Origin of the sequence: Nocardioides gilvus (assembly GCF_003194605.1) — a bacterium.
Taxonomy (GTDB): Bacteria; Actinomycetota; Actinomycetes; order Propionibacteriales; family Nocardioidaceae; genus Nocardioides; species Nocardioides gilvus.
Window position 1 is genome coordinate 1 of sequence record NZ_QHKY01000004.1, and the last position, 115,343, is coordinate 115,343.

The window sequence follows — 115,343 nt, forward strand, 5'->3', positions numbered from 1 at the left end:
CAGTAATGCCCAGCCGACCGGTACTAATAGGCCGAGGGCTTGTCCCAACACCGTACAAAACACCTCAAAACATTGAGCATGAAGTACACAACAGCGCACGCGTCCACTAACCAGTTCCCAGACAACACACCCGTGTTGGATCTGGACAGATGAACTGAATACACATGGCTTGGACATTCCAAGGACCGTGACCCCACGAGAGATTCGTGGTGATGTCACAGGCCCGGGAGTGTTCGCAAGAGTTACGGCGGCCATAGCGAAAGGGAAACACCCGGTCCCATCCCGAACCCGGAAGTTAAGCCTTTCAGCGCCGATGGTACTGCGATGGAGACGTCGTGGGAGAGTAGGACGCCGCCGGACCTACTTTGAAGAAGAGGCACCACAAACAGTGTGGTGCCTCTTCTGCATTTCAGCCTGCACCGATTGACGCCGGTAGGAGACGGAACTACTCGCCAGTGTCGTCAGAGGACGACGTCGGGAGCCAAAGGAGTCATCAGCTCTGAGTCGACCGAGCGCATGAGGACCCCGAGACTGGGCTTCGGCTGGAAGGACGTGGCCTTCTCGGGCAGCAGTCGGATGGCCCCCATGATGCGGTCCGGGAGACCGTGGTCCGGGGCGGGCAGCAGAATCGACACCGAGTTCAGCCCGGCAGCCTTGATGGCGTCCTCGACCGAGTGGTGGTGCTGCACGGCGGGCTCCCGCTCGAGCAGCGGGACCAAGGTGTGGTGCAGGTCCTCGACGGGGCTGCTGTGCCCCGGGAGCTCGCTGGTGTCGACACTCATCCACCGGTCGCCGTCCGTGGCGATCCAGGTGGTGCCACCCAGGGCCTGGAGGGCAGCCTCAGCACGCGGGAACTGCGCGGTGGCGCCGGCAGCCTGGGCTGCGGCCGCCAGGGCGTCGAGGCTGGTGCCCACGAACGTACGGTGGATGGCCCCCAGGAAGAACGGGGTGTCGTCCTGGTCGACCACCATGGTCAAGCCACGGTCCCAGGCAGTGCCGGGATGGCTCTCCTGGAGACGCAGGTAGGCCGCGTATCTGTGATGGCCGTCGGCGATCATGAAGGTGCTCGTCGCCAGTCCGGCCTCGATCGTGTCGAGATGCGCCGGAGTCGTGATCCGCCACAGCCGGTGGTGCTGGTCCGCGCGGTCCGTGAACTCGTGGTCGGGCACCTGGCGCATGATCTCGGCCTGGAGAGCCCGTACGTCGGCCGGGCCGCGGTGGACCAGCAGGATGGGGGCGGGATTGAGCCCCATCTCGTGCATCCGATCGGCCAACTCATCAGCTTGCTCGGGGTGCACCGCCTCGTGCGGGAAGACGACTCTCTCCTCCGTCGTCGCAGCGCGTGAGGAGAGATCCATTCCGCCCACGAGTCCGCGGATCGTCATCCCGTGGACGGAGTATTCGTGCAGGTACAACGCGGGCTCGCTGTCGAGCTGCACGTATCCCTCTGCCTGCCATTCGGCGAGCCGCCGGGCGACGTGGTGGTACGGCCGGGCAAAGGCTCGAGCGGTGGCCGGGTTGGCCACCTTCTGCGGGGACAACCGGACGCCACGGAACCGGCGCAGCCTGAAAGGGCGCGCTGGTGATGCCGGAACCTCGACTGCCGGAGGTCCTTCGCCGTTGACGTGCATCGAAGCATCGTAGGGTGCTGGCGAAGCAACCCTGCAAGGAGGACCACCGTGTTGCTGGAATCTCGTCGCCCCCTCGTCGAGGAGTTCGACCTCTTCATGGTCGACCTGGACGGAGTCGTCTACATCGGCGGGCGTGCGGTGGCCGGCGCCCCCGAGGCGCTGTCCCGGGTGCGTGCGGCCGGATCGAAGGTGGCGTTCGTGACCAACAACGCGTCGCGTACAGCGCAGACGGTGGCGACCCACCTGAACGAGCTCGGGGTCGAGGCCGCGGCCACCGACGTGGTCACCTCGTCGCAGGCTGCCGCAGGCCTGCTCGTACGCGAGTGGGGCGTGGGGGCCCGTGTGCTGATGCTGGGCGCCGAAGGGCTTCGGGAGGCGTTGGTGGCGGTTGGTCTGGACCCGGTGCTGGACGTGACCCGTGACGACGTGGTGGCCGTGGTGACGGGGTTCGGTCCCGATGTGCTGTGGCGAGACGTGATGCGGGTGGCGGTGCGTATCCGCCAGGGTCTGCCGTGGGTGGCCACCAACACCGACATGTCCTTTCCCACGGACTACGGCCAGGCCCCCGGACACGGGGTCCAGGTGGAGATGTTGAGTCAGTTCTCCGGAGTCACTCCGCAGGTGGGGGGCAAACCCTCACGGCCGCTGCTCGACGAGACGATGGCTCGCGCCGGGACCACGTCGGCAGTGATGGTGGGCGACCGCCTGGACACCGACATGGAGGGTGCCCACAACGTCGGAGTGCCCTCCCTGCTCGTGCTCACCGGTGTCACCGGTCTGGCGGAACTCGTCGCGGCGACACCGCAGGAACGTCCCTCGTACATCGCAAGCACCCTCCAGGGGATCTTCGAACCCCATCCGGTAGCCACGACGCGCGTCACCCCCGGCCTCGTCACTGCTGCGTTGGACGGGTGGGAGGTCACGGTGACGGCCGATGGGCACCTGTCGGTCCGTGGCGGCGGAGACGGCGATGACTGGTGGCGCGCCGTGGCGAGCGCCGCCTGGCGTCACCAGGACGAGGGCAGGGGAGTGGTACTCACAGGCAGCGTCGTGCCGCCGAGCGAACCAGTCGCCCGAGACGGGTAATCTCGACGCATGAGCGAATCGTCCCGGTCGGCAGATGAGCGCCCAGTGTCCATCGAGGTCGACGACGAGGCCTCGGCGGCCGTCGATCGTGGCGCTGCGTCCGAGCGGACTGGACTGCCCGAGGTCGACCGTGTGCTGGCGGAGATCGAGTCGGTGGGGGAGTTGCCGGTCGCCGATCGGGTCGAGGTGTTCGAGCGGGCGCACGAACGCCTGCGGCGCGCGCTCGACGCCGATCCCACGGCCGGGATCGCCGAGGCGGTGAAGGAGTAGTGCCGCCACGCCGCCTCAGACTCGACCAGGAACTCGTACGTCGTGGTCTGGCCCGCTCCCGGGAGCACGCCAGCACTCTGATCGCCGAAGGTCGGGTCAAGGTGGCGGGCGCGGTGGCCACCAAGCCCGCCACGGGTGTGACCACGGACGTTGCCCTCGTCGTCTCCGAGGACCCTGACCGACCGGACTTCGCCTCCCGGGGTGGCCACAAGCTGGTGGGCGCCCTGACGGCCTTCGAGGAGCACGGCCTCACTGTCGAGGGGAAGCGTTGTCTGGACGCCGGGGCTTCGACAGGCGGATTCACCGACGTGCTGCTGCAGCGAGGTGCCAGGCAGGTGCTGGCCGTCGACGTCGGGTACGGACAGCTCGTGTGGCGGCTGCAGCAGGACGAGCGCGTGGTGGTGCACGACCGTACGAACATCCGCGACCTCGACCTGGACCTGGTCGCAGGTCCGGTCGACCTGGTGGTCGGGGACCTCTCGTTCATCTCCCTGCGGCTGGTCCTGGACGCACTCCTCGCGGTGACGGCTCCCGACGGAGAGCTCGCTCTGATGGTCAAGCCACAGTTCGAGGTCGGCAAGGACCGGGTGGGCAAGGGCGGGGTCGTCCGCGACCTCGGGCTGCGTACCGAAGCAGTGGCCGCCGTGGCGACGGCGGCAGCGCAACGGGGCTGGGGAGCGGTGGCGGTGGCAACGAGTCCCCTGCCCGGCCCTTCGGGCAACGTCGAGTTCTTCCTGCTGCTGCGCCGAGGTGAGGCAGCGATCGGCGAGGAGGACATCCGCGCCGAGGTGGAACGTTCCGCATCTCTCGGGGTTCCCAGTGAGAGGGTTGCTCCGTGACCTCCGAACCGCTTGCCGTCCGTCGTGTCCTCCTGCTGGTGCACACCGGACGTGAGGCAGCCATCGCCGTCGGCCGCTCCTTCGTGGCGGCGCTGACCGGGCACGGCATGGTGGTTCGTCTGGTCGACAAGCAGGCTGAGGAGCTGGGGCTCGACCTCGCCGAGCTCGGGCCCGCCATCGAGGTGGTCCCCGAGGGGGAGGACGTGGGCGACGACTGCGAGGTGGCCCTGGTCCTGGGCGGCGACGGCACCATCCTCCGGGCCGCCGAGTACACCCACCGCAGCGGGACTCCGCTGCTCGGGATGAACATGGGTCATGTCGGCTTCCTCGCCGAGGCCGAGGTCGAGGACGTCGAGACGACCATCGATGCGCTCGTGCACCGCCGCTACACGACCGAGGACCGGCTCACTCTCGATGTCGCGGTCTACCAGGGCGAGGAACTCGTCGCCCGGACCTTCGCCCTCAACGAGGCCAGCGTCGAGAAGGGGTCGCGTGAGCGGATGCTCGAGGTGGTCGTCGGAATCGACGGGCGGCCCTTGTCCCGCTGGGGCTGCGACGGAGTCGTCTGCGCCACTCCCACGGGCTCCACGGCCTACAACTTCAGTGCCGGCGGTCCGGTGGTCTGGCCCGGCGTCGAGGCGTTGCTCATGGTCCCGATCAGCGCGCACGCCCTCTTCGCCCGTCCCCTGGTGGTGGCACCTACCTCGGTGATGGCGATCGAGGTGCTCGCCGGCAACCAGGGGGCCGGGGTGTTGTGGTGCGACGGACGACGCACGGTCGACCTGCCTCCCGGCGCGCGCATCGTGGTGAGTCGTGGACACCGGCCGGTCAGGTTGGTGCGCCTGCACGAGGCGCCGTTCACGGACCGCCTGGTGGCCAAGTTCGGCCTGTCGGTGGTGGGCTGGCGTGGTTCGGCCGAACGACGGCTGCGCTCGGACAATGAGCTGGTCTCGCTCGATCATTCGCCCCCGAGCAGTGCGGTCGCGACGACGACGGAGGACTCCGGTGTTTGAGGAGATCAGGATCAGTTCGCTGGGCGTGATCGACTCCTCCACCCTGGAGTTGGGCCCCGGACTCACCGTCATCACCGGTGAGACCGGCGCCGGCAAGACGATGGTGGTCACCGCACTCGGGCTCCTCCTGGGCGGGCGGGCGGACAGTGGCGCGGTGCGTCGCGGGGCGTCCTCGGCCCGGGTCGAGGGCGTCGTGGTCACCGAGGGCCTCGAGCGCTTCGTCGACGAGGTCAACGAGCACGGCGGCGAGGTCGAGGAGGGGCGAGTTGTCCTCGCCCGCAACATCTCCGCCGAAGGACGCTCCCGGGCCTGGGTCGGCGGCGCCGGCGTGCCCGCGACCAAACTGGCTCAGATCGCCGAGCCACTCGTGGCGGTGCACGGTCAGTCCGACCAGCACCGTCTGCTGAAGGCCTCGGCGCAGCGGGGAGCCCTGGACCGCTACGCGGGGACGGAGGTCGAAACCGCACTGGCGGCCTACCGCGTTGCCTGGCGGCGTCTGACGGCGGTGGAGTCCGAGCTGCACGAGGTGGTCACGAGCGCGCGGGAGCGGGCACGCGAAGCTGATCAACTGCGGTTCGCCCTGGAGGAGATCGAGAAGGTCTCCCCGGAGCCGGGTGAGGACCTGGCGCTCGCTGCCGAGGAGACACGGCTCGGCTTCGCCGACACCCTGCGCGTGGCGGCGGAGACCGCCCGGGAGGCGCTCTCCTCGGACCAGGGCACGCCCGACGCGCTGGGAGCCGGTGCTGCGGCCCGAGCCGCCCTGGACGGCGTACGCGACCACGACCCGGAGGCGGCGGGGCTGGCTGACCGTCTGGCCGAACTGACCTACCTGCTCTCCGACCTCGCGGCCGACGTCGCGTCGTACGCCTCCTCGCTGGAGACCGACCCGGCCCGGCTCGCGTCGGTGAGCGAGCGGCGGTCCGACCTCATCGGCCTCACCCGGAAGTACGGCGAGACCATCGACGAGGTTCTCTCCTGGAGCCAGGAGGCGGCTCGTCGTCTCTTCGAGCTCGACGACACCGACGACCGGGTCAACGCGTTGCGTGAGGAGCGCGCGTCCTTGCGTGCGGAGTTGGCAGAGATCGGTGCTCAGCTCTCACGACTTCGCACCGATGCTGCGGTGCGCCTCGGTGCCGAGGTCAGCGATGAGCTGACGCTCCTGGCGATGCCGCACGCGCGGCTCGAGGCCGTCGTGTCCCAGACCGAGGCGAGTCCCGGCGAGGGGGGGACGGACACCAAGACCCTCGAGGTCGACGGCAGGCACCTTCGGTGCACGGCCACGGGGCTCGACGAGGTCGAGTTCCTTCTGGCCGCCAATGCCGGAATGAACCCGCGACCTCTGGACAAGGGTGCCTCGGGCGGTGAGCTCTCCCGAGTCATGCTGGCTGTCGAGGTCGTGCTGGCCGCCACCACGACCGTGCCGACCTTCGTCTTCGACGAGGTCGACGCGGGGGTCGGGGGCAAGGCGGCGATCGAGATCGGCCGGCGCCTCGCCAAGTTGGCCCGCACCTCGCAGGTCCTCGTGGTCACCCACCTGCCACAGGTCGCAGCGTTCGCCGACCGACACATCGTCGTGGCCAAGGCGAGTGACGGCACCGTGACCACTTCCGGGTTGCACACCTTGGCGGAGGACGAGCGGGAGCGCGAGCTCTCCCGGATGCTCGCAGGGCTGGACGACTCGGACACGGCGTTGGCCCATGCCCGCGAATTGATCGAGACCGCGCGGACCGCGACTCGCTGAGGCGGAGAGCCTGCGCCGTTGGGCCGTTGCGGTTTGTCACCATGGACGAGCCATGAAGTTTGCCTCCAGAACCCGTCCCTCGTCCGATCTGCCCGGAGTCCTCGGGACCGCCCGGGTCGATCGGCGCATCCGTGCCCTGCTCCCTCGCCTGCGCGAGGGGGACGTGGCGGTCATCGACCACCTCGACCTCGACCGCGCCACCGCGCAGGCATTGGTGGACGCGGGGGTGAGAGCGGTGCTCAACGCCTCCCCGATGAGTTCAGGGCGTTTCCCCAACCTCGGTCCCCAGGTGCTGGCGGACGCCGGCGTGGTGATGGTCGACCGTCTCGGCCCTGATCTCTTCGACGCGGTGCGCGAGGGTGAGTCCCTGCGCGTGGACGGAGGCACGATCCACGCTCCGCGGGAGCGAGTCCTGACCGGGGAGGTGCTCGACGCGGTCGGCGCCCGGCAACAGTCCGCGGACGCCCGAGTCGGTCTGGCGCACCAGCTCGACAGCTTCACCCACAACAGTTCTGAGTTCCTGCGACGTGAGCAGGATCTCCTGCTCCACGGGCAGGGAGTGCCGACCCCCGCCACCAAGATCGCTGATCGTCCAGTGGTCGTGGTGGCTCCCGGGCGTGACCACGCGGAGGAGCTGAAGGCCATCCGCCGCTTCATCGTGGAGCAGGGCCCGGTCCTGATCGGAGTGGACCGGGGCGCGGACGCGCTCCGGGCGGCCGGCCACCGGCCTGACGTCATCGTCACCTCGGCCCGGGTCACCGATGAGGAGACACCGGACCCCAAGACCCTCAAGTCAGCCCGTGACGTGGTCCTGCGGGTGGATCGGGGTGCCTCACGCACCGTCGGCGAGCGGTTCACCACGTGGGGTGTGCAGCCCCTGCTCTTCGAGTCCAGCGCCACCACCGAGGACGCCGCCCTGCTCCTCGCGGACGCGGGGCAGGCCAGCGTCATCGTCGGAGTGGGCATGCACGCCACGCTGGACGAGTTCCTCGACCGGCAACGCTCCGGTCTCGCCAGCACGTACCTGACCCGCCTCAAGGTCGGCCCGCGACTCGTCGACGCCACTGCCGTACGCACCGTCTACTCCGGTCGCGTACGTCCCCGGCACCTCCTCGCCGTCCTGCTGGCCGCGGGTGTCGCGCTCGCGGCGGCGATCGGCACCACCCCGGTGGGACAGGAGTGGGCCGACGCGTTGGCCACCCAGTCCTCCGACCTCATCGACTACCTGCAGGGGATCTTCTCGTGATTTCGTTCCGTACCCATGTCGTCACCCTCGTGGCGGTCTTCCTGGCCCTGGCCATCGGCGTCGTCCTCGGCGGAGGGCCCCTGAGCGAGATCGGTCGCGGCGCCGAGAACACCGAGGCCCTGCAGGCGGACGTGGAGAAGGCCCAGGCCGAAGCCGCGTTCGGCGAACGGTTCGCCACCGATGCCTCCGCGGTCCTGTACACGCAGAAGTTGGAGGGCCGTGAGATCACGGTCGTGACGATGCCCGGAGCGGATCCTTCCCTGGTGGAGACGCTCACCGACGAGATCGACGGCGCCGGTGGCGAGGTGGTCGTCACCCAGGAGCTCGGATCGAGCTTCGTCAACCCCACGGAGAAGTCCCTGGTGGACACCCTGGGCAGCCAGTTGATGACCCAGCTGCCGAACGGCACCGTGAGCGCGGACGCAAGCACCTACGAGCGCGCGGGTGAGTTGCTCGGTTTCACCGTGGCCACCCGGGGCGAGCAGACGGTGGAGCGGTCTGCCGAGAGCGAGGCCGTTGCTGACGGGCTGACGGGCGCCAACCTGTTGCCCGAGGTGGCATCGGGCTCGGGCCGTGCCCCGTTGGTCCTGGTCGTCCTGGGCGACGAGGTCACCGGCGACGGGGCCGACGCGATCCTCGGTGGGATCGTCCGTGGTCTGGCCGCCAAGTCACGCGGAGTGGTGCTGGCCGGTCGCACCACCTCGGACGACAGCCAGCTCGCCAGGTTGCGGGAGGCCGACGAGCTCGGGGCCGCGAGCTCCGTCGACGGTGTGGAGACCGCCGCTGGACGGGTGGCGACCGTGCTGGCCCTGGCGCGGGCGTACGACACGCAGGGTGGAGCCTTCGGTGCCACAGGTTCGGACGGATCGCTCCCGCTCGGGTAGCATCGAAGCCCGTGAAGAGTCGCAGAGCCACCAAGCACGTTTTCGTTACTGGAGGAGTCGTCTCCTCACTCGGCAAGGGCCTGACGGCTTCGAGTCTGGGCAGTCTGCTGAAGGCGCGCGGCCTGCGCGTGACGATGCAGAAGCTCGACCCGTACCTCAACGTCGATCCGGGCACCATGAACCCCTTCGAGCACGGTGAGGTCTTCGTCACCAACGACGGAGCCGAGACCGACCTCGACGTGGGTCACTACGAGCGGTTCCTCGACACCGATCTGAACCAGATCGCCAACGTGACGACGGGGCAGGTGTACTCCACCGTCATCGCCAAGGAGCGCCGCGGCGACTACCTCGGTGACACCGTCCAGGTCATCCCGCACATCACCAACGAGATCAAGGACCGCATCCTCGCCATGGGCGGGGACGACGTCGACCTGGTCATCACCGAGATCGGTGGCACCGTCGGTGACATCGAGTCCCTGCCGTTCCTCGAGGCCGCGCGCCAGGTGCGCCACCAGATCGGCCGGGACAACTGCTTCTTCATCCACGTCTCCCTGGTGCCCTACATCGGCCCCTCGGGTGAGCTCAAGACGAAGCCGACCCAGCACTCGGTCGCTGCCCTGCGCAACATCGGTATCCAGCCCGACGCCATCGTCTGCCGCGCCGACCGTGATCTCCCCGAGGGCATCAAGCGCAAGATCGCGCTGATGTGTGACGTCGAGGACGAGGCCGTGGTGACCTGCGCGGACGCTCCGTCGATCTACGACATCCCCAAGGTGCTGCACTCCGAGGGCCTCGACGCCTACGTCGTACGCCGTCTCGACCTGCCCTTCCGTGACGTCGACTGGACCACCTGGGACGACCTCCTGCGTCGGGTGCACCACCCGAAGGAGGACGTCACGATCGCGATCGTCGGCAAGTACATCGACCTCCCAGACGCCTACCTCTCCGTGGCTGAGGCCCTGCGCGCCGGCGGCTTCGCCAACGAGGCCAAGGTGCACCTGCGCTGGGTGGCCAGCGACACGTGTGCCACGCCGGAAGGCGCGCTCAAGCAGCTCGGCGACGTCGACGGCATCCTCGTTCCGGGCGGCTTCGGTGTCCGCGGACTCGGGGGCAAGCTCGGAGCGTTGACCTTCGCCCGGACCCACCAGGTGCCCGTGCTGGGCATCTGCCTGGGCCTGCAGTGCATGGTCATCGAGTACGCGCGCAACGTCCTTGGCCTCGACCAGGCCGACTCCACCGAGTTCGACCCGGAGACGCTCGTCCCGGTGATCTCCACGATGGCTGAGCAGAAGGAGTTCGTGGAGGGCGGGGGAGACCTGGGCGGCACGATGCGCCTCGGTGCCTACCCCGCGCGGCTGGGGGCAGGCACCTTGGCGCGCGACCTGTACGGCAGCGACCTGGTGGAGGAACGTCACCGTCACCGCTACGAGGTCAACAACGAGTACCGCGACCAGCTCAGTGAGGCCGGGATCGTCTTCTCCGGTGTCAACCCCGACCTGGACCTGGTCGAGTTCGTGGAGTTGCCGCGCGACGTGCACCCCTTCTACATCGGCACCCAGGCACACCCCGAGCTCAAGTCGCGTCCGACCCGGCCGCACCCGCTCTTCGCGGGCCTGGTCGAGGCCGCGATCAAGCGCCAGAAGGAAATGCTCATCCCTGTCGAGCAGGACGCCTGAGTCACATGCCTGAGGAGTTGGCGGACCGGCCGGAGTCCTGGCCGGTCCACAGCTCCCGGGACATCTATCGCGATGCCTGGGTGGTGGGCGTCCGCGAAGACGTGATCAGTGCGCCGGGCAAGCCTGAGCACACCTTCGCCCGGATCTCCGTGGAGCATCCCGGGGCAGTCATGGTGCTGGCGATCGACGACGACGAGAACGTCTTCCTCCTGCGCCAGTACCGGCACACCTCGGCGCACGTCTTCGTCGAGATCCCCGCTGGCATCCGCGACGCGGAGGGCGAGCCCGCCGTCGAGACCGCCAAGCGTGAGCTGCGCGAGGAGGCCGAGCTCTCCGCGAGCTCATGGACACCCCTCCTGAGCACCTTTCCCTCGGCGGGCATCACCGACGAGGTCCACGAGATCTTCCTGGCGAGGGGCCTGAGCTCGGCCCCCCGAGGGGATTTCGAGCTGGAGCACGAGGAAGCCGAGATGGAATCGCTCTGGGTGCCGTACGAAGAGCTCCTGGAGGCCGTCCTCGACGGACGCGTCAGGCAGGGCCCGCTGGTGCAGGCCGTGCTCGTCTACGACGTGCTGAAGCGGCGAGGGCGTCTGTGAGTGCCAGCGGCCTGGTCCGCGCGGTGCGCACCTACCTCGACCACCTCGGCGTCGAGCGCGGACTGGCCGTGAACACGTTGTCGTCGTACCGCCGCGACCTGCGGCGCTACGTCGACTTCCTCGCCAGCCGTGAGGTGCACGAGCTCGACCAGATCGACGAGGCGACGGTGGCCTCCTTCCTGGTGCACCTGCGCGAGGGTTCTGAGGAACACCCCGCGCTCAGCGCGACCTCGGCGGCGCGCACCGTGGTCGCCGTACGCGGCTTCCACAAGTTCGCGGTGCGTGACGGCCTCACCCAGGTCGACCCCGCCTCCGCCGTGCGTCCTCCGACTCCGGACAAGCGGCTGCCCAAGGCCCTTCCGCTCTCCGACGTGGAGGCCATCCTCGAGGCCGCCGGGGCTCCCGACACCGTGCTGGCGCTGCGGGACCGCGCGCTGCTGGAGGTGCTCTACGGGACCGGAGCCCGGATCTCCGAGGCGGTGGGTCTCGACATCGACGACATCGACCTCGTGGACCGCACCGTGCTGCTGCGTGGCAAGGGCGACAAGGAGCGTCTGGTCCCCGTGGGGTCGTACGCCGTGGAGGCGGTGGAGGCCTATCTCAGGCGTGCCAGGCCCGAGCTGGTGTCGCGGGGCAAGGGGACGCCCGGGGTCTTCCTGAACGCCCGCGGCGGGCGTCTGTCGCGACAGAGCGCGTGGTCGGTGTTGGTGAAGACAGCAGACCGGGCCGGGGTGACACGCGACGTCTCCCCGCACACCCTGCGACACTCCTTCGCCACGCACCTGCTCGACGGCGGCGCGGACGTGCGCGTCGTGCAGGAATTGCTGGGGCACGCGTCGGTGACCACCACCCAGGTGTACACACTGGTGACCGTGGACAACTTGCGCGAGGTCTTTGCCACCGCCCATCCGCGGGCGCGCGGCTGATGACGACGAAGGCCTGGTGGGACGGAGTCAAGGACGAGGACGCGTTGTACGACGCGTTCAACGAGTGGGCCACCGGTGAGGGGATCGAGCTCTACCCCCACCAGGAGGAGGCGATCCTCGAACTCCTCTCCGGCAGCAACGTCGTGCTCGCCACCCCCACCGGTTCGGGCAAGTCACTGGTCGCCTTCGCAGCGCACGTCTCCGCCCTGGCCACCGACCGGGTCTCCTTCTACACCGCGCCGATCAAGGCTCTGGTGAGCGAGAAGTTCTTTGCGTTGTGCGAGACCCTGGGCGCCGACAACGTCGGCATGCTCACCGGCGACGCCTCGGTCAACGCCGACGCCCCGGTGATCTGTTGCACCGCTGAGGTGCTGGCCAACATCGCTCTGCGGGAGGGCAAGGGCGCCGACGTCGGGCTCGTCGTGATGGACGAGTTCCACTACTACGGCGACCCGGAGCGCGGATGGGCGTGGCAGGTCCCGCTGCTCGAGTTGCCGCAGGCACAGTTCCTCCTGATGTCAGCGACCCTGGGCGATGTCTCCGCGCTGAGCGAGGACCTGACCCGGCGCAACGGCCGCGAGACCGCGCTGGTCGACGAGGCCGAGCGGCCCGTCCCGCTGCACTTCTCCTGGTCCCTGACCCATCTCGACGAGACGCTCCAGGAGCTGGTCGAGACCCATCAGTCCCCGGTGTACGTCGTGCACTTCACCCAGGCAGCGGCCGTCGAGCACGCTGCCTCGCTGATCAAGCCGCTCGGCAAGGCAGCGCGGGCCGAGGAGATCCGCGACAAGATCGGTGACTTCCGGTTCGGTGCCGGTTTCGGCAAGACCCTCTCCAAGTTGCTGCGGCTGGGCATCGGCGTCCACCACGCGGGGATGTTGCCCAAGTACCGGCGACTGGTCGAACAGTTGGCGCAGGCCGGGCTGCTCCGGGTCATCTGCGGGACGGACACGCTCGGAGTGGGCATCAACGTCCCGATCCGCACGGTCCTCTTCACCGGCCTGTCGAAGTTCGACGGCACCAAGCAGCGGATCCTTCGCAGTCGCGAGTTCCTGCAGATCGCCGGTCGTGCAGGTCGTGCCGGGTTCGACACCATCGGCTACGTCGTGGTCCAGGCCCCGGAGCACGTCATCGACAACGAGCGCGCCAAGGCGAAGTCGGAGGCGAAGAACGCCGCCAACCCGAAGAAGAAGTCGAAGCCGCAGCTGAAGAAGCCCCCCGAGGGCAGTGTCGTGTGGACCGAGCAGACCTTCACCAAGCTCGTGGAGTCGAAGCCCGAGCCGCTGATGTCGCGGATGAAGGTCGACAACTCGATGCTCCTCAACGTGATCGCTCGTGAGGAGAACACCTTCGACGTGCTCCGCAAGTTGCTGCAGGACAATCACGAGGAACGGCGCAACCAGCTCAAGCTCTCGCGGCGTGCGCTGCGCCTGGCCCGCAGCCTGCTGCACTCCGGGGTCCTGACCCGGCTCGAGGAGCCCGACGAGTTCGGTCGCCGCTACGTCCTCACCCTCGACCTGCCGGACGACTTTGCCCTGAACCAACCGTTGTCCCACTTCGCGCTGGCGGCCCTCGACGTCCTCGACCCCGAGGCCGACTCGTACACACTGGACGTCGTCTCGGTGATCGAGGCGGTGCTGGAGGGGCCGCGTCAGATCCTCTTCGCCCAGCAGCACGCTGCCCGGGGCGAGGCGATCGGTGAGATGAAGGCCGACGGCATCGAGTACGACGAGCGCATGGCGTTGCTGGAGAAGATCACCTGGCCGATGCCGCTGGCGGAGCTGCTGGGGGTGACGTACGAGATGTATCGCCGCACCCACCCGTGGCTCCCCGAGGACGCGTTGTCCCCGAAGTCGATCGTGCGTGAGATGTATGAGCAGGGGATGGGCTTCACCGACTTCGTCGGCCGCTACCAGCTGGCCCGTTCGGAGGGGTTGGTGCTGCGCTACCTGACCGATGCCTACCGGGCCCTGCGCCACTCGGTCCCGGAGAGCAACCGCAACGACGAGCTCGAGGACCTGCTCGAGTGGCTGGGCGAGGTCGTGCGGCAGACCGACTCCTCGCTGCTCGACGAGTGGGAGGCGCTCTCCGACCCTGACCACGTCCCCAGCGTGGTGGCCCACCATGAACCGCCGACCAACCCGCGCCCGTTGACGAAGCGCGAACGGGCCCTGGGCGTGATGCTGCGCAACGCGATGTTCGCCCGGGTGAACGCCGTGGCTCGCGACGACCTCGATGCCCTCATGTGCCTCGAGCGTGAGGCGGCCGATCGGGTCGAGCCGCCGCGCGGAGTGCAGATGACTCGTTCCTCGTGGGACGAGGCCATCGAGGAGTACTACCAGGAGCACGAGACCCTCGGCACCGACAGCGGGGCCCGCGGTCCTTCCTACCTGCAGATCGGTCCTGAGGAGTTGGGGGAGCCGGTCGGTGCGGACGAGGAGGACGAGCCGGTGCGGATCCGTCGCGTCCTGCAGACCCTTGCCGACCCGGAGGGCCACCGTGACTGGGTGATCGAGGCGGTCCTCGACTGCGACGCCACCGACGCTGCGGGTGAACTGGTCCTGGCCACCGCGTCGATGCGTCGTACGGGCTGAGCCCTCGCCGCGGACCCTCCACAGGGTTCTGCACAGTTGACTTCGGCCTGTGCACCCAGCGGGGGCGCTCGTGCACAGATTTCCGCACGCAGGGACGGGTTTCGGGAGTCGCCTTGTGGGGGTCCGACGCCGCACCCTAGAGTCGCGACAGAAGGCGAGATGTCGCCGTGTCGACAATAGAGCGGGGCCAGATGAGCGTGCAGGGATCGATCCCGGGTTTTCCGGAGTCAAGTGCCAGTCCAGCGCGGTCGCACGTTCCGAGCGCAGACGGTCCCAGCGTTGGCAGTCCCACAGCAGCCACCCCCCACGAAGTCGGAGACGAGCCCCGCGTGAGCGATCCCATCGCGTTCCCCATTCCCGTGACCCGGGACATGGAGGTCGGCCCCACCGGTCGACCGATGCCCGACTTCGGAGTCCCGGCCCCCCTGACCACGCACGGCCCGGCGCGCGTCATCGCGATGTGCAACCAGAAGGGTGGTGTGGGCAAGACGACCACGACCATCAACCTGGGGGCGGCGTTGGCTGAGTACGGCCGCAAGGTCCTCCTGGTCGACTTCGACCCGCAGGGTTCGTTGTCGGTGGGCCTGGGCCTCAACCCGCACGAGATGGAACTGACCGTCTACAACCTGCTGCTGCAGCGCGACGTCGAGGTCGACGAGGTCGTGGTGCCCACCGCCGTGCCCGGCATGGACCTGTTGCCCTCCAACATCGACCTCTCGGCCGCCGAGGTGCAGTTGGTCCACGAGGTCGCCCGCGAGCAGACGCTGCAGCGCGTCCTGGCGCCGGCGATCGAGAAGTACGACGTCATTCTCATCGACTGCCAGCCCTCGCTCGGCCTGCTGACCGTCAATGCGCTGACCGCTGCCGACGGTGTGCTGATCCCGCTCGAGTGCGAGTACTTCGCGCTGCGCGGTGTCGCTCTGCTGAAGACGACGATCGACAAGGTCCGTGAACGGCTCAACCCCAAGCTGGCCATCGACGGCGTCCTCGGGACGATGTTCGACGGGCGTACGCTGCACAGTCGCGAGGTCATGGAACGCCTGGTGCAGGCGTGGGGTGACAAGGTCTTCCACACCGTCATCCGTAGGACCGTCAAGTTCTCCGACTCCACGGTCGCCGGCGAGCCGATCACCTCGTACGCTTCCGCCTCGGCCGGAGCCGACTCCTACCGCCAGCTGGCCAGGGAGGTGTCTGCCCGGTGGCTCGACGAGTGAGCCTGCCTGCAGCGGACGACCTCTTCCGGCCCACGCGCGACGCGTCCGGCGAGAAGGCCGTGCGGGCCGTCCCTGATGCCGACGACACGAAGACCGGGACCGGCTCGGCCACTTCCCGTGAGCGGGTCGCGCGCGCTGCGGCCCCCAAGAAGGACGTGGCCCCCCGGTCGAGTGGCCGGGTGCGGCACGACGAGAAGATGACGGTCTACATCACCTCCGACGAGCTTCTCGAACTCGAGCACGCCCGGCTGTCGTTGCGGAGCGCCCACGGACTGGCCATCGATCGCGGACGCATCGTTCGTGAGGCCGTCGCCATGGTGCTCGCTGACTTCGCGGAGCACGGTGAGGACAGTGCGCTGGTCCGCCGACTGAGCGAGGAATGATCGGTCGATGACGGAGCTCGTCGACGCCGACTCCGCCTCGGCGGCCTTCGCCGTCACGCTCGACAACTTCGAGGGCCCCTTCGACCTCCTGCTCTCGTTGATCGCCAAGCACAAGATGGACGTCACCGAGGTGGCGCTCTCCCAGGTGACCGACGAGTTCATTGCCCACGTCAAGGCGGGCGGACCGATCTGGGACCTGGAGCAGACGAGTTCGTTCCTCCTGGTGGCCGCCACCCTGCTCGACCTCAAGGCTGCGCGGCTGCTTCCACGGGGCGACGTCGAGGACGAGGAGGACCTGGCGCTGCTGGAGGCCAGGGACCTGCTGTTCGCCCGGCTGCTGCAGTACAAGGCGTTCAAGCTGGTGGCGGGGGTGTTCGAGAAGCGCCTCGTCGCCGAGGAGCGTCGCCATCCGCGCTCGGTCGGCCTCGATGACCGGTTCGCCATGCTGTTGCCCGAAGTGCTCATCGGGATCGGTCTCGACGAGTTCGCCCGTCTGGCGGCCAGGGCGATGGAGCCCAAGCCGGTCGTCGAGGTGTCGCTGCAGCACATCCACGCGGCCAGGGTGAGTGTGCGCGAACAGGCCGGGATCGTGGTTGACCGCTTGCGACGCACCACCACGTTGACCTTCCGTGCACTGTGCGGTGACTCGCCTGACAAACTGACCACCGTGGCGCGGTTCCTGGCGCTGCTCGAGCTGTTCCGCGAGTCGCTCGTCTCCTTCGACCAGGTCACCCCACTGGGAGAGCTGACGGTGCGGTGGACCGGCGACGACGTGAGTGAGATCGAGATCAACGACGAGTTCGACGGTGCGCCGGTCGAGCCCGACACCGCAGGCCATAGCGGCACGGCCGCCATGGACGTCATGGACGCCATGGACGGACAGGAGGAGGACCGATGACCGAGGAGAGCCTCGAGAGCCCCGCGGTCGAGCTCCGCCCTGCCATCGAAGCGGTGCTGATGGTGGCCGACGAGCCACTCGATGCGGTGGTGCTCGCCTCGGCGGTGCGGCATCCCGTCGAGGACGTGGAGGCTGCGTTGGCGCAGTTGGCGGCCGAGTACGCCGAGCAGGGGCGCGGGTTCGAGCTGCGCAACGTCGCCGGCGGATGGCGGTACTACAGTCGCGACGAGTACGCCGACGTCGTGGAGGGATTCGTCCTGGACGGTCGCCAGTCGCGCCTCACCCAGGCAGCTCTCGAGACCTTGGCCGTGGTGGCCTACAAGCAGCCGGTCTCGCGCGCCCGGGTCTCGGCGATCCGCGGTGTCAACGTCGACGGTGTGATGCGTACGCTTCTCGCGCGTGGGTTGGTGGAGACGGCCGGGTCGGACGAGTCATCCGGCGCGCACCTCTACCGCACCACCGGCTACTTCCTGGAGCGCATCGGCATCACCGGCATCGATGACCTCCCTGAGCTGGCGCCCTATCTGCCGGACATGGAGGATCTCGAGGACGAGCTCACCGCCATGGCCGGCTCCGCCACTCCTTCTCCCGACGAGGATCCCTCCGCCGGGCCAGCACCTGAAACCACCGACAGCGGGACCCCACCTGATGAACACCCCTGAAGAACGCCGCCAGATCGTCACGGAGGCCGACGGCCAGATCCGGCTGCAGAAGCTGCTCGCGCAGTCCGGTGTCGCCTCGCGCCGCAAGTGCGAGGAGCTCATGCTGGGCGGGCTCGTGGAGGTCGACGGGGAGATCGTCACCCGTCTGGGCACGAAGGTGGACCCCACGACCGCGGTGATCCGCGTCGACGGCGAACGGTTGCCCCCGATTTCGGCCCACGTCTACCTGGTCCTCAACAAGCCGCGGGGAGTGGTTTCGACCATGTCGGACCCCGAGGGACGGCGCAGCCTGGGTGACCTGGTCGCGGGACGGGCTGAGCGCCTCTTCCACGTCGGACGCCTGGACACCGACACCACCGGGTTGATCCTGCTCACCAACGACGGAGACTTCGCCCACAAGATGGCGCACCCGTCGTTCGAGGTCGAGAAGACCTACGTGGCCGAGGTGGAGGGCGAGGTCTTCCCCGCCACGCTCAAGAAGTTGCGCGCCGGGGTCGAGCTGGACGACGGCCCCGTGAAAGTCTCCAGCATCAAGGTCGTGGAGTCGGGCCGCGGCAACGCCGCGGGCCGCACCATCGTGCGACTGGTCATCCATGAGGGACGCAACCGGATCGTGCGCCGCATGCTGGCCCATGTCGGTCACCCGGTGCTGCGCCTGACGAGGACCAGATTCGGGCCCGTCGACCTCGGGCGGTTGCCGGCAGGGGAGATGCGTGAGCTCACCACCAAGGAGCTCGGTGTGCTCCTGGACAGCGTGAAGTTGTGACCGACGAGAAGACAGCCGCCCTGGTCGGGCCGATCGGCATCATCGGGACGGGCCTCCTGGGCACCTCGATCGCCCTGGCGTGTCGCCGGGCCGGACTCGACGTGTTCCTCAGTGACACCTCGCCGGAGAACGTACGCACAGCCTCGGGTCTCGGAGCCGGGCGCGCCCAGCAGCCGGGGGAGGTCGCCCAGTTGGTCGTGGTGGCGGTGCCGCCCGATCATCTCGGTCCGGTCATCGCGGCCGTCCTCGATGCAACCGCGGGGACCGAGACGGTCGTGACCGACGTCGGCTCGGTGAAGTCGGGCCCGCTGGCGGTCGTCGCCCAGCACCCCGACGTACGCCGCTACGTGGGCAGCCACCCGATGGCGGGGAGTGAGCGGTCGGGTCCGCTGGCGAGCCATGAGGCGCTGTTCGAGGGGCGCCCGTGGGCGATCACCCCGCACCCGGAGTCGGACGTGGATGCGGTCGAGCTGGTCGAGGAGCTGGTGCGCCTCACCGGCGCCGTGCCCGTGTGGTTGACCCCTTCGGAGCACGACAAGGCGGTGGCGCGCACCTCGCACGTCCCGCACCTGATGGCGGCGTTGACCGCCGGCCGCCTGGCTGATGCCCCGCCGAACCATTTGGCGCTGTCGGGCCAGGGCGTACGCGACGTGACCCGCGTGGCTGGAGGCGAACCGGCCCTGTACGGCCAGATCGTCGCCGCCAACGCGGAGGCTGTCCTGGACCTGCTGGGGGAGATCCGCGAGCAGTTGGACCGCGCCATCTCCGCGATCGGGTCGGGTGACCGGGACTCCCTCGAGGGGCTCCTGGCGAGGGGGACGGCCGGAGCGGCAGCGATCCCGGGCAAGCACGGTGGGCCCACGCGTCCGATGCGCTCGGTCTGGGTCTCCGTGCCTGACCACGTCGGTGAGCTGGCCCGACTCTTCGCGGACTCGGTCGCGAGTGAGGTCAGCATCGAGGACATCCGGATCGACCACGACCCGAATCGCCCCGTGGGGCTGGTCGAGCTGGTGGTCGAGGAACCGCGCGCCGACCACCTGCTCGACGCTCTTGAGTCCCGCGGTTGGACCACGCACCGGTAGGCTCATCGCCCGTGAGCACCTCAGAGAAGTCCGCAGCGAACACCTCGGCGAAGGCGGCCCACCGCCAGATCGTCATCGCCCTCGACGGCCCGTCCGGGTCGGGCAAGTCCAGCACCTCGCGAGGAGTCGCGACGAGGCTCGGCCTGCGATACCTGGACACCGGCGCGATGTTCCGTGCGATGACCTGGGCGATGCTGGAATCCGGCGTCGACGTGCTGGACGGCGCAGCGGTGGCGGCGCACGCCGGGGTGCCCCAGATCGAGTCGGGCACAGATCCGCAGGCGCCAACCATCCACGTGGACGGCACGGACGTCGGTGAGGCGATCCGGGGGGAGGCGGTGACCGGCGCCGTGAGCCCGGTCAGCGCGGTGCCCGAGGTGCGTACGCGCCTGCTGGAGCTGCAGCGAGCCATCATCGGCGAGGGCGGCATCGTCGTGGAAGGCCGCGACATCGGCTCCGTGGTTGCCCCTGACGCCCAGGTGAAGCTCTACCTGACCGCCGATGCCGGCGCTCGCGCTGCGCGTCGGTCCTTGGAGGAGGGTGGCTCGGACGTCGCAGCGACCGAGGCATCCCTGTTGGCCCGCGACGCCATCGACTCCAGCCGCACGACCGCACCGCTGACGATGCCTGACGGTGCCACCCACATCGACACCACGCCGTACACCTTGGAGCAGGTCATCGACCAGGTGCTCTCGCTCGTCGAAGCAGCCTCTGCACAGGACTGAGTGCCCTGCTCCGCGGCCCACCTGGGGACACGGAGTTGGCAGGTGGTGGCGAGGAGCGGACGCCTCGTTGCCGTGGTTTGCGCCGAACGCTGGCAGACTGGGCCCACATGTGGCTTCGGCGACGGGAACAGTGAGTCCTGCAACGACGTTGCTCAAGGAGCGGTTGCGCGGTTGAAAGCCTCGCGCACGCCCCTGGGAGCGACCTGTCGGGATCCGTCCCGGCGGCCGAGTCCGACGATGAGACCCAGAGCGGGTTCGTGAAGTGAGGAACACCCATGACCGAGTTCACCGACGTGGACGCCCCCGTCGGCCCCACGCCCATCCTGGCGGTGGTCGGACGTCCCAACGTGGGCAAGTCGACCCTGGTCAACCGCATCATCGGTCGGCGTGAAGCTGTGGTCGAGGACCGTCCGGGCGTGACCCGTGACCGTGTCTCCTACGACGCCAACTGGAACGGTCGCGCGTTCACCGTGGTCGACACCGGTGGATGGAACCCGGACGCCACCGGGCTCGCCGAGCAGATCGCCGGTCAGGCCGAGATCGCCGTCAGCCTCGCGGACGCCGTGCTCTTCGTCGTCGACGCCATGGTCGGCATCACGGACGCCGACGCTGCGGTCGTGAAGATCCTGCGCAAGTCGGGCAAGCCAGTCGTGCTGGCCGCCAACAAGGTCGACGACCTGCGGACCGAGACCGAGGCGTACGCGCTGTGGAACCTCGGCCTGGGTGAGCCCTTCCCGATCTCGGCGCTGCACGGCCGGGGGAGCGGTGACCTGCTGGACGCCTGTCTCGAGGCCCTGCCCGAGACCCCTGAGCACGACTTCGAGGCGACCGGCGGGCCGCGACGCATCGCCATCGTCGGCAAGCCGAACGTCGGCAAGTCCTCCCTGCTCAACCAGTTGGCCGGGGAGAACAGGGTGGTCGTCGACAACGTCGCCGGCACCACGGTCGACCCGGTCGACGAGTTGATCGAGCTGGGGGGCCAGACCTGGCGCTTCATCGACACCGCTGGCATCCGTAAGCGCATCAAGGAAGCCTCCGGCCACGAGTACTACGCCTCGCTGCGTACGACGACGGCCATCGACCGCGCCGAGGTGGCCGTCCTGGTCATCGACGGTGGTCAGTCGATCTCCGAGCAGGACCTGCGCATCATCCAGACCGTCCGTGACGCTGGTCGCGCCATGGTCATCGCCTTCAACAAGTGGGACCTGGTCGACGACGAGCGTCGCTACTACCTGGAGCGCGAGATCGAGCGCGACCTGGTGCAGGTGCAGTGGGCTCCGAGGATCAACGTGACAGCCAGGACCGGTTGGCACATTGACCGCCTGGTGCCCGCCCTCGAGAAGGCTCTGGAGGGATGGGAGACGCGCGTCGGCACGGGCGCCCTCAACAACTTCCTCGGTCGTCTGGTCGCCGAGCACCCGCACCCGGTGCGCGGCGGCAAGCAGGCGAAGATCCTCTTCGGCACCCAGCCGTCGACGTCGCCGCCCACGTTCGTGCTCTTCACCAGCGGCAAGCTGGAGGCCTCCTACGAGCGGTTCATCGAGCGTCGCCTGCGTGAGACGTTCGGCTTCGTCGGGACTCCGATCGTGCTGCAGCAGCGGGTGCGCGAGAAGCGCAAGCGCTGAGGCGGACGCCCCGAGTGCGCGACTCAGCGCGGGCTGCGCTAAGGTTTCCTCGCTTGCACATGACATGTTCAGCGCAAGTGTTCGGGCTGTAGCGCAGCTTGGTAGCGCACCTGACTGGGGGTCAGGGGGTCGCAGGTTCAAATCCTGTCAGCCCGACCGAAGAACTGCCTCTGACCAGCGGAAACGCTGGGCAGAGGCAGTTCTCATTTGACTCAGGGCCGCGTGGGCCGGTCAGGTGGGCTGGTTGATGATGAACGCGGGGCTCAGCCCGATGTTGATCCGCCCGCCGGTGTCGGTTGCACCCGAGGTGCCCACACTGAACCGGGTTTCGTGGCGGATGGTCGGGTAGACGTCGGGGGTGCCTCTCCACGTCTCATCGGCCTGAGGGGTTGGGAGCAGAGTGGCGGTGAAGGTCACGGGGAAACTCTCTCCCGCGCGCAACTCCTGGGTGAGGGTGAAGTTGTGCAGCTCCAGGTCGGCGTCCGTGGAGGTAGTCCGCAGGAGCGGCTCGAAGGTCGTGGCCTCTTCAGTGTGGCTGACCCCGATGCTGGTCACGGTGAACGCATCCCAGAAGGCACCGAGGGCGAGACCGATCGTGAAGACCCCGCCTGCGGGTAGAGCATCTGGACCGTCGTTCCCGAAGACGGTGTCGAAGGTGTGCACCGGGCTGGGGATTCCTGCGTAGATGGGGTCGCCGTCGAACGTCATGCCGTTGTCCGGCTCTCGAGGCAACGAGATGCTCGACCACAGATCGACCTCCGCCGCGCCTGAGCCGGCGTAGGCCGGCGCCGCGCTCGCCACGGTGACGGCAGGGATCGTCCAGGCGGCGGCGCGCAGGACGCTGCGACGGTGGGGAGAAGGGTGGATCGCGGGCATGAAGGAGGACCTCTCGACAGTGGCTGGTGCCACGTCCCGAGGTGGCTTGCGACGACCCGGGGGCATGGAAGGCCGACCTGATTTGAGTCGGCGTTGGTCAGGCTAGGCCGTGAGGAAGATGAAATCTCAGGTACTCATGGGTAGGGGAGTCCGACTGCACGGCCGTTCATGCGATCACGCGTGCAGCACAACGCCGTGCCGCTACCGCGTGCCGCGGTCGGAGTACGCTGTCTCCCATGCCGGCCACGCCCCCTCGCAACGGTGCCGGTGAGTTCGCCTTGGTCATGGGCATCGTGGCGGCCGTCTTCTCGTTCTTCCCGATCATCGGGGAATTCGTGGCCGCACCTGCGTCTGCCCTGGCCATCATTTTTGGTTCTGTTGGAATCAGCCGGGTCGAGCGCGGTCTGGCCACCAATCCGGGCCCGGCTTGGCTGGGGATCGGTCTCGGTGTGGCTGCGGGCCTCATGACTCTGCTGGTCTTCGCGGCGACCTCCGCCGGTGCGTCATAGAGCGTCCATCAATCTTGATCACCTCCGCGCCACACCGACACCAGAGGTAGGGGTTCCCCCGACGCGGAGGCTCCAGTAGTTTCTTGGGGGTGAACATGCTCAGACGTGCCCGCATCTTCTCGTTCGCCATGGCGATCGGCGCCAGCACGGGCCTCGTGGCCCTGGGGCCAGCCGCCGCGCCCGTAGAGGGAGCCGCCGCGGCCAAGGCCCGGGTGGAACGCACGATCAAGGACAAGGCGATCACCGAATCGAGCGGTCTGGCGCGGTCGACGTACTCGCGTCCGCTGCTCTTCACGCACAACGATTCAGGCGACTCAGCACGCGTCTTCGCAGTCGACAGTGCTGGCAGGACCCGGGCGGTGCTGAGGCTGAAGGGTGCCTCCGCGATCGATTGGGAGGACATCGCTGCTGGCCCCAAGCACTCGCTGTGGGTCGGAGACATCGGCGACAACCGGCGCGCTCGCAAGCAGATCGCCGTCTACCGTTTCACCGAGCCCAAGCAACTCCCGCGCGGTGGACGCACCGTCAAGGTGGCGACGAAGAAGTACACCTTCAGATACCCGGACAGGGCTCGGGACGCGGAGGCGTTGCTCGTCCATCCGAACACCGGGCGACTCTTCATCGTGACCAAGTCGGCCCGTGGGAGCGCCGGGATCTACCGCGCGCCGAAGAAGCTCTCGACCAAGTCCACGAACAAGCTGACCAGGATCGCCGCCGCGCCGGACAAGATCACTGCCGGGACGTTCTCCCCCGACGGCAGGACCCGCGTCCTGGGGAGTTACACCACGGCGTACACGTACCGGGGGCTCACCGGCCGGCCAGCCGTGATGGCCCTTCCGAAGCGCCGCCAGGGGGAGTCCCTGGAGGTCGCCCGCGACGGCACCAAGATCCTGCTGGGCAGCGAGGGCGAGAAGAGCCCCGTCCTCCAGATCGCCATGACCAAGCCCAAGAAGTAGCGGCCACAGACCGCCCGCTTGACCACTCAGGCGGTCCGACGGGGTCTCAGACGGTGGGCACCACGACCGTGGTGACGACCTCCGTCAGCGCGGGGCGCCGCGGAGCTGAGCTGAAGCCGAACCGACAGGGTGGGTCGACCGGCGCCAGGGCACCCAGAGCCACGCCGTCGAACTGCCCGGAGACCGAGGTGATGCGGTGCGTGTCGGTGGCCCCGTAGACCTCGAGACGGCCACCACCGGCACTGCCACGGGTGCGGACGCCGCGGACCGTCAGACGAGAGACCGGATCGGTGACCCTGGACCACGCCGGGGCAACGGCGATCCGCCTGGGCACCATCCTCAACAGCGCACCCAGAGGAGTTCGATGCCCGATGCCGATGGTCAACGTGAGGGATGGTGTCTCGACGAACCAGCGTCCCCCTGAGCCTTCGGGCCACACGTCTGCCACGTGCACCGGCTCGATCCTGACCTCGTCGAACGTGTACGTGCTTGCCACGAACTCCGCGACCTCCGACGTGGGGGCGAGCAGAACACGGTGGCCCGAGGCCGTCTCGAGCATCACGTCGGAGAACGCGCCGAAGGGCGACGAGTCCCAACGCCCGACGACAGCCCGCAGCCCGCCGGAGCTGCCGACGCCAGCGATGTGTCCGTCGAAGCGCAGGCGCGACCCGTTCATCATCCTGACAACCTAGTCGGCGGGCCTGTGCGCGCCCGACCACTGCTGGGGTGAAACCCCTCAGCCCAGTGGGGTGTCGACCACACCGATGAACCGGTTGCCGACGCCCGGATACTCCGCACGCACCTCGTCGAGAGCCGGAGCCGGCAACTCGGAGGGCTCGTGGTGGTCGCAACAGACGTAGGTGAAGGTCGGCCACCACTTCTTCGGCCTGGCCTTTTCGGTGGTCCCGCAGACGTTGCACACCAGCTCGACCCACACCGGCTTCTTGCCGGTCCGGTTGGCGCGGGACTGGAGCAGCCACGGGGGCGGGTTCTCCTCGATCTCAGCCAACTGGGCTTCGGTGAGGGTAGTGGGCAGTCCGTGCCGGGTGGCCATCTCCAAGGGGATGTCCAGACGTTGGGCGGCTTCGCGGCGGGTGATCATCACGCTCAACGGTATCCAACGTCTCCGCCCCTCCACAGCGGCGGCTCACCCTCCTGAGTGCTCCTCCAGGGTGGGGCACCAGGAGCAAGGACTGACTTCGCCCTTGAGCCGCTTCTCGAACGGTTGGCCGTTGGCCAGGATGCCCTTCACGACCAGGTACCCATACACGGGGCTGCCGTCGCTGGCGTACGTGCCGGGCACGAGGTCCATGCTGGTGAGGCGTGCCGTGTTGGGAGTCACACGGAGTCCGTGCAGATCGTCGGGTTGTCCCTCGTGGGCGGTGAGGGTGTATGACCTGGCGGCCGGCCCGAGGCCGCCGATCATGAGAACAGTCGTCGCGGACGGCCTGCCACGGTTGTCAACGTACGCGAGGCCTCCGACGGCGAACAGCATGTCGCCGCCCCTGAAGGTGCCCGGCGAGACGACGCCCGAGAATCCGAATGACGACAGGACGAATCCGCCGCCGTCGGCGATCAGGACGCTGTCGATGAAGAGGTCTGAGTTGACGAGCTCGACATCACGCGCGGGCCCCGGCTTCTTGGCGACGTCAGCGACGGTGAACGTGAGCCTCTCGCCGTCTCGGGTGGCGGTGAGGAGCTCGACGACGATGGTGTCGGTCAGGTTGTCGGCCGTCAGAGCGGCATTCGGGGCGTTGTCGGGCTTGCCGCCATCCAGGCTGTCGCCGTCCCGCTCCCACCCGAACGTGTCGAGCACGTCTGCAGTCGTGCTGGTGCCAGCATCATGAGCTGGTCGGTCGGAGAACCACGTCATCGTCTCGACGTCCTCCATGACGAGGGTGCCTTTGCCTGCCTTGTCGAGCGTCAAGGTCGCGTTCTTGGCCCGGGCAATGAAGAGGAGGTCGACGCCGGCCTCGGGCTTGGTGAGGATCTGCTCCACCGTGGTCGGAGCTGAGTCTTCCTGCGGCGGTGACGCTTCGGGGGTCGGAGAACACCCCGCGAGCATCAGGAGGGTCATGCACACGGCCGCAGCCGCCGCAGTTCTGGTTCGCATGGCGTCACTGTGCCCCACCAGCTCCACTGCGGTAGGCAAGTTGCGCAGATGGGTCAGCGCACGGCGACCAGGACGCCGATCTTGTCGATGCGGTGCTCCGGGTTGTCGAACTCGTCGGACCAGTAGTTGCCGACGGCGCGATCCTCAGGCGTGGCGCAGGTGGACAGGGTGATCATGGCGCGGGTGGCTTCCTGGTTGGGACGCCCGGGGACGGCGGCGCGCTGGGCGCGCAGCGAGGCTGGTGACCGGAAGGACGTCTTGCGGGTGTCGGTGATGCGGTAGACGTAGGTGGCGTCCTCGGTGCGTACGAAGACCCGGTCGCCTCGTTCCAGCTCGGGTAGCTCGAGGAAGGCACGCGTGGAGGACAGCCGGTGGGCGGTCACCTGGTAGTTGCCGATCCCGCCCGGGCCGGTGCCTCCGCGCGGACCGTGGGGGCTGGCTGCGCGGCCGTCGTTCTGGATCTCGGTGCCGGGAGCGTCGTCGGTCCATCCGCGGTAGGGGACGACTTCGAGGTCGGTGACCCCGATCGCGGGGATGGAGAGCTCACCGAGCATGGGTTCGCCGTCGGAGGAGAGCGGCGCGGCTTCGGTGGCGCTCGGTGCAGGGGTGCTCGGTGACGGGGTGCTCGGTGCTGTCGGAGTCGCCGGTGCCTTGGTGGACGCGGGGGACTCGGTGGCTCGCTCCCCGGTGTCGTCGGCCGGGGCGGCGCAGGAGCTGAGCGCGAGGGCCCCGAGTGCGGCATAGGTGGCGGCGAGGGTTCGTACGGGTGTCGGGTTCATGGTTCCGTCTCGGGCGAGTCGAGGCCGGTGGGGCCGGCGCGGTGCTCGAAGGTCGCGACATGCAGACCACTTCCCGGGCCCGCCACACCGACGCTACAACCCAGCCCCGCATCGCCGAGCGGCTCCAGGACCGGGAGGGAAGCGGGTCGAACGGGGCAGGCCGCGGACGCCGCAGACAGCTGCGCCTGGTTGCGGGTCGGTCCTCTCCCCAGTGCCCATCACCTAGGCTCAAGGAGTGAGGGTCGGGTATCCGCAGCCGAGCGCCGCGCAATTGAGGCTGGGCCTGCATGGGCTGGTGGCGGCACTCGCTGTCGTGGTGTGGCTGCGAGCCTTCACCGGCGAGGGTGGGGCAGCGTCGACCTCGCTGCTGGTGGTCCTCTTCCTGGTCGTGTACGCCGTCCGCTCGCGCGTGACGTCGGCCGTCCTGCGGCTCACCCTCCTGCTCGGCCTGGTTGCCGTGTGGGCGGGACTCGTGTTCGTCGGGGCAGACGCGGCGTACGTGTCACTCGGCTTGTTCTTGGTCTTCCTGACTGAGTTGGCGTTGGTCCCGGCGTTGCTCGCCATCGTCACGATGACCGCGTGTGACGTGGCCGTACGGCTGGTGGATGGCGGGGGCGCGGAAGAGTTCCTCGCGCCGGCTCTGGGGGCAGGGGTCTCGGTGATGTTCGGGCTGGGCTATCGCGTGCTCTTCGACGCCACGAACTCCCAGAGGACCCTCATCGAGGAGTTGCAGCGCACCCGGGCCGAGCTCGTGGAGTCGGAGCGCGCTGCTGGGCAGGCCGGCGAGAGACAGCGGCTTGCCCGCGAGATCCACGACACCGTCGCCCAAGGACTGAGCAGCATCCAACTCCTGTTGCACGCAGCCGAGGCCGAGGCGCAGGCGCAACCGGAGCAGGCCAGGAGGCGCGTGGTACTGGCCCGCGAGACGGCCGCGACGAGTCTGCGCGAGGCACGACGGATGGTCGCCGAGCTCTCCCCTGCAGACCTGGCGGACTCGTCCTTGGGCGCGGCGCTGGGACGGGTCTGTGATCGCGCGGTGCCCGACGTCCGGTACCTGTGCCACGGCGATCCTGCCCAGGTGCCGATGCCCGTGGAGGCGGCCTTGGTGCGGATCGCGCAGTCCGCCTTGGCCAATGTCGAGCAACACGCCGGGCCCGGAGCCCGCGCGGTCGTCACGTTGAGCTGGAGTGATGACCGCGTGAGCCTGGACGTCGTCGACGACGGGCAGGGTTTCGACACCAGCGTGTTGGAGTCGTCCACACCGACCTTCGGGCTCGACACGATCCAGAGCCGGGTGGCTGACCTGGGCGGTGACTTCACTGTGGAGTCCGAGCCCGGGCGTACCGCCCTGGCGGTCTCCTTCAGACTTCCGCTCGAGGTGACGAAGTGATTCGCCTCCTCATCGCTGACGACCACGCCATCGTGCGCGCTGGTCTGCGTGCGCTGTTGGAGCAGCATCGTGGCGACGTGGAGGTCGTGGGCGAGGCAGCCACGGTGGACGAGGCCGTCCAGTTGAGCCGCGCTCTGCATCCTGACGTCGTGCTCATGGACCTTCGCTTTGCCCGTGACGCTCGCACCGGGGTCGATGCCACGCGCGAGATCCGCAGTCTCCACCCGCCGTCCTATGTCCTGGTGGTGACCAACTACGACACCGACAGCGAGATCCTGCGTGCGGTGGAGGCCGGAGCCAGTGGCTACCTGCTCAAGGACGCCCCACCCGCGGAGCTCTGGTCGGCCGTGCAGTCCGCGGCGAGTGGCGCCATCGCGCTGTCGCCGAAGATTGCATCGAGACTCCTCACCAAGGTCGCACCGGCAGTTCCAGCACTGACGCCTCGGGAGGTCGAAGTGATCTCGGCGGTGGCGACCGGCCAGTCCAACCGTGACGTTGCCAGGTCGCTGTTCCTCAGCGAGGCGACCGTGAAGTCGCACCTGGTGCAGATCTTCACCAAACTGGATGTGAAGTCCCGGACCGCGGCTGTGGCGCGCGCCCGGGAACGAGGGCTGCTGTCTGGTGGTGGCTGAGCCGCTCGCGCGCTGGCCGTACACCCGGGACGGTCGCTCTCTCCATCGAAAGTTGGAGATGGGTGTAGCGAATTGATCGATGTGGTCACGCCACCCAGCAGGTTGACTCAAAGGTGTGAAATCAAGCCTGCAGGGTCCGTCCCGCATCAGCCGTCGTACGGCATGGCTCGTACTGATCGCCTGGGTGTTCGCGATCGGCGCACTGACGTCGATGGCCCCCACCTTGGACTCGGTGAAGACCAATGACAACGACGATCCACCTGCCGACTCCATGTCCATGCGGGCAGCGGCGCTGGTCAAGAAGGAGTTCGGCGCGGACTCGGCACCGCCCGCGATCATCGTGGTTCGATCGGACTCTGCCGCCACCACGAGGGACGCCACTGCCCAGATCGTGAGCGAGATCAAGGGCGCACGCCTCCCGGCGGTCATCCGGGTCGCGGACTCCTCGACCGCGCCCAGTGACGCGGGTCTGGTGAACGAGGACCGCACCGCCGAATCGGTGATCGTGGCGCTGACGGGCAGCCCAGGTGAGGACGACTACCGCGACACCGTCGCGGCTCTGCGTGACATCACCGCCGACGCTGCCGAGGGCACCGTCGAGGCAGCGGTGACAGGCCCGGCCGGCATCGTCGTCGACGCCGTCAAGGTCTTCGGCGGCAGCGACAAGGTCCTGTTGTTCGGCACGATCGGGCTCGTCGTGCTGCTGCTCTTCGCGATCTACCGATCACCCGTGCTGGTCGTGGTCGCGCTGGTCGGAGTGGGCTTCGCCATGCGGTTGGCCGAAGGCGCCGGCGCGCTTCTCGCCGACGCGGGACTGATGCAGATCAGTGGCCAGACCTCGTCGATCATGACGGTCCTGCTCTTCGGGGTCGGGACCGACTATGCGCTGATCGTCTTCGCCAGGTTCCGCGAAGCGATGGCCGACCATGCCGATCCGACGGTGGCTGTGGCCAGCGCCATGCGTGCAGTGGCCGGCGCCCTGGCGGCCAGCGTCTCGACCATCGTCGCCGCGGTGTTGGCGCTTCTCGCAGCGGTGACACCCACCCTGCACGACTTCGGGCCCTACCTCGCCCTGGGCGTTGCCTCCATGGCTGCAGTCGCCTTCACCCTCACTCCGGCCCTGCTGGTCCTCAGCGGCCGCTTCGCCTTTTGGCCGCGCCAGGCCCCCAGCACCCAGGAAGCCCTCTCGAGTTCGCGGATCTGGAACCGGGTGGCCGACCTGGTGACCGGTGCCCCGCGCAGGGTGCTGGCCGGTGCCCTTGCTGCGCTGGTGGTGATGTCCGCGGGCCTCGTCGGGGTCCAACAGTCCTTCGACCTGGTCAGTGGCTTCCGCATCGACACCGAGTCCGCCGCCGGGCAGGAGATGCTCGGCCAGTCCTTCGGGCCGGGGACCATCGCACCCAGCCAAGTGCTCGTCCGTGCGGAGTCACCGCTCGATGAAGAACAGGTCGGGAGCATTGCCGGAGCCCTCGAGTCGGCCCCCGACGTCGATCGGCTCGGGTCAGTTCGGTCCTCGGCAGACGGCCGGACCGTGGCGTTCGACGTCGTTCTCGACACCAATCCGTACAGCCCTCAGGCCATGGACTCGCTCCCCGGCCTGACTGACGCCGCGAGTCAGGGGGCCCGCCGAGGAGAGGTCGACCGGCCCCAGGTGCTGGTGGGCGGAGAGACCTCTGCCGCTGCCGACACCCGCGCAGCCCTGGACCGGGACCTCGTGGTCGTCGGACTCCTGATGCTGCTTGCCGTCTCAGTGATCCTGGGCCTCGTACTGCGGTCACTGCTCGCTCCTGTGTACCTCGCGGTTACCTTGGTGCTGTCGTACGCCGCCACCATGGGCCTGACGACCTTCCTCACCATCACGGTGGGAGGAGACCTCGGCATCGGCAACCGCGTCGCGGTCTACGTCCTGGTCTTCCTGGTCGCACTGGGCGTGGACTACACGATCTTCATGATGACCCGGTACCGCCAGGAGCTGGCCCGCAGCGTGCCGGTGGACGCCCTGCGCACCTCCATCGTCCGAACCGGAGGCGTGATCTCGTCGGCCGGCGTGATCCTGGCCGGCACCTTCGCTGTCCTGATGACCCAGCCGATCCGAGAGCTGTACCAGTTCGGACTGGCCATGGCCATCGGCATCCTGCTCGACACCTTCCTCGTGCGACCACTCCTGGTGCCGGTCTGCATCCGTCTCCTGGGGCGACACGCCCTGTGGCCCACGCGACCAAACCCACTCCCTGACCAATCAGTCCTGACCTCCTAGGAGAAACCCGTGCTCACCCTGCTCTACCGCTCCGCCGCCATCTGGACCGCTCTCGGCCTGGCCAGCGGTCTCTACTACCGCGAGTTCACCAAGGCCAACGGCGTCAGCGGCGGCACCCAACTCGCCGTGACCCACACCCACGCCCTGGCGTTGGGGACCTTGACGCTCCTGGTGCTCCTGGCCCTGACCGCCGCCCTGGACATCGCTGACCGACGCTTCCGCTGGGGCGTCATCGTCTGGCAGATCGGCCTGGGCCTCACCTTCGGTGCCATGCTCGTCAAGGGAAGCCTTCAGGTCCTCGAGCGCAACGCCGCCGACTCGCCTGCTCTGGCTGGCATCGCAGGGCTCGGCCACATCACCCTCACCGGGGCATTCATCCTGCTGTTCCTTGGGTTGGGTGCGGCAGTGTCCGAGCGGAACCGTGCCGTTGAAGACCGCCCGGTCGCTGTCCCGAGCGCATCGGCGTGAGCCAGACCAGGCTCGGTGCGACTCCGAGCAGCCTCACAGCGCGGCACGGAAGTGAATCCGGAGGTCGTCCCCGTCGCGCTGGACGTGGGCGTCCACGCCGTACACCCGGCCGATGAGCTCCCGGGTGAGCACCTCCGCTGGCCACCCGCCTGCCACCACCCGTCCCGCGTCGAGCACGAAGACCCGATCACAGTGCGCGGCGGCGAGGTTGAGGTCGTGCAGCGCCACCACGGAGGTCACCGGCATCCGGGTGATGAGCGCCATCAGCGACAACTGGTGTCGTACGTCGAGGTGGTTGGTGGGCTCGTCCAGCAGCAGGATCTCGGGCTCCTGCGCCAACGCCCTGGCGATCTGGGCACGCTGACGCTCACCGCCGGAGAGGGTCAGGTACGACTGGTCGAGCCGGTCCGCGATCTCGGTGAGCTCCGCGGACCTCTGCACCACGTCGCGATCGTGGGCCGACGTCGGCGCCCAGGGTTGGCGCCGGGGGATACGGCCCAGCTCGATGACATCGCGTACGAGCAGGTCGAGGTCGCTGCTGACCTCCTGCTCCACCACGGCGAGCCGTCGCGCTCGCTCCCGCTTCGGCATCGAGGCCAGCGGGATCGCTCCCAGCGTCACGTGTCCTTCGTCGGGCGTACGCACTCCGGCCAGCACGCGCAGGAGGGTCGACTTGCCGGAGCCGTTGGGCCCCAGCAGCCCGACGGTCTCGCCGGGCTGCACGGTCAACGACACGCGGTCGATGATCAGGCGTCTGCGCGCGGACCACACGACGCGGTCGACGGTGAGCGCCGGGGTCAGGGAGGTGACGGGAGGGCTGGTCTGCATGACGGTCATCGGTGACGGTTCCTCAACAGGATGAGAGCGAAGGCGGGGACCCCGATGAGTGCGGTGGCCACACCCACCGGGAGCTCCTGGGGGTCGAGCAGGGTGCGGGCCGCGGTGTCAACCCAGACCAGGAAGACGGCGCCGATCAGCGCCGACGTGGGCAGGAGGAGACGGTGTCCCACCCCCACCAAAGCCCGTGCCAGATGAGGCAGCACGAGCCCGACGAAGCCGATCGCCCCCGAGACGCTGACGATCACGGCGGTCATCAGCGCGGTCAGCACGAGCAGCAGCGCGCGAGTGAGCGCGACGTTGATTCCCAGGGTGGCCGCGGCGTCGCTGCCGAACGCGAACGCGTCTAACCAGGACGCGGTCGAGAAGCAGACCACCAGACCGGCCAGCACCACGCTCCCGCAGACGGCCACGTCGCCCCACGACGCGGCCGACAGGGAGCCCAACAACCAGAAGAGCACTCCGCGGGTCTGCTCTGCGTCCGCGGCGGTAAAGACGATGAACGAGGTCAGCGCCGAGAAGAGTTGGGTGGCCGCGATCCCGGCCAGCACCAACCGGTCCGTCGTACCTCCCGAGAGCGACGCCAACACCATCACCAGGGCGAAGGAGGCCAGTGCCCCGAGGAAGGCGCCGGTGGAGAGACCCAGCGTGCCCCCGCCGACCCCGAGCACCACGATCGAGACGGCTCCGGTGGAGGCGCCCGACGAGATCCCCAGCACGAACGGGTCTGCCAACGGGTTGCGCAACATGGACTGCAGGATCACCCCACAGATGGCCAACCCGGCGCCACAGATGCCGGCCAGCAGGGTCCGCGGCAGACGCAGGTCCCACACGATGCCCTGCTGGATCAGGGTCAGGTCGCTTGGCCCCAGACCGAGACGGTCACCCACCACACCGAAGACGTCCGCGGTGGAGAGGTCGGAAGGGCCGACCGTGATCGCCCCCGCCACCGACAGCAGCACCACGACGGGTGCTGCTGTCAGGAGGAGACCGGCCCGGGTCAGTGCGAGCCGGCGGCTCGTCACTGCGTGAGACCAAGCTCGGTGAGCTGCTCGGCGACGTTCTCCATGGCGTACACGGTGCGGAGTGAGGGGTTGAGCTCGGCGCCGGAGAGCAGCACGAAGCGCTCGTTCTTCACCGCATCCATCTGGGAGGTCACCGGGTTCTGCTGCAGGAACTCGATCTTCGCAGCACCCGTCTCCGCGGTCTGACTCTTCCGGGTCAGGTCACCGAGCACGAGGACGTCGGGGTTGCGGTCGGCGACCGTCTCCCAGTTGATCTGCGGCCATTCCTCGGTGGTGTCGTCGAAGACGTTCTTGATGCCGAGCGAGCGGCTGATGATCCCGGGGCCGCCGCAGCAGCCGGCCAGGTAGGGGGACTCTGCGTTGGCGAACCAGAAGAGCGCTGAGACGCCGGCATCGTCGGCGCTCTCCTCCGCGCGGGCCATCCGCCGCTTCAGGTCAGCCACGAGCTCGTCCCCGCGCTCGGGGACCCCGAAGATCTGGGAGAGCTCCGTGATCTCCTGGTAGATGGTCTCGATCTCGAGGGCCTCTCCACGCTCACCGTCCCCGTCACCCTCGTTGTCCTTGAGGCACTCGGCGGGGGAGAGGTACGACCCGACACCGAGGCTCGCCATGGCCTCCGGGGTGGTCACTCCACCTTCGTCGAACATGTTGGAGAACGACGCCGACACGAAGTCGGGGTTCGTGCCGAGGAGCACCTCGGTGGAGGGCGACTGGTCGGCCAGGCGGGGGACGCCCTCGTTGGCCTCGGCCAGCGGCTCCAGCACCGGGTCCGTCCAAGCGGCCGTACCGACCATGCGGTCCTCGAGGCCGAGGGAGAGCAGGATCTCGGTCGAGCCCTGGTTGAGGGAGACGGCCCGCTGTGGGGGTGCCTCCACGGTCAGCTCGCGACCGCAGTTGGTGAGGGTGAGCGGAAAGCCCTCAGCGGCCTTCGTGCTCGCGGCGGGGGCGTCGTCCGAGCCCTTGGCGGAGCACGCGGCCAGGGTGAGGACGAGGGCGAGCCCGACGCCTGCCGAGAGCATTCGGGGACGACGAGGAGGGGTGGCGAAATTCGACACGGTGGTCCTTCGGTGGGTCCCGGGCTTCTACGCGTGGCCCGTCGTGACCTGCAGCGAACACTGCGAGGGCCAGCAGGTCTTCGGACTCGGGATCAACCGGAGCGAGGCGCCTTCCCAGACCCGAAGGTCCAGTGGCGTGTGCCTCGTCCGTCACCCATACCGCTGCGCGTCAGTCCCGGATTCTCACCGGGTTCCCGTGCCGGGAGCAGGCTCCCAACGGCTGGCGCGCAACAAACTAGCCCACTTGGGGAGCCGGCGCGAGTGGGGGTGACGCCCTGCGGGCCCCCACGCGAAGTTGCCCGAGGGCGCGGTACGCTCCCCGCAGCCAGTCGTACTCCGCCATCACGGAGTCAGGGAATCCGGTGCAATCCCGGAACTGACGCGCAGCGGTAAGGGGACGGGAAGAACACGCCGGCAACGGCAGCCACTGGGCCCACGGGCCTGGGAAGGCGTTCTCTCCCGGTTGATCCGAGTCCGAAGACCTGCTGGCCCTGACGACACCCGTCGTCGGGTCACGAGGGTCCCGCGTACGGGCCCGGACTCCGAACAAGGTGATGATTCCGGTGAACCGGATCCGACCAGACCGCTGCCCCGGCGCGCTGCGCCCCTGGCCAGCTGACGACGGCCTCCTCGTACGTCTGCGCCTGCCCGGCGGCAGACTGCGCGGCGAGCAACTCTCGGCCCTGCTGCACGTGGCCGAGCAGTACGGCGACGGCCGCGTGCACGTGACCAGCCGCACCAACCTGCAGGTCCGTGGGATGCCTGCCGACCCGGGCACCGAGCAACTCACCGACGAGGTCCTCCTGGCCATCGAAGGCACTGGGCTGCTGCCCAGTCGCGCCCACGACCTGGCCCGCAACATCATGGCCTCGCCTCAGACCGGACTGGCCGGTGGTCGCGCCGACCTGAGGCCGGTGATCCGGGCGCTGGACGTTGGCCTGTGCAGCGACGCTGACCTCGCACACCTGCCGGGGCGCTTCCTCCTCGTGCTCGACGACGGACGAGGTGACCTGGTCGAGCGCAGCTGCGACCTGGGACTGGTGGCCCTCTGCGCGGAGTCGGTCCAGTTGCGGATCGGGAAGGGATGGGGCCCGGTGGTGCTACTCGAGGGGGTGCATCACCACCTGTTGGAGCTCGCTCGTCGTTTCCTCACCCTGCGACCGGCAGGCCCGGAGGCCCCGTGGCACGTGAGTGAGCTGACGACGACGCTCCTTCCGCCGCATCAAGCCGCCGCGGGGCTACCCGCCCCGGTGCCCGCGCTGCCGTACGGGCGCGTGCCGGGCGGGCACCACGTGCCGGTGCCTCCGGAAGGGCTCGACCGTCCCGCGGTGGAGCGTCTGCGCACCGCTGCCCCCGAACTTGTCGTCACGCCGTGGCGTGGCGTGCTCATCCCCGAGGAGACCCGATGAAGACCACGTCCGTCCAGCCGCGGCGCCCGCAGCGTCACTACGCGTACGTGGACCGAGGCCCGGCGATCTACCTCGACTCCTTCGCCATGATCCGGCGCGAGGCGGACCTGTCCCGGGTGCCCGCCACCGCCGAGAAGTTGGCGGTCCGGATGATCCACGGCAGCGGCCAGGTCGACCTGGCCCGCGATCTCGTCATCGATCCGCGCCTCGTGCCGGCCGCACGCGCGGCGCTCGATGCCGGCGCCCCGATCCTCTGCGACGCCACCATGGTGGTGAAGGGCGTGACCCGCAGCAGGTTGCCCCGGGACAACGAGGTGCTGTGCACCCTCAACGACCCCCGGGTCCCCGGCCTGGCCCAGGAGTGGGGGACCACACGTACGGCAGCGGCTGTCTCGTTGTGGGAGCCGCACCTCGAAGGTGCGGTGGTCGCGATCGGCAACGCGCCGACCGCACTTTTCCACCTCCTCGAGATGCTCGTCGACGGCGCTCCCCGCCCCGCCGCCATCGTCGGGTGTCCCGTCGGCTTCATCGGCGCCGCCGAGTCCAAGCTGGCGCTGGAGGAGTTCGCCGCCTCCTACGGGATCGACGTCCCGTTCGTCACCGTCCGCGGTCGCCGGGGTGGGTCCGCGATGACCTCCTCGGCTCTCAACGCACTGGCCCAGGAGCAGGAATGAGCACCGTCACGACGACCACCACCGGCCACTTCGCGGGAGTGGGAGTCGGGCCCGGCGACCCGGAGCTCATCACCCTCAAGGCAGCACGCCTCATCGAGCAGGCCCACGTGGTCGCCTATCACTGCGCACGAGGCAAGGAGTCCAACGCGCGCCGCATCGCCGCCGGGCTCTTCCCCGCAGGGGTCGTCGAGGAACGCCTCATCTACCCCGTGACCACGGGCAGCACCGACCACCCCGGGGGTTACACCGGCGTGCTCGCCGAGTTCTACGCGGAGTCGGCGGCGCGCCTCGCCGTCCACCTCGATGCCGGGCGCAACGTCGTGCTGCTCTCCGAGGGTGACCCGCTCTTCTACGGCTCGTACATGTACATGCACGACCGATTGGCCGAGCGCTATCCCACCCAGATCGTCCCGGGGGTCCCGGCGTTCCTGGCGGCCACCGCGGCCACCGCCACCCCGCTGGTGCGCCAGACCGACGTGCTCACCGTCCTGCCCGGCACCCTGCCGGAGCCGGAGCTCGCGCGGCGCCTTGCCGACACCGACGGCGCCATCATCATGAAGCTGGGGCGTACGTTCCCCGCGGTGCGCCGTGCGCTCGCAGCCGCGGGGCGCCTCGACCACGCTTTGTACGTGGAGCGGGCCTCCATGCCGGAGGAGCGCTGGTTGCCGGTCGCCGACGTCGACGAGACGTCGGTGCCGTACTTCTCCCTCATCGTCGTCACCGGGGACAGCCTCAACGGTCGGCGCTCCCGCGACACCGAGGAAGCCGTCGGAGCACCTGTTGCCGCCGTGGCGTCGGCGGAGCTCCTGGTGGTGGGTCTCGGGCCGGGACCGGATGCCTGGCTCACCCCCGAGGTCAGCGCGGCGCTCGCAGACGTCGACCACGTCGTCGGGTACGCCCCGTACGTCAACCGGGTCCCGCAGCGTCGGGGGCTGACCAGGCACGCGTCGGGCAACACCGTCGAGATCGACCGCGCCGCCTTCGCGCTCGACCTGGCCGGGCGCGGCGAGAAGGTCGCCGTCGTGTCCGGAGGTGACGCGGGGGTGTTCGGGATGGCGGCCGCCGTCTTCGAGGCAGCCGAAGACCCGGCGTACGCCGATGTCGCGATCCGGGTGCTGCCCGGCGTGAGCGCGGTGCAGGCCGTGTCCGCCCGCGCGGGCGCCCCGGTGGGTGCGGACTTCGCGGTGATGAGTCTTTCGGACCGACTCAAGCCGTGGGAGGTGGTGGAGCAGCGGCTGCGGGCCGTCGCCCAGGCGGACCTCGTGCTGGCGATCTACAACCCCGCCTCCCGCAGCCGGACCGAGCAGGTCGCGACTGCCCGGCAGGTGCTTCTGGAGCACAAGTGCCCGGAGACGGTGGTGGTCGTGGGACGGGATGTTGGACGGGCCGAGGAGTCGTTGACGGTGACGACGCTGGGCGAGCTGGACCCGGCCACGATCGACATGAAGTGCCTGCTCATCGTGGGTGCCTCGTCGACCCGGGCGACACCGGCCGGTGTCTGGACCCCGCGGTACGTCCGATGACCGTGCACTTCGTGGGGGCCGGGCCGGGGGCGGCTGACCTGCTGACGGTCCGGGCGATACGGCTGTTGGCGTCTGCTGACGTGGTCCTCTACCCGGGCACCTACCTGGACCCCGACGTGCTGGCCCACTGTGGCCCGCAGGCGACGCTGGTCGACACCCAAGCTCTGGACCTCGACCAGATCACCGCGCACCTGGTCGACGGGTCCCGTGCCGGCCAGGAGGTCGTACGGCTCACCTCCGGCGACCCTTCTCTCTACTCGGCGTTGCACGAACAGACGAAGCGCCTGGATGCAGCGGGTGTCAGCTGGCAGGTGACGCCCGGGGTGCCGGCGTACGCAGCTGCAGCGGCACGCATCGGCAACGAGCTGACCGTGCCGCTGGTCGCGCAGTCGGTGGTGCTCACGCGTACGCAGGCCCGTTCGACACCGATGGGGGCGGGGGAGTCGTTGACCGACTTCGCCGCCACCGGAGCCACGCTGGTCCTACACCTGGCGATCACCCGGACTCGGGCGCTCATGGAGGAGCTGGAGCCGGTCGTCGGAGGCGACTGTCCGGTGGTGGTCGTGTACCGCGCCAGTCAGCCTGGAGAATTGGTCCTGCGAGGGACAGTCGACACGATCGCGGCCCGGGTGGAGGAGGCTGGGCTGCGTCAGGCCGCGGTGGTGTTGGTCGGGCGGGCGCTCGCTGAGTCGGGGGAGCGTGCGGGCGGTGAGTCCTACCTGTACAGCTCGGAGCGGGATCGGCGGGTCAAGGGGTTGGGGGAGCAGGCGGCGGGTGCTGTGCAAGCGGGTCATACCCGCATGGACGAGTGACTAGTCCTTAATCCGCTGAACGAGCGCGATGATCAAGACTGTGGAGGACGGACCCACGAGTCCCGTGAACCAGTCCAGACGGGTCATTGAGGTGTCACTTGAAAGACTGATACTGAGGCCGACGAGTTGGGTTACAAGACCGATCAGCAGAATGACGGTCAGAATCCTCCTGGTAGTCATCAACTCACCTCTCTCCAGTTGTGTGTGCGCGCAGTGAGGTGGTCCCTCCCGTGGGCGCAACGACTTCGCCACCTAAGCCATGCTGACATGCCCGATCGGTGGCAGATCCGTGTGTCCGACATGCGGGGAGCGAGGCGGAGGTTCGGGACTGCTGCACGGATAGGAGCATCACTGTCACATGATCGTGCGGAGACGGGCTTGCCCCAGCCTCCCAACGCCAACGCGCCGAGTTCCTGGGCCCGCTGCTCTAGTCCAGCGCCGGACTTAACGCCTTCGCTGTCGACAACGCTGGCAGGCGGTGAAGTGACGCATCTGGATTGGAATGCGTAGCGATTGGTCACTTCTTTCTGTACACGCCCGCTCCCGCAAGGTGGGCTAAAACTGACGCCATCTCTGCGTGGCCCTGAGGAGAGAGCAAATTGAGCTGGGACAATCCAACGATGAATGCGAACATCCCCTCGGAGGCGCTTGGGCGACACCGCGAGCGTCTGGCAGCGTTCACCCTTCGCGCCCGCCGCGTCGAAGCACACTCGTTGCTGGCCGATGTTTCCCGCTTTAACGAGTGGGCACAGGGAACGACCCATATCGGCCCGGTGGACGGCACCATGCACATGACCCAAGACGTACCGCCCGAGGAGGCCTTCGAGTCGCTCGCATCGCGCTGCCGCCCTTTTCTGCTCACTGGTGAACCCATCCACTGGCAGGCCGTTCTGGGCTCGCTTCGTGCCTTTCTCAAAGAAGATCCACTGTTCGGGCCAGCAATAGACAGCCTCCGCGATTCCTGGGCAACAGCTGTGGCACCGGCCGCCGAGACGGGCTTCGCCCTCATACGACCCGACGAGGTGGAGAGGCAAGCAGTCTGGTTCGCCACCCTCGCCGACTCCTGGCTCTACGGCGATCTCGTCCATGCAGACCCTGTCGCACGGGAAAAGGCCGCCGGACACACACTTAACAGTCGCTATAGCGCCGCGGTGCTCCTATACGGACAAGTGGCGCTGCACGTCGTGGCGACGTTGAATCTGATCCGCCAGGCGCGCACGCGAGGATTGATTGACCTTGCGCCCGAGGCGCTCTCGGAACCCGTCACGGCGAAGGTCCCGATGCAGTTTCCTCTGGTTGGCTTCGTCCAGGCCGACGCCGGCACACCGATGCAGGACATGCTGGACGCCATCGACCGGGCAGCGGGCCCGCTGAGCGACGGGACATAGCACTGAATTAGGTCGGTGGACGATGCACGCTTGTTCGGTGACGTGTCCTGATCGCGGCGACTAGACGATTCCCGTAGGACCGACGTTCGGCCAGATTCGGTCCAGGTGATCGGCGGGCGGCTCTCTATACGGCTGCCACCGGTGCTTCTGGTGTGGCTCGGCCCCGGACCGCGGCCGTACTTCCGGCACACCCCGTCCTGCTTAGTCCAGCGCGCCGAGCCATGCGCGCGCCTGCTGCCCGAACTTGTGGAGTCGCCAGTATGCCTTCTTCGCGAAATCGATCTCCCAAGACCAATCCGCCCCACGCTTCAACTCAGCGTGGATGTGGATCATGTTTCGAGCCGTGTAGAACTCGACCAACTCAAGGGCAAGCGCCTCATCCACGATGCCGATGGCCGCTGCAGCGCGGGCCTTGGAATCAAATCGAACCTTGGTCTCGTCGAGCTTGATCGTGCTATCGATAGCAGCAACTACGCGCCGTCCGTCCGGCGCCGAGATTGCTCCCAGTCGGTCGCGGAGATCCCCGCTGACGCTCCAAGGCTTCAGGGTTTTGATGCTGAGCAGCCCTTGGACCTCCGGCCTGTCGGCTGCGCGCGCGAAGAGGAGGTGGTGGACGCAGGCCTCATAGATGGATGCGTACTGCTGCACTTGCAGTTGTACTTGTGCTCGACGAGCCCACTCGTCCTCGATCCGCATTCCCTCGAAGAACTTGTAGAGGTAGCGTGCCGTGAAATACTCCTCCCCGACCCGGCGCTGCAACTCGCCGTCATCTGCAAGGAAGTCGAAGAACCCGAGGTGATCCTCTAAGTCGCCGTCGAGGTCATCTCGGGCATAGGCGTCCAAGGTGTCACGGATCTCAAGTGGAAGCGGCATTGGGCGAGACTAGTTGAGGTTCGGCGCTGGCGACTGGGCGCGGCGGATGCTCGCCTCTGGCTGCCCCTACGCGGCGGATGGACGCATGAGTGATCCGACGACGCTGCTTCGGGACTGTCGGCAGCGCAATCCCAAGACCCAGAGCGGCTCGAATGCGCCGTGGGAGATTCCATATACGTACACTTCGAGCGGACCTGTCCGCATGATCGAGTCGAGGAAACCGTGGGCGTTATCGAGGACTTTGTCGCCGAGTACGAACGCCAGTATGACTACTGGGAAGCAGCTGCTGGGGCTGCGCGCAGACTCCTTGAGGGCGAGCTCAACAGCGCAGGGCTCCGCGCATACGTGACGAGTCGCGCCAAGTCAGTCAATCGGTTGGCCGACAAGCTCAAACAGCGGAATCACGAGCGCGAACTACCGTATGCGACTCTCGAAGAGATCGAAGGCGACATCGCCGACCGAGCCGGCGTCCGCATCGCCCTCTACTTCCCCGGCCAGATGGACGAAACGGAGCAGCTCGTTCGTGACATCCTCGACGTCCGGCACGCGCGCCGCTTCCCCGCGGAGGCGCGGTCCGGACCCGCAGAGCCAGCCACCGAGAGGCCATCGGACCCGCCCCTGCGAAAGCGGTTCTCCGGGTATGGCGCCCGGCACTTCCGCGTCCAAATGCCGGAGGCATCCCTATCGGCCGATCAGGCCCGCTACGTGAAGGCCATCATCGAAGTCCAAGTAGCGTCCGTGCTGATGCACGCCTGGTCCGAGGTCGAACACGACCTTGTCTACAAGCCGCTTGAAGGACGCCTCTCGGACTCCGAGTACGCACTCTTGGACCAACTCAACGGGCTTGTCCTCGCTGGTGAGATCGCCCTTGAGCAATTGCAGAAGGCGCATGACGCGCGAGTCAACGCCGCGAGTACACCGTTCAGGGACCATTACGAACTCGGGGAGTTCCTCCGTTCTCGCCTCGCGGACTTGGGCCAAGTGCCTACGGATGCCACTGTCGGTCGCGTCGACATCCTGTTCCGCTACCTCACGGAAGAAGGGGTCGCGACTGCTGACGCTGTTGCGCCATACCTCGATAGCCTCGAGCAAGACTTCGAGCGGCGCCCCGTCGCGGAACAGTTGGCGGACTTCATGTTGTCCGGCAACGAGGAGCGGTACGAGGCCTATCGGAAGGCTATGTCGGCGACGCGACACCCCTCGTCTCGTGCGCGGCTTGACCAGCACGTCACTGAAGCCAATGGCGACGTCGCCGGCCTCTACTTCAAGATGTTCGTGCATGCTTGGGCCGGTCTGGAGAAGACCCTGTCGGAGCGCCTTCCCGATACTCGCCGTAGTCTGGCGCATCAAGTCCAAGCAGCGTTCGACGCTGGCCTGATCGACTCAGAGCAGTTCATGGAGCTCAACGTCCTCCGCGGTCTGCGGAATGAGGTTGTCCACTCGCCATCTCTCGTCGTGTCGATCGACCGGCTCCGCACGGCGACCGACACTCTGCTCGGCATCATCAACCACATCGAAAAGCAGTAGGACGCTCCTCCGCTGGAGGAGGCCAACGCACGGGTCGGTCAGTTCACGTCGCATCCGCAGGGGATGTTTATCGTGGCCGAGTGCCTTTCCAACCTCAGGCCAATGCGGCGGCAGGTCGCGCCTCGTATGGCGCATGGCAAACCCCTCTGAACTGCGCCAGCTGGCCGGCGGCGCATCGCGTCGGGCCCGCTGAATGTGCGGGCTAGGCATTCGGGTCGAGATCCACCGCGTAGCCGTGCTTTCTCAGGGCCATTCGCGCGGTGAGCATCGGCATCGCTCCTGTTGCCTCGTCGTCGTTGATGGCGTTCTTGAGGGCCTGCCCCAGAGGCGTTCCCTCGTCCATTGCGCGCCAGACCTTCCACGCGAGGTACTCCGGCGAATAGCCGACTTTCTCCGCCGGTGAGTCGTCAGCGCGCCTGTCGCGATCGAGGGCGGCGTAGATGACGCGCCGTATCGAGGGCTTCTCCTCGGAGAGGTGGACTCGTCCGTCCGGGACGCTCATCGACTCCTTTGAGATCGCGGCCTTATGCCGACCGGCGACCAGGGCGTACCCACGAAGGACGCGGACCGGCTGCTTGTTGCCCAGCTCGGTGCTTAGCGCCGGCTCGGCGTCGTAGATGAAGAGACACGAGTCGAACGGCTCCAGGCGGACTGGGGTCCTGGTTTGCTCGCCCTCGAAGGCGAAGTTGGTCGGTGTCACCCGGTGTCGGTTCCGCGCGCGCTTACGCGGTTTCCATCGGTACGCCGCGGTGGGCCCGAGGTCGATGCCTGCCTCGGAGACCGTCAACGCGGTCCGGCCCCAATTAGCCACGGTCACGAACAGCACCTCGAGGTAGTCGTCGTCACGGCTGTGGCGGAAGAACGGGTTGTTGGACCCGTGCGATGCGGTGCTCTGCTTCGAGAACATGTCCGCGTGGGACGGCCGAATTCCAACGTCACCGTGGCGCGGCCGCCCTCGAGGAAGTAGCGCCAAACCTGCCAGATGCCAAGCACCGACGACACTCCGAGCGAGAGCGCAGACATGGTCAGCGCCCATTCCCCCTGGGTCATGACAGCAACGTAGCGGGCGTGGGAGGTCGTGAACACCAAGAACTCGCCAGCACCACCGTAGACCGGGCCAGGATGGGATTGGCCTGCCCGCGATCGTGAGCACGGCGTGCCACCTGCGTCCTTCTGGGCGCTAGGACCGACTTGTGCGCACCCGCCCTCAACCCCTGAAACTCCACTGAGTCACGGTCCGCAGGGGCGTCCACCCGGTGAACGTCCCCACCGGCTGCGTCGTCTCCACAGCCAACCGCGTGAGCTCCCCGCCGTGGCGGTGGTAGGCGTCCCCGAGCAACGACTCGGTCTCCAAGGTCACCCCGTGCACGACTAGGCGACCGCCCGGGCGCAGCGCGGCCAGACAGGCGTCCAGCACCCCGGGCCGCGTGGCGCCGCCGCCGATGAAGATCGCGTCCGGGACGTCGAGGCCCGTCAGCGCATCGGGGGCGCGACCCTCCACCACGCGTAGGTCGGGCACGCCGAGGCGTACGGCGTTGCGTCCGATTCGTGCCGCGCGCTCCGGGTCGGACTCCACAGCGGTCGTACGGCACGTCGGGTGAGCACGCATCCACTCGATGCCGACCGAACCGGCGCCGGCCCCGACGTCCCAGAGGTGCTGTCCGGGAGCAGGGGAGAGACGGGCCAGGGCCGAGGCACGCAGGTCGCGCTTGGTGAGTTGGCCGTCGTTCTCGAAGCTGTCGTCCGGGAGTCCGGCCACCCAGGAAGAGCGCCAAGCACCGGAGCCCGCAGGGATCTCGATGGCCAGCACGTGCAGCGCTGGTACGTCGTCGACAGGGGTCGTCGACCACTCCCGCGCACTCCTCTCGACCCGCGACTCGGCCTCGCTGCCGAGGTCGCCCAACACGGTCATCACAGCGTCTGGGTGACCGGTCTCGGTCAACAGTTCGCCGATGATCGACGGCGTCTCGGGACCCGACGTCAGGACCAGGATTCGGCGTCCCGGAGCGACTTCGCGCAGCACCCGCGCCTCGTGCCGTCCGACCAGCGTCACGACCACCGAATCCACGGCTGACCAGCGCATACGTGCTCGCGCCAGGGCCACCGACGAGACCGCCGGGACGATGCGTACGGCGTCCGCCCCGAGGGCCCGCACCAGTGTCGTGCCGATGCCCGAGACCAGGGGATCACCCGATGCCAGCACCACCACCCGACGTCCCCGCAACTCCTCCATCACCGACGGCAGCGCGGGCGTCAGGGGGGAGGGCCAGGGGCGTCGATCCTGCCCCGCGACCGGCGCCACCAGGTCGAGGTGTCGACGTCCGCCGAGCACCACGTCGGCTCGGCGCACCAAGGCCTCGGCCGCAGCGTCGAGTGCCCCGTCGGCACTGATCCCGACCACGGTCACGAGGTGTCCACCGGGAGGGCCTGTCATGTCATCCACGAGTCGGGAGGCTATCGTCACGCCCAACACGTGAGGTGCCCCTGCGCCCCAGCCATCGGAAACGGTGGGGACGGACAACGGGGAGAATCTGGGAAGCCGGTGAAAATCCGGCACAGGCCCGCTGCGGTGAGCCGAGCACTCCGACAGGAGTGACTTGGTCAGTCCGAAGACCGGCCTCGCGACCAAGCCATCCATGGCCTACGAGCGGGAGCCTCAACGTGCCACTGAAGTACCCATTTTCTGCCGTCGTCGGCTGCGAGTACGACCCGACGACCGCCTCCGGTCTCGACGACATGGGCCTCGCCCTCGTCCTCACCTCGATCAGCCCCGCCATCGGCGGCGTCCTCGTGCGGGGCGAGAAGGGCACCGCGAAGTCGACCACTGTCCGCGGCCTGGCCGAGGTGCTGCCGTGGATCGACGTGCACGAGACCGACCGGTTCTCCGCCGATCCGCACGACCCGACGGCGACCTCGCCCGACGCAGCGTCGGGCACCACCGCAGTGGTCAGCCGTCCGGTGCGCCTGGTCGAGCTGCCCGTCGGCGCGACCGAGGACCGGGTGCTGGGTTCGCTCAACCTGGAGAAGGCGCTCACCGCCGGGGCCGTCGAGTTCGAGCCAGGACTGCTCGCCCGTGCCCACCGCGGCCTCCTCTACGTCGACGAGGTCAACCTGCTGCACGACCACCTGGTCGACCTGCTGCTCGACGCGGCCGCGACCGGACAGGTCACCGTCGAACGCGACGGGGTCTCGCTCGGCCACAGCGCCCGTTTCGTGCTGATCGGCACCATGAACCCCGAGGAGGGCGAGCTGCGCCCACAGCTCCTCGACCGGTTCGGCCTCACCGTCGAGGTCGCGGCACCGCGTGAGCCGGCGCTGCGCGTCGAGGTGGTGCGACGCCGCCTGGCCTTCGACCGCGACCCCGCCGAGTTCGCTGCGGCGTACGCGTCCAGCCAGGCCGAGCTGACTCGCCGCGTCGCCGAAGCCCGCGAGTGCCTCGACGCGGTCACCCTCGGCGACGCCGCACTGCTCAAGATCGCCGAGGTGTGCGCCGCCTTCGAGGTGGACGGCCTGCGCGCCGACATCGTCACCGCGCGTACGGCGGTCGCCCACGCCGCGTGGGCCGGGCGTCGGTTCGTCACCCGCGGGGACATCCGGGCCGCGGCGCTGCTCGCGCTGCCGCACCGCCGGCGCCGCAATCCGTTCGATGCCCCCGGGTTGGACGAGGACCTGCTCGACCGGATCCTCGGCGACGACGAGCTGCCCGAACCGCCCGACCCCACCGACCCAGCTGACACCGACCCCACGGGGACCGACGAGGGACCGTCCGACGACCCCGCGTCCCCTCCCGAAGACAGCCTGGACAACACCCCCGAGTCCGCCGACGAGCCCCACGACGCGCCCGCCGCCGTCGAGGACGCCCCTGACCTGGACACCCCGGGCCCCGCGACAGATCCCTCCGTAGCGGACCCCGAGCCACCCCTCGAGACGCCCGCACCCCCGCGAGCGCCCCAGCCGGACGGCCCCGGTGGCTGCACCACCGTCCAGGCCGAGCACGCCTACCGGCCACGTCTCTTCACCGTCGACGGCGTCGGCGAGGGCACTCCGGGGCGCCGCAGCCGGGCGCTCGGTGCCAGCGGTCGGCGCGTCGGCGCGTCTCCCGGCCACGGCTCCGCATCCGGCTCGGTGCACCTGGTCGAGACCCTGCGGGCCGCCGCCGAACGGCACGCCGGCGGGCCCGCCGCGAGCGATCTGGCTGGGTCCCGAGGCCGCTTCACCCTGCATCCCGCCGACCTGCGCACCGCCGTGCGCGAGGGGCGCGAGGCCAACCTGCTGCTCTTCTGCGTCGACGCGTCCGGCTCCATGGCGGCGCGGCGCCGGATGACCCAGGTGAAGACCGCGATCCTCTCGCTGCTCACCGATGCCTACCGGCGACGCGACAAGGTCGCCATGATCAGCTTCCGCGGAGCCGACGCCCACCTGACCCTGCCGCCCACCGGCTCGGTCGAGATCGCCGCCGCGCTGCTGGGCGACCTCCCGGCCGGGGGACGTACGCCGCTCGCGGAAGGGCTGCTGATGGCCGGCGCCGTCCTGCGTCGCGAACGCCTCCGCGATCCTCGACTGCGCCCGCTGCTGGTGCTCGTCACCGACGGCCGCGCCACCGCAGGCGCCGACCCGGTCGTACGTTCGCGCCAGGCCGCCGCGCACGTCGCAGCCCTGGGCGTGCCGAGCGTGGTCGTCGACTGTGAGGACGGGCCGCTGCGCTTCGGGTTGGCCCGCACGCTCGCGACCCACCTGCGCGCCGAGCACGTCCCGATGGCGCAGGTGAGCGCCACCGGACTGGTCGACGTCGTCTCCGGGCGGGTGGCGTGATGAGCTCGCTCGCACCCCTGCTGCCCGGCTCCGTGGCGCTGGTCGGCGGAGGTCCGGGCGACCCGGGCCTGATGACCGTCGCCGGACGCGCAGCCGTCGAGCAGGCCGACGTACTGCTCGTCGACCACCTGGCCCCCGAAGGCGCACTGGCCTGGGCCCGGGAGGAGGCACTGGTCGTGGACGTGTCCAAACTGCCCCGCGGAGCCTTCACCCCGCAGGCGCGGATCAATGAGCTCCTGGTCGAGCACGCCCGCGCGGGACGGCGCGTCGTCCGGCTCAAGGGCGGGGACGGCTTCGTCTTCGGCCGCGGGATGGAGGAGCTCCTTGCCTGCACCGAGGCGCAGGTGGAGGTCCGGGTGATCCCCGGCGTCACCTCATCGGTCGCCGTCCCCGCCCTGGGCGGCATCCCGGTCACGCACCGCGGGTTGGTGCAGGGGTTCAGCGTCATCTCCGGGCACGTACCCCCCGACCATCCCGACTCCACCCTCGACTACGCCGCCCTGACGCGCTCCGGCACGACGCTGGTCGTCCTGATGGGGGTCGCGACGCTGCCGGCCATCACCGCCGCCCTGCTCGACGCCGGCCTCGATCCGGACACCCCGGCAGCGGTCGTGGCCCGCGGTGGTCACCCGGACCAACAGGTCGTACGCGCGTCCGTCACCGAGATCGCCACAGCGGCGGCTCACGTGGACCCGCCCGCCGTCACCGTCATCGGCGCGGTGGCGGCCTTCGCCACCTCGACCGACACCGCCACCGACACCCGCACTCTCGAAGAGGTCTTCTGATGCCCCAGGGTCAGCCGCTCACCGTCCCCGACGACGGCCTCACCACCCGCCAACGCCGCAACCGACCCCTGCTGATGGTCCACACCGGGGATGGCAAGGGGAAGTCCACCGCCGCCTTCGGTCTCGCAATCCGGGGTTGGAACCAGGGCTGGTCCATCGGGGTCTTCCAGTTCGTGAAGTCGGCCAAGTGGCGCATCGGGGAGCAGACCGTGCTCGAACGCCTCGGCCGTCTGCACGAGGAGACCGGCGAGGGCGGCCCGGTGGAGTGGCACAAGATGGGCGCGGGCTGGTCCTGGACCAAGAAGCAGGGAGACACCGAAGACCACGCGCGTACCGCCGCCGAAGGCTGGCAGGAGATCAAGCGGCGTCTGGCCGCCGAAGCCCACGACCTCTATGTGTTGGACGAATTCGTCTACCCGATCGCCTGGGGGTGGGTCGACCTCGACGACGTGGTCACCACGCTGCGCGACCGCCCCGGTCGCCAACACGTGGTCGTCACCGGACGACGCGCCGCGCCCGAGCTCGTCGAGGTGGCTGACCTCGTCACCGAGATGACCAAGGTCAAGCACCCCATGGACGTCGGCCAGAAGGGCCAACGGGGGATCGAGTGGTGAGTCCGGCCGGCTCCGACGTCGCGGCGGCGACCAGCCTGCCGCGCCTGGTCATCGCGGCGCCCTCGACCGGGCAGGGCAAGACCACGATCTCGACCGGTCTGATGGCGGCGCTGCGCGGTCGCGGGCTGGAGGTCTCGGGCCACAAGGTCGGCCCCGACTACATCGACCCCGGCTACCACGCCCTGGCCACCGGACGCCCCGGACGCAACCTCGACCCTCACCTGGTCGGTGAGGAGCGCATTGCCCCGTTGCTCCTGCACGGCGCGCGGGGTGCCGACGTGGCGGTGATCGAGGGCGCGATGGGGCTGCACGACGGCCGCCTCGGCACCGACGGCTTCTCCTCCACGGCGCACGTGGCCAAGCTGACGCGTACGCCGGTCGTGCTGGTCGTGGACATCTCTCGGATGTCGCGCTCCGTCGGCGCTGTCGTGGCTGGCATGGCTTCCTATGACCCGGACGTCGACGTCGTGGGCGTGATCCTGAACCGTGCCGGATCGGCGCGCAACATCGCGGAGGTCGAGCGCAGCCTGCGCCTCCCTGTCCTGGGGGTCGTGCCGGGCAGGGACGACATCTCGTCGCCCTCGCGCCACCTCGGCCTGGTCCCGGCGGGGGAGCGCCACGAGTCGGCGGAGACGGTCGAACGCCTGGGTGAGCAGGTCGGGCGTCACGTCGACCTCGACGCGCTGCTCGACGTTGCCCGGGGAGCGCCTGGCCTGACCGCCGTCGCTTGGGACCCGCACCGTGAGGTGCGCGTTGTCACCGCAGACGCGCCCGTGGTGGCCGTGGCCGGCGGACGGGCCTTCACCTTCGCGTACGCCGAGACCGAAGAGTTGTTGCGTGCGGCGGGCTGTCGCGTCGTCCACTTCGACCCGTTGCGCGACCCGGCGCTGCCCGAGGGCACCCGTGCTCTTCTGCTGGGTGGCGGGTTCCCCGAGGTCCATGTCCAGCAACTGTCCCGCAACCGCGTCCTGCTCGAGCAGGTCAGGGATGCGGTGAAGGCCGGGCTGCCCACCGTCGCCGAGTGCGCCGGACTCCTCTACCTCATCGACTCCTTGGACGGCTCCGCGATGGCGGGTGTGATCGGCACCAGTGCGGCGATGGGGGAGCGTCTGGTGCTGCGCTATCCGGAGGCGATCGCGGCGAGCGACAACCTGCTGACCCGCGCCGGGGAGCGGGTGCACGGCCATGAGTTCCATCGCACTGCGCTGACTGCACCTGCGCGCGGGTGGACGCCCGCCTGGGAGATCGACGGCGAACTGATCGGGGCGGGCACCCCCACCCTGCACGCCTCCTACCTGCACACCCATTGGGCCGGACACCCGGTGATGGCGCGGCGACTGGCCGAGGCCGCGGCCCGCGCCACCCCGGTCACGGTGCGGGCGCCGTCGGCCACGGTCGTACGCATGCCGGCAGCCGATCCTGAAGTGACCGGCGCTGCAGTTACCGATGTGACGGTGACCGACGTGGCCGTGACAGATCCACTGCTGCACCACGGTGACGTGGAGACCGGACATGGACTCGTCGACTTCGCGGTCAACGTGCACCCCGAGCCGCGTCCCGCCTGGCTGGAGAGCGCACTGCGCGACGGCGTCCAACGCTCGCTCACCTACCCGGACCCGACCCCGGCACGCGCCGCCATCGCCGAGCTGCACCACCGTCGTCCCGACGAGGTCCTGGTGACCGCCGGAGCGGCGGAGGCGTTCGAACTGGTCGCCCGGTGGAAACCGTGGCGTCACGCGGTGGTCGTGCACCCCCAGTTCACCGAACCCCATGCGGCCCTGGAGCGGGCCGGCCACCACGTCACCGCGGTGCACTGCCGCCCCGAGGACGGCTACCGACTCGACGCCTCTGCGGTGCCCGAGGACGCCGACCTGGTCATCCTCGGCAACCCGACCAACCCGACCGGCGTGCTGCACCCGGCCGAGGAGATCCTCAAGCTGCGTCGTCCCAAACGGGTCGTGGTGGTCGACGAGGCCTTCATGGACGCGGTCGTCGACCCGAGCCAGTCACTGGCGGGGGACCGGCGCCGCGGCCTGCTCGTCGTACGCAGCCTGACGAAGCACTGGTCGATCCCGGGCATCCGCGCCGGCTACGTGCTCGGCAACGACCGGGTCATCACCGGCCTGGCCGCCAGACAGGTGCCCTGGTCGGTCTCCACACCGGCCATCGCAGCCGCGCTCGCCTGCACCGGCTCCGAGGCCGCGATCGAGGGCGCGCGTCGGGCCAGACGGATCGCGCAGTGGCGCACCGCGCTGGTGGACGCCCTGCACCAGCGCGGCATCGAGGTCATCGGCTCCGAGACCTCTTTCGTGCTGGCCCGGCTGGGGCGCGGGACCCGGGAGAGGTTGCGTGACCACGGCGTGGCCGTGCGCCGGGCCGACACCTTCCCGGGTCTGGACGCGGAGTGGGCCAGGATCGCCGTCCGGCCACCGGAGACGACTGCCCAGCTGCTGCGTGCGCTGGACGACGTACGCGCCGGCGCCTCGGCCGCGCTCGGCGCATGAACGCGTCACGGGCCCTGGGGCTGGTGCTGGGGTTCGTCGCGGACAGGCTTCTCGGCGACCCGCGCCGCGGCCATCCGGTCGCCGGGTTCGGCACTCTTGCTGCTCGACTCGAAGGCCGCCTGTACGACGACTCGCGCGCCTGGGGGACGGCGTACACAGCCCTGCTCGTGGGTGGCTCCGCCGGGCTGGGGGTCGGCCTTGAGCGGCTCTGCCGTCACCGGCCGGGGTTGCATGTCGTGGTCACGGCCCTCGCCACGTGGACGGTGCTGGGCGGCCGGAGTCTCGAGCGCGAGGCGCTGGCGGTCCACCGGTTCCTGGCCGACGACGACCTGGCCGGCGCACGTCACCGCCTCACCTACCTGGTCGGTCGCGACACGAGCAGCCTGTCGCCCGACGAGGTGGCGCGAGCGGTGGTCGAGTCCGTCGCGGAGAACACCTCCGACGCCGTCACGGCACCACTGGTGTGGGGCGCGGCGGCGGGAGTTCCCGGTCTCCTGGCCCACCGGGCGGCCAACACGCTGGACGCGATGGTGGGACACCGCAACCCGCGCTACGAACGTTTTGGGTGGGCCTCCGCGCGTCTCGACGATCTGCTCAACCTGCCGGGCTCGCGGCTGGCCGGACTGTCGGTGCTCGTGGCCGCACCTGGTCGAGCCGGTGCAGCGTGGCAGACCTGGCGGCGTGATGCCGCAAAGCACCCCAGCCCGAACGGCGGCGTGGTGGAGTCAGCGTTCGCCGGGGCTCTCGGGGTCACGCTGGGGGGCACCAACCAGTACGGAGACCGGCTCGAGCGCCGTCCCACCATGGGGGACGGGCCCGCTCCCACGCGCGATGACATCCCCCGATCCACCGGCCTTGCAGGACGCGCGGGTGTGGTCGCCCTCGCCGCGGCCGTTGGAGTGGCCGCTCGGGGTCAGCGACCCTGAGCGAGCCCCACTCAACGGTGCGACAGCACCCACTCCAGAGCCGGACCCACCGTGTCGACGACGAGCGCACGGGGGTCAGGCCTAGGCCGTTCGACGACCACGACGGGGATGTCGAGCTCAGCGGCCGCCTGCATCTTGGGCCAGGTGTAGGTGCCGCCGGAGTCCTTGGTGACCAGCACGTCGCAGCGGTGCTCACCCATCACCTCCAGGTCGCCCGCGAGCGTGTACGGACCACGGCTGGTCAGCAACCGCCATGACGGTGGCAGCGAGATGTCCGGCGCGTCGACCACCCGGGCCAGCACGTGCGCGTCGGTGAGGGCCGGGAGGAACCGGGCCAGCTCCTGGCGCCCGACGGTGAGGAAGGGGCGCTCGCCCAGCGAAGCCGCCAGCACGGCTGCCTCGTCGTGGGTGGTCACGTAGCGCCAGGCTGGGTCAGGCTCCCAGCCCGGCCGCTCGAACCGGAGCAGGGGGACCTGCTCGCCCGCGCAGGCCTCGACCGCGTTGGCGCTCATCCCACGCGCGAACGGATGGGTGGCGTCCACGACCAGGTCGTAGTCGACGAGTGCGCTCCGCAGCCCGGCCACGCCGCCGAATCCACCGATCCGCACCGGTCCCACCGGCAGTCGCGGCCGGTCGACCCGTCCCGCCAGCGACGAAGTGACGTCGACGTCGGCCTGCACGAGCAGACTCGCGAGGTCACGCGCCTCCGCAGTGCCGCCGAGCAGCAGGACCTTCATCGCTGACCTTCCCTGGCGAGCGCGGGCCTGGCGAGCGCGGGCACGGCCAGGATCGGGAGGGAGTCAGGTGCGCCATCCCGGGCCAGGGCGAGCAGGGCATCGACGTCGAGGTGTGCTTCGACGAGGTCGGCGAGGAGCTCCATGCGACGCTCGCGGGCGGCCGGAAAACTGACGCCCGACGGAGCGAGTCCCGCCACCTCGGCGAGGAAGGCGGCCCGGAACGCGTCGCCCTCGAGGCTGCCGTGCCACATGGTGCCGAAGACCTGAGCCGTGCGTGCCCCGCCGAGGAACTCCTCGGCACCGTCGTCGCGGGTGATCCGTCCGTGATGGATCTCGTAGCCCTCGGCGGGTGCGCCGAGAGCTGCGCCGGACGGCAGACGCAGCGCCTTCTCGGCGGCGAAGGCGGTGGCCACGGGCAGCAGGCCGAGTCCCTCGGCGTACGCACCGACCGCGCCCTCGACGCCGTCGGGGTCACGGATCTCGCGCCCTAACATCTGGAAGCCGCCGCAGATGCCGAGCACCGGCCGCCCCGCCGCGGCGTGGGCGGTGATCGCGGCGTCGAGCCCGCGCGTACGCAACCAGGCCAGGTCGGCGAGCGTGGCCCGGGTGCCCGGTAGCACCACGAGGTGGGCATCAGCCAGGTCACGCGGGTCGGAGACGAAGACGACGTCGAGGTCGGGCTCCAACCCGAGCGCGTCGACGTCGGTGAAGTTGCTGATCCGGGGGAGTCGTACGACCGCCACCCGCACCCGCGCCGCCGTGCGGGTGCGCCGCCCCTCCAGGTCGAGAGCGTCCTCGGAGTCGAGCCACAGATCCGGGTGCCACGGCAGCACGCCGTGGACCGGCCGGCCGGTGAGCGCTTCCAACCGCACCAGCCCCGGACGCAGCAACCCCAGGTCTCCACGGAACTTGTTGACCACGAAGCCCGCCACCAACGCCTGGTCGGCGGGCTGGAGCAGCGCGAGCGTGCCGAACATCGCCGCGAAGAGCCCGCCACGATCGATGTCACCCACCACCACCACCGGGAGGTCGGCGTGCCGTGCCAGCCCCATGTTCACGTAGTCGCTGGCGCGCAGGTTGATCTCGGCCGGGCTCCCTGCCCCCTCGGCCACCACCACGTCGAAGCGGGCGGCGAGATCGTCGTACGCCGCGTGGGCGGCCCGCGCCAGGTGCCGGCGTCCGGTGGCGAAGTCGCCCGCCGACACCTCGCCGGCGGGTTGACCCATCACCACGACGTGGCTGCGGTGGTCCGACCCCGGCTTGAGGAGCACGGGATTCATGGCCGGCTCAGGGGTCACCCGGGCGGCGAGCGCCTGCACCCACTGGGCCCGGCCGATCTCTGCGGGGCTCCCGTCGCGGTCGAAGCAGACCATCGAGTTGTTCGACATGTTCTGTGCCTTGAAGGGCGCCACCGAGACCCCGCGGCGGGCAAACGCGCGGCACAGACCCGTGGTGACGACCGACTTCCCGGCGTCCGACGTGGTGCCGGCGACCAGCAGTCCACTCATGCCGGGGCTCCGGTCGGGGCCCGCAGCAGGTAGGTGTCCATCACCCAGCCGGCCTCGGCGCGCGCATCCTCCCGTGCGGTGAGCAGCTCCGGGAGGACCTCGCCGACCCGTCCGGCGACCAGGCGTTCTCCGGTGGCACCCAGGTTGGCGCCCCACCAGATCTGCCAGTCATCCAGGTCGTGCAGCTGCCCCAGGCTGGGCGCGGAGCCGAGCATCACCATCACGTTGCGCTGGCCGGAGTCCACCGCTTCGCGCAGCCGCCGAGAAGTGGTCAGGTGCATCGGCTGACCCACCTCGTGCAACACGATCCGGTGCCGCGCCGCGAGCACCTGCGGGGCGCTGATGCCCGGGATCACGTCCCACGTCAACCCCGCCAACTCCTCCCGCTCGGCCAGCTGGTCGAGGATCCGCAAGGTCGAGTCGTAGAGCGCGGGGTCACCCCAGACGAGGAAGGCCGCGGTCCCGGGCCGGGCGGTGAGCTCCGCGGCGTACGCGTCGACGCGCGCAGCGTGCCAGGCCGTCACCGCAGCGGGGTAGTCGGCCGGGTCGTCGCGGTCCCGCTCGGGGTCAGGCACCTCCACCAGGGTGAGGTCGTGCTCGGCGCAGATCCGCCGGCGGACCTCGAGCAGCTCGTCGTCACTGCCCTTGCGCACCGCGAGCACGTAGTCGGCCGCGGCCAGAGCCGTCACGGCCTCCGAGGTCAGGTGCTGAGGGCCCATGCCGAAGCCGACCACGTGCACGTGCCTCACTGCTGGTCGTCCTCCAGATCGCCCTCGACCTCGAGGTAGACCTTCTGCAGCGAAGCCAGGGTCTCGCTGTCCGGCTCGGCCCACAGCCCACGCTCGGCTGCCTCGTGCAGGCGCTCGACGATGCCGCGCAGCGCCCACGGGTTCGACGTGCGCAGGAAGGCCTGGTTGGTCTCGTCGAGCACGTACGAGCTCGCCAACGACTCGTACATCCAGTCGTGCACCACCCCGGCGGTGGCGTCGAAACCGAAGAGGTAGTCGACGGTCGCGGCCAGCTCGAACGCGCCCTTGTAGCCGTGGCGTTGCATCGCGGAGATCCAACGCGGGTTCACCACCCGGGCCCGGAAGACCCGGTTGGTCTCCTCCTGGAGCGTGCGGGTGCGGATCGCGTCGGGCGAGGTGGAGTCACCGACGTACGCCTTGGGGTCCGAGCCCGTCAGCGCGCGCACGGTGGCGATCATCCCGCCGTGGTACTGGAAGTAGTCGTCGGAGTCGGCGATGTCGTGCTCGGTGCTGTCGACGTTCTTCGCCGCGACCTTGATCCGCCGGTACGCCGTACGCATGTCGTCGGCGGCCGGGGCCCCGTCCAGACCGCGGCCGTAGGCGAAACCACCCCACGCGGTGTAGACCTCGGCCAGGTCGTTGTCGTCGCGCCACCCGCCCGACTCCACGACCTGGAGGATGCCGGCACCGTACGACCCCGGCTTGGAGCCGAAGATCCGGGTGGTGGCACGACGTGCGTCACCGTGCTCCTCGAGGTCGGCCCGGGCATGGGCACGTACGAAGTTCATCTCGTCCGGCTCGTCGAGGTCGGCGACCAACTGGACCGCGTCGTCCAGCATCGAGACCACGTGGGGGAAGGCGTCGCGGAAGAAGCCCGAGATCCGCACGGTGACGTCGATGCGGGGCCGGCCCAACTCCGCCAGGCCGATGACGGTGAGGTTGTTGACCCGACGCGACATGTCGTCCCACTGCGGTCGGACCCCCAGCAGGGCGAGGACCTCGGCCACGTCGTCGCCGGAGGTACGCATTGCGCTCGTTCCCCACACCGAGAGGCCCACCGAGGTCGGGTGCTCACCGGTCTCGTCCAGGTAGCGCTGCACCAGCGACTCGGCCATCGCCTGACCTGTCTGCCAGGCCAACAGGGACGGGATCGCACGCGGGTCGACGGTGTAGAAGTTGCGCCCCGTCGGGAGAACGTTGACCAGGCCCCGCAGCGGAGAGCCCGACGGGCCGGCCGCCACGAAGCCACCTTCCAGCGCACGGAGCAGGACGTCGAGCTCGTCGGTCGTCTGCGTGAGGCGGGGGACCACCTGGGTGGCTGCGAAAGTCAGTGCGGTCCGCACGTCGGGGTCGGGGTGCAGGGCGTCGACGGCGGCCGGGTCCCAGTCGGCGTCGGCCAACGCCGTCACCAGTGACCTGGCCTCCGCCTCGAAGGCATCGACCTGCACGGTCGAAGCGCCGTCGGAGAGTCCGAGCGCTGCCCGCAGCCCGGGGACCGCGTTGCCGACGCCGCCCCAGACCTGTGAGGCGCGCAGGACAGCCAGGACCAGATTCACCAGAGCGTCGCCGACGGGTGCCTGACCGAGCACGTGCAGACCGTCGCGGATCTGGACGTCCTTGATCTCGCAGAGCCACCCGTCGACGTGCAGGAGGAAGCTGTCGAAGTCCTCGTCGCCGGGGCGCTCCTCCAACCCCAGGTCGCGGTGGAGCTCAGCGGCCTTCATCAACTGCCAGATCTCGCCACGGATCGCCGGCAGCTTGGCGGGGTCCATCGCGGCGATGTTGCCGTACTCGTCGAGCAGTTGCTCCAGACGAGCGATGTCTCCGTAGGTCTCTGCCCGGGCCATCGGCGGGATCAGGTGGTCGATGATGGTGGCGTGGGCGCGGCGCTTGGCCTGGGCGCCCTCCCCGGGGTCGTTGACCAGGAACGGGTAGAAGAGCGGGAGGCTGCCCAGCACTGCGTCGGTGCCGCACTCGGCCGAGAGCGCCGCGTTCTTGCCGGGCAACCACTCCAGCGAGCCGTGCTTGCCGATGTGCACGACCGCGTGGGCGCCGAACCCGCCGTCACTCGCAGGGGCTTCGAGCCAGCGGTAGGCGGCCATGTAGTGGTGGGTGGGCGCCAGGTCGGGGTCGTGGTAGATCGCGACAGGGTTCTCGCCGAACCCGCGAGGCGGCTGGATCAGCAGCACCACGTTGCCGGCGACCAGGGTGGCCAGGACGATCTCGTTCGCGTCGTTGACGAAGAGGCTGCCGGGCGCCTCGCCCCACGCCTTCGTCATCTCGTCGCGCAGAGCCTGCGGGACGTCAGTGGTCCAGCGGGCGTACTGCTCGGCGGTGACCCGCACGTGGGCGTCGGTGAGCTGACCCGAGGTCAACCACTCCTGGTCCTGCCCGCCAGCTGCGATCATCGAGTGGATGAGGGCGTCGCCTGCCTCCGTGTCGTCGTCCAGGTCGAGGCCCGGAATGGCGCCCGGAGCGCCGACGTCGTAGCCGGTGTCCCGCAGGCGCCGCAGCAGGTGGATGGTGGAGACCGGGGTGTCGAGCCCGACGGCGTTGCCGATCCGGGAGTGCTTGGTCGGGTACGCGGAGAGCACCAGCGCGACCTTCTTCTCGCTGTTGGCGACGTGGCCGAGACGGGCGTGGTTCACCGCGATCTGGGCGACGCGCCGGCACCGCTCGGGGTCGGCGACGTAACGGGGGAGCCCGTCCACGTCGATCTCCTTGAAGGAGAACGGGGCGGTGATGATGCGCCCGTCGAACTCCGGGATCGCGATCTGGTTGGCGGAGTCGAGGGGGGTGACACCGTCGTCGTTGGCCTCCCACTCCTCCCGACTGCTGGTCAGGCACAGTCCTTGCAGCACCGGGATGTCGAGGGCCGCGATGCGTTCCACGTCCCAGGTCTCGTCGTCGCCACCGGCGGAGACCGAGGCAGGCACGCTGCCGCCGGCCGCGAGCACCGTGACCACCAGCGCATCGAGCCCGTCGAGCGCCTCGAAGAGGTCGTCGGGCGCGCTGCGCAGGGAGCCGGCGAAGATCGGGACGCCGACGGCCTGTCCCGTGGCGTCCACGGCATCGGCCAACGCGTGGGCGAAGGCGGTGTTGCCGCTGGCCTGGTGGGCCCGGTAGTAGAGGATGCCGACCTTCGGGAGGTCCGGGTCGGTCGGTGCAGCCCGCTCCGCGAGACCCCACGACGGGATGGCTGCCGGGGGCTCGAAGCCCTCGCCGGTGAGCAGCACCGTGTCGGAGAGGAAGGCGTGCATCTGCGCCAGGTTGGCCGGGCCGCCCTCGGCGAGGTAGCGATGCGCCTCGGCCGCGACCCCGATCGGGACGCTGGAGAGCTCCATCAGTTCAGCGCTCGGCTGCTGCTCGCCGCCCAGGACCACGACCGGTATCCCGGCGGCCCGGAGGTTGAGGACACCCGACCAGAGGTCGTGCGGGGAGCCCAGGAGACGGACCACCACGAGATCGGCACCCTCGACGACGGTGTCGAGCTCGACACCGGTGCTGCGGCTGGGGTTCGCCAGGCCGTAGTCGGCGCCGCTGGCGCGGGCGGAGAGCAGGTCCGTGTCGGACGTCGAGAGCAGGCAGATGTGTGCGGACGCGGCCATGGCCGGGTTCCTCCTCCGGGGTTCTCGCCCCGTGTAGCGGTCGGATCAGCCCGTGGCCAGTGTCTGGCTGCCCTCGTCGAGGGTCACAGTGGCGGAACCGCCCCGGACTTTCACCGGGTTCCTGGCGCCACGAGCCCGGTCAGCCTACGGCACCGACAGTGTCGGACACGCTCGGCCAGTCCACGTCTGAGCGGCTGTAGGGTCGATCGCCTGCAGCCCACCGCAAGAGGGAGCGTCCAGCCCGATGACCGACAGCCACGACGCCTCGCCCGTCAGGAGTTCCTCGGCCGTGGAGACGGACGTCGTCGTGATCGGGGCGGGTCAGTCGGGGTTGGCCACCGCCTTCTACCTGCGCCGCGCCGGGTTGACCCCGGGGCAGGACTTCGTGGTGCTGGATGCAGCCGAACAGCCGGGAGGGGCCTGGCCGCGTACGTGGGACGGCCTGCGCCTGTTCTCGCCGGCCAGCTTCTCCTCGCTCCCGGGCTGGATGATGCCGCCCTGGGACGACGCCGCCCACGGGTTTCCTCCCCGCGACCACGTCGTGGCCTACCTCGCTCGGTACGAGGACCGGTACGACCTTCGGGTGCTGCGTCCGGACCGGGTCGAGGCAGTTTCACGGGCCGACGACGCCCCGGACGGTCGTCTGCTGGTCACGGCGGGGCAGCGCGTCTTCTCTGCTCGCCGTGTGGTCTCCGCCACCGGCACGTGGGACCGACCCTTCTGGCCGACGTACCCGGGGATGCGTGACTTCGCCGGTCAACAACTCCACACGGTCGACTACCGGACTCCCGAGGCCTTCGCCGGGCAACGGGTCGTGGTCGTGGGCGGCGGCAACTCCGCAGCGCAGATCCTGGCTGAGATCTCGACGGTGGCGGACACCACCTGGGTCACCGCCCGCCCACCTCGCTTTCTGCCCGACGACGTGGACGGTCGTGCCCTCTTCGCCACGGCCCGAGCCCGGATCCAGGCGCTCAGGGAAGGGCGTGAGCACAGCGGCGTCGCGGGGTTGGGCGACATCGTGATGGTCCCCAGTGTCAAGGACGCCCGTGACAGAGGAGTGCTGCACCCGCATTCCATGTTCACCCGACTGGTCCCGGGAGGAGTGGTGTGGGCCGACGGCACCGCACGGGAGTGCGACGTGATCATCTGGTGCACCGGTTTCCGCCCCGCGCTGCGACACCTGCGCCCGTTGGGGCTGCGGACCGAGCACGGCCGGGTGCCGGTCGGCGGACCATCCGGCACCCAGGCGCTCCACGAACCACGACTGCACCTGGTGGGATACGGCGACTGGACGGGACCGGCCTCCGCGACGCTTGCCGGGATCGGGCCCTCGGCGCGGGCGACTGCGGAGGCCGTCGTCGAGATGAAGTGACCCCTCTCCGACTCTTGAAAAGCAGCGCGGCGTGGCGAAAATGGGAGATGGAACAAGCCTGACGTGTGATTCCGGAGTGTGTGAGGTGTACCCAACAGCAGCTGCTCGAGAGCTCATGGTCCTGTTGCGCATCAGCCCCGAGATCGACGTCGTGGGAGACGTCACGGCCACGGTCGAGGACCCCTCAGGTCTCCTGGCCTGGGCGGTGGTGCTGAAGGAGTGCAAGGCGCTGGCCTGGAGATCCGACGACTCGGGTCGCGGCTATGTCCAGGTCGCGGCACACCACGCCAGAGCACCCATCCGCGGGCAGGTGACCGCCGTACTGGCCGGCGACCGGCATCCTGCGTACTGGTCGGCCCTGGGGCTGGACGACCTGTTGCCCGGCGAAAGCCGACATCTCGAGGTCGAAGCACTGTCGGCGGCGTGGGACGTCATGCCCACCACCACGGAATCCGTCACCGAGCTCCCGCCGGAGTCAGACGGCCAGTGACCGGAGCCCGCCTGCGTCTCCTTGGAGCCCTGCCTCAGTCGCCTTGCCTCAGTCGCCCCGCGTCAGCGCCATCAGGAACGCCAGGAGGTAACTGCGGCTGTTGCCCTGGTCGATGGCGTCCGCAGGAAGGGTGCGGGCCTGTTCCAGGGCCTCGCGCGCATCCGTGGGCCCAGCCAGGCCGGCGTACATGGTCACGTAGTCGGCGAGCGGGCCGTCGCCGCTCCCACGGGCATTCATGCGGATGCGATCCGGGTCGCCCGCGAGGTGGTCGATGGAGGGGCTCATCGGAATCAACTGGATCCCCAGGACGGCCGAGCTCGCGGCGGAGAACCACGTGCCGTGGTCGCGCTTCGCTCCCCAGTTGATGCCCATCACGGAGTGTCCGAAGCCGTCGTAGACCGGGTCGTCCAGGTCGAAACCGGTCCAGTAGTGCGCGCCTGCGTGCGCTTCGGAGGCATGCATCCAGGCGGCCTGTCGTTCCAGAGCGGGGTCCTGCACGGTCCGGGCCCAGAGCTCCAGACCAGCCCACGCAGTGACCGCCTCGGAGGACGACTCCTGGTTGTTGCCGTCGGCGAAGTCGCTGGTGCCGGACGCCCAGGAATGCGATGCGTACACGTCGAAGGGGCGCCACTGCGGGGTGAGCCCCGTGTCCTCACCGCCCGCGATGTCAGCGGCCAGCAGGGTCATCACCGGTCTCAAGGTCTCGATGACCTGAGGGTCGTGGGCCGCGAGAACGGCTGCAGCGTAGAGGAAGTAGCCGTAGTGGAAGTGGTGGTCGTTGAAGAGCTCGGAGCCGAAGGAGGGGGTGCGACCCACGACTCCCTTCCACTCGGGCGCATAGCCGAAGCAGAACTCCTGCCGGGTGTCACACCCTTGGACCTCGGTCCACTTCGTGAGCAGGGCGGAGAGATGTTCCAGGGCGGAGCTCTCGGCGCCCTCGGCGCCCACCTGGCTCGCGATCGAGAGCAGTTGGGCCGTCCGATAGGCGTGCTTGCCCCCGAAGTAGGTGTCGGCCGGGGGGTCCGGGAGGGCTCTCACGTCTGCCCGGACCTGGCTCGCCAGCTCCTCACGTTGCTTCGCGGAGATCTCTGACAGGTCAAGCTCGGCGCGCGGACGCAGTCGAGGCGCCGACCACTGCAGGGTCCGTCCCCCGCACATCTCCAACGCGCCGTAGACCGTGGGCCATGAGCCCAGGTCGCAGCGCCCGCGATCAGTGACCGTGTGGTGGGGGAGCAGTCCGTGAGCTGTGGGGCCGTCGTCAACCGTTTCGTAGGTGAGCGACGTCGTGACCTCACGGGCCCCGACCTCGAAGGAGACGCTCGTGCCGGTGAGCGGTGAGGCGTGGCGCCCCATCTCCTCCACTGCGCCGTCGGCAGGCACCGGGAAGAAGACCGCGCTGCCACCCCGGGAGACGGTGAGCTTCTTGCCCTGCAACCGGGCGTCACGAAGACGTACGCCCCACGTGCCGGTCGGCGTGCGCGCCGTGGCGAGCTCTCCCTCCCCGGTGAACGCCACGGACAGACCCAGGACCGTCTCCTCGAGGGCCAGGTGGGTGACGTAGGGAGAACCCTGCGCCACGGTGGTGCTGACGAGGCGGGCCCCTGCGTCGTCGACCGTCTCGAGAGTCACCGAAGCCACGTCGTACGCACTCATGCGCGTGCTTGCTGCGCCTTCGACCTCGACGACCAGGTCACTCGGGCTGCTGCTGACGATGTGGTCGGTGCTGGTCACCACTTGAGGCAACCCGTAGTCGAACGTGCGGTCATCGGCGCGGAACGAGAGAGGAAGCGGGAACACCGGCTGGGGGGCCGGCGCGAAGACCAGACCGGAGAACCATCGGTTGGTGGGTGGGGTCAGCCCTGAGGCCAGCCGCATCGCGGGAAGGTCAGCCAGCTCGAGCTCGGGCAGCTGCTCGACGAGTGGTGCGAGGGTGGCGGCGGGCAACGCCGGCTCTGCGGCGGGCAGCGGCACCATGGCCTCCGGGTCCCGGGTGGCGTCCGGCCGGCCCACCACCGCGTACGCGGTCAGCGCCACCGCGGCCAGGCCGATGCCCACCACCCCCCACCGCATCAACGCACTCCGACGCGGTGCAACCACTGGAGGAAGGCGTCGGTGGGTCCGGCGAGGATGCCGTCGTCGTGCAGGGTGAGCGCCACCGTGACCGGAGCACCGGGTTGGGCAAACGCCGCGACCGCGTCGTCACGCAGCTCGGGCGCCTGGACGGAGACGGTGGCATAGGCCAGTCCGTCGACGGTCTCGACGCTGACCGAACTGACCTCTCCTCGCAGGATCCGCCGGTTGGGGAGCTCCACGTCGGCGCGCCCACCGACGCGGATGCGGACGTAGTCCACCGGATCGAGGCGGAACTGGGCCTTGACGAATTCGGTGTTCTCCTGGGCGATCACCGCCATCGTCACGCCGCCGGGGACGTAACCCCCCTGGCGGACCTCGAACTCCTGCAGCTTTCCGTCGGCGGAGGCGAGGTAGGTGACCAGACCGGTGTCCGTGTCGAGGTCGTAGGCCGGGGTCGACTGGGCCTCGAGACCGTTGTCCAGGTCCTTCTGGAGGGCGAAGGAGGAGATGGTGAAGAGTCTCTCGCCCCGTCGCACCTCGGTGTCCGGCTCCACGAACTGGTCGACCATGATGCCGCCGTAGTCGGAGCCCACCTGGTGCTCGGTGACCTGGACGGCGGCGTTCGTGCTGAAGACCTGGCGCTCCCGCTGGTTGAGGAGGAGGGTGAGCCCCGCCGTCACGACCAACACCAGGAGGAGGGCGGTCCACAACCGCAACCTGTTGCGCCACGTCATGCTGCGGCCTCGACGACAGAGGCGACCGCAACGGGCTGGACCGACCGCACACGCCTGCCCCGGCGGATGGTGCGCGCCTCACGCCAGGCCACGACGACGAAGGTGGTCAGGATGACGGTGTTGGTGATGTTCCAGGCCGCGCCGAGGGTGACGGTCTCGTTCCGGTTGATCTGCCACACCGCGACGCCGGAGGTGAGCAGGAGGAAGAACCACGTCACCACCTGGGGAATGATGAAGTTGAACGGCGACGAAGTGGCGTGCGCGGAACCGGTCACGTGCCACTTCTGCTCACGATGGGCTATGACGTTGAGGAGAGCTCGCAGGTAGATGGGGAACGAGACCGCCGCCAGCATCAGGACCTCCCACCGGAAACTGCCCAGCGTGGCGAAGGCCAGCACGATCTGCATGACGTAGAAGCCGGCGTACACCGCGAGCCACTGCGCGAAGCCCACGCTCACGTCCACCGGGTGCAGGTCGAGGTAGATCTCCAGCGGCGGCACGAAGAGCAACAGGCCGGGCGCGATCCCGGTCAGGTAGTGCGTGGCGGTGATGCCGTACATGATCCGTTGGTCCAGGGTGAGCCGCCGGCGTGGGGAGAAGGGGTTGTAGCGCAGGAGGATTTCGAAGCCACCCGTGGCCCAACGCAGCTGCTGCTTGGAGTACGCCTCGATCGTCTCCGGGGCGTCGCCCACCGCCAGCGACCGGGCCAGGTAGACACTGCGCCACCCCCGCTCGTGGAGCTTCACCGACGTCCACACGTCCTCGGACTTCGAATCGGCCCAGATCCCTCCGATCTCGGAGACTGCCGTCCTCCGGAACATCACGTTGGTCCCGACGCAGAAGGCCGCGTTGAAGTGGTTGCGGCCCGGTTGCACGAAACGGTAGAAGACGGTCTGCATGTAGCCGGCGCCGCGCGCGATCATCGTGTGCAGGTTTCCGTACGTCTGAGGGGTCTGCACGAAGGCGACGTTGTCGTCGGAGAAGAACGGCAGCACCTCCTCCAGGAAACTGGGACTCGGGACGAAGTCAGCGTCGAAGATGCAGAAGAAGTCTCCCTTCGCCTGGGTCAGGGCGTGGTTGATGTTGCCCGCCTTGGCCCCTCCGCCGCTGAGACGACGCAGGTAGCGACAGTTGAGCTCCTGGGCCAGGGCACGCATCTCGTCGGAGTCCCCGTCGTCCAGCAGCCAGGTGCGGTGGCGACCACGGATGGCGAGCGCTGCCTCAACGGTGCGCCGCACGACGGGCACCGGCTCGCCGTAGACGGTCACGAAGACCTCCACGGTGACCTCGCCACCCGACAAGGAGAGTGGGCCCTCCAGTCCCGTTCGACCGAAGAGGCGGTCCCGTGTGTCCCAGTAGTGGTAACCGCGCGGGTCTCTGCCGGCCGACAGCACGATCCACATGGCCAGCAGTGCGTGCGCGACCAGGACGCCCTCGGCCGCCATCACCAGCAGCCACGGCAGCATGTCCCCGCGATTGCTCGGACTCAGCAGGAACGCCGCGTAGACCAGGACCCCCACGGTCGCCAGGACTGTCATGGCGATCAGGACCGGGGACTGCTGGTCGCGGGTGGCGCTGCGACGGTCATCTGGGCTGACCCGGGTCACGCGTGCAAAGTCATCGGTGTCCATGGAGCCCCCGCTCATGACGTGGATCTCCACGTCTGCTGAGACTCGACGCTAGGTAGCGTCGGCGACGGGGATGTTTCGACGTGTGTCCATCAGGTTGCGGGTCGGCAAAGGATCTGGCGTGCTGGGGCGGAGACGGTCGGGGATCATTCGTATCGGGTACGACGAGCAGGACGACGTGGACGAGAGTTCGACTCGACGCACCTGTGCGTCACGTCGCAGCGAGGGGAGTCCCATGTCAGAGATCAGGTTCGAGCGGGCCACCACCCAGTACGCCGGAGCGGAGACCGCGGCCGTCTCTGCGCTCGAGCTCCGGGTCGGCAGCGGTGAGTTGCTGGTGCTCTGTGGGGCCCCCAACGCAGGCAAGTCGACGGTCCTGCGGATCGTGGCCGGACTCGTGCCGATCAGCAGCGGTCGGGTGCTGATCGGGGGCGTCGACGTCTCCAACCCCTCGCCCAGCACGCCGCTGGTGAGCATGGTCTTCCAGAACTATGCGCTCTATCCGCACCTCACGGTGGCCCAGAACATTGCCCTGCCGTTGACGCAGCGCGGGCTGGGCAGAGCGTTGATCGCCGATCAGGTCAAACGGGTTGCTGAGCCCCTGGGCCTGCTTGCCCACCTCGGTGGGCGGCCCGCACCACTGACCGCCGGCCAGCGGATCCGCGTCGCCCTGGCCCGCGCTCTGGTACGAGACCCCGCGGTGCTGCTCCTGGACGAACCCCTGGCCAACCTGCGACCGGAGATCCGCCACGAAGTGGCTGAGCTCCTCGTGGAGGCCCAGGCGCGGCACGGAGTGACCACTCTCTACGCCACGGACGATCTCGAGGAGGCCATCGCGGTGGGCCACCGGGTGGCCCAGTTGGACCGGGGCGTACTCAAGCAGGTCAGGACGTCAGGGGAGTGGAGCAGTGCCTCGGCCTGAGGTTTCGGCACCCACGATCAGGTGAGTTCGCTGAACCGTTCCACCTTGTCCTTGGGGCCGGAGACGATCACGATGTCGCCGCTCTGAACGACGGTGGTCTCGGTGGCGTGGGTGAAGTCTTCGGCAGTGCGTTTGATGCCCACGATGGTGACACCGAACTTGGTGCGCACCCCGGAGGAAGCCAGGGGGACCCCGAGGATGCATGCCGGTGGGGTCGTCTTGACGATGGCGTACCCGTCGTCGAACTCGATGTAGTCGAGCATCCGTCCGCGCACGAGATGGGCGACCCGCTTGCCCATGTCGTGCTCGGGGCGCACCACGTGGTGGACCCCGATCTGACTGAGAATGCGGGCGTGGGAGTGACTGATCGCCTTGGCCCACACGTTCGGGACACCGAGGTTGAGCACGACCGATGCCGACAGCAGACTGGCCTCGAGATCGTTGCCGACACCGATGACGGCGCGGTCGAACTCGTTGACGGAGAGTTGGCGCATGGCCTCCTCGTTGGTGGAGTCGGCTTCGACGACATGGGTGAGACGTCCGGCGAGGGCCTGGACGATCTTGCGATCACTGTCGACGCCGAGCACCTCGGTGCCCTCGTTGACCAGCTCCAGCGCCAGCGACCGGCCGAAGCGGCCCAGTCCGATGACGACGACTCCGTTGGTGTGCATGTGCCTAGCCAATGATCGGCCTTCCTTCCGGTAGTTCGTACAGACGCTGGCGCTCACGCATCGCGAGAGCGGAGACCAGGGTGATCGGGCCGAGGCGGCCCAGGAACATCAGTGCGGTGAGGACGAGGTGACCGCCGGCGGGAAGATCGGCGGTGATCCCGGTGGAGAGCCCCACGGTGGCGAAGGCGGAGACGACCTCGAAGAGGACGTCATGGGTGGAAAGCGCGGTCATCTCCATCAGAGCGATCGTCGAGGTCGTCACTGCGCCGATGGACAACAGGACGATGGTGAGGGCTTGGCGCATGGCTCGATCGTCGATACGCCTGTCGAAGGCGACGACGTTGCGTTCGCCGCGGACCTCGGCGTAGATGACGAAGAAGAGCAGGAGAAAGGTCGTGACCTTGATGCCTCCGGCTGTGCCCGCGGAGCCGCCGCCGATGAACATCAGCACACTGGTGCCCAGGAGCGTGCTCTCGTTCATCTGTGCGTAGTCAAGCGAGTTGAAACCGGCTGTCCGTGGCATCACCGCCTGGAAGAACCCGGCGAGGAGACGTCCGGGTGTGTCGAGCGACCCGAGCGTGGCTGGGTTGCTCCACTCATTGGCGATGACGAAGAGGGTGCCGGTGCTGAGCAGGAAGGCGGTCATGGACAAGGTCATCTTGGTGTGCAGACTCCACGTGCGGGGCCGCCTGAACTCTTTGCGCAGCTCGAAGAGGACCGGAAATCCCACTCCTCCGATGATCACGGCCAGAGAGATCGGCAAGCAGATCCAGGGGTCGGAGACAAAACCCATCAAACTGTCGGAGTAGAGCGCGAAGCCAGCGTTGTTGAAGGCCGACACCGCATGGAACACCCCGTGGTAGAGCGCGGTCCGGAAGGGCTCGTCATAGGCGAGCCAGAAGCGCAGTGTCAGGCAGAGCGCGGTTGCCGCCTCGATGACCAGGCTGACCTTCACGACGCCCTTGACCACCGACCGTACGTCTCCCAGGCCGACAGCCTTGGTCTCGGCCGCAGCCGTGAGTCGGGTGCGCAGCCCCATCCGGCGCCACACCAACAACCCCAGGAGGGAGGCGAACGTCATGATTCCGAAGCCCCCGACCTGGATCAGGGCCATGATCACCGCCTCGCCGAAGCCGGACCAGTACGACGGGGTGTCAACGATCACGAGACCGGTGACGCACACCGCGCTCGTGGACGTGAAGAGGGCAGTGACGAAGGGCGCACCCCCCTCGCCGGAGCGCGAGACCGGCAACATCAGCAGCAGGGTGCCCAGGCCCGTGGTCGCAGCGAAGCCGAGGACCACTGCCTGGGCCGGATGCCGGATCACCCGCCAGGTTGAGGGCCTGAGTCGGGACGGGCTGACCATGCTGGGCACGCAGGGACACTTTCGATCGGTGGGAGTCGGCGACACGCGTGGCATCGTTGCGGGGCCGTGCGGGACGCCCCACTCCACTGTGCGCCACCGAGGGAACGCTTCGGGGCTGATCCGGCGTCAAGACGGCGTCAAGATTGGTCGTGACGTGTCCTGGTGTGCGCTTCAGGGGACGAAGCGGTAGCCCATTCCAGGTTCGGTGACCAGGTGCCGGGGGCGGGAAGGGTCGACCTCGAGCTTCTTGCGCAGGGTGGCCATGTAGACGCGGAGGTAGTGGGTCTCCTTCTCGTACGCTGGCCCCCAGACTGCCTGGAGCAGTTCCTGCTGCCCGACGAGGCTGCCGGGCCGGGCGAGCAGGGTGTGGAGGACACGCCACTCGGTGGGGGTGAGACGGACCTCGTGCCCATCACGCCAGACCTGCTTCTCCGCGACGTCGATGCGCAGGAGGTCGCTCTCGAACACCGGGTGGACAGCCGGCACCCGCCGCACGGTCGCTCGGATCCGGGCCAGGAGTTCGTCGATGCCGACGGGCTTGGTGACGTAGTCGTCGGCCCCTGCGTCCAGGGCGGCGATCTTGTCCCGCGAGTCATGGCGTGCGGAGACGACGATGACGGGGAGTGCACTGGTGCGGCGAAGTCGGGTGAGCACCTCGACCCCGGTGAGATCGGGAAGCCCCAGGTCGAGCAGGATCAGATCGGCCCCGTGGACCCGGGCCAGCGCCTCCGTACCGCTGCCGGCGGTCACCACATCGTAGCCACGGGCGGTGAGATTCATCGACAGCGTGCGAACCATCGCGGGATCGTCGTCGACGACGAGCACGGTCGTCATGGCTGGAGCGCCTGACTGGCCGACGCGGCGTACGGGCGCCCCGTCGGCAGGTCGAGGACCATGGTGAGGCCGCCCCCGGGGGTGTCCTGGGCGGAGAGACGACCGCCCATGGCCTCCGTCAGGCCCCGCGCGACGGCCAGACCCAGACCGACGCCCTGGGAACCCGGGATGTCGTCCCCCCTCTGGAAGGGCAGGAACATCTGCTCCTTGAGGTCGTCCGGGACCCCGGGTCCGTGGTCAGCGACGGCGAGTCGGGCGCGCCCCGACACATGGCTGGTCAGCACGGTGACGGTGCTCATCGGGGGTGAATACCTCAGGGCGTTGTCGACCAGATTGGCGACCACGCGCTCCAGCAATCCGGCGTCCGCGCACACCGGCGGTAGGTCATCGTCGAACTCCAGGTTGACGGTCTCGCCCAGTGGCAGCCGCGACAGCGTGCTCGAGACCACGTCGTCGAGTCCGACCTCGTGCGAGGTGGGAAGGACCACTCCGGCCTGGAGTCGGCTGAGGTCGAGCAGGTTGGCCAGGATGCCGTGCAACCGGTCGGTGGAGTCCTCGATGGTGGCCAACAGTTCCTTCACGTCGTCCTCGGACCACTCCACGTCGTCGTCCCTCAGCCCCGACACCGCGACCTTGATGCTGGACAGGGGAGTGCGCAGGTCGTGGGACAGGGCAGCCAGCAGGGCAGTGCGCACCCGGTTGCCCTCCCTGAGCCGCTCGACCTCCGCGGACTGGGCGCGCAACTGCTGGCGCTCGAGAGCAGCGCCCAGGTGGGTGGCGAAGGCGATCAACACGTTCGCGTGATGCACCGGAAGGGGAGCGGAACCGCGGGCCGCCACCATGAGCGTGGGGGAGACCGACGCCGAATCGGTCGCCTCATCGGGTGTGTGCGGCGGATCCTCGCCCACACTGCTCACCACCCCCCACCCCTCGTCGTCGCTGCGCAGCAGGGCCACGGCGGCGAAGTCGAACCGCTCCCTGAGCAGTTCCAGGAGGTGGCTGGGGTCGTCCTTGCCACGCATGAGCGCACGGTTGAGGGCGGTGAGGTCATCGGCTTCCTGCCGGGCACGGTCGGCCCTGGCCCGACGACGTACGGCGGTGTCGACCACGGAGGCGACGGCGACCGCGACGACCAGGAAGAGCAGCAGGGAGATGACCCCCACCGGATCATCGATCGCCAGAGTGTGTTGGGGGGTGGTGAGGAACCAGTTGAGCGAGAGGCTGCCGGCGACCGCCCCAGCGACGGCCGGCCAGCGACCTCCGACCAGTGCGCAGCCCACCACGTTGGTCAGCAGGAGCATGGAGCCCACCGCCAGCTCTGCCGAGCCGGGGGACCCGCTGAGCGCGGCCGCGACCGACGGCGGGACGGTGGATGCGAGGAGGGCACCCCACCACACGCGCCGCGCCCCCAGGCTCCCGGTGCGTCGGCTGGTCGGCACCGTCCGCTCGCTCGGCTGACCGACGACCACCACGTTGATGTCCTTGGCGCCGGCGACCAGTTGGACATCCGTCCCCGGGTGGAGCAGCGTGCGCCACCTGCCGTGGTGGGTGGCCCCGACGACCAGGTCAGTGGCGTCGGTACCGCGCGCCACCGTCAGGATGGTCTCCACGGCGTCATCGCCCACGGACTCGTGCCAGCGTCCTCCCAGGTCGTCGGTCATGGCTCGGAGGCGACCCAGGTGTGCGGAGGGCGCTTTGGGCCGGCGCTCGGCGACGTGCACGACGTGGAGCTCCCCGGACCCCCGGGACGAGATCCGAGCACCACGGCGGATCAGCGTCTCGCCACCGACCTCACCGCTGACCGCGACGAGCACACGTGGCCGGGACTCCCGGTCGGGCGAGACGCCGTGCTGATGGCGGTAGGCCTCGAGATCTTCCTCCACCCGATCGGCGAGCCAGAGCAGGGCGAGTTCACGGAGCGCAACCAGGTTGCCGGTCCGGTGGAGCGGATGCAGGGACGCATCGATCTGCTCGGGCGGGTCCAGGGAACCGTGGGCCAGTCGGCGCAGCAGCGCCTCCGGGGTCATGTCCACCAGCTCGACCTGTTCCGCCCCGCGCACCACTGCATCGGGAACCGACGGGCCGCTCAGGTGGCCGGTGAGGGATTCGACGAGACCGGACAGGGACTCGAGATGGTGGATGTCGACGCAGGTCACGACATCGATACCGGCCTCGAGAACCTGTTGCACAGCTCGCCAACGGAGAGGGTGGGTGCCGGTCGGGTCGAGGTGGGACAGGTCGTCGACCAGTGCCACCTGCGGCGCACGTGCGAGGAGCCCGGCGACATCGAGTTCACGTCGCCCGGTGGTCGGGTCCACCAGGGCCGGGAGGGTCTCCAGCCTGGCCGCGAGCTCCAGGACGGTGGAACGACCCCTCGGTTCCGCGAGGCCGATCACGACGTCGGTGCCCCGACCGCGACGGCGCAGCCCTTCGCTGAGCATCGCGTGGGTCTTGCCGACTCCTGGGGCGACGCCCAGGTAGACGCGGAGACGGCCCGGGTCATGGTTCACCCAACCATTGTCAGGCCTGCGGGGCGTCGGAAGCGGTTCTTGATGCTTCCTTGACGGCAGAACCCATTCCCCGCTCGGGTCCGCGGGTTGACGATGGGGACGTCATGAACATCCTCCTCGTCGCCGGATCACTGCTCGTGGGTTTGGGCTGCTTCAGCCTCCTCACCGCAGTCTTCCGCGACATGACCCATCGGTGGACCTTCGGGGTGTACGAGGTGTGGGTGTTGCCGCTCACGGGTCTGGCACTACTTCTGCTGGGAGGACTGCTGCTGTCGTGGTCCCAGCCGTAGAGCCCGATCAGTGCTCAGAGTGCGCAGGGGTCGAGCCCCGGACGAAGAGCGCCACCACGACGGCGACAGCCGAGATGACTCCGCCGTAGAGCAGCGCCGCATGGACGCCCGCAGCGGTGGCGTCGAGCGCCGACGAGCCAGTCGCGATGTCGGCCACGGACCGTCGGGTCATCACCGTGACGAAGAGGGCGGTCCCCGCAGCCCCGGCAACCTGCTGCAGTGTGGACACGGTGGCGCTGCCATGGGAGTAGAGGTGATGCGGCAGGGAGCCCAGCGCCGAGGTGAGGAGCGGGGTGAACATGAGTGCCAGCCCCACGCTCATGCCCACGTAGATCGCAATGACTGTCCCTTGGCCCGTGCTCGTGTCGAACATCGACATGGACCACAGGGCGACCGAGGTGATCGCCGCGCCGGGGGCAACGAGTGGCCGAGGACCGTACTGGTCGAAGAGACGACCGACGAAGGGCGCGAGCAACCCCATGGCCAGACCGCCGGGGAGCAGGACGAGCCCCGTCTCCAGGGTGCTCAGTCCGAGCACCGTCTGGAGGTAGATCGGCAGCAGGATCAGGGTGCCGAAGAGTGCCATCATGCTGACCGCGACCAGGATCACCGCGATCGTGAAGGTGCGGTGGGCGAAGGTGCGCAGGTCGAGCAGCGCGCGCTCGCGCAGGGCGAGTTGACGCAGCACGAACGCGACCAGTGCGAAGGCACCGATCACCAACGGCACCCAGGGGGAGACGGGGGTCTCGCCAGCGGCTGCCTCCCCGATGCTGCTGAGCCCGTAGATCAGGCCGCCGAAGGCGAGAGCCGACAGAACCACCGACGCGATGTCGATCGGGATGTTGACCGGCTCGGTGACGTTGCGGACCCAAGCCGTGCCGAGCGCCAGCGAGAGCACGGCGATCGGGAGCACGAGCCAGAACATCCACCGCCAGTGGAGCTGGTCGAGCACGATGCCGGAGATCGTCGGTCCGATGGCCGGGGCCACCGAGATCACGATCGAGACCGTGCCCATCATCCGGCCGCGGCGCTCGGCCGGCACCAGGTTGAGGATCGTGGTGATCAGCAGCGGCATCATCAGTGCCGTGCCGACGGCTTGGACGACGCGTGCAGCCACCAGGACGGCGAACGTCGGCGCGAGCGCAGCCAGCAGGGTGCCGGCGGTGAAGGAGATCATCGCCGCCATGAAGACCCGGCGCAACGGATAACGGGTGAGCAGGAAGCCAGTGATCGGGATGACCACGGCCATCGTGAGCAGGAACGCGGTCGTGAGCCACTGCGCGGTGGTCGCCAGCACGTTGAACTCGCGCATGAGCTCGGGCAGGGCGACGCTCATGATCGTCTCGTTGAGGATCACCACAAACGCTGAGCCGACGAGCAGTGCGATCAGACGCCCGGTGCGCTCGGTGCTCGCAGTGGTGGGTGCCGGTGGGGCGGTGATGGTCACGTTGCTCCTGCATGCGGATGGATCGGGTGGGTGGCAGGACTGCCAACGCGGCAGCGGGCGCCTTTGTTCCGGCAGGCGGGCCCTCTCTTGGTGTGGTTGGGTGGGTGGTCCCAGGTGTCGAGTCGAGGAGGGTCATGTCGCGACGTGTTGATGAACGTCGGTTCACCTCCGCGCTGCGAGAAGTTGCCGACCGCACACCGTCAGATCGCAACCGGGTGGTTGACCTCGTACGCGTCGCCGCCCTGTCGTTCATCGTGGTGGGCCACTGGCTCAAGCAGGGCCTGTACCTGGACGAGGCGGGAGAGCTGCACCGGTCCGGCCTGCTCGGGCAGTCCGAGTGGACCCATCCGCTCACCTGGGTCTTCCAGGTCATGCCGCTGATCTTCGCGGTCGGGGGCTTCGCCAACGCCATGTCGTGGCGCCGCGCCTCGGCGGGCCAGGAAACGTACGGAACCTGGCTGCGCCACCGCACTCGTCGCCTCACCACCCCCCTGCTTCCGCTTCTGGCCCTGTGGGCCCTGGCTCCGGTGGTGGCTCCCGCTGTGGGGCTGGGCGACGACTGGCTGCACGCCGCGTCCAAGACCTCGCTCGTCGCGACCTGGTTCCTGGCCACCTATCTCGTGGTCGTGGCACTGGTGCCCTTGACCCACGCTGCGTGGCGCAGGTGGGGATGGATGTCCATCGTGGGCGGTGGCGTCCTCGCGGCGGTCTTCGATCTCGTGTCGCTGACCACTGATCTGGGCTTCGTCGGGTACCTGAACGTCCTCGTCGTGTGGGTGACACTGCACCAGTGTGGCTACGCCTGGCTGGATCGGAGAGGCCCCTCGCACGGCGGCTGGGGGCTCCTCTTCTGTGGTCTGTTCCTGATGGCTCTCGTCCTGCTCGTGTGGCAGGGCCCGTACGGCGTCTCGATGGTCGGGGTCGACGGTCACGGCGTGAACAACACCGTCCCCCCGCGGGTCACGATCCTGCTCCTGGGGTGCGCCCAACTGGCGGGGGTGATGGCCCTCGAGCCCTGGCTGCGTCGTCTGGCCCGGTCGCCCGTGGTCTGGGCGCTCATCGTGCTGGTCGAGTTGCGAGCCATGACCCTCTATCTCTGGCACCTGACGGCTCTATCGCTCCTGTCCGCCGTGTCCATCTGGCTGGGCGGGTGGGGTCTGCGCGCCCAACCGTCCTCGCACGAGTGGTGGCTGTTGAGGCCCGGATGGTTGCTCGCCCTGATGGTGACGACCGCGTTGCTGGTGTGGCTCTTCGGCCGTTTCGAGAACCCACGGCTGGAGAAGATCACCGTGCGTTCCTGGAGCCCCACCCTGGAGATTGCCGTGGTGGTGATCTGTCTGGCGCAGCTCGGGTTGTACGGCGTCGGATGGCAGAGCGGCGGGAACGGAGGTGCTGTGGCGGCACTCTGCTTCGTGTGCCTGCTGGGCCTGCGATGGTGGGAGCGGAGCCCCGGGTCGTGGACCGCTGCTACGGCAGGACGACGGCGCGCGGAGCGCTGAGGTCGTCGGCCCCCGTGGAGACCAAACTGGTCGTCGCCCCTGTGTGGCGGAGCATCAGCACAGCCAGGTCGTCGGGGAGCTGCTGGCCGTGGAACTCTCTCACCGCCTCGGTCAGCATGCCAGCCAACTGCTCGATCGGCAGGTGGCCGTGCTGCTGCAGGAGTTGGGCCACTCTCTCGGTGCCGAACATCTCGTTGCCCCTACGGGCCTCGACCAGACCGTCGGTGAACGCGCACAGGAGCTCACCGGCAGCCAGCTCCGTGGTGGTGTCGCTCAGGAGCGGGTCGTCGAAGAGCGCGAGCGCGGTGCCGATGCTGCCGACCTCCTCGACCACGCCGGTGTGACGCAGGACCAGAGGCGGGTGGTGTCCGGCGAGGGCGAGGGTCACCGTGGTCCCGTTCTCCGAGGGGCGCAGGTGTCCGTAGACCAGGGTGCAGTGCCGTTCGGGGTCGGTCTGCGGCAGTAGTTTGTCGTTGACCTCGCGCAGGGTCTCTGCGGGGCTGCGTCGCGCGGAGCCGAGGGCGCGCAGGGCGTACCGGGTGGCGGCGCTCACCGCCGCGGCCTCTGCCCCCTTGCCGCTCACGTCGCCGATGACCCACGCCCACGTCTCGGCGTCCAGGCCGAAGACGTCGAGGAAGTCGCCCCCGATCTCGCTCCCGTCACCGGCGGGTTCGTACTGACTCGCCAGTTCGTTGCCCTCGATCGAGGGGAGGGTGCTCGGAGCCAGGCTGGCCTGGAGGGAGGCAGCGATCCGAGACTTCTCGGCGAGCACCTGACGCAGTCGCTCCTGGTCGCGGACACGCTGGGTGACTTCACGCAGCACCACCAACTCGCCAGCAGTGCGGCCGGTGCGGTCCGCGAGCACCTGCCGGGACACGTCGAAGATCCGGCGGTCCTTGGATCCGGGACCGTCGAGGGTGAGCTCCGCGGGGCCGTCGTCGACCTGCGCAGCCTCGGGCAGTACGTCTTCCAGCCTTCGGCCGAGCAGACCCACGCGACCCACGCTGAACAACGCGACGGCAGCAGGATTGACGTCGACGATTCGGCCGAAGGGGGCCAGGACGAAGACCGCGTCCAACATGCTGTCGAGCACGGCACCGCGGGCCAGGGGAGTGAGGTCGACCAGACGCTCGTGGAAAAGTCCCCACACCAGCAGTCCTCCCGTCACGGTGAAGGCGAAGGGGGTGAGGTCAAGGCGGGTGAACACGCCCACTTGGAGGTTGTGCAGGATGTTGGCGGCCCAGGGGAGCAGTGCGGATGCGAGCAGGACGAAAGCCAGACGGCGGTAGGTCCGGGCGAGACGGACCATACTGATCACGAACATCGTGGTGGCGATCACGAGCAGCAGGTTGTTGTACACCATGACAACCCAGAAGGCAGGTCCGGACTCGACGATGGGCAGAGCCTCGTTGGAGGCCGGGTACGAACGCACCCACTCGCGCGTGGCGGGGTGTGCCAGGAGGGACAGGGTGATGATCGGTGCCACGCTCAGGAGCAGGAGAAGTCGCCGGGTGACACGGTTGCCATGTCCTGTGTACTGGAGCGCAAAGACCAGCCACGTCGGCACGAGGGTGGTGATGCCCACGTACTTCAGCGCTCCCCAGCGGGCTTTGTCCGTGACGTCGTCGACCGTCAGCTCCACCGCGTAGGTCAGACCCCACCACGCGACCGAGACCAGCAAGAGGGCGAGACTCCAACCCATGCGCGACTCGCGACGCCAGGCGACGTAGCTGGCCAACCCGGCCAGGGCCAACCCGGCGGCGGCCATGAGAGCGGCGAACGTTGTCAGCAAGGCGGCCGTCCTCCCGAGTCAGATCCCCAGCGTGATCCACACGGCGTGGTGATCACCACACTATCCAACGCAGAGCGTCGGTGGCCTGAGTTCGAACAATTGACGAGTGCGGTGCTGAGCAGTGCTCCGGACATGACGAAGCCGCGAGGAGCGCTGCTCCTCGCGGCCTGTCAGTCAGACGATCAGAGGTCGCCGAGCTTCTGCGAAACCTTGTCCTTGGCGTCCTGGACCTTGTCCTTGACACCGGCCTTGGTCTGGTCGGCCTTCCCCTCGTTCTTCAAGGAGTCGTCATCAGTCGCAGCGCCGACGGCTTCCTTGCCGCGTCCGGTCAGATCTTCCGTCTTGTTCTCGATCCGGTCGTTCAGTCCCATGTTTCCTCCTAGGAGTGTGCGTTGCGGACGAGACCCACCTACCCACTGGTGGGACGGCCTACACATTCCCTCCCGGTCTTTCCGGTGCAAGGTCGTGGCCGTGACCGCCTCAGGGGTCGCGCGTTAGCGTGAGCCCATGACGACGACAACGCCCGCCCTGGTGGCGGACACTGCAGGTGCCCCCTTCGTCCAGCGTCTCGTGGAGCGTCGGGAGGTGGGGGCGAACGACGTGGCGATCGACGTGAAGTTCGCCGGCATCTGCCACAGCGACATTCACCAGGTGCGGGAGGAGTGGGGCTCGGCGATCTTCCCGATGGTGCCCGGCCACGAAGTGGCTGGGATCGTCTCGGCGGTGGGCGCTGACGTGACCGCGTTCAAGGTGGGCGACCGGGTCGGTGTGGGTTGCATGGTCGACAGTTGTGGTGAGTGCGAGTTCTGCCTCGACGGCTTCGAGCAGCACTGCACCCGCGGCGCCGTGATGACGTACAACGGTCTCGGGTACGACGGAGAGCCGACGCTGGGCGGGTACTCACAGTCATTGGTCGTCTCCGAGCGCTTCGCCTGCCCGATCCCCGAAGGCATCTCCTTGGCGGAGGCTGCCCCGTTGCTCTGCGCCGGCATCACGACCTACTCGCCGCTGCGTCGCTGGGGCGTGGGTCCGGGATCGAAGGTTGCCGTGATCGGGATGGGCGGTCTGGGCCACATGGGTGTGAAGATCGCCCACGCCATGGGTGCCGAGGTCACGGTGCTCTCACGCAGCCTCGCCAAGGCCGACGACTCCCGCGCGCTCGGCGCGACCGACCACCTGGCGACCTCTGACAAGGACGCCCTGAAGGCCAGGTCCAGCTACTTCGACGTCATCCTCAACACGGTGAGCGCCGACCTGGACATGGGGACGTACCTGCGCCTGGTGAAGCCGCGGGGAGTCTTCGTCAGTGTGGGTCTGCCTACCGAGCCCTACTCGGTGCGTCCGGGTGCCTTGATCGGCACCAGCAAGGTCATGGCCGGCTCCAACATCGGTGGCATCCCCGAAACCGTCGAGATGCTCCAGTTCTGTGCCGACCACGGCTTCGGCGCGACCGTCGAGACGATCAACGCCGACGAGGTCGATGCGGCGTACGAGAAGGTGGTGGCCGGCGAGGTTCGCTACCGGTACGTCATCGACGTCTCCACCATCTCGGCCTGACGTACGCCCGGCCGACTCACGAGGAGTGAGTCGCCCTCGTTCGGGGTACGTCGCCTCCATGGATGTCTCTCGCCAGTTGACCCAGGCCGCCCACCCGCTCGTCGCCGGGGTCACCCGCGCCGGGGGGTGGGCGCTGGCGCTGGCGACCGCCGGCGTGGCAGCGGCGCGTCCCGCACGAAAGCCGCTGCATCCGCGCGGCCAGGTCTGGGAAGGCGTTCTCACCCGCCACGGCTCGGGTGACCAGCCCACCGGAGTCGGCTGGTTGGACGAGCCGGGCAGGGACGACGCCACCGTCCGGATCTCGGCCGCGATCGGACTCCCCACGGCACTTCCTGACATCCACGGGTTGGCGATCAGGCTGCAGCAACCGGAGGGCGAAGCCGACATCCTCCTGGCCACGACGGGCACTGCGCCAGGGCTGCGTCACGTACTGCGATTCACCCGATCACCCACCACCAACGCCCACACGACGCTGCTGCCCTACCGCAGTCCGGTGGGGCCCCTGCTCTTCGCGGCGACTCCGAGGGGCGAGCGCCGGTTCGACCTCGCCCACGCGATCGGCTCGGGACCGTGGCAGGTGTTCGCCCACCTGGACCTGGTCCGGCGTGTCGAGGCCGAGATCTCCTACGACCCGCTGCTCAACCCTCCCGAAGGACTCGAGAACTACCCGTGGGTGAGCCGACTGCGGGCGCCGGCCTACAGGACGGCTCGTCGGAGCCGAGGATGAGGCCGGGAGCCGTCTGAGCGATCAGACGCCGCCGGCGGGCAGCGCCTCGAGCATGATCTCCGGGTTGTCGCGCGCCGTGACGTTCGCTCGCCACTGGTCGACGAAGAGCGCGAGGTGGGATCCGTCGCTGCGCTGCAACACCTCGACCCCTCGTACGCCGGCCAGGGCGGTGGCGCCGGTCGCGTCCGTACGGCGGGCGACCTTGTAGTCGAGACGACTCAGCCGGATGGGGGAGTTGAACTCGTTGGCCATCCGGTCCTCGACCACCTCGAACTGCATCGGCCCCACTGCTGCCAGCACCGGGCTCTGGTCGCCGCGCAGGTCGGAGCGCAGGACCTGGACCACACCTTCCTGGTCAAGTTGCTCGATGCCGCGGCGGAACTGCTTGTAACGACCGATGTCGCGCGCGGAGGCGGCCATGAAGTGCTCGGGAGCGAAAGACGGGACCGGGGGGAACTCGATCGGATCACCGACGTAGACGGTGTCGCCCACCCGCAGCGCCTGGGCGTTGACGAAGCCGATGATGTCGCCCGGCTCGGCGTACTCCACCGAAGTCGTCTCCCGGCCGAAGACCGCCTGGGCGAACTTCGTGGCGAAGGGTCGTCCCGATCCGGCGTGGGTGACCACCATGCCGCGCTCGAAGGTGCCCGAGACGACTCGGGCGTAGGCGAGACGGTCACGGTGGGCGTTGTTCATGCCCGACTGCACCTTGAACACGAAGGCGCTGAAGTCGTCCTGGGGTTCGCGCACAGAGCCGTCGACCCCCAGCGTCGGGCTGGGACCCGGGGCCAGCTCGAGCAGCAGGTCCAGCAGCTGTGCGACGCCGAAGTTCTGCAGAGCCGAGGCGAACATCACCGGAGTGGTCTCTCCAGCGAGGAAGCGGTCCTGGTCGTGGTCTGCGCCGTCGAGGGAGAGCAACTCGTGCTCCTCGACCGCGTCTGCCCACACCTGGGCGTCGTTCTCGTCGACCTCGTCGGGCGCGAGACGCTGCTCCGGCGCCCGAGTTGCGCCACCGGCGGTACGGGTGTACTTGATGAAGTCCCCGCTGCGCCGGTCCAGGACGCCCCGGAAGTCGCCGGCCTCGCCCACGGGCCAGGTCAACGGCGTCGGGCGGAGCTTGATCTCCTTCTCGATGAGATCCATCAGTTCGAGAGCAGAGAGGCCCGGGCGGTCCCACTTGTTGATCACCGTGATGACCGGGATCCCGCGCAGAGCGCAGACCTTGAAGAGTTTGAGCGTCTGCGGCTCCAGGCCTTTACCGGCATCGACGAGCATGACGGCGGAGTCGACGGCGGAGAGGACCCGGTAGGTGTCCTCGGAGAAGTCACTGTGGCCGGGAGTGTCAACCAGGTTGATCACGTGGTCGTGGTAGACGAACTGGAGGGCGGCAGAGGTGATTGAGATCCCTCGGGCCTTCTCCATCGCCATCCAGTCGGAGACGGTGGCCCGACGGTCACCCTTGCCGTGCACCGCGCCAGCCTCGGTGATCACTCGCGCGTGGAGCGCGAGGGCCTCGGTGGTGGTGGACTTACCGGCATCCGGGTGACTGATGACGGCGAACGTACGGCGGGGACGAGTGTCGGACACGCCCGCGACTTTACGTGGAGAGGCTCCCTCCCCACGATTCCGACGAGTCGCTTCAGCCGTCGCACAGGCCGGTGGCCCGGCTCGAGCCCTGTGCAGGGTTGCTTTCGCGGGAGGGATGCGCGGTGTCGCCCGGCGTGGGTTCGCGCCGTCCGGGTGGGCGCTGTGCGCTGATGCTGTCGCTCTCGAACCGCGCACCGAGGGGGCGGTCGTGACGAATCCGGTCCCACAGGTCGGCGGCGTCGGGGGCCCACTGCAGTCGGTTCGGGTTCGGTGGGTAGTCCTCGATCGGCACCGTGATGAAGCGGATGTCATCGAGCCCGGTCTCCCGGAATTCAAGCGCCAGGCTGACCAGGGAGGACAGACTGGCCAGCCCTTCGTCGAGGTGGAGTGAAGCAGTGGCCGCGGAGAGGAAGCCGTAGAGCTGGTCCGGCCTCGTGAGTGTGCCGGACGAGAAGACCTTGTTGATCAGCGAAGCGATGAAGGCCTGGTTGCGTTTCATCCTCCCGAGGTCACCGGTGACCGAGAGTTGGTAACGCTCCCGCACGTAGTCCAGGGCCAGATCGCCCTTCAGGACCTGGGTGCCGGCACTCAGGAAGATGTCGTGCTCCGGGTCATTGACCTCGGTGGGGATGCACACCTCGACGCCACCGACCGCATCCACCATGTCCACGAAGCCGTTGAAGTCGACGAGCACGGTGTGGTGGATCCGTACGTCGGTGAGGGACTCGACCATCTGGACCATGCAACTGGCGCCACCGACAGTCAGCGCCTCGTTGAACATGGCGGGAGACCGGGCCGGCTGAGCGGGCCCGTCATCGCGCACACACTCAGGTCGGGCCACCATCGCATCGCGCGGAAGGCTGATGCCGTAGGCGTCCTTGCGATCACCGGACACGTGCAACAGCATCGTCATGTCCGCCCCGAGGCTGCCGGCCTCTTCGTCGATCGCGTTCGCGCCGCTGCGGTCGTCCGAGCCGATCACGAGGATGTTGAGCGGACCGGACGCGCCGGAGGCGCTGGGCTCGTCGGGACGCTCCACTCCTTCCGGGACCGACGGGAGGGTGGAGAGGTTGCGATCGAGGCGGTTGTAGAGAACTGCCACCGACACGCCGGTGACGAGGGCGAGCACCAGTTGCGAGATGACGATGACGCGCAGGACCGTTCGGCGAGACTCGGAGGACGCCGGACCTGGGATCTGGGGCACGGCGGAGATCCTCGCACGCCGTGGCGCACGAGACGTCCCGACTGCCCAGGCCGGGCCTCAGTCGGTGGGTGGTTGCTCCTCGTCGCCGGTGACCGGCGCCATCAGGTGCTCGAGCTCGTTCTGCAACGTCGTCCCCAACTCGCCCCATCCGCGGTGGTAGCCGTAGACGTCCCGCAACGAGGCGGTCGAGCGGGTGCCGTCGGCCAGGTCGATGTCGTCGGGCGAGATCAGGCTGGGGTGCACCACACCTACGGCTTCGGAGACCTTCAACAGGTCACGGCGCAGGGCGAGGATGTAGTTGGCCGCGCGCTCGGACTTGAGCGTGGGGTCGAGTCCGCGGGCCAACCGGGCGTTCTGGGTGGCGACCCCCGTGGGACAACGGTCGGTGTGACACTTCTGGGCCTGGATGCACCCGATGGCGAGCATCGCCTCGCGACCGACGTTGACCATGTCCACCCCCAGTGCGAAGGCGATCACGGCGTTCTCCGGGAGACCCAGCTTGCCGGCCCCGATGAAGGTCACGTCGTCGGCGAGTCCCGCCGCTGCGAATCTCTTGTAGACCTCGGTGAAGCCGATCCGGAACGGGTAGGCCACGGAATCGGCGAAGACCAGGGGAGCGGCGCCCGTGCCGCCTTCACCACCATCGATCGTGACGAAGTCGACCCCGCGATCACCCGAAGCCATCTGCTCGACCAGCTCGTCCCAGAAGCCCAGGTCGCCGACCGCCGACTTGATGCCGACGGGCAGACCGGTCTCGGCCGCCAGCAGCTCCACGAAGTCGAGCATGGAGTCGACGTCACCGAAGACCTCGTGCCGGCTGGGCGAGGCGCAGTCCTGTCCGACGGGGATGCCACGGATCTCAGCGATCTCGTGAGTCACCTTTGCTGCAGGCAGCATCCCGCCGAGTCCGGGTTTGGCTCCTTGCGACAGTTTGATCTCCAGGGCGCGCACCGGGGCGGAACTGACCAGTGTCTTGAGGCGCTCGAGGTCGAAGTGGCCCTCCTCGTCCCGGCACCCGAAGTAGGAGGTGCCGATCTGGAAGATCAGGTCACCTCCGTTGCGGTGGTAGGGGGAGAGCGCGCCTTCGCCGGTGTTCTGCAGGACACCGGTCGCGGCGGCGCCACGGTTGAGCGCCTCGACGGCTGCGCTGGAGAGGGAGCCGAAGCTCATGGCCGAGATGTTGACGACCGACCCGGGACGGAAGGCGTGCCGACGCCCCCGGGCGGCCCCGAGGACCTTCGCAGAGGGCAGGGGCACACCCTCCTGGGAGTGACGACCGGTCGCGGCACCGGATCCGGCGAAGGTGCGGTGCTTGATCACGGGCTGTCCCGTGACGTTCTCGACGTCGTTGTCGGTGCCGAAACCGAAGTAGGAGTTCTCGCCCTTCGAGGAGGCGTACACCCAACTTCGCTGGTCACGACTGAAGGGTCTCTCCTCGTCGTTGGAGGTCACGATGTACTGCCGCAACTCGGGACCGAAGCGTTCCACCACGAACCTCAGGTGGCCCACGATCGGGAAGTTGCGGACGATCGCGTGCTGGCGCTGGACCAGGTCGTGGACGGTCACGACACCGAGTGCGGCACCCCCTGCAGCGGCAATTCGTGCCCACGGTTTCATGGTGCTGGTCTCCTTCACTGGGTCAGACGGGTGACACCCGGGAGCCGCTCGACGACGAGCGGCACCCCGGTGGCGTCAGTCGTCCTGCTCCTGCTTCAGGAGCTCGCCATTGGCGGCGTCGATCTGCACGTCGGTCTCCACGCCGCCCGCCTCGACCACGACGTCCCAGACGACCTTGCCGCCCTCGCGATCGATGTCCAGGTCGGTCACGGTGCTGTCGGTCACTGCCGCCTGCGCGGCTTCCATCGCCTCTTGGGCTGTGAATGCGGGAGCCCCGTCGCGGGCCTCGGCGGGCACGTTCTCCGTGCGCTGCTCGATGACGTCGCCGGAGGTGGCATCCACCCAGACCTCAGTGCCGCTGCCGTCGGTGCCACGGACGAGGACCTCCCAGCGGAGGGAATCCTCGCGGTCGATGGAGAGCACGTCGCCCGGCACCTCCTCGAGCGCGGCGTCGTGGGCGTCGACGGCGCTCACACCCGGCGCTGCCGATGGGTCACCGCTCGGAGAGGCCCCCTGCGGGGTCTCGGTGGGCGGCGTCCCGGTGGGGGACGGGGTCCCGTTGGTCGTGTTGGTCTGATCGCCGGCGTCATCGCTGCAGCCGCTGACGAGTAGAGCCACAGCAGCCACCGACGCCAAGGACCGGGCAGTGCGGGACGTGAGTTTCATGAGAGCTCCGTTCGTGTGGGTGATCAGTTCTGACCCTGCTCATCGAGGACCCGGTCACCGACCGTGCCGGGAGGGTTCTCAACCGCCCCCACACGTCGCATACTCGGTGGACCCGTCCCCTCTGATCGGAGGGCCTCTGTCATGGATACCCCCAAACCGCTGCGGCCAACCACTGACTCGAGCGCAATCGAAGCTGAGGTCGACGACCTGGTGCGTGCCTGGCTCCTGGCTGCCGAGGATCACCCGGAGGGCCGGGCGCCTCGTCGCCTCGCAGACATCTTGCGCGACCCCGCCGGGCTCAGCTTCGTGGTCGCCTTCGTGGACACGGTGATCCGACCCCAGGATCCGGGGGTCGCGGCCACCAATCTCCTGCGTCTGTCGAGGAGCGTCCCGCAATCCCTCCCGCTCCACCAGCGGGTCGCGCTGAGGGCGGGTGGCCAGGCAGGGCGGGGCATGCCGCGACTGGTCATTCCAGTCGTACGTCTCGCTCTGAGGCGGATGGTCGGACACTTGGTCGTGGACGCCCGAGACACCCGGTTCACGCGGGTGACCAGGCAGTTGCGTCAGGACGGCGTACGGCTGAACGTGAACCTCCTGGGTGAAGCGGTCCTCGGGCACGAGGAGGCCGCCCGGCGACTGGAGGGCACACGCCGGTTGTTGGCGCGCGACGACGTGGACCACGTGTCGATCAAGGTCTCGTCGGTGAGCGGTCCCCATTCACCGTGGGCGCACGACGAGGTGGTGGCCGAGGTCGTCACGGCTCTCACCCCACTCTTCGAGTCGGCGGCAGTGGGTCCGCTCAAACGGATCACGCTCGACATGGAGGAGTACCGGGACCTCGAACTCACCTTTGACGTCTTCACCACCCTGCTGGAGCTGCCCGCACTGAAGCACCTCACGGCCGGGATCGTGCTGCAGGCCTACCTGCCCGACTCCCTGGAGGTGCTGGCCCGGCTCCAGGAGTGGGCGGCCCGACGGCGCCTGGACGGCGGCGCGCCGATCAAGGTGCGTCTGGTCAAGGGAGCCAACCTCCCGATGGAACGGGTCGACGCCGCGCTGCACGACTGGCCTCTTGCGGTCTGGGGGAGCAAGCAGGAGACCGACACCCATTACAAGCGGCTGCTGGACCACGCGTTGCGCCCGGAACACGTCGAGAACGTCCGGATCGGGGTCGCCGGGCACAACCTCTTCGACGTCGCGTACGCCTGGCTCCTGGCGGGGCGTCGAGGCGTCCGGGAGGCGATCGAGTTCGAGATGCTCCTGGGCATGGCCCCCGGGCAGGCGGAGGCTGTCCGGCGTACGGTCGGAGGCCTCCTGCTCTACACGCCCGTCGTGCACCCCCGGGAGTTCGACGTGGCCATCTCCTACCTGGTGCGCAGGTTGGAGGAGGGCGCGGGGGCGGAGAACTTCATGTCGTCGGTCTTCGAGCTCGCCAGCGACCAGCAGGCGTACGACCGTGAGTTCGCTCGTTTCAAGGCCTCCCTGGCGGGACTCGACACCGAGTCGTCGGGGCCGAGACGCACCCAGGACAGAGCCCACGACCCTGCCCCCGAGCCGATGGTCAGATTTCGCAACGTCGCCGACACCGACCCGTCCCTGGCGGGCAACCGCCGCTGGGCGGCGGCCGTGCTCTCGCGCGCGGAGAGGTCACGGGTGGGCGAGGAGACGACGGTCCGCGCGAGCATCGACTCCCGTGCCTCGCTCGAGCGGGTCATCGTCGACGCGACTGCGGGGGCGGTCGGTTGGGCAGGACGCACGGCCGCGCAGCGAGCGGCGGTGTTGCGCCAGGCCGGCGTGGAGCTCGAGTGCCGACGGGCGGAGCTCCTCGAGGTGATGGCTCACGAGTGCGGCAAGACCCTGGACCAGTCGGACCCCGAGGTCTCCGAGGCGATCGACTTCGCCAACTTCTACGCGCTCTCCGCCGAGGAACTGGAGCGCGTCGACGGCGCCGTGCCCGTGCCCGTCGAGGTCACCGTGGTGACGCCGCCCTGGAATTTTCCCGTCGCCATCCCGGCCGGTTCGACCCTGGCGGCTCTGGCGACGGGAAGCGCGGTGGTGCTGAAGCCCGCAGGCGCTGCTCGCAGGTGTGGAGCCGTGCTGGCTGAGGCGCTGTGGGCAGCCGGTGTGCCCCGTGACGTCCTGCAGCTCGTCAACGTGAGCGAGTCCGACCTCGGCAGCACCCTGGTGGGTGACCCACGTGTCGGTCGGGTCGTGCTCACCGGGGCGTACGAGACCGCGGAGCTCTTTGCGGGATTCCGGGACGACCTGGTCCTCCTCGCGGAGACCAGTGGCAAGAACGCCATCGTGGTCACCCCGCACGCCGACCTGGACCTGGCCGTGCGCGACGTCGTGCGTTCTGCCTTCGGCCATGCGGGCCAGAAGTGCTCGGCCGCCTCACTGGTCATCCTCGTCGGGTCGGTTGCGACGTCGCGACGGTTTCTCCAGCAGTTGGTCGACGCTGTCACGTCGCTGCGGGTGGGGCCTGCGTGGGACGTCCAGACCGAGATGGGCCCCTTGATCGGGCCGGCCGGGGGGAAACTGCTCCGCGCTCTCACCACGCTCGAGCCGGGTGAGCGGTGGATGGTGGAGCCCCGCCGTCTCGATGACGAGGGCCGGCTCTGGAGCCCCGGGGTGAAGGAAGGCGTGACGGGAGGCTCCGTGACCCATCTGGTCGAGTTCTTCGGACCAGTGCTCGGAGTGATGACCGCAGAGACGTTGGACGAGGCGATCGGTCTCCAGAACCAGGTCGAGTACGGCCTGACGGCTGGCCTGCACTCGCTGGATCCGGACGAGATCCGTCGCTGGATCGAGTCGGTCGAGGCCGGCAACCTCTACGTCAACCGTGCGACCACCGGAGCCGTGGTCCGGCGCCAGCCGTTCGGCGGGTGGAAGAAGTCCGGGGTCGGGCCGGGCTTCAAGGCAGGGGGACGCAACCATCTCTTCGGCCTCGTCGACTGGGAGTCGCGACCGGCGGAGCAGAGTGCGCCGTTGAGCCGGACGTCCCGCACGATCCTCGCCCTGGGCGAGAGCCTGGGACTCGCTGGCGCGGATCTCGAGTTCCTGCGCCGCTCGCTGGGCAGCGACGCCCAGGCATGGTCAGGCGAGTTCACGGTGCCCACCGACGAGTCCGGGTTGGGTGTCGAGCGCAACGTGTTCCGGTACCTGCCTGCGCCCACGGTCGTACGTGCCGCAGCCGGGACCCATCCGGCGCACCTGCTGCGGGTCGTCTCGGCGGGGGTGACGGCGGGTGCCGTTGCGCGGGTCAGCGTCGCGCCCGAGACCTCGCCGGCCCTGGTCGCAGGGGTGGCTGACCTGGCGGAGGTCACGGTGGAGTCGGACGAGGAGTGGCGCGTCAGCCTCGACCGCGACGGTGCGCGGCGCGTACGTCTGTTGGGCGCGGACCGCTCGCTGCTCGCGCAGGGTGGGACTCCACGTCCTGACCTCGTCGTGCACGACCACGCGGTGGTCGAGTCCGGACGGGTGGAGTTGCTCCCCTTCGTGCTGGAGCAGTCGATCAGCCTGACCGCGCACCGGTTCGGAACGCCGGTGGAGGTGGCCGGATGGCTGCGGTGTCGGTGAGGAGGCTGTACAGGTCCTTGGGGTCGACCGGTTCGGCGATCAGGTCGAGGTGGGTGACCCAGGCGGTGCCCGACACGGCAGCGCGTGCATGACGAAGGACCGAGAAGTCCTCGATCGCGAAACCGACTGAGTCGAAGACGGTGATCTGCTCGGCCGACGTGCGGCCGGGGTCCGACCCGACCACCACTTCCCACAGCTCGGTGCAAGCGAAGTCAGCGGGCATCTGTTGGATCTCTCCCTCGATGCGGGTCTGTTCGGTGTGCTCGACGAAGACCTTGGACCGCACGAGGAGGGCGGCCTCCAGTTCGGTCTTGCCCGGGCAGTCCCCGCCGATGGCGTTGACGTGCACGCCCGACTCCACCATGGCCGAGGTCAGCACGGTGGCGTTGGTCTTGTCGGCCGTGCAGGTCGTGATCACCTGAGCCCCCGCGACTGCCTCCTCGGCATCGGCGGCGACATGGACGTCGAATCCCAGGGCGGTGGCGTTCCGCACGAACTTGGCCACCGTGTGAGGGTCGGTGTCGTGGACGCGCAACGAGTTGATGCCGAGCTCGGTCCGGAAGGCGAGGGCCTGGAACTCAGCCTGTGAGCCGGTGCCGATCATGGCCATCACGTGGCTCCGCGGGGGTGCCAGGAAGCGCGCCGCGAGTGCTGAGGTGGCGGCGGTGCGCAGGGCCGTGAGCAACGTCATCTCGGCCATGAACACCGGATAGCCGCTGCTCACATCGGCCAGTACACCGAAGGCGGTCACCGTCTGGAGGCCGTGGCCCGGATTGGAGGGATGGCCGTTGACGTACTTGAACGAATAGGTCAGCCCGTCACTGGTCGGCATCAGTTCGATCACTCCCGTGGGGGAGTGGGACGCGGCACGGGGCGATCGCTCGAACGACTCCCAGCGACGGAAGTCGCTCTCCAAGGTCCCGATGAGACTGGTGATGAGTTCCTGGGCGCCGGTCTCGTTGATCCAACGAACAGCGCCGGTGACGTCGAGGAGAGGGACTGTCGGCATGGGACCTCCTGTGCGGAGCGGAGGGCCAACGGTAGGTACAGGGACCGGCAATGGCAATGGCTGCAGGTCTCAGTGTCATCACGGAGACAGCGGGTGCTCGCGAGGTGGGCCTTCCTTACAGTCATCGCATGAATCCTCCCGCCGCGGTTGCGGTCGACCTGCCGTGCCAGGTCTCGCTCGGCACGGGTGTCGCACGGTGACCCGCCATCCGGAGCCCTCGACACGACGCCCTCCCAAGGTGCCGCGCCCCGATCCGGTGCCCCGGGTGCCCGGACCGCTGGACGAGCTGTCGACGACTGAGGCGCTGCGCTGGTGGCAGGGCGCCGGGACGATGCCGCACGTGCGTGCGGAGCCCGAGGGGCAGGCCGTCTACACCTTCTGCTGGCAGGACGGGGAGGCCGAACGGGTCCTCCTCTGGGCCAACCGTCTCACTGACGAGACGGATCTCCCTGCGACCATGATGACCAGGGTGGTGGACACGGATCTCTGGCACGCCTCCTTCCGGCTGCCGACCGACTGGCGCGCGTCGTACTGCTTCCTCGCCGACCGTCCGGGGGAGGAGTCCTCGTGGTGGGGTGAGCGCGACCAGTCCGCCCTGCGGCGAGCCCTGGACCGGGGCGAGGTCGACCCCCGCAACCCGGTCTGGAGTCACAACCGCGCCGGCGTCCGACAGTCGGTGGCCGAAGGGCCGGACGCCGCCTCTCAACCGTGGCGTGAGCGGCGCGCCGACGTGGACCGCGGGACCGTGACGCGACATCAGGTGGCCGGCCGCGACGTGTGGCTCCACGACCCGGCCGGGCACGCCGTGACCGAGGAGTTGGCGCTCCTGGTCGTCCTGGACGGAGAGGTCTGGTTGGACCAGCAGGACCTGCCCACGACCCTCGACAACCTCTGGAGCGACGCAGCAGCCCCGGTCCACCGGACCGTCTTCGTCTCCTCCGGCGGTGTCGACCGACGATGGTCCGAGTTGGGCATGGGTGACGCGGGCGTCGCGCTCGTGGTGGAGGAGGTGCTGCCCTGGGTGCGCACAGCGCGCGCGGTCCTGCCCGGACCGGGTGCGGTGACCGTCAGTGGACAGAGCCTCGGAGGTCTCGCTGCGCTGCGGTGCGGGCTGCTCGCTCCCGGGTCCGTCGGACGTGTGGCCAGCCAGTCAGCCTCGACGTGGCAGGACGACCTGGCGTCGGCGATCGAGGCGTACGCCACCGACCCTCCGTCCGAGCCCCTGCGGATCCACCTGTCACACGGGGAGCACGAGTGGGTGCTGGTGCCGGGCCACGACGGTCTCGCCAGTCGGCTGGAGGCTGCTGGTGTCCGGGTGGAGCGCGCGTTCCACTGCGGCGGACATGACTATGCGTGGTGGTGTGGAGCGCTCCCTGACGCCCTGGTGTGGTTGTCCCGATCCTCTTGACCTCTAAACATCAGACATTTAGAGTGGAGCCCACCTAGCGCGGCAGACAGAGGAGTGGACAGTGGGCATCAAGGCAGGTTGGCAAGGGCGGTTCTTCGAGGACTTCGAGGTCGGGGACATCTACCAGCACCCATTGGGTCGCACCATCTCCGAGTACGACAACACCCAGTTCACGTTGATGACGATGAACACCAACCAGATGCACTTCAACTCCGAGTACTCGGCGAAGTCGGAGTTCGGCAAGCCCCTGGTCGTCTCCACGCTGACGGTCGCCATCGCCGTCGGTCAGAGCGTCACCGACCTCACCCAGAACGCCTTCGCGAACCTGGGCTGGGACGACATCAAGATGACCCACCCGGTCTTCGCCGGCGACACGCTCTACAGCGAGTCGGTCGTGCTGGAGAAGCGTGAGTCGGCCAAGCGTCCCCACGCCGGCATCGTGACCGTCAAGACCCGGACCCTCAACCAGGACGGTGACGAGGTCTGCTCCTTCAAGCGCATGTTCTACGTCTACAAGACGGGGGCACAGCAGCTCGAGGGTCTCTTCCCCGAGGGCAAGCGCTCGTTGTTGTCCGGCACCGACCTCGACGAGGACTGAGACCATCATGCGGATCACCTTTGCCCCGTGGGGCGAGACCCTCGCCGAGCTGGCTGACGTCTCCCGCCGTGCCGAGGAGGCCGGTGCCGAGGTCATCTGGCTCCAGGAGCTCCACCGGAGTGCCAGCATCAGTGCAGCAGCCGTGGCTCAGGCCACCACCACTGCCCAGGTCGGTACCGCCATCCAGCTTGCGTTCACGCGCAGCCCGATGATCACCGCCCTGGAGGCGCTCGACCTGGACGAGCTGGCTGACGGCCGGTTCATCCTGGGGCTCGGCACGGGCGTGCAACGCCTTGTCGAGGACTGGCACAACGCCCGCTGGGGCAAGCCGATCGGCCACATGCGCGAGACCGTACGCAACGTCCGTCACTTCATGGCCAATGCGACACGTGGTGAGGCGATGGAGCTCGACGGAGAGTACGAGCCGATGCGGATCCGTGGCTACGAGCGTCCCTACCCTGTGCGCCGGACCGAGATCCCTGTCTATCTGGCGGCGATGGGCCCCGCGATGACTCGTCTGGCCGGTCGTATCGGTGACGGTTGGATCAGCCACGAGCTCTGCTCGCCCCGTTACATGTCCGAGCGGATCCTGCCCGAGATCGAGGCGGGTATCGCCGCAGTCGAGGGCAAGGAGCGCAAGGACGTCGAGTTGGTCGTCTCTGCCTGCTGTTCGGTCGACGCCGATCCGCGCGCTGCCTTCGAACGGGTGCGCAGCCACGTGGGCTTCTACGCCAGCGTGCGCACCTACGCCGACTTCTTCGAGTTCCATGGCCTCGGGGAGGCCCAGCAGCGGGTCGTCGAGGCGTTCCGAGCGGGCACCGGTGCCGACTACCTCGGTGACGTCGTCACCCCGGAGATGGCCGACGCCATCACTCTCAACGGGGACCGTGACCGGGTGATCGAGCAGATCCGCGCCTACGAGGGCATTGCCGACGCGGTGAAGCTCTCTGCTCCTACACATGGCCTCGCCCCTCAGCAGGTGCGCAAGGGCCAGGACGAGGTCATTGACCTCATCGCGACTATCACCGGAGGACGCAAGTGAACGCCCGCAAGCCGCTCGAGGACATCCGCATCATCTCGCTCGAGCAGTACGGCGCAGGTCCCTTCGGGTCCGTGCACCTGGCCGATCTCGGGGCCGAGGTCATCAAGATCGAGGACCCGAGCGTGGGTGGCGACGTCGGCCGCTACGTGCCGCCCTACTTCGAGGGTGAGGACTCCCTCTTCTTCGAGACGTTCAACCGGAACAAGAAGTCGATCTCCATCGACATCAAGACGCCGGCGGGCCGCGAGGTCTTCGAGGACCTGGTCCGCAACGCCGACGCCGTCTACTCCAACCTGCGCGGTGACGTGCCGGAGAAGATCGGCATCACCTACGACCAGCTCAAGCACCTCAACCCCAAGATCGTGTGCTGCTCGTTGACCGGCTTCGGCATGACCGGGCCGCGGATGAAGGAGCCCGGCTACGACTACGTCCTGCAGGGCCTGGCCGGCTGGATGGAGCTCACCGGTGAGCCCGACGGCCCGCCGACCAAGTCGGGCCTCTCGCTGGTCGACTTCTCCGGTGGCTACGTCGCGGCCCTGTCGTTGATGTCGGGCCTGCACGCGGCGAAGCGCGACGGCGTCGGGATGGACTGCGACGTCTCGCTCTACGACACCGCGATGTCGATGCTGACCTACCCGGCGACCTGGCACCTCAACGCCGGCTACCAGCCGCAACGGATCTCGCACTCCGCCCACCCCTCGCTGGTGCCCTTCCAGGCCTTCGAGGCCTCGGACGGTTGGTTCATCGTGGGATGCGCCAAGGAGAAGTTCTGGGTGCGCCTGGCCGAGGTCATCGGCCGTCCGGAGTGGGCCCAGGAGGGCTCGCCGTTCGAGACCTTCTCCGGTCGCAACGAGCGCCGTGAGGAGTTGATCGCCGAGCTGGACGCGATCTTCGCGACCAAGACGGTCGATCACTGGCTCAGCCTCTGCTACCCGGCCTCCATCCCGTGCGGCCCGATCAACGACGTGGAGGCGGCGCTCAAGGACGAGCACCTGAGCGCTCGCAACATGCTCGTCGAGACCGAGCACCCGCACTACGGCACGGTGACCCAGCTGGCCTCTCCGGTGCGCGTCGGTGCGGAGCTGCCGACGTACGTCCGTGCCCCCAGGCGCAACGAGCACTTCGACGAGGTGCTCGACCAGGTGGCCGGGTACGACGCCGACAAGGTCGCCGCGCTCAAGGCAGCTGGGGCGTTCGGCAAGGTCCAGGACGCCTGATGATCGCCTCGCAGCTCGCTGCGTGGGCGGTCGGAACGCTCGACGTCCCCGACGAGGTCGTGCACGCCGCCACCCGGCACCTCCTCGACGGTCTCGGCAACGCGGTGGCCGGAGCGCGCGCGGGTGCTGCTCACCCGGCCGTCTCGGTGGCGCTGGGTCTCGGTGGTCCGGCGGAGTCCACCGTCCTGGGGTCGAGGTCCAGGATCTCCGCCCCGGCGGCCGGACTGGCCAACGGGACACTGGTGCACGCCCTCGACTTCGACGACACCCACGCCGGTGGCCTGGTGCACTCGACGTCCGTCGTGCTCCCGGCAGCCTTCGCGGTGGGGGAGCAGGTCGGCGCCACCGGCCGTCAGATCTTCGAGGCGGCCGTCGTCGGCTACGAGGTGGCCTGCCGGGTCGCGGCCGCCGCACCCAACGGTTTCCACTCCCAGGGCCTGCACGCCACGATGGTGGCCGGGGTCTTCTCCTCAGCAGCGGTCGCGGCGCGCCTGATGGGGCTCAGCCCCGAGCAGGCGACCAACGCGTTGGGCATCGCCGGGAGCCAGGCCGGTGGCCTCCTGGCCTTCCTGGCCACGGGGGCGAGCACCAAGCAGTTGCACCCCGGGTTCGCGTCCCAGTCGGGGATCATCGCTGCCCGCCTGGCCCAGGCGGGCGCGACCGGACCTGACTCCGTCTTCGACGGACCGCACGGCGTGTACGACGCCCTCGCCCCGGCTGCGATGGCTGCCGGCAGGGTGGACGCCTCGTCGATCCTGCGCGACCTCGGCTCGGCCTCCGCCCAGGACTGGCAGACGACCCGGATCGGGATCAAGCCGTGGCCGACCTGCCAGTTGGCGCACGCCACCATGGCAGCAGCGCAGGTGGCCCTGGCCGAGGCAGGTGCCGAGGTCGCCGACATCGTGGCCCTCCACGCCCAGGTGCACCCGGACTCGGCCGCGGTCGTCTGCGCCACCGACCGTGACCTCACCCGTCCGGTGAGTGCCTACGCGGCGAAGTTCTCGCTGCCGTGGAGCGTCGCGGCGATCCTGGTGGACGGCGTCGTCGGCGTCGACACCTACGGTGGTACCCATCTCGGGCGAGCTGAGATCAGCGACCTCGCGGCCAGGATCACCTGGGACGTCACCCCCTACGACGTGGTGGCGGCCGACGCACCCGGCGACGTGGTCCTCACGTTGGCCGACGGCTCGAAGGTCACCGGTCACGTCGACCGCAGCCCCGGCGGCGGAAGCAATCCGCTCTCCGACGATGGGCTCTTCGCCAAGTTCTCCGGCAACGTCGGGCCGCTCGCGCCCGACCTGGCCGCGGCAGTACGTAACCTTCCGGAGGCAGCAGACCTCACCGTTGTCCTGACCCTGGCCGCGCAGGCGGCTGGTCACCCCGTCTCTCTCGAGGAGTCCATCGCATGACCCTGTCCGCCATCAAGCCTGCCGAGTTCCCGTGGTTCCCCTACGAAGGTTTCACCTTCTGCCTCGGACTCACCGAGGGCGACCACGCCTGGACCTCCGGCCACACCTCCGCCCGTCAGGACGAGTCGCTGGGCAAGATGACCGTCAACGGCACGATGACCGAGCAGGCGGAGATCGCGTACGCCAAGACCCTCGCGATCCTCGAGGCAGCCGGTTTCACGGCCGACGACGTCACGCGAGTCACCGAGAACGTCACCCGCGCGGGCATGCACGCATACGAGGAGCAGGCGGCCGTGCGCCAGCGGATCTACGGTGACCGCCCCACCGTACGGACCGTCGCCGTCGAGCGTCTGGTGCGGCGCAACGCCTGGCTCGAGGTCGAGCTGCACGCCACCAAGGGTGGAGGTGAGACCCTGCTCGCCACTTCGGCGGCGCCCAGGGCAGGCACCTTCCGGCAGTCAGCGATCACCGAGGGCGCCGACGGTGTCGTCTACCTGCCCACCGTGGTCCCGATGGACGAGAACGGTGAGGTCGTCTTCCCCGGTGACTTCGTCGCCCAGTACCGCTACATCCTGGAGAAGGCCCAGGAGATGCTGGAGTCGGTGGGCCTGACGTTGGGCCACGCCGTCACCACGTTCGACTACTCCACTCCCGACACCCGCGACGTCTACCGCAAGACCCACCGGGTGCGCATGGAGCTGTTGGGTCAGAACCCCGGCAACGTGTTCCCCGGCGCGGGCGGGATCCTGATGAGCGAGTTGCATGCCCCCGGCGTCATGGTCGCGATGGACGTCACCGCGTCGCGGCACCCGCTGGAGCTGGTCAACCCGGGATGGAAGCGTTACGACACCCTGTCCTACTCGCCGGGCATCAAGGCCGGTCGGATGCTCTTCATGTCCGGCTTCGCGGCCCTCGACATGGAGTCCCAGAAGGCGCTGCACGACGGCGACCTGGGGAAGCAGGCCGAGGTCACGTACGGCGCGATCATGCACCTTCTCGAGTCCGAGGGGCTGGACGCGACCGACCTGCTCGAGACCACCGAGTACTGCGTCGAGTCGTACGTCGGTGGCTACCGTGCTGTTGCCGAGGTGCGTGAGCGTCTTCTCTCGGCACCGTGGCCCGCTTCGACCGGTGCACTGTGCCAGGGCCTGCTCCGTCCGGAGTTCGGTCTCGAGGTGTTCCCGACGGCGCTCTACCCCGAGGACCACCCGCGGATCACCGGTGAGGGCAACTGAGATGTCCCTGCTGACCCCCGAGATCGCTGCACTGGAGGGCACCCAGCGCGTCTACACCGCGCCGGAGCCCTTCGGTGGCGCGGCAGGCCGGTACTTCGGGCTCGCCGTCGGCGACCACAACCCGTTGTACTCCGACCCGGAGTACGCCCGTGCCCAGGGCCTGGACGGCGTCACCGCGCCGTTGACGCTGGTCTGCGAGACCAACCAGTACGCCGACCTGCCGATGGACCCCGAGGGGTACGCCGGGCACACCTGGCAGTTGGACGTGCCGGGCACCCGTCAGGTGCGCGGTGGCAACTCCTACACGTTCCACCGCCGCCTGCGGCCCAGCGACGTCGTGACGGCCACCTGGGCGATCGACCAGGTCACGTCCAAGACCAACCGGTCCGGCCACGAGATGCTCGTGATCGCTTCGAGCGCCACCTACACCAACCAGGACGGCGACCTGCTGGCCGAGAACGCGGAGACCATCATCTTCGTCGCCCTCGAGCCGGCCGTCGCGGCGGGGGAGAAGGCATGAGCACCTGGACCGAGTCCTACCCGACCGAGTTCGCAGACCATGCCGCCATCACGGTGGGGGACCAGGTGCCGCCGCTCGAGCGGACGATCGGCCTCACCGACATGGTGGCCTATGCCGGCGCGACGTGGGACTGGCACAAGCTGCACTACGACGCGGAGTACGTGGCGGAGAAGAAGCTGCCCGGTGCGATCGTCGACGGACAGGTCTACGGTGCGCTCCTGGTGGAGATGCTCCAGGACTGGCTCGGACCGCAGTCGTTCGTCAGCAAGCTCGACTTCAGCTTCCGCAACCTGGTCTTCGCTGGCGAGACGCTGCGCTGCACCGGCGAGGTGGTCGAGGTCGCTGAAGGGTCCATCCGCGTGACCATGCAGGTCGTCGTGGTGGACGAGGACGGCAACGACGGGCGAGCCGCCGCTGCGCCCTGCTCCGCGGTCGTCCTGCTCGGCACATCGGACGGACCGGGGGCCCAGAAATGAGTGCCGCAGTGAGCTCAGCAGCGCAGCGCGTCGCCATCGTGGGGGCCGCCGAGTGTGACCTCGGAGTGACCGACAAGTCGATCCTCACCCTGCAGAGCCAGGCCGTCACCCGGGCCCTGGCCGACGCCGGCCTCACGTTGGCCGAGGTCGACGGCATAGCGACCAACAACATCTCACGGTTCTCCGCGACCCAGCTGGCCGACTACCTCGGTGTCGTCCCCACCTGGACCGACTCGACGTTCTCCGGCGGCAGTGCCTTCGAGATGTACCTGGCTCGCGCCACCCAGGCCATTCAGGCCAGGCAGGCCTCGGTCGTGGTGATTTCGTTCGCCTCCAACCAACGCTCGGCCCGCTCCCGCAAGCTGGGCGGCGTCCACGAGCCCTGGATCCCCGAGGCCCAGTTCGAGGAGCCGTACGACATGCTCTACCCGCTGTCGTACTACGCGATGGCGGCCCAGCGTTACCTGCACCGCTACGGCGGGACCCGCGAGCAACTGGCGGAGGTCGCGATCGCCGCTCGGGAGTGGGCGCTGCTCAACCCGAAGGCGTTCCGCTACGGCAAGGGATCGCTCAGCGTCTCCGACGTCGTCGACTCGACGATGATCTCCTCGCCCCTGACGGCTGGTGACTGCTGCCTGGTCACCGACGGTGGCGGCGCTGTCGTGGTGACCTCGATGGAGCGGGCCCGCGACCTGGCCAAGAAGCCCGTCGAGGTGCTCGGTTACGGCGAACGCACGACCAACACGTCGTTCACCGCCGTGGCCGACCTCAGCGTGCCCGGCGCCCGCGGCGCCGTGCAGGACGCGTACGCCCGCGCCGGGATCACGGCCGCAGACGTCGACGTCGTCGAGGTGTACGACTCGTTCACCATCACCGCCGCCCTCAGCCTGGAGGCTCTCGGCTTCTGTGCAGAGGGTGAAGCGCTCTCCTACATCCAGGACGGACGGATCCGACCTGGGGGAGAGCTGCCCTTCAACACCAACGGAGGGGGACTGTCGTACTGCCACCCCGGCCAGTACGGAATCCTCCTGATGGTGGAGGCCGTACGTCAGTTGCGCGGCGAGGGCGGTGCGCGTCAGGTCAAGGACGCCGAGATCGCCGTCGCGCACGGCACCGGCGGCATCCTGTCCACGCACGCGACCGTGGTACTGGGAGTGGACCGATGAACGCTGGACCCATGAACGCAGAGACGGCAGGCACCGCCTGGGTGCCCGGCACGGTCCCGGCGGCCGACGAGAACAGCGCGCCCTTCTGGGACGCGACCCGCGAGCGCCGGTTCACGGTCCAGTCCTGCACCGACTGCGGTGCGGTCCAGCACCCGCCGAAGGCGCTCTGCACCAGTTGCGGCTCGATGGAGCACCTGACCCAGGTCGACGCCTCCGGCGCCGGGGTCGTGGACACCTTCACCGTGGTGCACCGGGCTCCGCGGCCGGAGCTCAGCGTGCCCTACACGGTCGCGCGGGTCCGGCTCGACGAAGGACCCGTCGTGCTGACCCGACTCGAGCCGGCAGAGCCGGGGGAGCGGGGTTGGCAGATCGGCGACGCCGTGACCCTCGACTGGGTCGACCTCAAGGACGGCCGCTCCCTCCCGTACCACCGGTCCGCAGCGACCCACTGACACCCACACTCCAGCCCCCCAGAGGAGAACACTCATGGACTTCAAGTTCGACGACGACCAGCGCGAGTTCAAGGCGCTGCTGCGCCAGTTCGTGGACAACGAGATCATCCCCGTCGCCCGCGAGTGGGAGCAGGCGGGGCGCTATCCGACCGAGATCGTCGACGGCATGAAGGACATGGGGCTCTTCGGCATCACCGTGCCGGAGGAGTACGGCGGCCTCGACCTCGACCCCGTCGCCTTCGCGCTGGTCTTCGAAGAGATCGCTCGCGGCTGGATGGGCATCGCCGGCATCCTCGGATCGCACTCCCTGGCGTGCCGTCTGATCTCCATGCACGGCACGGAGGAGCAGAAGAACAAGTACCTCCCGGACCTCGCCACCGGCAAGCGGCGCACTGGTATCGGCCTCACCGAGGCGGACGCTGGCACCGACCTGCAGGGCATCCGCACCACGGCCCGCCTGGACGGCGACCACTACGTGGTCAACGGCTCCAAGATGTGGATCACCAACGCGCGGTACGCCGACCCGCTCCCGGTCCTGGTCAAGACGGACCCGACCGCCTCGCCGGCCCACAAGGGCATGAGCGTGCTGCTGATCGAAGCCGGCACTCCCGGTTTCGAGGTCACCAAGGACATCCCCAAGCTCGGCTACAAGGGCACGGAGTCCTGCGAGATCCTGCTCGACAACGTGCGCGTCCACAAGGACCAGCTCGTCGGTGCTGTCGAGGGCCGCGGCATGCAGCAGGTGCTCTCGGCGCTCGAGTGGGGACGAGTCAACATCGCTGCCCGTTCGGTCGGCATCGCCCAGCGTGCCTACGAGGAGGCGCTCTCCTACTCGCAGGAGCGCAAGGCGTTCGGCCAGGCCATCTCGGAGTTCCAGCTGATCCAGGCCAAGCTCGGTGAGCTCGGCACCCAGGTCCAGGCTGCACGACTGATGGCCTACTGGGCCGCGGACGCCGTACGCACCGGACGGGCCGACGGTGCCACCGGCATGGCCAAGATCTTCTGCTCCGAGGTGGCGTTGCAGTCGGCCATCGACTCGCTCAAGGTGCACGGAGGGTACGGCTACTCGACCGAGTTCGAGGTCGAGCGTCTCTACCGCGACTCCATCTTGATGAGCATCGGTGAGGGCACCAATGACATCCTCCGCACCGTGGTGGCCAAGTCCCTGCTCAAGGGCGAGACGAAGGTAGGCTGACATGCTCGCTCGTTCTGCTCTGTACGTCCCGGGCGATGCCCCGGACAAGTTGCGCAAGGCGCTCGACCGCGGTGCCGACGAGTTGATCGTCGACCTCGAGGACGCTGTGTCGCCGGACAACAAGGCGCTGGCCCGCGACATCGTCTTCTCGTGGCTCGAAGGGCTGCCCGAGACCGACGTGAAGGTGTGGGTCCGGATCAACGCCGGCGCGGACCGCGCGCTGGACGTGGCCGCGCTGGCCGAGTGCGAAACGCTCGAAGGCTTCGTGGTGGCCAAGACCGAGAGCGCCGCCGAACTGGTCGAGCTGGATGCCCAGCTCACGGCCGCAGGATCGCAGGCCAAGGTCGTGCCGCTGCTGGAGAGTGCCAACGCGGTCCTCTCCGCGCGCGAGATCGCCGCAGCACCGCGCGTCGAGCGACTCCAGGTCGGTGAGGCCGACCTGCGCGCGGACGTCGGCATCACGACCGGTGACGACGAGCGGGAGCTGCTCTACTCGCGCTCGCACGTGGTCTTCGCCTCGTCGGCGGCGGGCATCTCGCCGCCCATCGCACCGGTCTCGACCGAGTTCCGCGACCTCGATGCCTACCGCGCCTCCACCGAGGCACTGGCTCGGATGGGATTCGTGGGTCGCGCCTGCATTCACCCCGCCCAGGCGGTCATCGCCAACGAGGTCTTCACGCCCTCGGAGGAGCGGGTGGCCTGGGCGCGCGAGGTGCTGGCCGCGCTGGAGAGCGCAGGCTCGGGAGTTGCCGTTGATTCGCGCGGTCGAATGCTGGACGAGGCCGTGGCGCGTCAGGCGCGTCAGGTGCTGGCTCGGGTGCGCTGAAAAAGTCGGATTGACACCTCCAGATCCGGCGATAGATCGTATATCGTCTTACACGCGCCGTCAGCGGATGGTGCGTCAGTAGCGTCGCCCGAGCCCAACCGGTGACGCCTCCCAGGAGGAAACACATGCGCTTTCGCCACCTTGCCGGTATTGCCGCCGGCGCACTGACCGCAGGTCTGCTGACCGTCCCGGCCCTGACCGGCGCGGCGCACGCGGCGACGGCTCTGCCCGCAAAGTTCACCTGCGACGTGCCCGCGTTCGAAGCACAGATGGACTACACCACCGACATCGCACTCACCCTCAAGCGCACGAGCGCGACCGGGGTCAGTGTCGTCGCCGAGCTGGGCGACATGCCCGGGATCGTGCCGGTCCCGATCGCATCGATGGACCTGAAGGCCAAGCTCTCCCTGACGGTGGACGGAGCTGCCACGACCCTGACGGCTGCACACACGGCCAAGAACATGGCCTCCAAGGCGCCCATTGATCTCCCCACATTCACCGGCGCGGGTGTGTCTTCCACGAGCACCGCCAACGTCACGGTCACCCGCCTCCAGGTCGACGCGGTGGCCATGGGCATCCCGGTCGCGGTCGTCTGTACCCCCGTCGGAGCCATCGCGGGCTCCGTGCCGGTGGAGGGCACCGTGGCCCCCGTCGCGAAGATCGGCTCCTCCACCAAGGTCAAGGTCAAGGTCAGCAAGAAGAAGGTCGCCACGGCCACGGTGACGGTGACGGGCAAGAAGGCCAAGCCCACCGGCAAGGTGACCGTGACGGTCAAGAAGGGCAAGAAGACGGTCAAGAAGGGCAAGCTCACCTTGAAGAGGGGCAAGGTCACCCTGAAGACCAAGAAGCTCAAGAAGGGCAAGTACAAGGCGATCGTGTCCTATGCGGGCTCGAAGACCTACAAGGCGTCGAAGAAGACGGTGACCTTCAAGGTCAAGTGACCTCTGGTCACGGCATTCACCTCCCGAGGTGAGTTCACCGCACCGCACGGCCCCGGTGGGATCTCCCACCGGGGCCGTACTGCGTCCCCGATAGCATCAGCCAAGTCACATCCCCCCCAGCTCCCAGGAGTGCTCGTGTCCGAGATCAAGGTCGTCCGTCTCCACGCCGATTCGCGCGAGGAACGGACCACGGCCACGGGCAGCAAGGCCTGGGAATTGTTCGCCGACTCTCCCGACGTCATCGCGGTGCGAGTGGCCGGCGAGTTGAAGGACCTGTCGTACGTCCTCGGCGACGGCGACGAGGTCGAAGCCGTCGAGATGTCTTCGCCTGACGGGCGCGACATCCTCCGGCACTCCACGGCTCACGTCCTGGCCCAGGCCGTGCAACAGCTCTTCCCCCAGGCCAAGCTCGGCATCGGCCCGCCGATCACCGACGGCTTCTACTACGACTTCGACGTCGAGACTCCGTTCGTCCCGGAAGACCTGGTCAAGATCGAGTCCGCGATGCGCAAGATCATCAAGGAGAACCAGCGCTTCGAGCGACGGGTCACCACCGACGCCGACGCGCTCGTCGAGCTCGCCGACGAGCCGTACAAGGTGGAGCTGATCGGGCTGAAGGGATCGGGCGCTGAGGCTGCGGCCATGGGCGAGGGAGCCTCAGCCGAGGTCGGTGCCGGTGAGCTCACGATCTACGACAACATCAACCGCAAGGGCGAGGCGGCGTGGTCCGACCTGTGTCGTGGCCCGCACCTGCCGACCACCAAGCGGATCCCGGCGTTCAAGCTGATGCGTTCGGCGGCCGCCTATTGGCGCGGTGACGAGAAGAACAAGATGCTGCAGCGCATCTACGGCACCGCGTGGGAGACCAAGGAAGCGCTCGACGAGCACCTGCACCGTATCGAGGAGGCCGAGCGTCGCGACCACCGCAAGCTGGGCCGCGAGCTCGACCTGTTCAGCTTCCCCGACGAGCTCGGATCCGGCCTGCCGGTCTTCCACCCCCGGGGCGGTGTCCTGAAGCGGGTGATGGAGGACTACGTCCGCAACCGCCACATCGAAGAGGCCTTCGAGTACGTCGGCACCCCGCACATCTCCAAGGACGGCCTCTTCCACACCTCGGGCCACCTGCCGCACTACGCCGAGACGATGTTCCCGCCGATGGAGTTCGAAGGATCGAACTACCAGCTCAAGGCGATGAACTGCCCGATGCACAACCTGATCTACAAGAGCCGCGGGCGCTCCTACCGCGAGCTGCCGCTGCGGCTCTTCGAGTTCGGCTCCGTCTACCGCTACGAGAAGTCCGGCGTCATCCACGGTCTGACCCGCGTACGCGGCTTCGCCCAGGACGACTCGCACTCCTACTGCACGCCGGAGCAGGCGCCCGAAGAGGTCAAGCACCTGCTCAACTTCATGCTCAGCGTGCTGCGCGACTTCGGCCTGGACGACTTCTACCTCGAGCTCTCCACCCGCGACGCCGACAGTGACAAGTTCATCGGCTCCGACGAACAGTGGGCAGCAGCGACCAAGGTGCTCGAGGACGTGGGGACCGAGACCGGCCTCGAGCTGGTGCCCGACCCGGGTGGCGCGGCCTTTTACGGCCCCAAGATCTCGGTGCAGGCCAAGGACGCGATCGGTCGCACCTGGCAGATGGGCACCGTCCAGTACGACTTCAACCAGCCGCACCGCTTCGAACTGGCCTACCAGGCGAATGACGGCTCCCGGCAGGAGCCGGTGATGATCCACTCGGCGAAGTTCGGTTCCATCGAACGGTTCATCGGGGTGCTGGTCGAGCACTACGCCGGTGCCTTCCCGCCGTGGCTGGCGCCGGTCCAGGCCGTTGCCATCCCGATCGCCGAGCGGCACGACGACTACCTGAGGGAGATCGTCGCGCAGCTCAAGACAGCGGGTCTCCGTGCCGAGGTCGACCTGTCCGACGACCGGATGCAGAAGAAGATCCGCAACGCCCAGCTGCAGAAGGTTCCCTTCATGTTGATCGCGGGTGACGACGACGTCGAGGCCGGGGCCGTCTCCTTCCGCTACCGGGACGGCCGCCAGGACAACGGAGTGCCGGTCGCCGAGGCGATCGCCCGGATCGCGTCCGCCGTCGAGAGTCGCGAGCAGGTCTGAATGTCGATGGAGCAGCACGGCATCGGCGAGGAGGACAGTCTCCAGCGCCTCTGGACGCCCTACCGCATGGCGTACATCCGCAAGGAGGCCAAGGCGAAGCAGGAAGGCAGCCAGGACTGTCCCTTCTGCGTGATCCCCAGCCTCCAGGACGACGAAGGACTGGTCATCGCACGCGGGGAGCACTGCTTCGCCGTGCTCAACCTGCATCCCTACAACCCCGGCCACCTGATGGTCATCCCGTACCGCCATGTCTCGGAGTTGGAGGACCTCACCCTCGACGAGTCGTCGGAGTTGATGGCGATGACCCAGGCCGCGGTGCGGACCATCAAGAAGGTGAGCGTGCCCAAGGGTCTCAACATCGGGCTGAACCTCGGCTCCGCGGCTGGTGGCTCACTCTCCTCCCACATCCACCAGCACGTGGTGCCGCGCTGGGTGGGGGACGCCAACTTCATCACGGTCACCGGGAACACCAAGGTCATCCCGGCCCTGCTCTCCGACACCCGTGCCCTCCTGGCCGAGGCGTGGCACTGAGCGGCGAGGCCTCGGTGAGCGTCTCTCTCGCGGCCGACCTCGCTCTCGCGGAGTCCTTGGTCCACGAAGCAGCAGACCTGGCGGCCCGCTGGTTCCGTCAGGGAGTGGACGGCGAGGCCAAGCTCGACGCCACGGACCTCGTCACCGTCGCGGACCGCTCCGCCGAGGAACACGTCCTCGAGGTGCTGGGGCAGTTGCGCCCCGCTGACGGCGTCATCGGGGAGGAGGGCGCGTTCCGTCCCGGGACCAGTGCTCGCCGCTGGGTGATCGACCCGGTGGACGGCACCTACAACTTCGTACGCGGTCTCGAGCGGTGGTGCTCTGCCCTCGCGCTCACCGACGGAGAAGAGCTGCAAGTCGGTGCCGTGCACGACGCCGTCCGTGGCACCGGATGGGTCGGATCTCCCGCGGTCGGCGCCTTCCGCGACGGCATCCGTCTCCCGCAGCTCGCTGACCGTGACCTGTCCACGGCCTGTGCCGCCACCTATCTTCATCCCCCACACGTTGACGGTCCGGTCGGGGAGCGCTGGCGCCGCGTGCTGGCAGGGCTCGGCACGTACCGCTCCCTGGGATCAGGCAGCCTCGACGCGGTGGCGGTCGCCGAGGGCCGGATCGACCTCCTCTTCCAGCACTCCGTGCCCGACTGGGACCGGCTGCCGGGTGAGGCGATCATCCGCGCGGTCGGGGGAACGTCCCGAGTGGTGGAGGGCGCCGGAGTCTCCTGGTACGTCGCTGGCGCGCCCACTGCCGTCGCCCGGGCGAGCGATCTGCTCGCGGACCGGTAGCCTGCCCACGTGCTCGACCGATTCAAGAACTTCTGGCAGGGCGTCGTGCTGGCGCCGATCGTGAAACTCTTCCTCCGCCTCGGGATCAGTCCCGACGCGGTGACACTGGTGGGCACCATCGGGGTGGTGGCTGGCGCCCTGATCTTCTTCCCGCGAGGGGAGCTGCTGATCGGCGTGCTGTTCATCACCGCCTTCGTCTTCTCCGACCTGATCGACGGCCAGATGGCGCGGCTGTCGGGACGGACGTCCAAGTTCGGCGCCTTCTGGGACTCCACCCTCGACCGTTTCGGCGACGCCGCGATCTTCGCAGGCCTGGCGCTCCACTTCGCCGGGCCGGGAGACTCCTACGTCCTGCTCTGCCTCTCGCTGTACTGCCTCGTGATGGGGTCGGTGACGTCGTACGCGCGCGCCCGCGCCGAGTCTCTGGGCATGGACGCCAAGGGTGGCATCGCCGAGCGCGCCGACCGGTTGGTGCTGATCCTGGTGCTGACCGGGTTGTCGGAGATCCTCTCCCTGCCGGTGCTCGTCCCGATCGCCCTGTGGACCCTGGCTGTCGCGAGCACCTACACCGTCGTCTACCGCGTGCTGAAGGTGTACCGGCAGGCATCGGCGGAGGATGCCGGAGCGTCCACGCTCTGAACGGGGGTCGCCCGTGTACGGGGAGCATCCCTCGGCCGCTTAGGCTGCGCCCATGAGCGAGACCCACGAAACCTCTTCCCAGCCCGTCACCGGCACTGCGCGCGTCAAGCGCGGCATGGCCGAGATGCTCAAGGGCGGTGTGATCATGGACGTGGTCACTGCCGAGCAGGCCAAGATCGCCGAGGACGCCGGCGCCGTCGCGGTGATGGCTCTCGAGCGGGTCCCCGCCGACATCCGGGCCCAGGGTGGCGTCTCGCGCATGAGCGACCCGGACATGATCGACTCCATCATCGAGGCAGTCTCGATCCCGGTGATGGCCAAGGCCCGGATCGGCCACTTCGTCGAGGCCCAGGTGATCCAGAGCCTCGGCGTCGACTACATCGACGAGTCCGAGGTCCTCACCCCGGCCGACTACGCGAACCACATCGACAAGTGGAACTTCACCGTCCCGTTCGTCTGTGGCGCCACCAACCTGGGCGAGGCCCTGCGCCGGATCACCGAGGGCGCGGCGATGATCCGTTCCAAGGGCGAGGCCGGCACCGGTGACGTCTCCAACGCCGTCACCCACATGCGCACGATCCTGGGAGAGCTGCGTCGCCTCGGCTCCCTCTGCGAGGACGAGCTGTACGTGGCCGCGAAGGAGCTCCAGGCCCCGTACGACCTCGTCAAGGAGGTCGCCGGGACCGGCAAACTGCCGGTGGTGCTCTTCACCGCTGGTGGCATCGCGACGCCTGCGGACGCGGCCATGATGATGCAGCTGGGTGCCGACGGTGTCTTCGTGGGGTCGGGCATCTTCAAGTCGGGCAACCCGGCCCAGCGCGCCGCCGCGATCGTGAAGGCGACCACGTTCTTCGACGACGCAGACGTCGTGGCCGACGTGTCGCGCGGTCTGGGTGAGGCGATGGTCGGCATCAACGTCGACGAGCTCCCGCAGGCACACCGCCTGTCCGAGCGCGGCTGGTGATCTGCCAGACCCACGGGGGATCCTGACGATGGCACGCGCTTCGGTCGAGGACGACCTGCGTGACTTCGCCCGGTTGCAGGTGAGGGCCGGCCTCAATGACCCCGACCAGCAGTTGGCCGAGGTCATCGAGGCCACTCGGGTCGAGATGCCGCACACGGACGCAGCGATCCTGGCCAGGGCCTGGCTCGCTGCGGCGCGGCAGGAGGTCGCGGCGCTGGCCGCCAGCTGGGATCCGGTCACGGACTTCGAACGTCTCCAGGCAGCCTTCGCGGAGTGTGACGAGCACGCCCTTCCGGTCCTCCAGGGTGTGCGCGGTGACGCCGAGGCGCGCGCCGGGTTGACCGCGGGCCAGGCCCCGCTGCGCGGTCTCATCTGGTTCGTGCCTGCCGATGTCTGGCACGCCATCGACCACGGCGTGCTGGAGATCCACCTGTGGCGCCCGGACGGGAGTGACGTGGCGCCCGGCGACCACCTGGCCACCTTGGTGACCGGCTGCTTCCAGCGTCACGGGCTCGCCGCACGCCAGATCGGCGACCGGATCCAGGTCTCGGTGCGGTGGGAGCGGCGTCCGTGAGCACCTCAACCGGTGCCGGTGCGCGCCCCACCATCGGTGTCCTGGCGCTGCAGGGTGACGTACGCGAGCACGTCGCCTCCTTGCGCAGTCTCGACGTCGACGTCCTCACGGTGCGACGCCCCGAAGAGCTCGTCCGCTGTCAGGGGCTCGTGCTTCCTGGCGGGGAGTCCACCACGATCCACAAACTCGCGCGTGCGTTCGGCCTGTTCGACCCCCTGCGGGCCGCCATCGGGTCCGGACTCCCGGTCTTCGGGACCTGCGCCGGGATGATCCTCCTGGCCGATCGCGTCGAGGACGCCACGACGGACCAGGAGACCTTCGGAGGGTTGGACGTGACCGTGCGGCGCAACGCCTTTGGACGGCAGGTCGACTCCTTCGAGGAGGAGCTCCACGTGGCGGGCGTGGAGGGTCGCGTCAGGGCCGTCTTCATCCGCGCCCCGTGGGTCGAGGAGGCCGGGGCCGGCGTCGAGACCTTGGCGCGCGTGGAGGCAGGACCGGCCAGCGGTAGGATCGTCGCCGTCCGCCAGGGCTCCCTGATGGCGACCTCCTTCCATCCGGAGGTCGGTGGGGACTCTCGTGTGCACAGGTTGTTCCTCGACCTGGTGCGCCGGGCCTGAAACGGACCACTCGAAGGACCGATACGGAAGAGGGACCCATGTCAGGCCACTCCAAGTGGGCGACCACGAAGCACAAGAAGGCCGCGATCGACGCCAAGCGCGGCAAGCTCTTCGCCAAGATGATCAAGAACATCGAGATCGCGGCGAAGATGGGCGGCCCCGACCCGTCCGGCAACCCGACGCTGGTCGACGCCATCCAGAAGGCGAAGAAGCAGTCGGTCCCCAACAAGAACATCGACTCCGCGGTCAAGCGTGGAGGCGGTCTCGAGGGATCAGGCGTCAACTACGAGACGATCATGTACGAGGTCTACGGTGCCGGTGGCGTCGGCATCCTCGTCGAGTGTCTGACCGACAACAAGAACCGTGCCGCGATGGAGGTCCGCACCGCGGTCTCCCGCAACGGCGGCACCATGGCCGACCCCGGCTCGGTCTCGCGCCTCTTCGGTCGCAAGGGAGTCGTGATCGTCTCCAAGGCCCAGGAGGGCAAGGAGGTGTCCGAGGACGACGTCCTCGAAGCCACCCTCGACGCCGGTGCCGACGAGGTCAACGACCTCGGTGAGTCCTTCCAGGTCCTGTCCGAGGCCACGGATGTCGTCGCAGTGCGTACCGCGCTCCAGGAGACCGGGGTCGACTACGAGTCGGCCGAGGTCGAGTTCGTCGCGTCGATGGACATCCCGGTCGACGTCGACGCCGCCGGCAAGGTCTTCCGTCTGATCGACGCACTGGAGGACCTGGACGACGTCCAGAACGTCTTCTCCAACGTGGACGTGCCGGAGGACGTGCTGGCTGAGCTCGAGGCCCAGGAAGACTGAGCCCGTCCCGCTCCCGCACCGACGTCGACAGGCCCGAGGAGATCCTCGGGCCTGTCGACGTTCGCGGTCAGGAGTTGGGGTCAGGAGCGGCGCACCACGACCACGCCCGGTCGCGGGTGCGGGTGCGTGTGGGGCCAGGTGCTGGCGGGGGTCTCGTACGTCGCCCCGTCGACCTCGCCCGGGTGCTGCACGGCGACCAGGACGGCCTGCTGGTCCGCGGTGATGAACGGGCTGCAGGTCTCCGCGCCCAGGGGCACGGTGAGGAACTGCTCGACCTTGCCCCGCTCCGGTCCGGCGACCGGCACCCTGAACAGCCCGTCGTTGGAGCCGAGCACGTTGCCGTCGGTGGAGATCCAGAGGTTTCCGACGGAGTCGAAGGCGACGTTGTCAGGGCAACTGATCGGGCTCACCAACTGCTTCGGGAACCCGGCGAACCAAGTCTCGGGAGCGTGCGGATCCCCGCAGACCAGCATGAGGTTCCAGACGAAGTCGGGGCCCGTGTGGCCGCGGCGTCCGGGAGTCATCTCCAGGACGTAGCCGTTCCGGTTGCCCGACGCGCTGCGCAGCGGACCGTCGAGCCGGTCGCGCACCATGGAGGTGGTCACCGGGTTGGCCTCGTCGGCGGGCATCGCTGACGTGCCGCGGTTCGAGTTGTTGGTGAGGGCTGCGTAGACCCGACCGTTGACCCGGTTCACCTCGACGTCCTCGGGGCGGTCCATCTTGGTGGGCGAGACCCGGTCCGCAGCCAGACGAGTGTCGATCAGCACGTCGGCCACGCTCATGCCACGGACGAAGGAACGTCGTTCGTCGGTCAGCGGGATCCAGGTGCCGGTGCCGTCGTACCGCCCGTCCGCGCTCCCGTCGCCCGTGAGACGGGCCACCGACAAGGTGCCAGCGCTGAGCAGGCCCAGGTTGCGACGACGTGCCCTGGCCGTGGGCCGGGGGTCGTAGGTGTCCCGCGAGACGAACCGGTAGAGGTAGTCGCCCCGCTCGTCGTCGCCCATGTAGGCGACCGCGTGGCCGCTCGGAGCGATGGTGACGTCGGCGCCCTCGTGCTTGAAGCGACCGAGCATCGTCTGCTTGCGCGGGGTCGAACGCGGGTCGCTGGGGTCGATCTCGACGATCCAACCGAAGCGGTAGGGCTCGTGGGGCTCGCGGGTGAGGTCGAAGCGGGGGTCGACGCGGTTCCAGCCACGCCCCACACCACTGATGCCGTAGCGGGCGTACGACGCGGCGTACTCGGGGTCCATGTCACCGGAGGCATCGAAGTACTGGTTGAAGTTCTCCTCCCCGCTGAGCACGGTGCCCCACGGAGTGACACCCCCGGCACAGTTGTTGAAGGTGCCCCGGACCCGACGCCCAGACGGGTCCTGGGACGTACGCAACCTCGGGTCCCCGGCTGCGGGGCCCGTGAGCTCGAAGATCGTCTGGTCGTGCAGACGGCGGTTGTACCGCGTGGCTCCGGCCTTCACCACACTCCACTGCCCTGGTTGACGTCCCTTCTGGACCTCGACGACCGACATGCCGTGGTTGGCGATGGCCACCTCGAGGACCTGCTCCGGAGTGTGGGTGCCGGCCGGGAACATCAACGGCTCGTTGGTGTACTCGTGGTTGGCGACCAGGAGAGCACGGTCCCGGCGGGCGGGGTGGTCGAGAAGAGCCACGAAGTCGTTGTTGTAGCCGAACTGGGTCCGGGCCGACGCCGCGCTCTGACGCCGCACGTCGAACCGAGGGGCGTGGCGGGTGACCGGGTCACCCCACGCGATCAGGAGTTCGCTGGTGAATCCGTCGGGGACCGTCACCCGGTCCTTCTTGTTGGGTTCCACCGGGGTGAAGTCCCACGTGCCTGCGCCACGCCGCCCGCGCCCGCGTCCGGTGGGTGCGGGGCGGCCGGGACCGGTCGCTGCAGCGGGGGAGAAGGGCGACAGGGCGAGTGCCCCCAGGGCTCCGGCGGTCAGCCCGCCCTGGAGCACCCGGCGCCGCGCCAGTGCGCGGGTGGCGACCTGGGCGAACTCCTCGTTCGCGGAGCGGTTGGGCACCGGCTTGTCGCAGGCGTTGCCGCACCGGAACTCGCAGGTCATGGCGCTGCGTGAGCCGTGGGGGCCGCGGGTCGGCACTCCCAACATCACGGGGGCGGGGTCGTGGCAGGTGGGTGTCGTGGTCATCTCGTGTCTCCTGGGGCGGGCGGTCTCGCTCTTGAGCCTGAGCATGGCGGTCTCCGTGCACCGCCGGGCGACCCCTCGGTGAACAGATCCCGAACGTGCCGGGGCCGCGTGTCGACGCACGCAGGGGTCAGTCGACCGGTTAGCGTTGCGTGCGAACAGGTGTTCGGACGCAGGTCACGTCGACACGCTCGGAAGGGGAACGGCATGCGGGTGCTCGGCATCGATCCCGGCCTGACCCGGTGTGGTGTCGGTGTCGTCGATGGCTCCGTCGGTCGGCCCCTGACCATGGTGGACGTGGGCGTCATCCGGACGAGTTCCGACCTGGAGGTCGCCCTGCGTCTCGTCACCGTCGAGAAGGGCATCGATGCCTGGCTCGACGAGTACCGCCCTGACGCCGTGGCGGTGGAGCGGATCTTCGCTCGCTCCGACTCCAGCACCATCATCGGCACCGCCCAGGCCAGCGGAATCGCCCTGGTCGCAGCCGCCCGCCGGGGCATCCCGGTCATGCTCCACACCCCCAGCGAGGTGAAGGCCGCCGTCTCCGGTAGCGGCCGGGCGGACAAGGCGCAGGTCGGCGCCATGGTGACCAGGATCCTGCGTCTCGACGCTCCGCCGAAGCCGGCTGATGCTGCCGACGCGCTGGCACTCGCCATCACCCACATCTGGCGCAGCGCCGCCCAGCACCGCCTTCAGGCGGCCGCGGTGCCGGAGCTCAGCCCCGCGACGCGGCTCGCCGGCCGTACCGGTGCTCACCAGGTCACCACCAGCAGGATCCCGAGGAGCGTCAGTTGATCGCGTACGTCCGTGGCCAGGTCACCGGCATCACCTTGAACTCGGCTGTCGTCGACGTGGCCGGGGTGGGGTTCCAGGTGATGTGTTCGCCCGGCACGCTCGCCACCCTGCGTGAGGGACACGAAGCAACAGTGCCGACCAGCATGGTCGTCCGGGAGGACTCCATGACCCTCTTCGGATTCGTCGACGAGGACGAGAAGTCGTGCTTCGAGCTCGTCCAGACGGCGTCGGGGGTCGGGCCCAAACTCGCCCAGGCCGTCCTCTCGGTGCTGTCCCCCGACGACCTGCGCCGGGCAATCACCAGCGACGACGTCAAGACCCTCACCAAGGTGCCGGGGATCGGGCACAAGGGCGCCCAGCGCATCATCCTCGAGCTCCGGGACCGCATCGGTGCACCGCGCGGCGCTGCCACCTCCCAGGCGGCTCGCGTGGCCCAGGCGCCGTGGCGGGACCAGGTGGTGCAGGGGCTCGTGGGGCTGGGGTGGTCCACCAAGGAGGCCGAGAAGGCCACCGACGCCGTTGCCGAGCACGCCCAGGGCACTCCCGACGTGGGTGCGCTGTTGCGAGCCGCCCTCCAGCACCTGAGCAGGGGCTGAGATGGCCTTCAACGACGAGTACCGCGATGAGGCCGCGGACGAGTTCACCGTCGCCGAGGAGGCGCACCTGCGTTCCCTGACCGCCGCCGAGGCCGAGGGGGACGAACGTGCCGTCGAGGCAGCGCTGCGGCCCCGGACGCTGGACGAGGTGGTGGGGCAGACACGCGTACGCGACCAACTGGGTCTGGTGCTGGAGGCCGCCCGGCGTCGCGGACGGGCCCCGGACCACGTACTGCTCTCCGGTCCGCCCGGGCTCGGCAAGACGACCCTGGCCATGATCATCGCCGGGGAGATGTCGACGCCCCTGCGCCTGACCAGCGGCCCCGCCATCACCCACGCGGGCGACCTGGCGGCGATCCTCAGCGGCGTCAACGAGGGCGACGTGCTCTTCGTCGACGAGATCCACCGGATGTCCCGTCCGGCCGAGGAGATGCTCTACATGGCGATGGAGGACTTCCGCGTCGACGTGATCATCGGCAAGGGTCCCGGGGCGACGGCCATCCCGCTCGAGATCCCGCCCTTCACCCTGGTCGGAGCCACCACGCGGGCTGGTCTCCTGCCGGGCCCGCTGCGCGACAGGTTCGGCTTCACCGCCCACCTGGAGTACTACGAGCCTCACGAGTTGGACCTGATCGCGCGGCGCTCCGCCGGTCTGTTGGGCGTGGAGATGACGGACGAGGGTGCCGCAGAGATCGCGTCACGGTCACGAGGCACCCCTCGGATCGCCAATCGCCTGTTGCGCCGCGTCCGTGACTACGCACAGGTGCGGGCCGACGGCGTGCTCACCCACGAGGTGGCACGCGCCGCGCTCGAGCTGTACGAGGTGGACGAGCTCGGTCTCGATCGCCTGGACCGCGGCGTCCTCGACGTCCTGTGCCGCCGCTTCGGAGGCGGGCCCGTGGGCATCTCGACGCTGGCGGTCGCCGTGGGCGAGGAGCGGGAGACGGTGGAGGAGGTCGCGGAGCCGTTCCTGGTCCGCAACGGTTTCCTGGCGCGCACGCCTAGAGGGCGCATCGCCATGCCTGCAGCATGGAAGCATCTCGGGCTCGTGGCGCCGCCGGACTCCTTCGGGGCGCAGCAGGCTCTCTTCGACGAATGACGACCACGTAGACTCGCTCAGGTTGCCCGCCCCGAGTCAAGAGGTTGTCGTGAACGAAATTGCAGGCCTCTGGCCGTTCCTTGCCGTACTGGTCATCTTCTGGCTGATGATCATTCGCCCGGCCCAGCGCCAGCGCAAGCAGACCGCTGCGCTCCAGTCCAACCTCGCAGTGGGTGACCGGGTGATGCTGACCTCGGGGATCTTCGCCACCGTCGTGGAACTGCTCGACGACCGCGTGCGCGTCCAGGTCGCCGAAGGTGTCGTCATCGACGTGGTGCGCGCCGCGGTCGGTGCCGTCGAGAGCCCCCAGCCGCCCGTTGACGCAGACGACCCGGAGTCCTGAGGTGTCGATGATGCTGGAGACCGCCCGCGAGGCGATGGACCGTCTGATCGCCGACGTGCCCGACTATCCCCAGCCCGGAGTGGTCTTCAAGGACATCACGCCGTTGCTGGCCGACCACACGGGGTTCGAGGCCGCGGTCAAGGCGCTCGCCAGTGCCGGCCGTGACGAGGCGGGTGAGGTCGTCGTCGACAAGGTGATCGGCATGGAGGCCCGTGGGTTCATCCTGGCCGCACCCGTGGCCCTGAGCCTGGGCGCCGGCTTCATCCCGGTGCGCAAGCCCGGCAAACTCCCGCGCGAGTGCCACGTCGAGAGCTACACGCTCGAGTACGGCAACGCCACGTTGGAGATGCACAAGGACGCCGTCAGCCCGGGCGACCGGGTCCTGCTGGTCGACGACGTACTGGCGACCGGCGGCACGATCGCCGCCACCCGACGACTCGTCGAGTCCAGCGGGGGAGTCGTCGTCGGCGCGGCCGTGCTCATGGAGCTTGGCTTCCTGTCGGGGCGCGATGTCTTCGCAGACCTGCCCTGCACGGCACTCCGGGTGATCTGACCCGACTAGACTGAGTGAATGGTCGAGGACAATCGCGCAGTTCCCGAACGCGTACGCCCTTCCGACACCCCGGTGACGGCGAGGTCGATGCGCTCTCGACTCGCGCGCATCGGCACCAGGACCCAGTCCGGCAACCCCGTTCTGGAGCCGCTGTTCCGGGCCGTCCGCACCAACCACCCCAAGGCTGACCTGGCGCTGCTCGAGCGTGCGTACGTCACCGCCGAGCGGCTGCACGCCCCGCAGAAGCGCAAGAGCGGCGACCCCTACATCACCCATCCGCTCGCGGTCACCACCATTCTCGCCGAGATCGGAATGACCGAGCCGGTGCTGGTGGCAGCGCTGCTGCACGACACCGTCGAGGACACGCCCTACACGTTGGCGGAGCTGACCGCTGACTTCGGTGAGGAGGTCGCCCAGCTCGTCGACGGGGTGACCAAGCTCGACAAGGTGAAGTACGGCGCCGCCGCGCAGTCCGAGACGATCCGCAAGATGATCGTGGCGATGTCCAAGGACATCCGGGTCCTGGTCATCAAGCTCGCCGACCGACTGCACAACATGCGTACGTTGCGTTACGTGCCGCAGGCGAGCCAGGAGCGCACCTCGCGAGAGACCCTGGACATCTACGCTCCGCTGGCGCACCGCCTGGGCATGAACACGCTCAAGTGGGAGCTGGAGGACCTGGCGTTCGCCACCCTGCACCCGAAGATCTATGACGAGATCGTCCGCCTCGTGGCCGAGCGGGCGCCGTCACGCGACCAGTTCCTGGCCCAGGTGATCTCCCAGGTCGAGCAGGACCTCAAGGACGCCAAGATCCGGGCCAAGGTCACCGGGCGTCCGAAGCACTACTACTCGATCTACCAGAAGATGATCGTGGGCGGCCGCGACTTCTCCGAGATCTACGACCTGGTCGGCATCCGGGTCCTGGTCGACGACGACCGGGACTGCTACGCCGTCATGGGAGTGCTGCACGCCCGCTGGAATCCGGTCCTGGGACGGTTCAAGGACTACGTCGCCATGCCGAAGTTCAACATGTACCAGTCGCTGCACACGACCGTGATCGGCCCCACCGGCAAGCCGGTCGAGATGCAGATCCGGACCTTCGCGATGCACCGTCGCGCCGAGTACGGCGTGGCTGCGCACTGGAAGTACAAGGAGGACTCCCGGGTCGGGGCCGACACCGACAAGCCGGCCGAGAAGGACGACATGGCCTGGCTGCGCCAACTCATGGAGTGGCAGTCCGACGTCGAGGACCCGGGCGAGTTCCTCGACTCCCTGCGTTTCGAGATCAACCGCGCCGAGGTCTACGTCTTCACGCCCCGGGGCGACGTGATCGCGTTGCCGACGGGAGCCACCCCGGTCGACTTCGCCTATGCGGTGCACACCGACGTCGGTCACCACACCATCGGTGCCCGGGTCAACGGGCGTCTGGTGCCCCTTGAGTCGACCCTGGAGAACGGCGACGTCGTGGAGGTCTTCACCTCGAAGGC

General features: G+C 68.8%; 102 protein-coding genes, 1 tRNA gene, 1 rRNA gene, 1 pseudogene and 4 riboswitches (1 of these 109 running past the window's edge). Of the genes and pseudogenes, 73 read left to right on the top strand and 32 right to left on the bottom strand.

Features of this window, described 5'->3' with window-relative positions:
* The first annotated feature begins 243 nt into the window (after positions 1-243).
* Positions 244-360, top strand: a 5S ribosomal RNA gene (gene rrf / locus DNK52_RS11865).
* Between the two features lie 101 nt (positions 361-461).
* Here rrf and DNK52_RS11870 read toward each other — a convergent pair.
* Positions 462-1,541 carry a DUF1015 family protein gene (locus tag DNK52_RS11870; RefSeq protein ID WP_162598751.1) on the bottom strand — a complete coding sequence of 360 codons (1,080 nt, stop codon included), beginning with the start codon at positions 1,539-1,541 and terminating at the stop codon, positions 462-464.
* 138 nt (positions 1,542-1,679) lie between these two features.
* Between DNK52_RS11870 and DNK52_RS11875 the strand changes: the two genes are divergently transcribed.
* The 20 genes from DNK52_RS11875 to DNK52_RS11970 all read left to right on the top strand — a co-directional run bounded on the left by DNK52_RS11875 (position 1,680) and on the right by DNK52_RS11970 (position 22,013).
* Complete coding sequence (locus DNK52_RS11875; protein WP_239455532.1) at positions 1,680-2,717, top strand: HAD-IIA family hydrolase; 1,038 nt, start codon at positions 1,680-1,682, stop codon at positions 2,715-2,717.
* 9 nt (positions 2,718-2,726) lie between these two features.
* On the top strand, positions 2,727-2,987 hold the full coding sequence (locus DNK52_RS11880; RefSeq protein ID WP_162598752.1) for a hypothetical protein: 261 nt from the start codon (positions 2,727-2,729) through the stop codon (positions 2,985-2,987).
* Positions 2,987-3,826, top strand: a complete 840-nt coding sequence (locus tag DNK52_RS11885) for a TlyA family RNA methyltransferase (RefSeq protein WP_110241245.1) — start codon at positions 2,987-2,989, stop codon at positions 3,824-3,826. Before DNK52_RS11880 ends, DNK52_RS11885 begins: the two co-directional genes overlap by 1 nt.
* Positions 3,823-4,839: an NAD kinase gene (locus tag DNK52_RS11890; protein WP_110241246.1), complete on the top strand. Its 1,017-nt coding sequence runs from the start codon at positions 3,823-3,825 to the stop codon at positions 4,837-4,839. The genes DNK52_RS11885 and DNK52_RS11890 overlap by 4 nt, the downstream gene beginning before the upstream one ends.
* Entirely contained in the window at positions 4,832-6,580 is a 1,749-nt protein-coding gene (gene recN / locus DNK52_RS11895; RefSeq protein WP_204163516.1) for a DNA repair protein RecN, read from the top strand. Before DNK52_RS11890 ends, recN begins: the two co-directional genes overlap by 8 nt.
* Before the next feature lie 52 nt (positions 6,581-6,632).
* Entirely contained in the window at positions 6,633-7,826 is a 1,194-nt protein-coding gene (gene steA / locus DNK52_RS11900; RefSeq protein WP_110241248.1) for a putative cytokinetic ring protein SteA, read from the top strand.
* The gene (locus DNK52_RS11905) at positions 7,823-8,710 is read left to right on the top strand and encodes a copper transporter (protein WP_162598753.1); all 888 of its coding nucleotides are present in this window, start codon (positions 7,823-7,825) and stop codon (positions 8,708-8,710) included. Before steA ends, DNK52_RS11905 begins: the two co-directional genes overlap by 4 nt.
* An 11-nt stretch (positions 8,711-8,721) precedes the next feature.
* Entirely contained in the window at positions 8,722-10,386 is a 1,665-nt protein-coding gene (locus DNK52_RS11910) for a CTP synthase (protein ID WP_110241250.1), read from the top strand.
* Positions 10,387-10,391: 5 nt separating this feature from the next.
* On the top strand, positions 10,392-10,982 hold the full coding sequence (locus DNK52_RS11915; RefSeq protein WP_110241251.1) for an NUDIX domain-containing protein: 591 nt from the start codon (positions 10,392-10,394) through the stop codon (positions 10,980-10,982).
* Positions 10,979-11,908 (top strand): site-specific tyrosine recombinase XerD, encoded by a 930-nt coding sequence (xerD, locus tag DNK52_RS11920; RefSeq protein WP_239455533.1) that lies wholly within the window; start codon positions 10,979-10,981, stop codon positions 11,906-11,908. The genes DNK52_RS11915 and xerD overlap by 4 nt, the downstream gene beginning before the upstream one ends.
* On the top strand, positions 11,908-14,502 hold the full coding sequence (locus DNK52_RS11925) for a DEAD/DEAH box helicase (RefSeq protein ID WP_110241252.1): 2,595 nt from the start codon (positions 11,908-11,910) through the stop codon (positions 14,500-14,502). Before xerD ends, DNK52_RS11925 begins: the two co-directional genes overlap by 1 nt.
* A 371-nt stretch (positions 14,503-14,873) precedes the next feature.
* Entirely contained in the window at positions 14,874-15,716 is an 843-nt protein-coding gene (locus DNK52_RS11930) for a ParA family protein (RefSeq protein WP_110241604.1), read from the top strand.
* Positions 15,713-16,099, top strand: coding sequence for a hypothetical protein (locus DNK52_RS11935; protein WP_110241253.1), 387 nt, complete (start codon positions 15,713-15,715; stop codon positions 16,097-16,099). The genes DNK52_RS11930 and DNK52_RS11935 overlap by 4 nt, the downstream gene beginning before the upstream one ends.
* 7 nt (positions 16,100-16,106) lie before the next feature.
* Complete coding sequence (locus tag DNK52_RS11940; protein WP_110241254.1) at positions 16,107-16,997, top strand: segregation and condensation protein A; 891 nt, start codon at positions 16,107-16,109, stop codon at positions 16,995-16,997.
* A complete protein-coding gene (gene scpB / locus DNK52_RS11945) occupies positions 16,994-17,659 on the top strand; it encodes an SMC-Scp complex subunit ScpB (protein ID WP_110241255.1) in 666 nt (221 codons plus the stop codon). Before DNK52_RS11940 ends, scpB begins: the two co-directional genes overlap by 4 nt.
* Positions 17,646-18,425 (top strand): pseudouridine synthase, encoded by a 780-nt coding sequence (locus DNK52_RS11950; protein WP_110241256.1) that lies wholly within the window; start codon positions 17,646-17,648, stop codon positions 18,423-18,425. Before scpB ends, DNK52_RS11950 begins: the two co-directional genes overlap by 14 nt.
* Positions 18,422-19,507 carry a prephenate dehydrogenase gene (locus DNK52_RS11955; RefSeq protein ID WP_110241257.1) on the top strand — a complete coding sequence of 362 codons (1,086 nt, stop codon included), beginning with the start codon at positions 18,422-18,424 and terminating at the stop codon, positions 19,505-19,507. The genes DNK52_RS11950 and DNK52_RS11955 overlap by 4 nt, the downstream gene beginning before the upstream one ends.
* Positions 19,508-19,518: 11 nt before the next feature.
* A complete protein-coding gene (gene cmk / locus DNK52_RS11960) occupies positions 19,519-20,232 on the top strand; it encodes a (d)CMP kinase (RefSeq protein WP_110241258.1) in 714 nt (237 codons plus the stop codon).
* A 275-nt stretch (positions 20,233-20,507) separates the two neighbouring features.
* A complete protein-coding gene (der, locus tag DNK52_RS11965; RefSeq protein ID WP_110241259.1) occupies positions 20,508-21,857 on the top strand; it encodes a ribosome biogenesis GTPase Der in 1,350 nt (449 codons plus the stop codon).
* Positions 21,858-21,939: 82 nt separating this feature from the next.
* Positions 21,940-22,013: transfer RNA gene (locus DNK52_RS11970), tRNA-Pro, on the top strand.
* A gap of 75 nt (positions 22,014-22,088) precedes the next feature.
* Here the strand turns inward: DNK52_RS11970 and DNK52_RS11975 are convergent.
* Positions 22,089-22,733: a hypothetical protein gene (locus tag DNK52_RS11975; RefSeq protein ID WP_110241260.1), complete on the bottom strand. Its 645-nt coding sequence runs from the start codon at positions 22,731-22,733 to the stop codon at positions 22,089-22,091.
* A 236-nt stretch (positions 22,734-22,969) separates the two neighbouring features.
* Here DNK52_RS11975 and DNK52_RS11980 point away from each other — a divergent pair, with 236 nt between their 5' ends.
* A complete protein-coding gene (locus DNK52_RS11980) occupies positions 22,970-23,242 on the top strand; it encodes a hypothetical protein (protein WP_110241261.1) in 273 nt (90 codons plus the stop codon).
* Between the two features lie 89 nt (positions 23,243-23,331).
* Positions 23,332-24,198, top strand: a complete 867-nt coding sequence (locus DNK52_RS11985) for a hypothetical protein (protein ID WP_110241262.1) — start codon at positions 23,332-23,334, stop codon at positions 24,196-24,198.
* 46 nt (positions 24,199-24,244) lie between these two features.
* Here DNK52_RS11985 and DNK52_RS11990 read toward each other — a convergent pair whose 3' ends face one another.
* From DNK52_RS11990 to DNK52_RS12005, 4 genes are read right to left on the bottom strand one after another with little or no spacing between them, the layout of a single operon-like run.
* Positions 24,245-24,877, bottom strand: a complete 633-nt coding sequence (locus DNK52_RS11990; RefSeq protein WP_239455534.1) for a hypothetical protein — start codon at positions 24,875-24,877, stop codon at positions 24,245-24,247.
* 57 nt (positions 24,878-24,934) lie between these two features.
* A complete protein-coding gene (locus DNK52_RS11995; protein WP_110241264.1) occupies positions 24,935-25,300 on the bottom strand; it encodes a hypothetical protein in 366 nt (121 codons plus the stop codon).
* A 45-nt stretch (positions 25,301-25,345) separates the two neighbouring features.
* Positions 25,346-26,311, bottom strand: a complete 966-nt coding sequence (locus DNK52_RS12000) for a hypothetical protein (protein WP_162598754.1) — start codon at positions 26,309-26,311, stop codon at positions 25,346-25,348.
* A 53-nt stretch (positions 26,312-26,364) separates the two neighbouring features.
* On the bottom strand, positions 26,365-27,090 hold the full coding sequence (locus DNK52_RS12005) for a sortase domain-containing protein (RefSeq protein ID WP_204163518.1): 726 nt from the start codon (positions 27,088-27,090) through the stop codon (positions 26,365-26,367).
* A gap of 235 nt (positions 27,091-27,325) precedes the next feature.
* Between DNK52_RS12005 and DNK52_RS12010 the strand changes: the two genes are divergently transcribed.
* From DNK52_RS12010 to DNK52_RS12025, 4 genes are all read left to right on the top strand, one after another.
* A complete protein-coding gene (locus DNK52_RS12010; protein WP_110241266.1) occupies positions 27,326-28,480 on the top strand; it encodes a sensor histidine kinase in 1,155 nt (384 codons plus the stop codon).
* A complete protein-coding gene (locus DNK52_RS12015; protein ID WP_110241267.1) occupies positions 28,477-29,112 on the top strand; it encodes a response regulator transcription factor in 636 nt (211 codons plus the stop codon). The genes DNK52_RS12010 and DNK52_RS12015 overlap by 4 nt, the downstream gene beginning before the upstream one ends.
* Before the next feature lie 115 nt (positions 29,113-29,227).
* Positions 29,228-31,369 (top strand): MMPL family transporter, encoded by a 2,142-nt coding sequence (locus DNK52_RS12020; protein WP_204163519.1) that lies wholly within the window; start codon positions 29,228-29,230, stop codon positions 31,367-31,369.
* A gap of 9 nt (positions 31,370-31,378) precedes the next feature.
* Positions 31,379-31,837 (top strand): DUF2871 family protein, encoded by a 459-nt coding sequence (locus DNK52_RS12025; RefSeq protein ID WP_110241268.1) that lies wholly within the window; start codon positions 31,379-31,381, stop codon positions 31,835-31,837.
* A gap of 33 nt (positions 31,838-31,870) precedes the next feature.
* On the opposite strand, the pseudogene DNK52_RS12030 reads toward DNK52_RS12025, so the two are convergent.
* The 3 genes and pseudogenes from DNK52_RS12030 to DNK52_RS12040 all read right to left on the bottom strand — a co-directional run.
* A pseudogene (locus tag DNK52_RS12030) lies at positions 31,871-32,590 on the bottom strand (ABC transporter ATP-binding protein); the annotation flags it as partial.
* Positions 32,591-32,670: 80 nt separating this feature from the next.
* Positions 32,671-33,699: a FecCD family ABC transporter permease gene (locus tag DNK52_RS12035; RefSeq protein ID WP_110241270.1), complete on the bottom strand. Its 1,029-nt coding sequence runs from the start codon at positions 33,697-33,699 to the stop codon at positions 32,671-32,673.
* Positions 33,696-34,754, bottom strand: a complete 1,059-nt coding sequence (locus tag DNK52_RS12040) for an ABC transporter substrate-binding protein (protein ID WP_239455535.1) — start codon at positions 34,752-34,754, stop codon at positions 33,696-33,698. Before DNK52_RS12040 ends, DNK52_RS12035 begins: the two co-directional genes overlap by 4 nt.
* A gap of 54 nt (positions 34,755-34,808) precedes the next feature.
* A riboswitch (cobalamin riboswitch) is annotated at positions 34,809-34,994 on the bottom strand.
* 69 nt (positions 34,995-35,063) lie between these two features.
* Positions 35,064-35,258, top strand: a riboswitch (cobalamin riboswitch).
* A 50-nt stretch (positions 35,259-35,308) separates the two neighbouring features.
* Here DNK52_RS12040 and DNK52_RS12045 point away from each other — a divergent pair.
* The 5 genes from DNK52_RS12045 (at position 35,309) to DNK52_RS12070 (ending at position 40,560) form a co-directional block, all read left to right on the top strand.
* A complete protein-coding gene (locus tag DNK52_RS12045) occupies positions 35,309-36,163 on the top strand; it encodes a nitrite reductase (protein ID WP_110241607.1) in 855 nt (284 codons plus the stop codon).
* The gene (locus tag DNK52_RS12050; protein ID WP_110241272.1) at positions 36,160-36,837 is read left to right on the top strand and encodes a precorrin-8X methylmutase; all 678 of its coding nucleotides are present in this window, start codon (positions 36,160-36,162) and stop codon (positions 36,835-36,837) included. The genes DNK52_RS12045 and DNK52_RS12050 overlap by 4 nt, the downstream gene beginning before the upstream one ends.
* Complete coding sequence (locus tag DNK52_RS12055; RefSeq protein WP_110241273.1) at positions 36,834-38,360, top strand: precorrin-2 C(20)-methyltransferase; 1,527 nt, start codon at positions 36,834-36,836, stop codon at positions 38,358-38,360. Before DNK52_RS12050 ends, DNK52_RS12055 begins: the two co-directional genes overlap by 4 nt.
* Positions 38,357-39,172: a cobalt-precorrin-4/precorrin-4 C(11)-methyltransferase gene (locus tag DNK52_RS12060; RefSeq protein ID WP_110241274.1), complete on the top strand. Its 816-nt coding sequence runs from the start codon at positions 38,357-38,359 to the stop codon at positions 39,170-39,172. The genes DNK52_RS12055 and DNK52_RS12060 overlap by 4 nt, the downstream gene beginning before the upstream one ends.
* Positions 39,173-39,792: 620 nt before the next feature.
* Positions 39,793-40,560 carry a hypothetical protein gene (locus DNK52_RS12070; protein ID WP_110241276.1) on the top strand — a complete coding sequence of 256 codons (768 nt, stop codon included), beginning with the start codon at positions 39,793-39,795 and terminating at the stop codon, positions 40,558-40,560.
* A gap of 201 nt (positions 40,561-40,761) precedes the next feature.
* Here DNK52_RS12070 and DNK52_RS12075 read toward each other — a convergent pair whose 3' ends face one another.
* Complete coding sequence (locus tag DNK52_RS12075) at positions 40,762-41,433, bottom strand: hypothetical protein (RefSeq protein ID WP_110241277.1); 672 nt, start codon at positions 41,431-41,433, stop codon at positions 40,762-40,764.
* A 159-nt stretch (positions 41,434-41,592) separates the two neighbouring features.
* On the opposite strand from DNK52_RS12075, the gene DNK52_RS12080 reads away from it, so the two are divergent.
* On the top strand, positions 41,593-42,960 hold the full coding sequence (locus DNK52_RS12080) for a hypothetical protein (protein ID WP_162598755.1): 1,368 nt from the start codon (positions 41,593-41,595) through the stop codon (positions 42,958-42,960).
* A 202-nt stretch (positions 42,961-43,162) separates the two neighbouring features.
* Here DNK52_RS12080 and DNK52_RS12085 read toward each other — a convergent pair whose 3' ends face one another.
* On the bottom strand, positions 43,163-43,867 hold the full coding sequence (locus DNK52_RS12085) for a hypothetical protein (RefSeq protein ID WP_110241279.1): 705 nt from the start codon (positions 43,865-43,867) through the stop codon (positions 43,163-43,165).
* A gap of 300 nt (positions 43,868-44,167) precedes the next feature.
* Positions 44,168-45,394, bottom strand: a complete 1,227-nt coding sequence (gene cbiE, locus DNK52_RS12090; RefSeq protein WP_110241280.1) for a precorrin-6y C5,15-methyltransferase (decarboxylating) subunit CbiE — start codon at positions 45,392-45,394, stop codon at positions 44,168-44,170.
* A 30-nt stretch (positions 45,395-45,424) separates the two neighbouring features.
* A riboswitch (cobalamin riboswitch) is annotated at positions 45,425-45,596 on the top strand.
* Between the two features lie 25 nt (positions 45,597-45,621).
* On the opposite strand from cbiE, the gene DNK52_RS12095 reads away from it, so the two are divergent.
* From DNK52_RS12095 to DNK52_RS12115, 5 genes are read left to right on the top strand one after another with little or no spacing between them, the layout of a single operon-like run.
* The gene (locus DNK52_RS12095) at positions 45,622-47,772 is read left to right on the top strand and encodes a VWA domain-containing protein (RefSeq protein ID WP_239455536.1); all 2,151 of its coding nucleotides are present in this window, start codon (positions 45,622-45,624) and stop codon (positions 47,770-47,772) included.
* Positions 47,772-48,557, top strand: coding sequence for a uroporphyrinogen-III C-methyltransferase (cobA, locus tag DNK52_RS12100; RefSeq protein ID WP_110241281.1), 786 nt, complete (start codon positions 47,772-47,774; stop codon positions 48,555-48,557). The genes DNK52_RS12095 and cobA overlap by 1 nt, the downstream gene beginning before the upstream one ends.
* Entirely contained in the window at positions 48,557-49,171 is a 615-nt protein-coding gene (cobO, locus tag DNK52_RS12105; RefSeq protein ID WP_110241282.1) for a cob(I)yrinic acid a,c-diamide adenosyltransferase, read from the top strand. Before cobA ends, cobO begins: the two co-directional genes overlap by 1 nt.
* Positions 49,168-51,675 (top strand): bifunctional hydrogenobyrinic acid a,c-diamide synthase/histidinol phosphate aminotransferase CobBC, encoded by a 2,508-nt coding sequence (locus tag DNK52_RS12110; RefSeq protein ID WP_239455537.1) that lies wholly within the window; start codon positions 49,168-49,170, stop codon positions 51,673-51,675. Before cobO ends, DNK52_RS12110 begins: the two co-directional genes overlap by 4 nt.
* A complete protein-coding gene (locus DNK52_RS12115) occupies positions 51,672-52,601 on the top strand; it encodes a cobalamin biosynthesis protein (RefSeq protein WP_110241283.1) in 930 nt (309 codons plus the stop codon). The genes DNK52_RS12110 and DNK52_RS12115 overlap by 4 nt, the downstream gene beginning before the upstream one ends.
* Positions 52,602-52,612: 11 nt before the next feature.
* Here the strand turns inward: DNK52_RS12115 and DNK52_RS12120 are convergent, their stop codons facing one another.
* Genes DNK52_RS12120 through cobN form a run of 4 tightly spaced genes read right to left on the bottom strand, consistent with a single transcriptional unit; the run spans position 52,613 to position 59,203 of the window.
* On the bottom strand, positions 52,613-53,338 hold the full coding sequence (locus DNK52_RS12120) for a cobalt-precorrin-6A reductase (protein WP_110241284.1): 726 nt from the start codon (positions 53,336-53,338) through the stop codon (positions 52,613-52,615).
* Positions 53,335-54,846 (bottom strand): cobyric acid synthase, encoded by a 1,512-nt coding sequence (locus DNK52_RS12125; RefSeq protein WP_110241285.1) that lies wholly within the window; start codon positions 54,844-54,846, stop codon positions 53,335-53,337. The genes DNK52_RS12120 and DNK52_RS12125 overlap by 4 nt, the downstream gene beginning before the upstream one ends.
* Positions 54,843-55,595, bottom strand: coding sequence for a precorrin-6A synthase (deacetylating) (gene cobF, locus DNK52_RS12130; protein ID WP_239455538.1), 753 nt, complete (start codon positions 55,593-55,595; stop codon positions 54,843-54,845). Before cobF ends, DNK52_RS12125 begins: the two co-directional genes overlap by 4 nt.
* Positions 55,592-59,203, bottom strand: a complete 3,612-nt coding sequence (gene cobN, locus DNK52_RS12135; RefSeq protein ID WP_110241286.1) for a cobaltochelatase subunit CobN — start codon at positions 59,201-59,203, stop codon at positions 55,592-55,594. Before cobN ends, cobF begins: the two co-directional genes overlap by 4 nt.
* Before the next feature lie 37 nt (positions 59,204-59,240).
* A riboswitch (cobalamin riboswitch) is annotated at positions 59,241-59,350 on the bottom strand.
* Between the two features lie 97 nt (positions 59,351-59,447).
* On the opposite strand from cobN, the gene DNK52_RS12140 reads away from it, so the two are divergent.
* Both DNK52_RS12140 and DNK52_RS12145 read left to right on the top strand, forming a co-directional pair.
* The gene (locus tag DNK52_RS12140) at positions 59,448-60,575 is read left to right on the top strand and encodes an ArsO family NAD(P)H-dependent flavin-containing monooxygenase (protein ID WP_110241287.1); all 1,128 of its coding nucleotides are present in this window, start codon (positions 59,448-59,450) and stop codon (positions 60,573-60,575) included.
* A gap of 85 nt (positions 60,576-60,660) precedes the next feature.
* Positions 60,661-61,065, top strand: a complete 405-nt coding sequence (locus tag DNK52_RS12145) for a hypothetical protein (protein ID WP_162598756.1) — start codon at positions 60,661-60,663, stop codon at positions 61,063-61,065.
* Between the two features lie 48 nt (positions 61,066-61,113).
* On the opposite strand, the gene DNK52_RS12150 is transcribed toward DNK52_RS12145, so the two are convergent.
* Genes DNK52_RS12150 through DNK52_RS12160 form a run of 3 tightly spaced genes read right to left on the bottom strand, consistent with a single transcriptional unit; the run spans position 61,114 to position 65,533 of the window.
* Positions 61,114-63,135 (bottom strand): glycosyl hydrolase, encoded by a 2,022-nt coding sequence (locus DNK52_RS12150; RefSeq protein ID WP_110241289.1) that lies wholly within the window; start codon positions 63,133-63,135, stop codon positions 61,114-61,116.
* Positions 63,135-63,872, bottom strand: a complete 738-nt coding sequence (locus DNK52_RS12155; RefSeq protein WP_110241290.1) for an HlyD family secretion protein — start codon at positions 63,870-63,872, stop codon at positions 63,135-63,137. Before DNK52_RS12155 ends, DNK52_RS12150 begins: the two co-directional genes overlap by 1 nt.
* Positions 63,869-65,533: a glycosyltransferase gene (locus tag DNK52_RS12160; protein WP_239455539.1), complete on the bottom strand. Its 1,665-nt coding sequence runs from the start codon at positions 65,531-65,533 to the stop codon at positions 63,869-63,871. The genes DNK52_RS12155 and DNK52_RS12160 overlap by 4 nt, the downstream gene beginning before the upstream one ends.
* Positions 65,534-65,735: 202 nt before the next feature.
* On the opposite strand from DNK52_RS12160, the gene DNK52_RS12165 reads away from it, so the two are divergent.
* Positions 65,736-66,422 carry an ABC transporter ATP-binding protein gene (locus DNK52_RS12165; RefSeq protein ID WP_162598757.1) on the top strand — a complete coding sequence of 229 codons (687 nt, stop codon included), beginning with the start codon at positions 65,736-65,738 and terminating at the stop codon, positions 66,420-66,422.
* Between the two features lie 17 nt (positions 66,423-66,439).
* On the opposite strand, the gene DNK52_RS12170 is transcribed toward DNK52_RS12165, so the two are convergent.
* The 4 genes from DNK52_RS12170 to DNK52_RS12185 all read right to left on the bottom strand — a co-directional run bounded on the left by DNK52_RS12170 (position 66,440) and on the right by DNK52_RS12185 (position 71,803).
* Entirely contained in the window at positions 66,440-67,093 is a 654-nt protein-coding gene (locus DNK52_RS12170; protein WP_110241293.1) for a potassium channel family protein, read from the bottom strand.
* 4 nt (positions 67,094-67,097) lie between these two features.
* Positions 67,098-68,459 carry a TrkH family potassium uptake protein gene (locus tag DNK52_RS12175; protein WP_110241294.1) on the bottom strand — a complete coding sequence of 454 codons (1,362 nt, stop codon included), beginning with the start codon at positions 68,457-68,459 and terminating at the stop codon, positions 67,098-67,100.
* Between the two features lie 171 nt (positions 68,460-68,630).
* A complete protein-coding gene (locus DNK52_RS12180) occupies positions 68,631-69,293 on the bottom strand; it encodes a response regulator (RefSeq protein WP_110241295.1) in 663 nt (220 codons plus the stop codon).
* The gene (locus tag DNK52_RS12185; protein WP_110241296.1) at positions 69,290-71,803 is read right to left on the bottom strand and encodes an ATP-binding protein; all 2,514 of its coding nucleotides are present in this window, start codon (positions 71,801-71,803) and stop codon (positions 69,290-69,292) included. Before DNK52_RS12185 ends, DNK52_RS12180 begins: the two co-directional genes overlap by 4 nt.
* A 104-nt stretch (positions 71,804-71,907) precedes the next feature.
* Between DNK52_RS12185 and DNK52_RS12190 the strand changes: the two genes are divergently transcribed.
* Positions 71,908-72,093 (top strand): hypothetical protein, encoded by a 186-nt coding sequence (locus DNK52_RS12190; protein ID WP_110241297.1) that lies wholly within the window; start codon positions 71,908-71,910, stop codon positions 72,091-72,093.
* A gap of 7 nt (positions 72,094-72,100) precedes the next feature.
* Here the strand turns inward: DNK52_RS12190 and DNK52_RS12195 are convergent, their stop codons facing one another.
* The gene (locus DNK52_RS12195) at positions 72,101-73,540 is read right to left on the bottom strand and encodes an MDR family MFS transporter (protein WP_110241298.1); all 1,440 of its coding nucleotides are present in this window, start codon (positions 73,538-73,540) and stop codon (positions 72,101-72,103) included.
* 134 nt (positions 73,541-73,674) lie between these two features.
* Between DNK52_RS12195 and DNK52_RS12200 the strand changes: the two genes are divergently transcribed.
* Entirely contained in the window at positions 73,675-75,039 is a 1,365-nt protein-coding gene (locus DNK52_RS12200) for an acyltransferase family protein (RefSeq protein ID WP_162598758.1), read from the top strand.
* On the opposite strand, the gene DNK52_RS12205 is transcribed toward DNK52_RS12200, so the two are convergent.
* A complete protein-coding gene (locus DNK52_RS12205) occupies positions 75,008-76,831 on the bottom strand; it encodes a histidine kinase N-terminal 7TM domain-containing protein (protein WP_162598759.1) in 1,824 nt (607 codons plus the stop codon). The two genes, DNK52_RS12200 and DNK52_RS12205, sit on opposite strands and share 32 nt — an antisense overlap.
* Before the next feature lie 182 nt (positions 76,832-77,013).
* Complete coding sequence (locus DNK52_RS12210; protein ID WP_110241301.1) at positions 77,014-77,202, bottom strand: CsbD family protein; 189 nt, start codon at positions 77,200-77,202, stop codon at positions 77,014-77,016.
* A 136-nt stretch (positions 77,203-77,338) separates the two neighbouring features.
* On the opposite strand from DNK52_RS12210, the gene DNK52_RS12215 reads away from it, so the two are divergent.
* A complete protein-coding gene (locus tag DNK52_RS12215; protein ID WP_110241302.1) occupies positions 77,339-78,388 on the top strand; it encodes an NAD(P)-dependent alcohol dehydrogenase in 1,050 nt (349 codons plus the stop codon).
* A 58-nt stretch (positions 78,389-78,446) separates the two neighbouring features.
* On the top strand, positions 78,447-79,115 hold the full coding sequence (locus DNK52_RS12220) for a hypothetical protein (RefSeq protein ID WP_110241303.1): 669 nt from the start codon (positions 78,447-78,449) through the stop codon (positions 79,113-79,115).
* Between the two features lie 21 nt (positions 79,116-79,136).
* Here the strand turns inward: DNK52_RS12220 and DNK52_RS12225 are convergent, their stop codons facing one another.
* The 4 genes from DNK52_RS12225 to DNK52_RS12240 all read right to left on the bottom strand — a co-directional run bounded on the left by DNK52_RS12225 (position 79,137) and on the right by DNK52_RS12240 (position 84,189).
* Positions 79,137-80,702 carry a peptide chain release factor 3 gene (locus DNK52_RS12225; RefSeq protein WP_110241304.1) on the bottom strand — a complete coding sequence of 522 codons (1,566 nt, stop codon included), beginning with the start codon at positions 80,700-80,702 and terminating at the stop codon, positions 79,137-79,139.
* 52 nt (positions 80,703-80,754) lie between these two features.
* Positions 80,755-81,906, bottom strand: a complete 1,152-nt coding sequence (locus tag DNK52_RS12230) for an LCP family protein (protein WP_110241305.1) — start codon at positions 81,904-81,906, stop codon at positions 80,755-80,757.
* Between the two features lie 57 nt (positions 81,907-81,963).
* Complete coding sequence (locus DNK52_RS12235; RefSeq protein WP_110241611.1) at positions 81,964-83,523, bottom strand: FMN-binding glutamate synthase family protein; 1,560 nt, start codon at positions 83,521-83,523, stop codon at positions 81,964-81,966.
* 75 nt (positions 83,524-83,598) lie between these two features.
* The gene (locus DNK52_RS12240) at positions 83,599-84,189 is read right to left on the bottom strand and encodes a PepSY domain-containing protein (protein WP_110241306.1); all 591 of its coding nucleotides are present in this window, start codon (positions 84,187-84,189) and stop codon (positions 83,599-83,601) included.
* A 141-nt stretch (positions 84,190-84,330) separates the two neighbouring features.
* Here DNK52_RS12240 and DNK52_RS12245 point away from each other — a divergent pair, with 141 nt between their 5' ends.
* On the top strand, positions 84,331-87,768 hold the full coding sequence (locus DNK52_RS12245; protein ID WP_110241307.1) for a proline dehydrogenase family protein: 3,438 nt from the start codon (positions 84,331-84,333) through the stop codon (positions 87,766-87,768).
* Here DNK52_RS12245 and DNK52_RS12250 read toward each other — a convergent pair.
* On the bottom strand, positions 87,704-88,777 hold the full coding sequence (locus DNK52_RS12250) for an ornithine cyclodeaminase (RefSeq protein ID WP_110241308.1): 1,074 nt from the start codon (positions 88,775-88,777) through the stop codon (positions 87,704-87,706). The genes DNK52_RS12245 and DNK52_RS12250 overlap by 65 nt on opposite strands.
* A gap of 196 nt (positions 88,778-88,973) precedes the next feature.
* Here DNK52_RS12250 and DNK52_RS12255 point away from each other — a divergent pair, with 196 nt between their 5' ends.
* The 21 genes from DNK52_RS12255 (at position 88,974) to DNK52_RS12355 (ending at position 108,308) form a co-directional block, all read left to right on the top strand.
* A complete protein-coding gene (locus DNK52_RS12255) occupies positions 88,974-90,185 on the top strand; it encodes an enterochelin esterase domain-containing protein (protein WP_162598760.1) in 1,212 nt (403 codons plus the stop codon).
* A gap of 61 nt (positions 90,186-90,246) precedes the next feature.
* Positions 90,247-90,783, top strand: coding sequence for a MaoC family dehydratase (locus tag DNK52_RS12260; protein WP_110241309.1), 537 nt, complete (start codon positions 90,247-90,249; stop codon positions 90,781-90,783).
* A 7-nt stretch (positions 90,784-90,790) separates the two neighbouring features.
* Positions 90,791-91,825: an LLM class flavin-dependent oxidoreductase gene (locus DNK52_RS12265; protein ID WP_110241310.1), complete on the top strand. Its 1,035-nt coding sequence runs from the start codon at positions 90,791-90,793 to the stop codon at positions 91,823-91,825.
* Positions 91,822-93,042: a CaiB/BaiF CoA transferase family protein gene (locus tag DNK52_RS12270; protein ID WP_110241311.1), complete on the top strand. Its 1,221-nt coding sequence runs from the start codon at positions 91,822-91,824 to the stop codon at positions 93,040-93,042. The genes DNK52_RS12265 and DNK52_RS12270 overlap by 4 nt, the downstream gene beginning before the upstream one ends.
* A complete protein-coding gene (locus DNK52_RS12275) occupies positions 93,042-94,451 on the top strand; it encodes an MmgE/PrpD family protein (RefSeq protein WP_204163521.1) in 1,410 nt (469 codons plus the stop codon). Before DNK52_RS12270 ends, DNK52_RS12275 begins: the two co-directional genes overlap by 1 nt.
* Complete coding sequence (locus tag DNK52_RS12280; RefSeq protein WP_110241312.1) at positions 94,448-95,686, top strand: RidA family protein; 1,239 nt, start codon at positions 94,448-94,450, stop codon at positions 95,684-95,686. The genes DNK52_RS12275 and DNK52_RS12280 overlap by 4 nt, the downstream gene beginning before the upstream one ends.
* Position 95,687: 1 nt before the next feature.
* Complete coding sequence (locus DNK52_RS12285; RefSeq protein ID WP_110241313.1) at positions 95,688-96,206, top strand: FAS1-like dehydratase domain-containing protein; 519 nt, start codon at positions 95,688-95,690, stop codon at positions 96,204-96,206.
* Complete coding sequence (locus DNK52_RS12290) at positions 96,203-96,682, top strand: MaoC family dehydratase (RefSeq protein ID WP_110241314.1); 480 nt, start codon at positions 96,203-96,205, stop codon at positions 96,680-96,682. The genes DNK52_RS12285 and DNK52_RS12290 overlap by 4 nt, the downstream gene beginning before the upstream one ends.
* Before the next feature lie 8 nt (positions 96,683-96,690).
* Entirely contained in the window at positions 96,691-97,848 is a 1,158-nt protein-coding gene (locus DNK52_RS12295) for an acetyl-CoA acetyltransferase (protein ID WP_239455540.1), read from the top strand.
* A complete protein-coding gene (locus DNK52_RS12300; protein WP_239455549.1) occupies positions 97,845-98,300 on the top strand; it encodes a Zn-ribbon domain-containing OB-fold protein in 456 nt (151 codons plus the stop codon). Before DNK52_RS12295 ends, DNK52_RS12300 begins: the two co-directional genes overlap by 4 nt.
* Positions 98,301-98,334: 34 nt before the next feature.
* Entirely contained in the window at positions 98,335-99,495 is a 1,161-nt protein-coding gene (locus tag DNK52_RS12305; protein ID WP_110241317.1) for an acyl-CoA dehydrogenase family protein, read from the top strand.
* A gap of 1 nt (position 99,496) precedes the next feature.
* Positions 99,497-100,321, top strand: coding sequence for an HpcH/HpaI aldolase/citrate lyase family protein (locus tag DNK52_RS12310; RefSeq protein ID WP_110241318.1), 825 nt, complete (start codon positions 99,497-99,499; stop codon positions 100,319-100,321).
* Between the two features lie 125 nt (positions 100,322-100,446).
* The gene (locus DNK52_RS12315; RefSeq protein WP_110241319.1) at positions 100,447-101,262 is read left to right on the top strand and encodes an Ig-like domain repeat protein; all 816 of its coding nucleotides are present in this window, start codon (positions 100,447-100,449) and stop codon (positions 101,260-101,262) included.
* 135 nt (positions 101,263-101,397) lie between these two features.
* Positions 101,398-103,386, top strand: a complete 1,989-nt coding sequence (gene thrS / locus DNK52_RS12320; RefSeq protein WP_110241320.1) for a threonine--tRNA ligase — start codon at positions 101,398-101,400, stop codon at positions 103,384-103,386.
* Complete coding sequence (locus DNK52_RS12325; RefSeq protein ID WP_110241321.1) at positions 103,387-103,917, top strand: HIT family protein; 531 nt, start codon at positions 103,387-103,389, stop codon at positions 103,915-103,917. It begins immediately after the preceding gene.
* Positions 103,918-103,931: 14 nt separating this feature from the next.
* Complete coding sequence (locus DNK52_RS12330) at positions 103,932-104,702, top strand: inositol monophosphatase family protein (protein WP_110241614.1); 771 nt, start codon at positions 103,932-103,934, stop codon at positions 104,700-104,702.
* Positions 104,703-104,711: 9 nt separating this feature from the next.
* A complete protein-coding gene (pgsA, locus tag DNK52_RS12335; protein WP_110241322.1) occupies positions 104,712-105,341 on the top strand; it encodes a phosphatidylinositol phosphate synthase in 630 nt (209 codons plus the stop codon).
* Positions 105,342-105,393: 52 nt separating this feature from the next.
* Complete coding sequence (gene pdxS / locus DNK52_RS12340) at positions 105,394-106,305, top strand: pyridoxal 5'-phosphate synthase lyase subunit PdxS (protein WP_110241323.1); 912 nt, start codon at positions 105,394-105,396, stop codon at positions 106,303-106,305.
* A gap of 28 nt (positions 106,306-106,333) precedes the next feature.
* On the top strand, positions 106,334-106,879 hold the full coding sequence (locus DNK52_RS12345; RefSeq protein ID WP_110241324.1) for a DUF6891 domain-containing protein: 546 nt from the start codon (positions 106,334-106,336) through the stop codon (positions 106,877-106,879).
* The gene (gene pdxT, locus DNK52_RS12350; RefSeq protein ID WP_110241615.1) at positions 106,876-107,496 is read left to right on the top strand and encodes a pyridoxal 5'-phosphate synthase glutaminase subunit PdxT; all 621 of its coding nucleotides are present in this window, start codon (positions 106,876-106,878) and stop codon (positions 107,494-107,496) included. Before DNK52_RS12345 ends, pdxT begins: the two co-directional genes overlap by 4 nt.
* Before the next feature lie 38 nt (positions 107,497-107,534).
* On the top strand, positions 107,535-108,308 hold the full coding sequence (locus DNK52_RS12355) for a YebC/PmpR family DNA-binding transcriptional regulator (RefSeq protein WP_110241325.1): 774 nt from the start codon (positions 107,535-107,537) through the stop codon (positions 108,306-108,308).
* 80 nt (positions 108,309-108,388) lie between these two features.
* On the opposite strand, the gene DNK52_RS12360 is transcribed toward DNK52_RS12355, so the two are convergent.
* Positions 108,389-110,473, bottom strand: coding sequence for a PhoX family protein (locus DNK52_RS12360; protein ID WP_110241326.1), 2,085 nt, complete (start codon positions 110,471-110,473; stop codon positions 108,389-108,391).
* Between the two features lie 204 nt (positions 110,474-110,677).
* Here DNK52_RS12360 and ruvC point away from each other — a divergent pair, with 204 nt between their 5' ends.
* The 6 genes from ruvC to DNK52_RS12390 form a co-directional block, all read left to right on the top strand.
* Positions 110,678-111,265, top strand: a complete 588-nt coding sequence (ruvC, locus tag DNK52_RS12365; RefSeq protein ID WP_110241327.1) for a crossover junction endodeoxyribonuclease RuvC — start codon at positions 110,678-110,680, stop codon at positions 111,263-111,265.
* On the top strand, positions 111,262-111,861 hold the full coding sequence (ruvA, locus tag DNK52_RS12370) for a Holliday junction branch migration protein RuvA (protein ID WP_110241328.1): 600 nt from the start codon (positions 111,262-111,264) through the stop codon (positions 111,859-111,861). The genes ruvC and ruvA overlap by 4 nt, the downstream gene beginning before the upstream one ends.
* A gap of 1 nt (position 111,862) precedes the next feature.
* A complete protein-coding gene (gene ruvB / locus DNK52_RS12375) occupies positions 111,863-112,960 on the top strand; it encodes a Holliday junction branch migration DNA helicase RuvB (RefSeq protein ID WP_110241329.1) in 1,098 nt (365 codons plus the stop codon).
* Positions 112,961-113,009: 49 nt separating this feature from the next.
* Positions 113,010-113,303, top strand: a complete 294-nt coding sequence (gene yajC, locus DNK52_RS12380) for a preprotein translocase subunit YajC (protein WP_110241330.1) — start codon at positions 113,010-113,012, stop codon at positions 113,301-113,303.
* 13 nt (positions 113,304-113,316) lie between these two features.
* Entirely contained in the window at positions 113,317-113,856 is a 540-nt protein-coding gene (locus tag DNK52_RS12385; protein ID WP_204163544.1) for an adenine phosphoribosyltransferase, read from the top strand.
* An 87-nt stretch (positions 113,857-113,943) separates the two neighbouring features.
* Positions 113,944-115,343 carry the 5' portion of a RelA/SpoT family protein gene (locus DNK52_RS12390; RefSeq protein WP_110241617.1) on the top strand. It continues 832 nt past the right edge of the window, so the window shows 1,400 of its 2,232 coding nt (coding positions 1-1,400); its start codon is at positions 113,944-113,946; its stop codon lies off the right edge, out of view.

Coding starts and splice junctions, on each gene's coding strand:
- DNK52_RS11925 (WP_110241252.1), top strand. CDS start 11,908: ATGACGACGAAGGCCTGGTGGGACGGAGTCAAGGACGAGGACGCGTTG.
- DNK52_RS11930 (WP_110241604.1), top strand. CDS start 14,874: ATGGAGGTCGGCCCCACCGGTCGACCGATGCCCGACTTCGGAGTCCCG.
- DNK52_RS12050 (WP_110241272.1), top strand. CDS start 36,160: ATGAAGACCACGTCCGTCCAGCCGCGGCGCCCGCAGCGTCACTACGCG.
- DNK52_RS12280 (WP_110241312.1), top strand. CDS start 94,448: ATGACCCTGTCCGCCATCAAGCCTGCCGAGTTCCCGTGGTTCCCCTAC.
- cobO (WP_110241282.1), top strand. CDS start 48,557: ATGCCCCAGGGTCAGCCGCTCACCGTCCCCGACGACGGCCTCACCACC.
- DNK52_RS12360 (WP_110241326.1), bottom strand. CDS start 110,473: ATGACCACGACACCCACCTGCCACGACCCCGCCCCCGTGATGTTGGGA.
- DNK52_RS12055 (WP_110241273.1), top strand. CDS start 36,834: ATGAGCACCGTCACGACGACCACCACCGGCCACTTCGCGGGAGTGGGA.
- DNK52_RS12345 (WP_110241324.1), top strand. CDS start 106,334: ATGGCACGCGCTTCGGTCGAGGACGACCTGCGTGACTTCGCCCGGTTG.
- cbiE (WP_110241280.1), bottom strand. CDS start 45,394: ATGACAGGCCCTCCCGGTGGACACCTCGTGACCGTGGTCGGGATCAGT.
- DNK52_RS12060 (WP_110241274.1), top strand. CDS start 38,357: ATGACCGTGCACTTCGTGGGGGCCGGGCCGGGGGCGGCTGACCTGCTG.
- DNK52_RS12155 (WP_110241290.1), bottom strand. CDS start 63,872: ATGACGTGGCGCAACAGGTTGCGGTTGTGGACCGCCCTCCTCCTGGTG.
- scpB (WP_110241255.1), top strand. CDS start 16,994: ATGACCGAGGAGAGCCTCGAGAGCCCCGCGGTCGAGCTCCGCCCTGCC.
- DNK52_RS11880 (WP_162598752.1), top strand. CDS start 2,727: ATGAGCGAATCGTCCCGGTCGGCAGATGAGCGCCCAGTGTCCATCGAG.
- DNK52_RS12070 (WP_110241276.1), top strand. CDS start 39,793: ATGAATGCGAACATCCCCTCGGAGGCGCTTGGGCGACACCGCGAGCGT.
- DNK52_RS12355 (WP_110241325.1), top strand. CDS start 107,535: ATGTCAGGCCACTCCAAGTGGGCGACCACGAAGCACAAGAAGGCCGCG.
- DNK52_RS12175 (WP_110241294.1), bottom strand. CDS start 68,459: ATGGTCAGCCCGTCCCGACTCAGGCCCTCAACCTGGCGGGTGATCCGG.
- DNK52_RS12220 (WP_110241303.1), top strand. CDS start 78,447: ATGGATGTCTCTCGCCAGTTGACCCAGGCCGCCCACCCGCTCGTCGCC.
- DNK52_RS12250 (WP_110241308.1), bottom strand. CDS start 88,777: ATGCCGACAGTCCCTCTCCTCGACGTCACCGGCGCTGTTCGTTGGATC.
- DNK52_RS12165 (WP_162598757.1), top strand. CDS start 65,736: ATGTCAGAGATCAGGTTCGAGCGGGCCACCACCCAGTACGCCGGAGCG.
- ruvC (WP_110241327.1), top strand. CDS start 110,678: ATGCGGGTGCTCGGCATCGATCCCGGCCTGACCCGGTGTGGTGTCGGT.
- DNK52_RS12180 (WP_110241295.1), bottom strand. CDS start 69,293: ATGACGACCGTGCTCGTCGTCGACGACGATCCCGCGATGGTTCGCACG.
- DNK52_RS12075 (WP_110241277.1), bottom strand. CDS start 41,433: ATGCCGCTTCCACTTGAGATCCGTGACACCTTGGACGCCTATGCCCGA.
- DNK52_RS12125 (WP_110241285.1), bottom strand. CDS start 54,846: ATGAGTGGACTGCTGGTCGCCGGCACCACGTCGGACGCCGGGAAGTCG.
- DNK52_RS12290 (WP_110241314.1), top strand. CDS start 96,203: ATGAGCACCTGGACCGAGTCCTACCCGACCGAGTTCGCAGACCATGCC.
- DNK52_RS12085 (WP_110241279.1), bottom strand. CDS start 43,867: ATGTTCTCGAAGCAGAGCACCGCATCGCACGGGTCCAACAACCCGTTC.
- DNK52_RS12170 (WP_110241293.1), bottom strand. CDS start 67,093: ATGCACACCAACGGAGTCGTCGTCATCGGACTGGGCCGCTTCGGCCGG.
- DNK52_RS12300 (WP_239455549.1), top strand. CDS start 97,845: ATGAACGCTGGACCCATGAACGCAGAGACGGCAGGCACCGCCTGGGTG.
- DNK52_RS11950 (WP_110241256.1), top strand. CDS start 17,646: ATGAACACCCCTGAAGAACGCCGCCAGATCGTCACGGAGGCCGACGGC.
- DNK52_RS12200 (WP_162598758.1), top strand. CDS start 73,675: ATGTCGCGACGTGTTGATGAACGTCGGTTCACCTCCGCGCTGCGAGAA.
- cobN (WP_110241286.1), bottom strand. CDS start 59,203: ATGGCCGCGTCCGCACACATCTGCCTGCTCTCGACGTCCGACACGGAC.
- DNK52_RS12215 (WP_110241302.1), top strand. CDS start 77,339: ATGACGACGACAACGCCCGCCCTGGTGGCGGACACTGCAGGTGCCCCC.
- DNK52_RS12120 (WP_110241284.1), bottom strand. CDS start 53,338: ATGAAGGTCCTGCTGCTCGGCGGCACTGCGGAGGCGCGTGACCTCGCG.
- DNK52_RS12235 (WP_110241611.1), bottom strand. CDS start 83,523: ATGAAACCGTGGGCACGAATTGCCGCTGCAGGGGGTGCCGCACTCGGT.
- DNK52_RS12265 (WP_110241310.1), top strand. CDS start 90,791: ATGCGGATCACCTTTGCCCCGTGGGGCGAGACCCTCGCCGAGCTGGCT.
- DNK52_RS12000 (WP_162598754.1), bottom strand. CDS start 26,311: ATGCGAACCAGAACTGCGGCGGCTGCGGCCGTGTGCATGACCCTCCTG.
- DNK52_RS11975 (WP_110241260.1), bottom strand. CDS start 22,733: ATGCCCGCGATCCACCCTTCTCCCCACCGTCGCAGCGTCCTGCGCGCC.
- DNK52_RS11990 (WP_239455534.1), bottom strand. CDS start 24,877: ATGATGAACGGGTCGCGCCTGCGCTTCGACGGACACATCGCTGGCGTC.
- ruvB (WP_110241329.1), top strand. CDS start 111,863: ATGGCCTTCAACGACGAGTACCGCGATGAGGCCGCGGACGAGTTCACC.
- DNK52_RS11940 (WP_110241254.1), top strand. CDS start 16,107: ATGACGGAGCTCGTCGACGCCGACTCCGCCTCGGCGGCCTTCGCCGTC.
- DNK52_RS12240 (WP_110241306.1), bottom strand. CDS start 84,189: ATGAAACTCACGTCCCGCACTGCCCGGTCCTTGGCGTCGGTGGCTGCT.
- DNK52_RS12005 (WP_204163518.1), bottom strand. CDS start 27,090: ATGAACCCGACACCCGTACGAACCCTCGCCGCCACCTATGCCGCACTC.
- DNK52_RS12150 (WP_110241289.1), bottom strand. CDS start 63,135: ATGCGGTGGGGGGTGGTGGGCATCGGCCTGGCCGCGGTGGCGCTGACC.
- DNK52_RS12245 (WP_110241307.1), top strand. CDS start 84,331: ATGGATACCCCCAAACCGCTGCGGCCAACCACTGACTCGAGCGCAATC.
- DNK52_RS11915 (WP_110241251.1), top strand. CDS start 10,392: ATGCCTGAGGAGTTGGCGGACCGGCCGGAGTCCTGGCCGGTCCACAGC.
- der (WP_110241259.1), top strand. CDS start 20,508: ATGACCGAGTTCACCGACGTGGACGCCCCCGTCGGCCCCACGCCCATC.
- DNK52_RS12285 (WP_110241313.1), top strand. CDS start 95,688: ATGTCCCTGCTGACCCCCGAGATCGCTGCACTGGAGGGCACCCAGCGC.
- DNK52_RS12190 (WP_110241297.1), top strand. CDS start 71,908: ATGAACATCCTCCTCGTCGCCGGATCACTGCTCGTGGGTTTGGGCTGC.
- DNK52_RS12115 (WP_110241283.1), top strand. CDS start 51,672: ATGAACGCGTCACGGGCCCTGGGGCTGGTGCTGGGGTTCGTCGCGGAC.
- DNK52_RS12275 (WP_204163521.1), top strand. CDS start 93,042: ATGATCGCCTCGCAGCTCGCTGCGTGGGCGGTCGGAACGCTCGACGTC.
- pdxS (WP_110241323.1), top strand. CDS start 105,394: ATGAGCGAGACCCACGAAACCTCTTCCCAGCCCGTCACCGGCACTGCG.
- DNK52_RS12325 (WP_110241321.1), top strand. CDS start 103,387: ATGTCGATGGAGCAGCACGGCATCGGCGAGGAGGACAGTCTCCAGCGC.
- DNK52_RS12045 (WP_110241607.1), top strand. CDS start 35,309: ATGATTCCGGTGAACCGGATCCGACCAGACCGCTGCCCCGGCGCGCTG.
- DNK52_RS12140 (WP_110241287.1), top strand. CDS start 59,448: ATGACCGACAGCCACGACGCCTCGCCCGTCAGGAGTTCCTCGGCCGTG.
- DNK52_RS11995 (WP_110241264.1), bottom strand. CDS start 25,300: ATGATCACCCGCCGCGAAGCCGCCCAACGTCTGGACATCCCCTTGGAG.
- steA (WP_110241248.1), top strand. CDS start 6,633: ATGAAGTTTGCCTCCAGAACCCGTCCCTCGTCCGATCTGCCCGGAGTC.
- cobA (WP_110241281.1), top strand. CDS start 47,772: ATGAGCTCGCTCGCACCCCTGCTGCCCGGCTCCGTGGCGCTGGTCGGC.
- DNK52_RS12310 (WP_110241318.1), top strand. CDS start 99,497: ATGCTCGCTCGTTCTGCTCTGTACGTCCCGGGCGATGCCCCGGACAAG.
- DNK52_RS11980 (WP_110241261.1), top strand. CDS start 22,970: ATGCCGGCCACGCCCCCTCGCAACGGTGCCGGTGAGTTCGCCTTGGTC.
- DNK52_RS12305 (WP_110241317.1), top strand. CDS start 98,335: ATGGACTTCAAGTTCGACGACGACCAGCGCGAGTTCAAGGCGCTGCTG.
- DNK52_RS12315 (WP_110241319.1), top strand. CDS start 100,447: ATGCGCTTTCGCCACCTTGCCGGTATTGCCGCCGGCGCACTGACCGCA.
- DNK52_RS12210 (WP_110241301.1), bottom strand. CDS start 77,202: ATGGGACTGAACGACCGGATCGAGAACAAGACGGAAGATCTGACCGGA.